This window comes from Chloroflexota bacterium (genome assembly GCA_016235055.1).
Classification (GTDB): Bacteria; Chloroflexota; Anaerolineae; order JACRMK01; family JACRMK01; genus JACRMK01.
In genome coordinates, this window is sequence record JACRMK010000046.1 from 1 (window position 1) to 113,804 (window position 113,804).

At 65.1% G+C, this 113,804-nt stretch carries 104 protein-coding genes, 5 tRNA genes and 1 pseudogene (1 of these 110 running past the window's edge); 53 read left to right on the forward strand and 57 right to left on the reverse strand.

All coding sequences use genetic code 11. The features are described 5' to 3' along the window. Positions 1 to 259: 259 nt before the first annotated feature. From HZB53_10580 to HZB53_10600, 5 genes are all read left to right on the forward strand, one after another. Complete coding sequence (locus HZB53_10580; GenBank protein MBI5878090.1) at positions 260 to 2,512, forward strand: GAF domain-containing sensor histidine kinase; 2,253 nt, start codon at positions 260 to 262, stop codon at positions 2,510 to 2,512. Further along, positions 2,509 to 3,162 (forward strand): response regulator transcription factor, encoded by a 654-nt coding sequence (locus HZB53_10585; protein ID MBI5878091.1) that lies wholly within the window; start codon positions 2,509 to 2,511, stop codon positions 3,160 to 3,162. The genes HZB53_10580 and HZB53_10585 overlap by 4 nt, the downstream gene beginning before the upstream one ends. A 187-nt stretch (positions 3,163 to 3,349) precedes the next feature. Continuing rightward, on the forward strand, positions 3,350 to 4,090 hold the full coding sequence (locus HZB53_10590; GenBank protein MBI5878092.1) for a (2Fe-2S)-binding protein: 741 nt from the start codon (positions 3,350 to 3,352) through the stop codon (positions 4,088 to 4,090). A gap of 17 nt (positions 4,091 to 4,107) precedes the next feature. After that, positions 4,108 to 6,612 carry a xanthine dehydrogenase family protein molybdopterin-binding subunit gene (locus HZB53_10595; protein MBI5878093.1) on the forward strand — a complete coding sequence of 835 codons (2,505 nt, stop codon included), beginning with the start codon at positions 4,108 to 4,110 and terminating at the stop codon, positions 6,610 to 6,612. A 19-nt stretch (positions 6,613 to 6,631) separates the two neighbouring features. Continuing rightward, the gene (locus HZB53_10600; GenBank protein ID MBI5878094.1) at positions 6,632 to 7,621 is read left to right on the forward strand and encodes an FAD binding domain-containing protein; all 990 of its coding nucleotides are present in this window, start codon (positions 6,632 to 6,634) and stop codon (positions 7,619 to 7,621) included. Positions 7,622 to 7,677: 56 nt separating this feature from the next. Here HZB53_10600 and HZB53_10605 read toward each other — a convergent pair whose 3' ends face one another. Beyond that, positions 7,678 to 8,484, reverse strand: coding sequence for a hypothetical protein (locus HZB53_10605; GenBank protein ID MBI5878095.1), 807 nt, complete (start codon positions 8,482 to 8,484; stop codon positions 7,678 to 7,680). Positions 8,485 to 8,600: 116 nt separating this feature from the next. Here HZB53_10605 and HZB53_10610 point away from each other — a divergent pair, with 116 nt between their 5' ends. From HZB53_10610 to HZB53_10655, 10 genes are all read left to right on the forward strand, one after another. Beyond that, complete coding sequence (locus HZB53_10610) at positions 8,601 to 9,179, forward strand: hypothetical protein (protein MBI5878096.1); 579 nt, start codon at positions 8,601 to 8,603, stop codon at positions 9,177 to 9,179. A gap of 13 nt (positions 9,180 to 9,192) precedes the next feature. Further along, positions 9,193 to 9,573: a hypothetical protein gene (locus HZB53_10615; GenBank protein MBI5878097.1), complete on the forward strand. Its 381-nt coding sequence runs from the start codon at positions 9,193 to 9,195 to the stop codon at positions 9,571 to 9,573. A 133-nt stretch (positions 9,574 to 9,706) separates the two neighbouring features. Next, complete coding sequence (locus HZB53_10620) at positions 9,707 to 10,042, forward strand: hypothetical protein (GenBank protein MBI5878098.1); 336 nt, start codon at positions 9,707 to 9,709, stop codon at positions 10,040 to 10,042. 32 nt (positions 10,043 to 10,074) lie between these two features. Then, positions 10,075 to 10,482 (forward strand): hypothetical protein, encoded by a 408-nt coding sequence (locus HZB53_10625; protein ID MBI5878099.1) that lies wholly within the window; start codon positions 10,075 to 10,077, stop codon positions 10,480 to 10,482. 44 nt (positions 10,483 to 10,526) lie between these two features. Further along, complete coding sequence (locus HZB53_10630) at positions 10,527 to 10,919, forward strand: hypothetical protein (protein MBI5878100.1); 393 nt, start codon at positions 10,527 to 10,529, stop codon at positions 10,917 to 10,919. Then, the gene (locus tag HZB53_10635; protein MBI5878101.1) at positions 10,916 to 11,191 is read left to right on the forward strand and encodes a hypothetical protein; all 276 of its coding nucleotides are present in this window, start codon (positions 10,916 to 10,918) and stop codon (positions 11,189 to 11,191) included. The genes HZB53_10630 and HZB53_10635 overlap by 4 nt, the downstream gene beginning before the upstream one ends. Beyond that, entirely contained in the window at positions 11,188 to 12,357 is a 1,170-nt protein-coding gene (locus HZB53_10640) for a PD40 domain-containing protein (GenBank protein MBI5878102.1), read from the forward strand. The genes HZB53_10635 and HZB53_10640 overlap by 4 nt, the downstream gene beginning before the upstream one ends. Positions 12,358 to 12,405: 48 nt before the next feature. After that, complete coding sequence (locus HZB53_10645) at positions 12,406 to 13,170, forward strand: 4Fe-4S binding protein (protein ID MBI5878103.1); 765 nt, start codon at positions 12,406 to 12,408, stop codon at positions 13,168 to 13,170. Positions 13,171 to 13,193: 23 nt separating this feature from the next. Further along, positions 13,194 to 14,192: a hypothetical protein gene (locus HZB53_10650; GenBank protein MBI5878104.1), complete on the forward strand. Its 999-nt coding sequence runs from the start codon at positions 13,194 to 13,196 to the stop codon at positions 14,190 to 14,192. 7 nt (positions 14,193 to 14,199) lie between these two features. Beyond that, on the forward strand, positions 14,200 to 14,523 hold the full coding sequence (locus HZB53_10655) for an XdhC family protein (protein ID MBI5878105.1): 324 nt from the start codon (positions 14,200 to 14,202) through the stop codon (positions 14,521 to 14,523). A 156-nt stretch (positions 14,524 to 14,679) separates the two neighbouring features. On the opposite strand, the gene HZB53_10660 is transcribed toward HZB53_10655, so the two are convergent. From HZB53_10660 to HZB53_10680, 5 genes are all read right to left on the reverse strand, one after another. After that, positions 14,680 to 15,669 (reverse strand): Gfo/Idh/MocA family oxidoreductase, encoded by a 990-nt coding sequence (locus tag HZB53_10660; GenBank protein MBI5878106.1) that lies wholly within the window; start codon positions 15,667 to 15,669, stop codon positions 14,680 to 14,682. A 16-nt stretch (positions 15,670 to 15,685) separates the two neighbouring features. Continuing rightward, the gene (locus tag HZB53_10665) at positions 15,686 to 17,161 is read right to left on the reverse strand and encodes a rhamnulokinase (GenBank protein MBI5878107.1); all 1,476 of its coding nucleotides are present in this window, start codon (positions 17,159 to 17,161) and stop codon (positions 15,686 to 15,688) included. A 151-nt stretch (positions 17,162 to 17,312) separates the two neighbouring features. Next, complete coding sequence (rhaD, locus tag HZB53_10670) at positions 17,313 to 19,382, reverse strand: bifunctional rhamnulose-1-phosphate aldolase/short-chain dehydrogenase (GenBank protein ID MBI5878108.1); 2,070 nt, start codon at positions 19,380 to 19,382, stop codon at positions 17,313 to 17,315. A 230-nt stretch (positions 19,383 to 19,612) separates the two neighbouring features. After that, positions 19,613 to 20,791: an L-rhamnose isomerase gene (gene rhaI, locus HZB53_10675; protein ID MBI5878109.1), complete on the reverse strand. Its 1,179-nt coding sequence runs from the start codon at positions 20,789 to 20,791 to the stop codon at positions 19,613 to 19,615. Between the two features lie 3 nt (positions 20,792 to 20,794). Next, positions 20,795 to 21,178 (reverse strand): hypothetical protein, encoded by a 384-nt coding sequence (locus HZB53_10680; GenBank protein ID MBI5878110.1) that lies wholly within the window; start codon positions 21,176 to 21,178, stop codon positions 20,795 to 20,797. Between the two features lie 153 nt (positions 21,179 to 21,331). Here HZB53_10680 and HZB53_10685 point away from each other — a divergent pair, with 153 nt between their 5' ends. From HZB53_10685 to HZB53_10725, 9 genes are all read left to right on the forward strand, one after another. Next, positions 21,332 to 22,561, forward strand: a complete 1,230-nt coding sequence (locus tag HZB53_10685) for an MFS transporter (GenBank protein ID MBI5878111.1) — start codon at positions 21,332 to 21,334, stop codon at positions 22,559 to 22,561. Positions 22,562 to 22,600: 39 nt separating this feature from the next. After that, positions 22,601 to 23,554, forward strand: coding sequence for a D-2-hydroxyacid dehydrogenase (locus tag HZB53_10690; GenBank protein ID MBI5878112.1), 954 nt, complete (start codon positions 22,601 to 22,603; stop codon positions 23,552 to 23,554). 58 nt (positions 23,555 to 23,612) lie between these two features. After that, entirely contained in the window at positions 23,613 to 26,219 is a 2,607-nt protein-coding gene (locus HZB53_10695) for an amino acid adenylation domain-containing protein (protein ID MBI5878113.1), read from the forward strand. Between the two features lie 263 nt (positions 26,220 to 26,482). Then, positions 26,483 to 27,595, forward strand: a complete 1,113-nt coding sequence (locus HZB53_10700) for an aminopeptidase P family protein (protein ID MBI5878114.1) — start codon at positions 26,483 to 26,485, stop codon at positions 27,593 to 27,595. Between the two features lie 244 nt (positions 27,596 to 27,839). After that, positions 27,840 to 28,595: a viroplasmin family protein gene (locus HZB53_10705; protein MBI5878115.1), complete on the forward strand. Its 756-nt coding sequence runs from the start codon at positions 27,840 to 27,842 to the stop codon at positions 28,593 to 28,595. 258 nt (positions 28,596 to 28,853) lie between these two features. Beyond that, the gene (locus HZB53_10710; GenBank protein MBI5878116.1) at positions 28,854 to 29,615 is read left to right on the forward strand and encodes a C-GCAxxG-C-C family protein; all 762 of its coding nucleotides are present in this window, start codon (positions 28,854 to 28,856) and stop codon (positions 29,613 to 29,615) included. A 192-nt stretch (positions 29,616 to 29,807) separates the two neighbouring features. Next, positions 29,808 to 30,203, forward strand: coding sequence for a hypothetical protein (locus tag HZB53_10715; GenBank protein MBI5878117.1), 396 nt, complete (start codon positions 29,808 to 29,810; stop codon positions 30,201 to 30,203). A gap of 58 nt (positions 30,204 to 30,261) precedes the next feature. Beyond that, on the forward strand, positions 30,262 to 30,948 hold the full coding sequence (locus tag HZB53_10720; protein ID MBI5878118.1) for a response regulator transcription factor: 687 nt from the start codon (positions 30,262 to 30,264) through the stop codon (positions 30,946 to 30,948). Then, the gene (locus HZB53_10725) at positions 30,945 to 32,048 is read left to right on the forward strand and encodes a HAMP domain-containing protein (protein MBI5878119.1); all 1,104 of its coding nucleotides are present in this window, start codon (positions 30,945 to 30,947) and stop codon (positions 32,046 to 32,048) included. Before HZB53_10720 ends, HZB53_10725 begins: the two co-directional genes overlap by 4 nt. A 37-nt stretch (positions 32,049 to 32,085) precedes the next feature. Here the strand turns inward: HZB53_10725 and HZB53_10730 are convergent. Then, a pseudogene (locus tag HZB53_10730) lies at positions 32,086 to 32,550 on the reverse strand (hypothetical protein). Between the two features lie 165 nt (positions 32,551 to 32,715). Here HZB53_10730 and HZB53_10735 point away from each other — a divergent pair. Further along, a complete protein-coding gene (locus HZB53_10735; protein MBI5878120.1) occupies positions 32,716 to 33,627 on the forward strand; it encodes a hypothetical protein in 912 nt (303 codons plus the stop codon). Between the two features lie 368 nt (positions 33,628 to 33,995). Here HZB53_10735 and HZB53_10740 read toward each other — a convergent pair. Further along, positions 33,996 to 34,054: transfer RNA gene (locus HZB53_10740), tRNA-Trp, on the reverse strand. Positions 34,055 to 34,485: 431 nt separating this feature from the next. On the opposite strand from HZB53_10740, the gene HZB53_10745 reads away from it, so the two are divergent. The 4 genes from HZB53_10745 to HZB53_10760 all read left to right on the forward strand — a co-directional run bounded on the left by HZB53_10745 (position 34,486) and on the right by HZB53_10760 (position 36,948). Then, positions 34,486 to 34,558, forward strand: a tRNA-Pro gene (locus HZB53_10745). A 9-nt stretch (positions 34,559 to 34,567) separates the two neighbouring features. Continuing rightward, positions 34,568 to 34,639, forward strand: a tRNA-Gly gene (locus HZB53_10750). A 453-nt stretch (positions 34,640 to 35,092) separates the two neighbouring features. Continuing rightward, positions 35,093 to 35,165: transfer RNA gene (locus HZB53_10755), tRNA-Ile, on the forward strand. A 70-nt stretch (positions 35,166 to 35,235) separates the two neighbouring features. Continuing rightward, positions 35,236 to 36,948 (forward strand): M3 family oligoendopeptidase, encoded by a 1,713-nt coding sequence (locus HZB53_10760; protein MBI5878121.1) that lies wholly within the window; start codon positions 35,236 to 35,238, stop codon positions 36,946 to 36,948. A 46-nt stretch (positions 36,949 to 36,994) separates the two neighbouring features. Here HZB53_10760 and HZB53_10765 read toward each other — a convergent pair whose 3' ends face one another. From HZB53_10765 to HZB53_10780, 4 genes are all read right to left on the reverse strand, one after another. Further along, complete coding sequence (locus HZB53_10765) at positions 36,995 to 37,645, reverse strand: HAD-IB family phosphatase (GenBank protein MBI5878122.1); 651 nt, start codon at positions 37,643 to 37,645, stop codon at positions 36,995 to 36,997. Between the two features lie 262 nt (positions 37,646 to 37,907). After that, positions 37,908 to 38,294 carry a hypothetical protein gene (locus tag HZB53_10770; GenBank protein ID MBI5878123.1) on the reverse strand — a complete coding sequence of 129 codons (387 nt, stop codon included), beginning with the start codon at positions 38,292 to 38,294 and terminating at the stop codon, positions 37,908 to 37,910. Positions 38,295 to 38,305: 11 nt separating this feature from the next. Continuing rightward, positions 38,306 to 39,904 (reverse strand): amidohydrolase, encoded by a 1,599-nt coding sequence (locus tag HZB53_10775; GenBank protein MBI5878124.1) that lies wholly within the window; start codon positions 39,902 to 39,904, stop codon positions 38,306 to 38,308. Then, positions 39,894 to 41,300 carry a hypothetical protein gene (locus tag HZB53_10780; GenBank protein MBI5878125.1) on the reverse strand — a complete coding sequence of 469 codons (1,407 nt, stop codon included), beginning with the start codon at positions 41,298 to 41,300 and terminating at the stop codon, positions 39,894 to 39,896. Before HZB53_10780 ends, HZB53_10775 begins: the two co-directional genes overlap by 11 nt. A 193-nt stretch (positions 41,301 to 41,493) precedes the next feature. Between HZB53_10780 and HZB53_10785 the strand changes: the two genes are divergently transcribed. After that, positions 41,494 to 42,444: an NAD-dependent epimerase/dehydratase family protein gene (locus HZB53_10785; GenBank protein ID MBI5878126.1), complete on the forward strand. Its 951-nt coding sequence runs from the start codon at positions 41,494 to 41,496 to the stop codon at positions 42,442 to 42,444. Then, entirely contained in the window at positions 42,441 to 42,833 is a 393-nt protein-coding gene (locus HZB53_10790; protein ID MBI5878127.1) for an EamA family transporter, read from the forward strand. Before HZB53_10785 ends, HZB53_10790 begins: the two co-directional genes overlap by 4 nt. Positions 42,834 to 42,925: 92 nt before the next feature. Here the strand turns inward: HZB53_10790 and HZB53_10795 are convergent, their stop codons facing one another. Beyond that, entirely contained in the window at positions 42,926 to 46,846 is a 3,921-nt protein-coding gene (locus HZB53_10795; GenBank protein MBI5878128.1) for a S8 family serine peptidase, read from the reverse strand. A gap of 544 nt (positions 46,847 to 47,390) precedes the next feature. Here HZB53_10795 and HZB53_10800 point away from each other — a divergent pair. Then, on the forward strand, positions 47,391 to 49,064 hold the full coding sequence (locus HZB53_10800; protein MBI5878129.1) for an alkaline phosphatase family protein: 1,674 nt from the start codon (positions 47,391 to 47,393) through the stop codon (positions 49,062 to 49,064). A 46-nt stretch (positions 49,065 to 49,110) separates the two neighbouring features. Further along, the gene (locus tag HZB53_10805; GenBank protein ID MBI5878130.1) at positions 49,111 to 50,946 is read left to right on the forward strand and encodes a glycosyltransferase family 39 protein; all 1,836 of its coding nucleotides are present in this window, start codon (positions 49,111 to 49,113) and stop codon (positions 50,944 to 50,946) included. Positions 50,947 to 50,954: 8 nt separating this feature from the next. Here the strand turns inward: HZB53_10805 and HZB53_10810 are convergent, their stop codons facing one another. From HZB53_10810 to HZB53_10830, 5 genes are all read right to left on the reverse strand, one after another. Continuing rightward, positions 50,955 to 51,914 carry a TIGR03621 family F420-dependent LLM class oxidoreductase gene (locus HZB53_10810; protein ID MBI5878131.1) on the reverse strand — a complete coding sequence of 320 codons (960 nt, stop codon included), beginning with the start codon at positions 51,912 to 51,914 and terminating at the stop codon, positions 50,955 to 50,957. Between the two features lie 711 nt (positions 51,915 to 52,625). Continuing rightward, entirely contained in the window at positions 52,626 to 53,408 is a 783-nt protein-coding gene (locus HZB53_10815) for a L,D-transpeptidase (GenBank protein MBI5878132.1), read from the reverse strand. A 17-nt stretch (positions 53,409 to 53,425) separates the two neighbouring features. Continuing rightward, positions 53,426 to 54,523, reverse strand: a complete 1,098-nt coding sequence (locus tag HZB53_10820; GenBank protein ID MBI5878133.1) for an acetoin utilization protein AcuC — start codon at positions 54,521 to 54,523, stop codon at positions 53,426 to 53,428. 7 nt (positions 54,524 to 54,530) lie between these two features. Next, the gene (locus HZB53_10825; GenBank protein MBI5878134.1) at positions 54,531 to 54,866 is read right to left on the reverse strand and encodes a lycopene cyclase domain-containing protein; all 336 of its coding nucleotides are present in this window, start codon (positions 54,864 to 54,866) and stop codon (positions 54,531 to 54,533) included. Continuing rightward, positions 54,866 to 55,180: a lycopene cyclase domain-containing protein gene (locus HZB53_10830; protein ID MBI5878135.1), complete on the reverse strand. Its 315-nt coding sequence runs from the start codon at positions 55,178 to 55,180 to the stop codon at positions 54,866 to 54,868. The genes HZB53_10825 and HZB53_10830 overlap by 1 nt, the downstream gene beginning before the upstream one ends. A gap of 307 nt (positions 55,181 to 55,487) precedes the next feature. Between HZB53_10830 and HZB53_10835 the strand changes: the two genes are divergently transcribed. The 3 genes from HZB53_10835 (at position 55,488) to HZB53_10845 (ending at position 59,722) form a co-directional block, all read left to right on the forward strand. Continuing rightward, positions 55,488 to 56,681, forward strand: a complete 1,194-nt coding sequence (locus HZB53_10835) for a hypothetical protein (GenBank protein MBI5878136.1) — start codon at positions 55,488 to 55,490, stop codon at positions 56,679 to 56,681. A 302-nt stretch (positions 56,682 to 56,983) separates the two neighbouring features. Continuing rightward, the gene (locus HZB53_10840) at positions 56,984 to 58,009 is read left to right on the forward strand and encodes a D-2-hydroxyacid dehydrogenase (GenBank protein ID MBI5878137.1); all 1,026 of its coding nucleotides are present in this window, start codon (positions 56,984 to 56,986) and stop codon (positions 58,007 to 58,009) included. A gap of 69 nt (positions 58,010 to 58,078) precedes the next feature. Next, positions 58,079 to 59,722 (forward strand): alpha/beta fold hydrolase, encoded by a 1,644-nt coding sequence (locus tag HZB53_10845; GenBank protein MBI5878138.1) that lies wholly within the window; start codon positions 58,079 to 58,081, stop codon positions 59,720 to 59,722. A gap of 228 nt (positions 59,723 to 59,950) precedes the next feature. Here the strand turns inward: HZB53_10845 and HZB53_10850 are convergent, their stop codons facing one another. Then, on the reverse strand, positions 59,951 to 60,436 hold the full coding sequence (locus HZB53_10850) for a YbaK/EbsC family protein (GenBank protein ID MBI5878139.1): 486 nt from the start codon (positions 60,434 to 60,436) through the stop codon (positions 59,951 to 59,953). A gap of 373 nt (positions 60,437 to 60,809) precedes the next feature. Between HZB53_10850 and HZB53_10855 the strand changes: the two genes are divergently transcribed. From HZB53_10855 to HZB53_10870, 4 genes are read left to right on the forward strand one after another with little or no spacing between them, the layout of a single operon-like run. Beyond that, positions 60,810 to 62,720, forward strand: a complete 1,911-nt coding sequence (locus HZB53_10855; GenBank protein MBI5878140.1) for an aldehyde ferredoxin oxidoreductase family protein — start codon at positions 60,810 to 60,812, stop codon at positions 62,718 to 62,720. Positions 62,721 to 62,744: 24 nt separating this feature from the next. After that, positions 62,745 to 63,077 carry a nucleotidyltransferase domain-containing protein gene (locus HZB53_10860; protein ID MBI5878141.1) on the forward strand — a complete coding sequence of 111 codons (333 nt, stop codon included), beginning with the start codon at positions 62,745 to 62,747 and terminating at the stop codon, positions 63,075 to 63,077. Beyond that, positions 63,064 to 63,465 carry a HEPN domain-containing protein gene (locus HZB53_10865; protein MBI5878142.1) on the forward strand — a complete coding sequence of 134 codons (402 nt, stop codon included), beginning with the start codon at positions 63,064 to 63,066 and terminating at the stop codon, positions 63,463 to 63,465. The genes HZB53_10860 and HZB53_10865 overlap by 14 nt, the downstream gene beginning before the upstream one ends. Then, positions 63,466 to 63,702 carry a hypothetical protein gene (locus HZB53_10870; protein MBI5878143.1) on the forward strand — a complete coding sequence of 79 codons (237 nt, stop codon included), beginning with the start codon at positions 63,466 to 63,468 and terminating at the stop codon, positions 63,700 to 63,702. 254 nt (positions 63,703 to 63,956) lie between these two features. Here HZB53_10870 and HZB53_10875 read toward each other — a convergent pair whose 3' ends face one another. The 4 genes from HZB53_10875 to HZB53_10890 all read right to left on the reverse strand — a co-directional run bounded on the left by HZB53_10875 (position 63,957) and on the right by HZB53_10890 (position 67,354). Then, the gene (locus tag HZB53_10875) at positions 63,957 to 64,799 is read right to left on the reverse strand and encodes a DUF92 domain-containing protein (GenBank protein ID MBI5878144.1); all 843 of its coding nucleotides are present in this window, start codon (positions 64,797 to 64,799) and stop codon (positions 63,957 to 63,959) included. 54 nt (positions 64,800 to 64,853) lie between these two features. Next, positions 64,854 to 65,129: a hypothetical protein gene (locus tag HZB53_10880; GenBank protein ID MBI5878145.1), complete on the reverse strand. Its 276-nt coding sequence runs from the start codon at positions 65,127 to 65,129 to the stop codon at positions 64,854 to 64,856. A 40-nt stretch (positions 65,130 to 65,169) separates the two neighbouring features. Further along, a complete protein-coding gene (locus HZB53_10885; protein ID MBI5878146.1) occupies positions 65,170 to 65,994 on the reverse strand; it encodes a class D sortase in 825 nt (274 codons plus the stop codon). Between the two features lie 430 nt (positions 65,995 to 66,424). Next, positions 66,425 to 67,354: a leucine-rich repeat domain-containing protein gene (locus HZB53_10890; protein ID MBI5878147.1), complete on the reverse strand. Its 930-nt coding sequence runs from the start codon at positions 67,352 to 67,354 to the stop codon at positions 66,425 to 66,427. 181 nt (positions 67,355 to 67,535) lie between these two features. Here HZB53_10890 and HZB53_10895 point away from each other — a divergent pair, with 181 nt between their 5' ends. The 3 genes from HZB53_10895 to HZB53_10905 all read left to right on the forward strand — a co-directional run bounded on the left by HZB53_10895 (position 67,536) and on the right by HZB53_10905 (position 70,563). Further along, complete coding sequence (locus tag HZB53_10895) at positions 67,536 to 68,558, forward strand: D-2-hydroxyacid dehydrogenase (GenBank protein ID MBI5878148.1); 1,023 nt, start codon at positions 67,536 to 67,538, stop codon at positions 68,556 to 68,558. A gap of 122 nt (positions 68,559 to 68,680) precedes the next feature. Then, positions 68,681 to 69,616 carry an SDR family oxidoreductase gene (locus HZB53_10900; protein ID MBI5878149.1) on the forward strand — a complete coding sequence of 312 codons (936 nt, stop codon included), beginning with the start codon at positions 68,681 to 68,683 and terminating at the stop codon, positions 69,614 to 69,616. Between the two features lie 95 nt (positions 69,617 to 69,711). Further along, on the forward strand, positions 69,712 to 70,563 hold the full coding sequence (locus HZB53_10905; protein ID MBI5878150.1) for a 3-hydroxybutyryl-CoA dehydrogenase: 852 nt from the start codon (positions 69,712 to 69,714) through the stop codon (positions 70,561 to 70,563). 145 nt (positions 70,564 to 70,708) lie between these two features. Here HZB53_10905 and HZB53_10910 read toward each other — a convergent pair whose 3' ends face one another. The 11 genes from HZB53_10910 to HZB53_10960 all read right to left on the reverse strand — a co-directional run bounded on the left by HZB53_10910 (position 70,709) and on the right by HZB53_10960 (position 81,026). Beyond that, positions 70,709 to 70,954, reverse strand: a complete 246-nt coding sequence (locus HZB53_10910; protein ID MBI5878151.1) for a hypothetical protein — start codon at positions 70,952 to 70,954, stop codon at positions 70,709 to 70,711. 396 nt (positions 70,955 to 71,350) lie between these two features. Continuing rightward, complete coding sequence (locus HZB53_10915) at positions 71,351 to 72,265, reverse strand: rhodanese-like domain-containing protein (GenBank protein MBI5878152.1); 915 nt, start codon at positions 72,263 to 72,265, stop codon at positions 71,351 to 71,353. A gap of 12 nt (positions 72,266 to 72,277) precedes the next feature. Then, positions 72,278 to 72,640, reverse strand: a complete 363-nt coding sequence (locus HZB53_10920; protein ID MBI5878153.1) for a hypothetical protein — start codon at positions 72,638 to 72,640, stop codon at positions 72,278 to 72,280. Positions 72,641 to 72,653: 13 nt separating this feature from the next. Next, positions 72,654 to 72,920: a methyltransferase domain-containing protein gene (locus tag HZB53_10925; GenBank protein ID MBI5878154.1), complete on the reverse strand. Its 267-nt coding sequence runs from the start codon at positions 72,918 to 72,920 to the stop codon at positions 72,654 to 72,656. A 239-nt stretch (positions 72,921 to 73,159) separates the two neighbouring features. Further along, positions 73,160 to 73,900 carry a LuxR family transcriptional regulator gene (locus HZB53_10930; protein ID MBI5878155.1) on the reverse strand — a complete coding sequence of 247 codons (741 nt, stop codon included), beginning with the start codon at positions 73,898 to 73,900 and terminating at the stop codon, positions 73,160 to 73,162. Between the two features lie 39 nt (positions 73,901 to 73,939). Next, positions 73,940 to 76,210, reverse strand: coding sequence for an AAA family ATPase (locus tag HZB53_10935; GenBank protein MBI5878156.1), 2,271 nt, complete (start codon positions 76,208 to 76,210; stop codon positions 73,940 to 73,942). A gap of 539 nt (positions 76,211 to 76,749) precedes the next feature. Next, on the reverse strand, positions 76,750 to 77,442 hold the full coding sequence (locus tag HZB53_10940) for a sulfoxide reductase heme-binding subunit YedZ (protein ID MBI5878157.1): 693 nt from the start codon (positions 77,440 to 77,442) through the stop codon (positions 76,750 to 76,752). A 50-nt stretch (positions 77,443 to 77,492) separates the two neighbouring features. Next, entirely contained in the window at positions 77,493 to 78,464 is a 972-nt protein-coding gene (gene msrP / locus HZB53_10945) for a protein-methionine-sulfoxide reductase catalytic subunit MsrP (protein MBI5878158.1), read from the reverse strand. A gap of 24 nt (positions 78,465 to 78,488) precedes the next feature. Beyond that, positions 78,489 to 79,040, reverse strand: a complete 552-nt coding sequence (locus HZB53_10950; GenBank protein MBI5878159.1) for a redoxin domain-containing protein — start codon at positions 79,038 to 79,040, stop codon at positions 78,489 to 78,491. Between the two features lie 67 nt (positions 79,041 to 79,107). Beyond that, complete coding sequence (locus HZB53_10955) at positions 79,108 to 80,340, reverse strand: HAMP domain-containing protein (GenBank protein MBI5878160.1); 1,233 nt, start codon at positions 80,338 to 80,340, stop codon at positions 79,108 to 79,110. Continuing rightward, positions 80,337 to 81,026 (reverse strand): response regulator transcription factor, encoded by a 690-nt coding sequence (locus tag HZB53_10960; GenBank protein ID MBI5878161.1) that lies wholly within the window; start codon positions 81,024 to 81,026, stop codon positions 80,337 to 80,339. Before HZB53_10960 ends, HZB53_10955 begins: the two co-directional genes overlap by 4 nt. Positions 81,027 to 81,216: 190 nt before the next feature. Between HZB53_10960 and HZB53_10965 the strand changes: the two genes are divergently transcribed. Both HZB53_10965 and HZB53_10970 read left to right on the forward strand, forming a co-directional pair. Further along, entirely contained in the window at positions 81,217 to 81,981 is a 765-nt protein-coding gene (locus HZB53_10965; protein MBI5878162.1) for a redoxin domain-containing protein, read from the forward strand. Between the two features lie 64 nt (positions 81,982 to 82,045). Continuing rightward, the gene (locus HZB53_10970; protein MBI5878163.1) at positions 82,046 to 82,714 is read left to right on the forward strand and encodes a cytochrome C biogenesis protein; all 669 of its coding nucleotides are present in this window, start codon (positions 82,046 to 82,048) and stop codon (positions 82,712 to 82,714) included. 249 nt (positions 82,715 to 82,963) lie between these two features. Here HZB53_10970 and HZB53_10975 read toward each other — a convergent pair whose 3' ends face one another. The 9 genes from HZB53_10975 to HZB53_11015 all read right to left on the reverse strand — a co-directional run bounded on the left by HZB53_10975 (position 82,964) and on the right by HZB53_11015 (position 89,754). After that, complete coding sequence (locus HZB53_10975) at positions 82,964 to 83,131, reverse strand: twin-arginine translocation signal domain-containing protein (GenBank protein ID MBI5878164.1); 168 nt, start codon at positions 83,129 to 83,131, stop codon at positions 82,964 to 82,966. 164 nt (positions 83,132 to 83,295) lie between these two features. Then, entirely contained in the window at positions 83,296 to 84,240 is a 945-nt protein-coding gene (locus HZB53_10980; GenBank protein ID MBI5878165.1) for a type II secretion system F family protein, read from the reverse strand. Between the two features lie 9 nt (positions 84,241 to 84,249). Continuing rightward, complete coding sequence (locus tag HZB53_10985) at positions 84,250 to 85,224, reverse strand: type II secretion system F family protein (GenBank protein MBI5878166.1); 975 nt, start codon at positions 85,222 to 85,224, stop codon at positions 84,250 to 84,252. Further along, positions 85,225 to 86,493, reverse strand: coding sequence for an AAA family ATPase (locus HZB53_10990; GenBank protein MBI5878167.1), 1,269 nt, complete (start codon positions 86,491 to 86,493; stop codon positions 85,225 to 85,227). Between the two features lie 24 nt (positions 86,494 to 86,517). Then, positions 86,518 to 86,910: a HEPN domain-containing protein gene (locus HZB53_10995; GenBank protein MBI5878168.1), complete on the reverse strand. Its 393-nt coding sequence runs from the start codon at positions 86,908 to 86,910 to the stop codon at positions 86,518 to 86,520. 51 nt (positions 86,911 to 86,961) lie between these two features. Next, positions 86,962 to 87,735 (reverse strand): Flp pilus assembly protein CpaB, encoded by a 774-nt coding sequence (cpaB, locus tag HZB53_11000; protein MBI5878169.1) that lies wholly within the window; start codon positions 87,733 to 87,735, stop codon positions 86,962 to 86,964. Positions 87,736 to 87,795: 60 nt separating this feature from the next. Further along, positions 87,796 to 88,812 carry a hypothetical protein gene (locus tag HZB53_11005; protein ID MBI5878170.1) on the reverse strand — a complete coding sequence of 339 codons (1,017 nt, stop codon included), beginning with the start codon at positions 88,810 to 88,812 and terminating at the stop codon, positions 87,796 to 87,798. Between the two features lie 72 nt (positions 88,813 to 88,884). Next, entirely contained in the window at positions 88,885 to 89,313 is a 429-nt protein-coding gene (locus tag HZB53_11010; GenBank protein MBI5878171.1) for a pilus assembly protein, read from the reverse strand. Between the two features lie 3 nt (positions 89,314 to 89,316). Next, positions 89,317 to 89,754 (reverse strand): pilus assembly protein, encoded by a 438-nt coding sequence (locus HZB53_11015; GenBank protein ID MBI5878172.1) that lies wholly within the window; start codon positions 89,752 to 89,754, stop codon positions 89,317 to 89,319. Between the two features lie 531 nt (positions 89,755 to 90,285). Here HZB53_11015 and HZB53_11020 point away from each other — a divergent pair. Then, a complete protein-coding gene (locus HZB53_11020; GenBank protein MBI5878173.1) occupies positions 90,286 to 91,647 on the forward strand; it encodes a putative DNA binding domain-containing protein in 1,362 nt (453 codons plus the stop codon). Positions 91,648 to 91,939: 292 nt separating this feature from the next. Here HZB53_11020 and HZB53_11025 read toward each other — a convergent pair whose 3' ends face one another. Continuing rightward, the gene (locus HZB53_11025) at positions 91,940 to 92,965 is read right to left on the reverse strand and encodes a phosphotransferase family protein (protein ID MBI5878174.1); all 1,026 of its coding nucleotides are present in this window, start codon (positions 92,963 to 92,965) and stop codon (positions 91,940 to 91,942) included. Positions 92,966 to 93,304: 339 nt separating this feature from the next. On the opposite strand from HZB53_11025, the gene HZB53_11030 reads away from it, so the two are divergent. The 3 genes from HZB53_11030 to HZB53_11040 all read left to right on the forward strand — a co-directional run bounded on the left by HZB53_11030 (position 93,305) and on the right by HZB53_11040 (position 95,742). After that, the gene (locus HZB53_11030; protein ID MBI5878175.1) at positions 93,305 to 93,643 is read left to right on the forward strand and encodes a nucleotidyltransferase family protein; all 339 of its coding nucleotides are present in this window, start codon (positions 93,305 to 93,307) and stop codon (positions 93,641 to 93,643) included. After that, positions 93,640 to 94,026: a DUF86 domain-containing protein gene (locus tag HZB53_11035; GenBank protein ID MBI5878176.1), complete on the forward strand. Its 387-nt coding sequence runs from the start codon at positions 93,640 to 93,642 to the stop codon at positions 94,024 to 94,026. The genes HZB53_11030 and HZB53_11035 overlap by 4 nt, the downstream gene beginning before the upstream one ends. 117 nt (positions 94,027 to 94,143) lie before the next feature. Then, positions 94,144 to 95,742, forward strand: coding sequence for an amidohydrolase (locus tag HZB53_11040; GenBank protein MBI5878177.1), 1,599 nt, complete (start codon positions 94,144 to 94,146; stop codon positions 95,740 to 95,742). Positions 95,743 to 96,043: 301 nt separating this feature from the next. Here HZB53_11040 and HZB53_11045 read toward each other — a convergent pair whose 3' ends face one another. Beyond that, positions 96,044 to 96,700, reverse strand: coding sequence for a hypothetical protein (locus tag HZB53_11045; protein ID MBI5878178.1), 657 nt, complete (start codon positions 96,698 to 96,700; stop codon positions 96,044 to 96,046). Positions 96,701 to 97,416: 716 nt separating this feature from the next. Between HZB53_11045 and HZB53_11050 the strand changes: the two genes are divergently transcribed. Beyond that, positions 97,417 to 97,611 (forward strand): hypothetical protein, encoded by a 195-nt coding sequence (locus HZB53_11050; GenBank protein MBI5878179.1) that lies wholly within the window; start codon positions 97,417 to 97,419, stop codon positions 97,609 to 97,611. Between the two features lie 79 nt (positions 97,612 to 97,690). Here the strand turns inward: HZB53_11050 and gcvPB are convergent, their stop codons facing one another. The 7 genes from gcvPB to HZB53_11085 form a co-directional block, all read right to left on the reverse strand. Then, positions 97,691 to 99,127, reverse strand: coding sequence for an aminomethyl-transferring glycine dehydrogenase subunit GcvPB (gcvPB, locus tag HZB53_11055; protein ID MBI5878180.1), 1,437 nt, complete (start codon positions 99,125 to 99,127; stop codon positions 97,691 to 97,693). Positions 99,128 to 99,244: 117 nt separating this feature from the next. After that, on the reverse strand, positions 99,245 to 100,411 hold the full coding sequence (locus HZB53_11060; protein MBI5878181.1) for an alanine--glyoxylate aminotransferase family protein: 1,167 nt from the start codon (positions 100,409 to 100,411) through the stop codon (positions 99,245 to 99,247). Positions 100,412 to 100,454: 43 nt separating this feature from the next. After that, the gene (gene gcvPA / locus HZB53_11065) at positions 100,455 to 101,789 is read right to left on the reverse strand and encodes an aminomethyl-transferring glycine dehydrogenase subunit GcvPA (protein MBI5878182.1); all 1,335 of its coding nucleotides are present in this window, start codon (positions 101,787 to 101,789) and stop codon (positions 100,455 to 100,457) included. Between the two features lie 568 nt (positions 101,790 to 102,357). Continuing rightward, positions 102,358 to 102,741, reverse strand: coding sequence for a glycine cleavage system protein GcvH (gene gcvH, locus HZB53_11070; protein MBI5878183.1), 384 nt, complete (start codon positions 102,739 to 102,741; stop codon positions 102,358 to 102,360). Positions 102,742 to 103,031: 290 nt separating this feature from the next. Continuing rightward, on the reverse strand, positions 103,032 to 104,117 hold the full coding sequence (gene gcvT / locus HZB53_11075; GenBank protein ID MBI5878184.1) for a glycine cleavage system aminomethyltransferase GcvT: 1,086 nt from the start codon (positions 104,115 to 104,117) through the stop codon (positions 103,032 to 103,034). 262 nt (positions 104,118 to 104,379) lie between these two features. Beyond that, a complete protein-coding gene (locus HZB53_11080) occupies positions 104,380 to 105,135 on the reverse strand; it encodes a hypothetical protein (GenBank protein ID MBI5878185.1) in 756 nt (251 codons plus the stop codon). Between the two features lie 168 nt (positions 105,136 to 105,303). Then, positions 105,304 to 106,071 carry a hypothetical protein gene (locus HZB53_11085; GenBank protein MBI5878186.1) on the reverse strand — a complete coding sequence of 256 codons (768 nt, stop codon included), beginning with the start codon at positions 106,069 to 106,071 and terminating at the stop codon, positions 105,304 to 105,306. Positions 106,072 to 107,036: 965 nt separating this feature from the next. Between HZB53_11085 and HZB53_11090 the strand changes: the two genes are divergently transcribed. Further along, a complete protein-coding gene (locus tag HZB53_11090; GenBank protein ID MBI5878187.1) occupies positions 107,037 to 108,641 on the forward strand; it encodes a hypothetical protein in 1,605 nt (534 codons plus the stop codon). 446 nt (positions 108,642 to 109,087) lie between these two features. On the opposite strand, the gene HZB53_11095 is transcribed toward HZB53_11090, so the two are convergent. From HZB53_11095 to HZB53_11115, 5 genes are all read right to left on the reverse strand, one after another. Beyond that, on the reverse strand, positions 109,088 to 109,630 hold the full coding sequence (locus HZB53_11095) for a cysteine hydrolase (GenBank protein MBI5878188.1): 543 nt from the start codon (positions 109,628 to 109,630) through the stop codon (positions 109,088 to 109,090). A gap of 49 nt (positions 109,631 to 109,679) precedes the next feature. Next, positions 109,680 to 110,177, reverse strand: coding sequence for a DinB family protein (locus HZB53_11100; GenBank protein MBI5878189.1), 498 nt, complete (start codon positions 110,175 to 110,177; stop codon positions 109,680 to 109,682). A 175-nt stretch (positions 110,178 to 110,352) separates the two neighbouring features. Next, entirely contained in the window at positions 110,353 to 111,510 is a 1,158-nt protein-coding gene (dinB, locus tag HZB53_11105) for a DNA polymerase IV (protein ID MBI5878190.1), read from the reverse strand. Positions 111,511 to 111,647: 137 nt separating this feature from the next. Next, on the reverse strand, positions 111,648 to 112,529 hold the full coding sequence (locus tag HZB53_11110) for a zf-HC2 domain-containing protein (protein ID MBI5878191.1): 882 nt from the start codon (positions 112,527 to 112,529) through the stop codon (positions 111,648 to 111,650). After that, positions 112,526 to 113,146, reverse strand: a complete 621-nt coding sequence (locus HZB53_11115; GenBank protein ID MBI5878192.1) for a sigma-70 family RNA polymerase sigma factor — start codon at positions 113,144 to 113,146, stop codon at positions 112,526 to 112,528. Before HZB53_11115 ends, HZB53_11110 begins: the two co-directional genes overlap by 4 nt. Positions 113,147 to 113,264: 118 nt before the next feature. Here HZB53_11115 and HZB53_11120 point away from each other — a divergent pair. Further along, a tRNA-Leu gene (locus HZB53_11120) sits at positions 113,265 to 113,350 on the forward strand. 126 nt (positions 113,351 to 113,476) lie between these two features. After that, positions 113,477 to 113,804: the beginning of a hypothetical protein gene (locus tag HZB53_11125; GenBank protein MBI5878193.1), read on the forward strand. 716 nt of this gene lie beyond the right edge of the window; only the first 328 of its 1,044 coding nucleotides appear in the window; the start codon lies at positions 113,477 to 113,479; its stop codon lies beyond the right edge, outside the window.

Here is a 113,804-nt window from a genome sequence, read left to right on the forward strand (position 1 = left end):
CCGCGCACCTCCCCTAAGAATCTCGCCCCCTCTCAACGAAGTTGGGAGGGGGTCGGGGGGAGGGCAGCGCCACTTTTTCGGCGGGCCAGCTTGCGTGACAAGCGCCTGAGGGCCAGCGCATCGCAAGCGGCATTGGAAAGTGCCCGTACAAAGCCAAATTGAGAATTGCTGGACTGCCTGCCTCTCATTGTCAATTGGGCGGTGCGGTGCTAAAATGCCTGCCACCGCGCGGCCGGACCGGCTGCGCCGCTGACTGCCTATGGCCTTTCTCGATGCGAGCCGATCCGAACTGCGCCGCACGCTCGATTTGATCCTCACCCAGCTAGCGGTGGTGGTCGAACACGAATCGGCGGCTGTGCTGCTGCAGGTCAACGACCGCATGGAGCTTGTCGCAGCGCGCGGCTACGCCCCCGCGCAGCACGAGGCGATGGTCGCGTGCCCACTGAGTGACAGCGCCCTCCTGCAACAGGTCTTGAGCGCGTCTCGCCCCACCGTATTCGGCGGCCATCTCGACCAGGACCCGTTCTACGCTGTAGCCTGTCATGGCCATAACTGCTCGTGTCTCAACGTGCCTCTGCGCGTGCAGGACCGGGCTATCGGCTTGCTGACCATCAATCGTCACGCGGTGGCCAGGAACCTGTTCACGCTGGTGGAAGGGCAGATGCTGGAGGCGTTCGCCGAGCAGGCGGCGCTGACGATTGAGAATGCGCGCCTGGTGGACGAGGCGCGGCGTCTGGCCACGCATGTCGAGGCCGGCGCCGAAGTCGCCCGCCGGCTGACCCTTCTGCATGACCTCGACGAATTGATGGCCGAGACGGTGCGCGTCATCCGCGACACGTTCGGCTATGACCGGGTGCACATCCTGCTGATCGATCCGTCCGGCGAGCGGCTGCTGCTGAAAGAGGCCAGCGGCCCCGGCAGCGAGCTGATCAAGCAGCGCGGCTTCAACCTGCGGGTCGGCGTGGATGGCATTACCGGCTGGGTGGCGGCCAGCGGCGAGCCGCTGCTCTGCAACGATGTCAGCCGCGAGCCGCGTTTTATGCCGGATGACCTGGCCGGCGGGACGCGCGCCGAACTGGCCGTGCCGTTGCGCCTGCGCGGGCGGCCGATTGGCGTGCTCGACGTGCAGAACTTTCAGCCTGGCTCGTTTCATCGCGACGACGTCGCCGCGCTGCAGTTGATTGGCGATCAGGTCGCCATTGCCATCGAGAACGCGCGTCTGTTTACGGAGACGCGCAGCCGCCTGGCGGCGATGCGCGCCCTGCATGACGTGTCGCTTGATATTGTGGCGCAACTGGAGTTGGGCGAACTGCTCGGCACGCTGCTGCAGCGCGCTACCCGGCTGGTGCAGGCGGAAGCTGCGGCCATCTACCAGTACAAGCCGGCCAGCGGCACCATCGGCAACATCGCCAGTTTCCAGACCGGGTCCGGTTGGACGGCGTCGCCACTGCGGGTAGGCGTCGGGCTGGTCGGGCGCGTGGTGCAGGACGGCCTGCCGCTGATTGTGTACAACTACCCGGCCTGGGCGCATTCCATGCCGCAGTATGTCACTCACCCGCTCGTCATGCGCATGGCGGTTCCGCTGCGCTGGCAATCCGAGGTCATCGGCGCGTTGATGGTGCTGAACCCGGCCGACGGCCATCGCTTCACCCCCGATGACCAGCAGATGCTCTCAGCGTTTGCCGACCTCTCCGCCATCGCGCTCAAGAACGCCGACCTCTACGCGCAGGTATCCACCTTCGGGCGGCGGCTCGAAGCGCAGGTAGCCGAGCGCACCAGCGAGTTGGAACTGGCGCGCCAGGAGATCGTCGCCAAGGCGGAGCAGGTCGAGTGGCTGTTGTCCAAGACCGTGCACATCCAGGAGGAGGAGCGCGCGCGCATTGCCCGCGACCTGCACGACAGCGTCACCCAACTGGCGATCGGCGCGCTCTACGAGCTCCAGGCCGCCAAGTCCGACCTGAACGCGGCGCGCTCCGGCCCGGCGCTGGAGAAGATCGACACCACGCGCGACCTCCTCAAACAGATTGAGCGCGAGATCCGGCAGGCCATCCATGATCTGCGCCCGATCCTGCTCGATGCCGGCGGATTGCCGACGGCGCTGCATCGCTACGCCGAAAGCGTGCAGGCGCTGAGCGGCCTGCGTGTCACCGTAACAGCCAGCGGCACGCCCTGCAATCTGCCCGCCGCGATCGAAGTTGTGATCTTCCGTATCGCGCAGGAGGCGCTGCATAACGTCACCGCGCACGCGCACGCAACGCGCGCCGATGTCGCCCTCGACTTCGGCAGCGAGGTGTTGATTCTGGAAGTGAGCGACGACGGCCAGGGGTTTGACCTGGCGCATCTGGACGCACCCGGCCCCGGCCGGCACGTTGGCTTGGCCGGCATGCGTGAGCGCGCGTCGGTCATCGGCGGCGCGCTCGAGATCGAGTCGGCGCCCGGCCGCGGCGCGCGCGTCCGCCTGCGTGTCAACCTGCGGCGTACGTTCGCAGCCGCACCCGCTTTCGATCGATGAGCGACCCCGGCACGCCGATTCGCGTCCTCATCGTGGACGACCATGCCGCCGTGCGACGCGGCATACGGCACCTGCTCGGCGCCGTCCCCGATATTGAAATCGCCGGCGAAGCGGCGAGCGGGAACGAAGCGCTGCAAATCGTGTCCCGTGTCCGGCCGGACGTGATTCTGCTGGATGTGCGGATGCCAGGTCTGACGGGTTACGAGACGGCCCCGCGCCTGTTGGATACCGCGCCCGGGGCGCGCATCATCATGCTGACCACCTACGACGAGGATGAATATATCGCCAGGTCGTTCGGCGGCGGCGCGGTTGCCTACCTGCTCAAGAACTCCTCCGACGATACCGTGGTGGAAGCGATCCGCGCCGCGTACCGCGGCGAGCGGGTTGTGACACCCGAGTTGATGGACAAGGTGCTGACGCAGTACCAGTCGCTGGCCCGCACGCAGGCGCGCATCGAAAACGACCTCAGCGCCGAGGATGTGCGCATCCTGCAAATGATCAAGTCCGGCGCCACCAACGAGCGCATCGCCCGCGCGATGCTCCTGGGCGAGCGCACCCTCAAGCGGCGGGTGCAGGGCATCTACCGCAAACTGGGCGTTGCCCATCGCGCGGGCGCTATCGCCGAAGCCTCCCGGCGCGGCCTGATCTGATTCGCCCGACACCAGGGACAAAAAATGTCCCCGTTGGCCCTTGCTTTTTGTCACCCCCTCAAGTAATCTTGCGCCCACAGCGTAATTAGAACCGCGCCAGTTGTGGCGTGGTCGCGCGCCCCGCACGGGGGAGGGCACGCACACCGGGTTCGACGACACGCGGGCACATACTCACAGAGGAGGATCCATGAGCGACGAGAAGATGAATAGCGACTCCCAACCATCCGAGGAGTTGCAAGAGGGAGATACCGCCGCCAAGGCGATATCCCGCCGCCAGTTTCTGATCGGCGCCGGCGCCGGTATCGTGGCCGGCGTGGCGGGCACGGCCGTGGCGGTCAGCACCACCGCGCCGGCCCAACCCGCGCCCGCCGGGGCGCCGGCCGCCGGTGCGCAGCCGGCTGCGCCTGCTGCCGGTGGCGCGGTCGCGTCGGCCCTGCCGGCGACTCACCGGCAGGTTAAGCTGAACATCGACAACAAGGATTACGACCTGGTTGTTGATGTGCGCACGAGCCTGTGGGAAGCGATGACGTATGAACTTGGCATGTCGTCGTCCAACGTCGGCTGCGACCGCGCCCAGTGCGGCGCGTGCGCCGTGGTGATCGACGGTCGGGCCGTCAATGGCTGCACCATCCTGGCGGCGCGCCTTGGCCGCGGCCAGAAGATCCTGACGGTCGACGGCATCAGCAAGGGTCAGACACTCGAGCAGTTGCACCCGATTGCCAAGGCGTACCACCTGGAAGGCGGCCTGCAGTGCGGCCTCTGCACGCGCGGCTTCATCATGTCCACCTATGCGTTGCTGTCTCGGAACAAGGCGCCCAACGAGGACGATATCCGTGAAGCGCTCGGCGGCAATATCTGCCGTTGCTCGGAGTACCCCAAGATCTACGAGTCCGTCTATCGCGCGGCTGAAGAAATGCGCAAGGCTTAAGGAGGGAGGAAGACGCCATGGCAACCGTTGATATCGTACGTTTGATTCAGGATGAGCATTACGCCAATTCGTTGAGCCGCGATCAGTGGCACGATCTCGTCAGGAGCACCGAATGGGACCTGATGACCGGCGAGAATCCGGAATTGATCGCGCCGATCGTGCAGAAGTACGGCGATCGCCTGCCGCTTCCGTCGCGCGACGCCGGCGAGGGCGGCTTCGGCCCCGGCACCAACAAATCGCTGGGCGCGACCAAGCTGGACGTGCTTGGCACACGCATCCCGCGCCGCCAAGGCTTGGGTATCGTGACCGGCGTCGGCCGCTATGTCCAGCACATGGCGCCGAAGACCGCGCTGTTTATGCGCACCCTGCGCAGCCCGCACCCGCACGCCAAGGTCCTGAAAGTGGACACCAGCAAGGCCGAGAAGTTGCCCGGTGTACGCGCCGTGCTGCACCGCGCCGTGCTGCCGAAAGAGTATGCGGATGTCCGGCTTGGCGGCGGCCCGCCCTACCGCGATCTGTTCAACGAGGAAGTATTCGAGGTCGGCTCGCCGATCGCCTGCGTGGCGGCCGAGAACGAGCACATCGCCGACGAGGCGCTGCGCCTGATCGAAGTGCAGTACCAGGTGCTGCCTGCGGCGCTCAATATGCTTGAGGCGATGAAATCCGCCACACCCAAGCAGTTTGACAGCAAGCTGGATGGCACCACCATCAACATCCAGACGCCGTTCAAGCGCGGCGACGTGGCCAAAGGCTTTGCCGACGCCGACGTGACCGTCGAGAACGTTTCGTCGCGCGCCACCGAGCAGCACATGCCGCTCGAAATGACCACCTCGCTCTCCTGGTGGGACAACGGCAAGCTGACGATGTACTACACCTGCCAGCACTCGCACGGTTCCCGCGACGCGCTCGCGAGCGCGCTCAAGCTGCCGCAGGCGAACGTGCGCGTGATTCAGCCCGGCTATATGGGCTCCGGCTATGGCTACCGATCCAGCGTCGATCTGACCGAGATCCATGCGGCGATCATGGCGAAGGTGACGGGCCGCCCGATGCGCGCGATGTACACACGCTCGGAGGACTTCGTTACCCGCACGCACCGTCCGCAGTTCCAGAACGAGTCCAAGCTCGGCATCAAGAAGGACGGCACCATCGTCGCCCTGCAGGTCAAGGTGATTGCCAACGTCGGTGCGCAGCGCGCCACCGCCGCGTCCGGCGCGTGGTATAACATGCAGATGATGTATACCATCCCGAATGTGATGTTGGAAGGCGTCGACGTTTTCACCAACTCGTATAAATCCGGCCCGTACCGCTGCGTGAGCCACCCGGCCGGCACGCTGGCCCTCGAAACGATTCTGGATATGGCGGCGTACAAGATCGGCATGGATCCGGTCGAAGTGCGCCTCAAGAACCTGAACCTCTACGGCGACGTGGACGCCAAGCGCCCGTACAGCAACCCGGGCATCAAGACCTGCATCGAGCAGGCCTCCAAGGCGATCGGCTGGAAGGAGAAGTTCCACGCCCCGAAGGCCAAAGAAGTGCGCCCAGGCGTCTTCCACGGCATCTCCCTCGTCGCCGCGAACTGCAACCACGGCGCCGGATCGTCCAACGCCGCCGGCATGGTGATCATCACCAGCGACGGCACGCTGCAGGTCATCTCCGGCAGCACTGACATCGGTCCCGGTCAGAAGACGCTGCAGGCGATGATTGCGGCCGAGACAGTCGGCATCCCTTACGAGCGGACCAACATCTCGCTCGAAACCGACACTGAGTTCGCGCCGGACAACAGCGGCACGAACGGCTCCCGCCAGACGAACACCGCCGGCTGGGGCACGTACGAAGCGGCCATGGACGCGCGGCGTCAGGTGCTGGAGTGGGCGGCCAAGAAGTTCATCGCTGATGCCAAGCGCGCCACGCCGCCGCAGACGCTTACGGTCAAGCCGGAAGAGCTTGACGTGGTCAAGGGCGAGGTGGTGTTCAAGAACGACGCGACGAAGAAGCTCAAGATCTCCGACCTGATCGCCTTCAGCACCGGCCCGATCATCGGGCGCGGCGTGCACCAGCAGGATCCGACCTGGGAGCGCGCGGCCATGTGGTCGCACGCCGCCGAGATCGAAGTGGACACGAACACCGGCACCATCAAGATTCTGAAGTACGTGGCCGCCCACGACGTCGGCAAGGCGCTCAACCCGTTCGCGCTCGAGCAGCAGATCGAAGGCGGCGTGATTATGGGCATCGGCGCGGCGCTGACCGAAGAACTGAAGATCGATGCAGCGACCGGCCTGCCGCTCAACGACAACATCCTCGACTACAAGGCGCTGACGATCAAGGATGTGCCGCGAACCATCGACTGCGTCATCGTCGAGCATGAGAAGGAGTACGGCGTGTACGGCGCGCACGGCATCGGCGAGCCGCCCATCAACCCGGTCGGCGCGGTTATCGCCAACGCAATCTACAATGCGATTGGCGTGCGTGTGGACAAGATGCCGTTGACCCGTGAAAAAATCCTGGCGGCGCTGAAAGCCTAGGCGAGGAGGAGAGAGAAGAATGAAAGCGTTTGAACTCTATGATGCGAAATCCGTCCAGGACGCCGTCGCACTGCTGAACAAGTTCGGTCCCACGGCGAAGATTGTCGCGGGCGGCAGCGACCTGGTGGCGGGTGTGATGAAGGACTGGGTGTACGGGAAGGGCATGCCCTACCCGGAAAAACTGATCGACGTGACCACCATCGCCGACATGGTCGGCATCAAGGTGGCGAACAACACCGCGACCATCGGCGCGGCGACCACGCTGACGTCGATCGAGGAGTCGCCGGATCTGAAGAAGGGCTGGCCCGTGTTCACCGACTCGGCGCTGAGCGTCGCGTCGCCGCTGATCCGCAACTTCGGCACGCTGGGCGGCAACCTCAACCAGCGCCCGCGCTGCTGGTTCTTCCGCGGCGAGAACTTCGCCTGCTACAAGAAGGGCGGCGACTTCTGCTTCGCGGTGACGGGCGACAACCGCTACCACGCGATCGTGGGCGGCGAGTTGTGCTACATCGTCCACCCGTCGGACACGGCGACCTCGCTGCTGGCGCTCAACGCCGCCGCGACGGTGGCCGGGCCGAGCGGCCAGCGCACCGTGCAGTTTGACGACTACTTCAAGGGCCCGCGCGACGACGTCCTGCGCGAGAACGTGCTGAAGAACGACGAGTTGATGGTGAATGTGACCATCCCGGCGCTCGCCGCCAACACCAAGACGGCGTGGATCAAGCTGAAGGATCGTCAGGTCTACGACTTTGCCCTGATGAGCGTCGCCGTGGTGGTGACGCAGGAGGGCGGGACCTGGAAGGACGGGCGTATCGTGCTCGGCGGTGTCGCGCCGGTACCGTATCGCGCCAAGGTCATCGAGGACGCGTTGAAGGGCAAGGACATCAAGGCGACGCTGAAGAGCGCGATCCAGCAGTTCCGCACTGTCACCCGCCCGATGAGCCTGAACGCCTACAAAGTTGACATCGCGATGAGCCTGATCGAGCGTGCCATCACGGCCGCGATCTAGGCCGAGTTGAACGGAACCAGCGGGAGGGAGGCGTTCGATGCCTCCCTCCCCCGGCGTTACGTGGATCTGCCCAGCACGGCCTTGGTCGTGCGCACCAGCCAGCCGTGGATCACGCCGTTGGTGGCAATATAGCCGCCGTCGGAGTGGCGCCAAGAGTTGCCAACAATGTTCGTCAGCACACCGCCGCCCTCGGAGAGTATCACCGCCGCGGCCGCCACATCCCACAATTGCAGCGTTGTGTGGTAGTAGGCATGCAGCCGGCCGCACGCCACATAGCAGAACCCCAGCGCGGGCGAACCCATCGCGTTCAGCGTGATACATTGCGTTGCCAGCACGGTCGCAATGTTCAGGCTCTGCTGGCGCTGGAGCATCCCGCCGGGCCAGTCCGTTCCCACGAACGCCTTGTCGTACGCTGTTTCGCCCTCCGCCACCAGTTGCACATTAATCGGCTCGTCGTTCAGCCGTGCAAACTTGCCGCGCACCGCATGGAACAACTCGTTGCGGCAGGGGTCGTACACGACGCCGATTTCGTAGATGTCATCCACGCGCAGCGCGATGGAGATGGCGAAGTGCGGGATGCCCTGGTAGTAGTTCAGACTGCCGTCGAGCGGATCCACAATCCAGACGATGCCTTCGGCGGGCGGCGGGTCGCCGGCGCCCTCTTCGGCGTAGATTACGTCGTCGGGGCGCTCGGCGCGCAAAATCGCGCAGATCTGGTCTTGAATTGGCGGGACGCTGCCGACCAGCAGGTCGCGCGTGTCCTTCCATTGCTGGTAGACGGGGCTGCCCAGCGAGGCCAGCGCGATGCGCCCGCCTTCGCGGGCGGCGCGCACCGCCAGGTCGTGCATCGCCATCAAATCCATGGTTGCTCCTGTAGTCATTTAAGGTAAGCATAAGCATACTGTCAATGCGTCTGACCGTCAAAGCTTGTAGACGGTTGTCGCGCCCATTCTAAACCATAACCCATCGGAGATCCCACATGCGATCCAAACTGCTGCTGCTGACGATTCTGGCATTGATTGTTGCCGGCTTGACCGCCTGCGGCGACACGCCTCCCACGTCCGCCCCGGCTGCGGCGACGAGCGCTCCGGCTACGAGCGGCAACTCGACGTCGCCGCTGCCGCCGCAGCCGACACTGCCGCCTGTTGCGCCGCGCCAGGCGACGCCGTTCGTTGCCGCGACCTTTGCGCCGATTTTCAACGTGCCTGCGCCTACGCGTGCGGCTACGGCACCAGCGGCCGCGCCCACCACGGCGGCGGGCGCCGCTACGCCCGCTGCCGCGGGTCCGACGACCGCGCCAGCCGCCTCCGTCCCGACCGCGCCCGGCGTGGCCACCGGAAAGTATGAAGACTTGAAGGTCGATTTCGCCCAGACGCTGGGCACGGCCGAGCAGGTCGACGAAATCACGCCCCTCCTGAAGGCGGCGTTCCCGGCCAATGCCATCAAGGGCGTCAGCGGCAATGAAGTCGGCATCAGCATCGCGTACGATCCGGGTCTCGTGACGCCGGGCCAGATTCGCGCCAAGCTGGCCTCCCTGGGTCACCCTGTCAAGAACTAGTGATCGAGGCGCTGTGACGCGGCTTGTCCGCCGCATCGTATTTGGCTATACATACGATGCGTTTCCCGGTCTGCTGATCGTCGCCTGCAACCAGTTGAAGCGCAAGCTGGAGCGCGCCGGATTTGCCGTGACGGTTGAGACCGCCCCGCTCAGCGCACTGCCGCCCGACACCGACATCGTGTTCGTGCCGCTGGCGCTGGCGGATGTGGCGAGACAGGCCGCGTCGCAGTGTCGCATCGAAGTGCTGGACGAATTGCTCAACCACCCGTCCTATAATATCCTGGTGGCTCAGTTGATGGATGGAAGCGAATGGACGGCGCTGCCCGCCGCACCACCGGCCGATCCAGCGGCCGGCACCATTCAAACCTATCGCGGCAGTTTACGAATTGACTAGCACTACCCGAAGATTTATCGCGCGCTGCTGGACCATCGTTCTGACCCTGGGTATACTACTGACCGGTTGCGAGGGCGCACCGGCTGCAACGCCCGAGGGGCCTGCCGGCGCAACGCCAGCGGAGCCTGCGATCGTGACGCGCATCCCGCGAGCCACCTCGACGCCCACGATTCAGCGCCCGTCCAGCACGCAACGCTGGCCGGTGACCGGCATCGTGCGCGTGGATACGGGCGACGATTTTTTCCTGCCGGAAGTGGTGACCATCACGGTGGGATCGTCCGTGCGCTGGTACCATATCGGCGAAGAGGCGCATAACGCCGTCGCATTCGACGGCTCCTGGGGCACGGTCGACTTTGGCATCGGTGAAACGGCCGAATATCGCTTTGGTACCCCGGGCCGCTTCCCGTATCGCTGTACCCTTGCCGGGCCGGGCATGAGCGGTATTGTCGTGGTGGTGGCGCCGCCGTGAGCGGACGAGTCCTGCGTTTCGCGATTTTTTGCATGTTGTCGCTGGTCGCACTGGCAGGTTGCGATACCGCTCCGCCCGGTGCAAACGGCGCGCCCGACGAACCGTCAGCGACGCGCATCCCGCGCGCGACGAGCACCCCGACGGTGCGGCGGGCGCCGTCGCAGCAGAGCGGTCCGCTGAGCGGGTTGGTGCGCGTGGATGCCGGGGATGATTGGTTCCTGCCGGAGGTCGTAACGATCACCGTCGGCACGACCGTGCGCTGGTATCATGTCGGCGAAGAGGCGCATAACGCGTTCGCGATAGACGGCAGTTGGGGGACGCCGGAATTCGGGATCGGCAGCACCACGGAACACCGCTTCAACAGCACGGGCCGCTATCCCTACCAGTGCACGCTTCACGCGCCGGGTATGAGCGGCATCATTGTCGTGGTGCCGAAATGATAGCGCGGATCGCGGCCAGGTTGTGTATTGCCGGAGCCGCCGCTATGTTCAGCGTGGCGTGTGCCGCTCCGGCGCCAACCGGGGCGGCGGTTGACCTGCCGGTTGCCACGCGCATACCGCGCACGGTGCTGGCACCCACGCCCACGGCGACAGCCCGTCCGCCGCGCAGTCTGCCGCCGAACACGGTCGCGGTTGACATCAGCGATAGCTTCTTCCAGCCGGGGGTAATCACGGTGACGGTGGGCACGACGGTGCGCTGGTATCATGACGGCGGCACGGCGCATAATGTGCGCGCAGTTGACGGCTCCTGGGCCGCGCCCGACATGCACCGCGGAGACATGTTTGCGCGCCGCTTTGACGAGCTCGGCGCCTACAATTACCTCTGCCTGTTCCATGCGGGGACGATGTTTGGCAGTGTGATCGTGGTGAAACCATGAGCGCCGACGACTCCGGTGCCCTGCAGTCACTGGAAGAACTGGCGCGCCGCCTGACGCAGCAGTTGTCCTCATACGAGGCGTTACATGCGGCAGAAGCGCGAACGGTCAAAGAACAATGGGAGAAACTGCAAAGTATCCAGCAGGATGAGCTACGGATGTTGCGCGAGGAACTTGCGCAACTCAAGGGAGGGATCGCCGCGTTGCGTGCATCCCTGGCAGAACGGCACGGAGCTTCTGGCGGTCCCGCCGGAACGGAACCTAAAGATTCATGAACCGTTATCGTCTCGTTGCATTCGCTTTGGTCATCGGAATACTGGTTATCGGCTCGCTACTGACCGGCCCCTGGTTCGCCCCGCGTGCCAATGCCGGGCGGCTCGCAGCCGCACCGATCACCCAACTGACGAACAACCCCGCCGCCGATGTGCGCCCGATGTGGAGCCCCGACAACCGGCAGATCGCCTTTATGTCGAGCCGCGATGGTCCTTCGCACGTCTACCTGATGAATCCGGACGGCTCCAACCAGCGCGCGCTGACCAAGGGCAAGACCGAGGATCGGCACCCGGTCTGGATGCCCGATGGCAAGCAGATTGTATTCGATTCCGGCGACGGTGGCGCTTCTGAAATCTGGCTGGTGAATGTCGCCGATGGCGCGCTGAAGCAGATCACGAAACTGGGCGGGCTGGCCAGCTTCCCCTCGCCCAGCCCGGATGGCAAGACGATCGTCTTCTACTGGTACCAGGCCGACGCGATGAACCTGTGGATCGTGAAGACGGACGGTAGTGCCCCGAAAGCGCTGACGAAGGAATTGGCGACGGCGAAGAATGAACAGTGCACCTTCGCCTGCCACCAGGCCGGCTGGAGCCCCGACGGGAAGACCATCGCGTACCCCGGCGGCGACAAACGCTCGATCTGGGTGATGGGCGCCGACGGCAGCGGTGCGCGCGCGGTCTTGCAGCAGGACGGCGGGGATATCAGCCATTTCCCGTGGTTCCTGGCCGACGGACGCCTCGCCTACGTTAGCGAGCATGTGGAATCCATGACGGCATGGACGGACGCCTGGACGATTGACATGCACACCGGCGAGCGCACCATCCTGCAGGACTATATGGCCCTGCAGGGTCCGATGGAATGGAATCGCGAAATGTCGCGCGTGCTGTTCCACTCGCCGCGCTCCGGTAACTTCGAAATCTACCTGATTGACTTGAGCGTGCCGGGCGGCGTGGAGATACTGCAGGGCACCCCGGTGCCGAACGCGGCCGCGGTTGGCACGCCGGCGCCGTTTGTCTCGGGCCCGGTGTCTACCAGTAGCGCTCCGGCGACTGCCGGCGCGTCGGATAGCGCGACGCTGGCACTGATTGCCGTGCTGGCCGCGGCTATGGTCGGCGTGATTGCGTTGTTCATCTGGTTCAAGAGCCGCGCCGCCGGGAAGCCATCCTGACGGCCAATGTGCCGGCGCTGCTGAAATCCATCACAGGGAGTATTGTCCATGTCATCAAATGAGGGCGCAGACAAGGGCGGGAAACGGGAGCTTTCGCGCCGCGAATTCCTGGCCACGGCGACGGCGAGCGTCGTCGCCGTGGGCGCGCTCGGTGTCAGCGGCGTGGCCTTCATGGCCCCGCCGAGACATCCAATTGACCGCCTCTCAGACGGCGTCATCTTCCCGGATCCCACGTTGTGCATCGGCTGCCTGACCTGCGAAGTGGCCTGCACCGACGCGCACAAGAAGGCCGGCATGTCCGAGTTCTCGCGCATCCGCATCTATAAGGACGCGACGACCAAGGTCGATCCCGAGATCATCAAGAACTACCCGGACCGCGGATCGTTCTTCCAGGGCGTCTGCCTGCAGTGCCCGGATGCGCCGTGCCTGCCGGTCTGCCCGGTCAACGCGCTGCATGTCGAGCCGAAGACCGGCGCGCGCGTGATCGACGAGAAGGCGTGCATCGCCTGCGGGCGCTGCAACGCGTCGTGCCCATTCGATTCGCGCGCTCCCGAGACGCAGGTGGGGGAGAAGAAGGTCGCCGCGCACACCAAGCGCGTGAACTTCGACGACTCGCGCTCGGTATACGTCAAGTGCGACCTGTGCTACTTCCGGCCCGAAGGCCCGGCCTGCATCGAGAAATGCCCGGTCAACATCCGCATCAAGCAGGACATTGTGAAAGTGGAAAAGGGTCGCATGTGCCTGGATCTGCCGAAATCGGATCCCGCGCACTTCGAGAAACTGCGCGCGCAGCAGACGACCAAGAAGGCATAACCCACCCACCGGGAGGATGCTTCGTGAAACGCAAACGCATTCCCGCCGCCGTCAGCGCGGCTCTGTTTGGCCTGACCGTCATGACGGTCAGCATCGCGTATGCCCAGGGCGGCGGCTTCCTGCCCGACCAGTCGGTCCTGTACGACGACGCGGCGACGCTGGCACGCCTGGTGCCCGCCGTACTGGCGATCAGCATGTTAGTCGGCATCTTCTTTGGACGGCGCAGCACCGCGCGCCGGCCGGAACCGGTTGGCGAAACGGTCGTGCGCCACGACGTCGGCGGCGTGATGTCGCACTGGGTCAACACCGTCGGCTTTGTGATTGGCATGATCACCGGCGCGATCGCCCTGCGCTGGATCAGTCGCCCGGATGACATGCGCCTGGTCTGGCAACTGCATTTTGTGGGCTCGGGACTGGTGGTCTTCGCGGTTGGCTCGCATATCGCCGAGAACGTGATCGCGGGCGGCTTCGGCCTGCTGCCGCGCTCGTTCAAGGACGTGCTGCACGGCCTCGGCGAGACACTCGAATATGCCGGCATCTGGGGCCCGGATGGCGCTGTGTTCCACCTCCCCCTGCCGAAGGCCATTCGCCAGCCGCTGGCCGAGACCTTTGAGTCGTTCGGGGTGAATCCGCCCAAGCGCACCGGCAAGTACCTGTCGGCCGAGAAGGTGTTGTCATACACGCCCTGGGCGATCATCGTCGGCGTCATGCTCGTGACCGGCTCGGTCAAGGTTTTCCGCTACATCATGCCGATTGCGCCGGATCTCGTGGCGCAGATGTCCAAATTGCATGACATCTTCACGATCGTGGCGATCGTGATGCTGGGCATCCACCTGTCGGCGCTGTTCCTGGTCCCGCGCCACTGGCCGCTGGTCGTTTCGATGTTCACGACGCGCATCAGCACCAGGTACGTTGAGAAGTACCACTCGCTGTGGCTGAACGACTTGAAGACCGCCGCGCAGCAGGCCGAACCGGCCCAGAGCGCCCAGGCCAAACCGGCCGAGGGCAAGGCGCGGGCGTAGCGCAAGCATGGCGACCGACCGCGAGTTCTTCGCCCAGGTTGTGCAGAGCCTGTCGCGCGGCGAGCCGCTGGTGCTGGCGACGGTCGTCAAGGCCAGCGGGTCGGTGCCGCGCGGCGTCGGTTCGCGCATGCTGGTCTGGCGCAGCGGCGCCATCAGCGGCACGGTCGGCGGTGGCACCATGGAGGAGCGCGTCATCCAGGAATCGCAGGCGGCGCTGGCCGACGGCCGGTCGCGACAGTGCGAGTACCTGTTCGCCAGCGACGCGGAAAACTCGGTCGGCCTCTGCGGCGGGCAGGCGGAAGTCTTCCTGCGGGTGATTATGCCATCCTGACGGCCGCCACTCGTGACGCAACTTTTCTGCCCGGTTCCCCATGCGGGGGGCCGGGCAGTTTTTCTTCCGCCGGCCGCGCGGTTCTCGTTGCGGCGGGTCGGCCGCGGCGCGCGCCACGCGGCATTCGGGGAGCATCGCCCGGTGGGGGCACGACCGCTACAGATTGACCGGCAGCCCGCTCGCCGCCGACTCCATCGCCGCCGCGCCGAGCCGCAGCGTGCGCACGCCCTCGTCGAGCGGGCAGAGCGCAGGGCGGTCGTCGCGAATCGCCGCCAGCAGGTCGAGTGTCTGCGCCATGATGGTGTCGGCGTCCGACGCGATTGTCTCGGCTTCGACCGGCTCACGGTCGGTGTGGTGGATTGTGGCGCGGCTGGCCGATGCGAAGTCGACGGTGAGGCGCGGCAGGACGACACGCCAGTCGGAATCCCAGCGGCCGGGGATCGCCCCGTTGGTCGCCGCGATCGTCGCGATACTGCCGTTCGTGAAGCGGATCGTTGTGGCGCTGGCGTCCTCGACCGTGTAATCCGGCGTGTCGCGGTGGAACAGGTTGTCCTGCATGGAGAAGATCTGCGCCGGCTCGCCGAGGAACAGTCGCGTCAGGTCGAGCAGATGCGTGATCTGCTCGAAGACCTGCCCGCCGCTCCGGTTGCGGTCGCGCCACCACCAGCGGTGCAAAGCGTTGCAGGCGTAGTGCGCGGACATGAACGCCCGCTCGCCGGCGCCCGGCCCTGCGCAGTACTGCGCCAACCAGCGCACCGCCGCGCCGTGGCGAAACTGGAAACCGACCTGCGTCTTGATCCCCGCTGCGCGCGCCCGCTCCGCCATCGCCTCCGCGCCCGTGACCGTGAGCGCCACCGGCTTCTCGATCAGGAAGTGCGCGCCATACCGGCACGCCAGTTCGACCTCGTTCGTGTGCGCGAACGGCGGCAGGCAGATATAGACCAGGTTCAGGTCCATCTCGGCAAACATGCGCGCCGTGTCATCGTACGCCGCGCCGCCCCCGAACTCGTGGCTGTATGCCGCCGCCTTGTCGAGCTTGTGGTCGTAGAATGCGACCAGCGGGGTATCGGGCAGTGCCGCCAATCGCGCCGCATGTTCGCGGCCGTATGAGCCGCATCCGATGATGGCGGTGCGCAGTGGTTTCATAGTCTGATCCCCGTGATTAAATGTGCCCCTGCATCGCCAGCCAGCGCCCGTAGGCGTCGTCCCAGGCGGCGGATGGGCGCGGCTGGTAGGTCTGCGGCGCGAACGAATGGCGCACGAGCTCGCGTCCCTCGCGCAGGGACGCCAGTTTGCCTGCGCTCATCAACTGCACGAGCGCGTTGCCGAGCGCGGTCGCCTCGACCGGCCCGGCGACGACCGGGACCGCGCATGCATCGGCCGTCCACTGGCAGAGCAGGCGGTTCTGCGAGCCGCCGCCGACGATATGAATGACAGACGGCTTGCGCCCGCGCATCTCGGCGATACGCTCCAGCGTCCAGCGGTAGCGTAGCGCGAGGCTCTCCAGCGCGCAGCGCACGACCGCGCCGCGCTCAAGCGGCGCCGGCTGGCCGGACTGCGCGCAGAAGTTGCGGATCGCGGCCGGCATGTTGATCGGGTGCAGGAAGCGCGCATCGTCGGGGTCGATCAGCGAGACGAGCGCGGGCGCGCCGGCGGCCAGCGTCATCAGGTCGTCGTAAGCCAATGTCTCGCCTTCGCTCTGCCAGGCGCGGCGGCAGGCCTGCACCAGCCACAGCCCCATGATGTTCTTCAGGAAGCGGAAGGCGCCGCCCGCGCCGCCCTCGTTGGTAAAGTTGTGCGCGAGGCTCTGCGCTGTGATGATTGGCGCGTCGCACTCGATGCCCATCAGCGACCAGGTGCCCGAACTGATGTATGCGAAGTCGTCTCCTGCGGCGGGTACGGCAGCGACCGCCGAGGCGGTGTCGTGGCAGGCGGGCGCGATGACGCGCAGTCCCAGCAGGCCGTGCTCCGCCGCCAGTTCGGGTGCCAACGGGCCGAGTTCCGTGCCGGGTGGGACGATCTCTGCGAATATGTGCGCGGGGATGCCGAGGCGTTCCATCAAATCACGCGCCCAGCCGCCCGCGCGCGGGTCGTAGCATTGCGTCGTGCTGGCGATGCTGAACTCGGAGACCTTGCGGCTGGTCAGCCAGAAGTTGAACAGGTCGGGGATCATCAGGAGGGTGCGTGCGTTGGCGAGCGCTGCCGACTGCGCGCGCGCCAGCGCCAGCAGTTGGTAGAGCGAGTTGATCTGGATGAACTGCACGCCGGTCTGCGCGAAGATCTCCGCGCGCGGCACGCGCCGGCAGGCTTCCTCGACCATGCCGTCGGTGCGGCGGTCGCGGTAGTGGAACGGGTGGCCGATCAGCGCGTCGTCGGCGTCGAGCAGCGCGAAATCCACGCCCCAGGTGTCGATGCCGATGCTGTGGAGCCCATGCGGCGCGGCCAGCGCCAGCCCGCGTTGAATTTCAACCCACAGGCGCAGGACGTCCCAGTGCAGGCTGTCGCGCACGCGCACGCCGCCGTTGGCGAAGCGGTGCGCTTCAGCGAGGGTGATACGCTCGCCGTCGAAGCGCGCCAGCATCGCGCGGCCGCTTTCCGCGCCGAGGTCGAACGCGAGGGCGTTGTAGGTGCGGCTCATAGTCGCATCTGGTCGCTCTTCATCGGTGTGCTACAGCGCGCCATCTTGCAGCGTCATTGCGAGCCCTCCAAAGAGGGCGAAGCAATCTCTCTTTCGGGCACGACGCAGAGATTGCTTCGTCGCAAACTGCGCTCCTCGCAATGACGGCATACTACCGCACGTACGCGCCGGGGATGCCGCCGTCGACTGTCAATACGGCGCCGGTCGTCTTGGCTGCGCGCGACGAGAGCAAGAAGTATGTCGCCTCGGCGATGTCGTCGGGGTACACATTGACTTTCAGCGTCGAGCGCTTGCGGTAATGTTCCTCGATCTGGTGCGGTTCGACGCCGTACTCCTTTGCGCGCGCCGCGCGCCAGGCGCTGTTCCAGATGCCGGAGCCTTCGATCACGGCGTCGGGGCAGACGCTGTTGACGCGGATGCCGAACGGCCCGCCTTCCTCGGCCAGGCAGCGCGCCAGGTGCAGTTCGGCCGCCTTGGCCGCGCTGTATGCCGCCGCTTTGCGCCCCGGCACAAGCGCGTTCTTCGAGGCAATGAACACGATCTGCCCGCCGCGCCCCTGTGCTTTCAGCACGCGGAACGCCTCGCGCGAGGCGAGGAAGTAGCCGGTGGACAGCACGCCCTGCAGCCGCTCCCACTCGGCCAGCGACACGTCTTCGATGGCGTTGGCCCCGGCGATGCCGGCATTGGCCACCACGATGTCCACACCGCCGTACGTCAGAATCGTTTGCTCGAACGCACCGACCACGTCGGCCTCGCGCGTCACGTCGGTGCGGACGGCCAGCGCGCGTCCGGCGCCGTGCTTCGCCTCGATCGCGCCGGCGACCGCTTGCGCAGCGTCGCCGTTCAGATCGGCGATGACGACGTGCGCGCCTTCCTGCGCCAGCCGCAGGGCGATGGCGCGGCCGATGCCGCCCGCGCCGCCCGTGACGAGCGCGACACGCCCGGACAGTTCGCGCGGCGGCGCCTGCAGGGTCAGCTTGTAGCGCTCCAGCGGCCAGTACTCGACGTCGTAGTCCTCGGCCTCGTTGAGCGGGACGAAGCCGCCGAGCGCCCACAGCCCGCGAATGACCGCCATCGCGCGGTGGAAGATGTCGCCGGCCGTGCGCGCCCAGAAGACGTCCTTGCCGGTCGCGAGCATGCCGACGCGCGGGATCAGGATGATGCGCGGGTTCGGGTCGTCCATCTCGAAGTTGTCGCCGGCCCGCGCATGCTCGCGCGCGTAGTAGGCGCGGTAGCGCTCTTTGTACCGTTCCAGTTCGGTGCGTATCTGCGCGGCCAGCGCCTCCGGCTCGAACGACTGCGGCTCCACCCAGAGCGGCCACGGCTTGGTGTGCACCAGGTGATCGGGGCAGGCGGTGCCGGTCAGCGCGTACTGGCGCGTCTCCTCGGAGCCGGCGAACGCCAGCGTCTCGTCGAGGTCGTCGTACTGAAGGATCATCGGGCGCAGTTCGCTCAGGTAGCCGCGCAGGGTCGGCAGCAGTTTCGCCATCAGCGCGCGCCGCTCGTCGCGCGGCAGCGGGTCAAAGCGCAGCTTGCCGAGCGGGCGCTGGCTGCCGGTCTGCTGCTTGATGTAGTCCTCGGCGCGCTGGATGAACTCCATCGAGTTGCGATAGCACTCCGGCGCGCTCGCGCCCCACGTCACCAGCCCGTGCTTCGCCATGAACACGGCGCGCACCTGCGGCCGTTTCTGCATCGTTTCGGCAATCAGTTTGGAGAGCGGGAAGCCCGGACGGATGTACGGCACCCAGAGCACCTCGTCGCCGAACACCTCGCGCGTCAATCCCTCGCTGTTCGGCGCGCAGCAGAACGTGACGACCGCGTCGGCGTGCACGTGGTCGACGTGCCTCGCGGGCAGGAAGGCGTGCAGCAGCGTCTCAATCGACGCGCGCGGCATGTTCGGGTGCAGGCTGCAGTGCGCGAGGTAGCTCACCATCTCGTCGTCGCTCATCGTCGCGCGTTCCAGCAGCGGCAGGGCGTCGTCCATGCGCACGGCGGCGAAGCCGTTGCGCGTGATCGTGCCGAGGTCGGTGCCGCTGCCTTTGACATACAGCACGTTCACCGCGCGGCCGCGGAAGTCGCGCTCGACCTGCTTCATCGACGTGTTGCCGCCCGCCCAGTTCGAGACCGAGCGGTCGGCGCCCAATCGGTTCGAGCGGTAGGCCAGCAGGCCGAGTTCGTCCAGCCCGGCGATTTCGTTTTCGTTCCAGAGGCTCTGTACCATGCGTTCTCCGGGATGCTAGGCTTTGTGGTTATCGCGCATTGGCGCGAACTATGTCTTTATGCTGTAATGCTGAACGCGCAGGCAAGGCTGTTGGCACGGTAGATCGTATGCGCGCGAAGCATCGAAAGTGCAGCATCTCAGATGCTTCGCGCACGCAACGCGCCGCACGTTGAGGGTCCGACCTGCGTGCTCAGCATGACAAGCTGATACGCGGTTGGTGCGGTGAGCCGTTAACCCGTATACCCGCCGCCGGTCGGCGCCGTGCCGCGCTCGCGCGCGATACGCGCCGCGTAGCCGCTGGCGCGAAACGCGGTGATCGGGTCGGCGGCCGCGCCGATGGCAGTACGCGCGTCGGCCAGCAACGGCCGCACGTCGGTTTCGAACGCGTCGTGCAGGATGCGATTGGCGCCCAGCACGTCGTCCTGTGCCTGCGCCGCAGCCAACGCGTCGCGGTCGACCAGCAATGCCTTGGCGTACGCCGACTGCACGTTCAGCACCGATTGGATCGCCGCCTCGATCTTCGGCTCGACGTTGTGCGACTGGTCGAGCATGTAGGCGATGTCCTGCACGGTCGCCGCGCAGCGCGGGTCGCGGCCCGCGCCGAGGATCTCGTGGAAGATCAGGAACAGCTCGTACGGGTTGACCGAGCCGACCATCAGATCGTCGTCGGCGTACTTGCGGTTGTTGAAGTGGAAGCCGCCCAGCCGCCCCTCGTCGATCAGCAGGGCGACGATCTGCTCGATGTTCGTGCCCTGCGGGTGATGGCCGGTGTCGACCAGTACCTGCGCGCGCGGGCCGAGCTTGCACGCCAGCAGGTGCGCCATGCCCCAGTCGGCGAGGTCGGTGTGGTAGAACGCCGGCTCGAAGAACTTGTACTCGATCAACATGCGCATGCCGTCCGGCATCGCGGCGTACACCTCGGCCAGCGACTCGATCAGGCGCGCCCGCCGCGAGCGCATGTCGTCCTGCCCGGGGTAGTTCGTGCCGTCGGCCAGCCAGAGGCTGAGCGCGCCCGACTCGACCGTGCGCGCGATCTGCACGCACTCCAGCATGTGCGCGACGGCGCGCTTGCGCACGGCCGGGTCGCGATGGCAGACGCTGCCGAAGCGGTACTCGTCGTCCTGGAAGACGTTGGGGTTGACCGCGCCGATGGCGATGCCGCGCTCGCGCGCGTAGGCCCGCACCGGCGTCCAGTCGTCGACGCGATCCCACGGGATGTGGATGGCGACCGTCGGGCACGCGCCGGTCAGACGGTGCACCAGTGCCGCGTCGTCGATCTTCTCGTAGAGCGTGCGCGCTGCGCCCGGCTGCGCGAACACCTTGAAGCGCGTGCCGGAGTTGCCGTAGCCCCACGATGGCGTCTCGATGCGCAGGGCGTGGATCGCCCGGATGATCTCAGCGCGGCTCATGCGTCACTCCTCCACCGGGTAGGCGATCGTCGTCATCAGCGCCATGTTCGGCTGTGTCGTGTCCAGCCGCGAGTGCTGGACGATGACCGGCACGTCGGCGCGCACACGCACCGCATACGGCACATCGCGCGGGAGCACCGCGCCGCCGAGGTGCTCCGGCTTGTCGAGCCGCACATGAAAGGTGCGCTCCGCCTGCACCGTCACGGCGATATTTTTGAGCGGCGCGCGGTCCTCGAAGTAGATGTCGAGCATGATGCGCGCGTCCTGCACGCCGGTATTCAAGATGCAGATCGCTTCATGGCTCTGGTACGCCTTGCCGTCGCCGGGTGGCGTCGCCATGTAGCCGTCCGGGATGAGCCATGTGCGCGCGCCTTCGATCGGGTTCATCGCTTCCTCCTGTGCGGGAGTATAACTGAATCGCGGCCCGGCGCGCAATTGACGACGCGTTGTAGCGCAGTGCTATAATCGGTGCACTGTCACCGCTCAGACGGTGCCGGCGAGGGGAGCGAACGGTCAATGTCAGGTGATGCCGGAACCATCATGCGCGCCGATGCGGCGGCCGACGCGGGCAAATGGCGCGTGCTGGCCGCGCTGGCGGTCGGCGAACTGCTGGCGATGGGCCTCTGGTTCTCAGCCTCGGCGGTGGTGCCGGCGCTCAGCCGCGAGTGGCGGCTCGACGACGACGGGCGCGCCTGGCTGACGAACTCCGTGCAGGTCGGCTTTGTCGCCGGCACGCTGCTATCGGCGCTGCTCAATCTGGCCGACCGTGTGCCGACCAGCCGCCTGTTTGCTGTGAGCGCGCTCGGCGGCGCGCTCGTCAACTTTCTGATTCCAGCGACTGCCGGCGATCTGGGCGCGGCCCTGCCGTGGCGTTTCCTGACCGGCGTCTTCAGCGCAGGCGTCTACCCGGTCGGCATGAAGATCATGACGACCTGGTGCAAGCAGGACCGCGGTCTCTGTATCGGCCTGCTGGTCGGCGCGCTGACGCTCGGCTCGGCCAGCCCGCACTTGATCAACGTGCTTGGCGGCGTGACCGACTGGCGGCCGGTGCTGTTCGCGTCGTCTGCGCTCGCCGCGCTCGGCGGCACGCTCGTGTTCCTGTTCGTGCGTGAAGGCCCGCAGCGCACCGCCACGCCGCCGTTCAACTGGAAGTTCGCCGTGCAGGCGTGGCAGTCGCGCGGCGTGCGGCTGGCGAATTTAGGTTACTTCGGGCATATGTGGGAATTGTACGCGATGTGGACGTGGCTGCCGCTGTTCCTCGCGTCGGGCTTCGCGGCGATGAATCTGCCGGATGCGCCGCGCTGGGCATCGCTGGTCGCGTTCGCGGCGATCGGCACCGGCGCGCTGGGGAGCTATGGCGCAGGGCTGTGGGCCGACCGCTGGGGCCGCACGCGCGTGACGATCGTCAGCCTGATCGTCAGCGGCGCATGCGCGGCGCTGTCAGGTGTGGCGTTCGCCTCGTCGCCGCTCGTGCTCTCCGCGCTGGCGATCGTGTGGGGCGTCGCCGTGATCGCCGACAGCGCGCAGTACTCCGCGAGCATCAGCGAGCTGTCGGCGCGCGAGTACACCGGCACCGCGCTCACCTTGCAGACCGGGCTCGGCTTCCTGCTGACGCTCGTATCGATCCGGCTGATTCCGGTGCTGGTCAGTTGGATCGGCTGGCAGTGGGCGTTTGCGGCGCTGGCGGTGGGACCGGCGCTCGGCGTGTGGGCGATGGTCGCCCTGATGCGCTCGCCCGACGCGGCGCGATTGGCCGGCGGGCGCGGGTGACAACGGACGGGCAATACAACGGGAGAGGGGTTTGAATCGATGAAAGCGATTGTCTTTGCCGACTTGTTGCCGGTGCTGGCGCCGAAAATCGCTGCCGTGGCGCCGGACATGCAGTGGGTGCCGATCCCGGCCAGCGGCGCGCTGCCGCCGGAAGCGGCCGGCGCGGATATCTTCTACTACAACTACGCGTTCCCGCGTGACATCGTCGCCTCGGTCATTCGCAGCGTGCCGGGTCTGCGCTGGATTCACGCGATCAACGCGGGGGTGGATCACCTGCTCTGTCCCGAACTTGTGGCGAGCGATATCCTGTTCACGAACTCGGTCGGCGCGCACGCGGTCTCGATCTCCGAGAGCGTGATCGGCATGCTGCTGTTCACCGTCAAACGCTTCGGCGGACACTGGGACGCGCAGAAAGAGCACCGCTGGGGACGCGTGCCGAAGGACGAACTGCACGCCAGGACGCTCGGCATCATTGGCCTCGGGCATGTCGGCCTGGAACTGGCGCGCCTGGCGAAGGCGTTCGAGATGCGCGTGCTGGCGACGCGCCGGACGCCGCAGCCCGCGCCGAACGTGGACGCCGTCTGGGGGTCGGACAGCCTGCCGCGCCTGCTCGCCGAGTCGGACTTCGTCGTCATGTGCGCCGCGCTGACGCCGGAGACGCGTGGCATGATGGGCGAGCGCGAACTGCGGCAGATGAAGCCGAGCGCGTACTTCGTCAACATCGCGCGCGGCGCGCTGGTGGACGAGAACGCGTTGGTGCGCGCGCTGCGCGAAGGCTGGATTGCCGGCGCGTGCCTCGACGCGTTCGTGCACGAGCCGCTGCCGCCGGAGCACCCGTTCTGGACCCTGCCGAACTGCTTCGTGACGCCGCACAGCTCGGCCAACACGCCGCAACTGACAGCGCGCGCGCTCGACATTTTCGTCGAGAACGTGCGGCGCTACCGCGCAGGCGAGCCGCTGCTGAACGTGGTCGACAAGCGGCGCGGGTATTGAGCGCAGTCTCTGGCCCGGCGCGTTCGGCCAGATCATGCCCTACTTCACACTGGTGTCTATGTCTGGTATTTCATTCACGCCCGGCGATGTCTCTTATCCGTCCGCAGCGGCCCTGTTCGAGCAGGTGGTTGCGCGCCAAACGGAAGCCGCAGCCATCGAGAGCGCCGAGCGCTCGTTCACTTACGATGATCTCAACCGCGCGGCCAACCGCATTGCGCGCGCCATCGTGGCGGGCTGCGGCAGCGACGAGGAGCCCGTCCTGCTGCTGTTTGGCAAGAATGCACTGGTGGCCGCCGCCATGCTTGGAATCCTCAAGGCAGGCAAGTTCTACGTTCCGCTGGATGCCGCCGACCCGGCGGCGCGCCTGCGCCTGATCGCGCAGGACGCCGGCGCCCGACTGGTGCTGACCGACACAGAGCACGAAGTGCAGGCGCGCGCGCTGGCCGGCGAAGCTGCCATCTTCAACGTGGATACTATCGACCCGGGCGCAGACGACCGCAATCTGGATCTCGACATCGCCTCGTCGCGGATGGCCTACGTTACCTACACTTCCGGCTCGACGGGGGCGCCCAAAGGCATCCAGCACAACCAGCACACACTCGTCAAGACAGCGCTCGTGCGCGAACAGCTGGGCTTCAGCACGGCGACCGACCGCACGGCCCTGCTTTACTCGTTGAGCGTAGTGCAGAGCACGCAGTATCTATTCGCTGCCTTGTTGAACGGAGGCGCGGCCTGCGTGTACGACCTGCAGGCCCAGGGGCTGGCCGGGCTGGCCGAGTGGATGCGCCGCAATCGAATTACCGCCTTCATCTCGACGCCGACGGTCTATCGCCACTTCGTCGCTACGCTGGACGGCCGCGCCGACATGCCGCACTTGCGCCTGATCAGCCTGGCCGGTGAGCCGGTGCTGGCGCACGATGTGGCCCTGTACCAGCGATGCTTCGAAGCTCCGTGCCGCCTGCGCATTTCCTACGGTTCGACCGAGGCGCCCGTCAGCGCCGAGTGGGTGGCCGATCAGCGCACGCGCCTCGCACAGCCGCACGCGCCGGGCGGCTACGCGTGGGGTGGTTCGCGCATCTTTATCCGGGACGCGCAAGGCCGCCCGCTGCCGCCTGGCGAAGTCGGCGAGATCGTCGTGCAGAGTGACTTGCTCTCGACCGGCTACTGGCAACGGCCCGAGCTGACCGCGCAGTCGTTCCTACCGGACCCTGCCGGCGGGGAGCGCCGCTTGTTCCGCACGGGCGACCTGGGCACGTTGTCGCCGGACGGACTGCTGGAGTTTTATGGCCGCAAGGATAACCAGGTCAAGGTACGCGGTCATCGCGTCGAGCCGGCCGAGATCGAGGACGCCCTGTTTGCGCTGGATGGTGTGCGGCAGGCGGCTGTTCTGCCGCAGGCAGCCCCCGGCGGCGAGACGCGCCTGATCGCCTATCTGGTCAGCGACGGCGCACTACCCGATGCCGCCGTGCTGCGGGCGCGACTGGCCGCGCGCCTGCCGGCGCACATGCTGCCGGCCGTCTTTGTGCGCCTGCTGTCGATGCCGGTCAACGAAGCCGGCAAGGTGGACCGGCGCGCGCTGCCACCGGCTCCGGAACTCGAACGCTCGACGGCGGACCCGGCCGACGAGGAGATCGGCCGCATGCTGGCGATCTGGCGCGAAGTGTTCGGCGCACCCGTCGGCCTCGACGATCACTTCGTCGAACTGGGCGGCCACTCGCTGATCGCGGCGCGCATCGTCGTGCGCGTGTCCGCGGAGTTCGGCACGCCCGTCGATGTGACCGCACTGGCGCAGGCGCCGACGGCCGCGCAACTTGCGCGATGGATGCGCAGTCCCACGCCGGCTGCGTCACACCACACGGTGCTGGCGCTTTTGCGCGCCGGCGGGCAGCGGCCGCCGTTCTTCTGCGTGCACGGCTTCGTTGGCGGCGTGCTGGATTACGGCCCCCTGGCGCGCCATCTGGATGCGGACCAGCCGTTCTACGCCCTGCAGTCGCCGGCATTTGACGGGCAGACGCCGCCGCAAGATAATCTGGTGGCGATGGCGACTGAGTATGCGAGCGCGATCCGGGCTGTTCAGCCGCGCGGCCCGTACCGCCTGGGCGGTTACTGCTTTGGAGGCGTCGTCGCGTTTGAAATGGCGCAGCAACTGCGCGCGCAGGGCGAATCCGTCGCGCTGCTGGCGATGATCGAGGGCTACACGCCCCGCGCGGCGATGACGCCTCGGCACTGGACGAACTCGCAGCACCTGGCGGCATTTGCCGCCAACCTGCCGTATTGGTGGCGCGATGTCACCCGGCCGGGCGCACGCGCGGCCGTCGGGCGCATCGTGCAGCGCCGGCGGCATGCCGGCGGTAGCGCCAGCCGTGTCATCGACGACGCCCTGCAGGGCGTCGAGGTGCCCGACACACTGGTTCACATTATGCAGGCGCATGTGGACGCGATGCGCTGCTACAAGCCGGGAAGTTACGACGGCACCATTACACTTTTTCGCGTGCGCGGCCAGTCGCTGTGGCGCGCGCACGACCCGACGATGGGCTGGGGGGGCGTGGCGGCCAGCGTGCGCATACGCACGATCGCGGGCACGCATAATACGGTGCTTGCGGAGCCCGATGTGCGGTCGCTGGCGGCAAGCCTGTCTGCGGCGCTGGACGACGGCAGCGCATAGCCCGATCAGCCGCGCCTGGCAGAGGAAAACAAAGATCAACACAACGGCGTTAACCGCAGAGAACGCAGAGGACGCAAAGAAATGCAGAGAAACAAAGATCGCCACGGAGACACAGAGAAGACCTTTGGTTTGGTGAAGACATCGGAGACTCAGTTTTGCGCTCGATTTTGGGTTTCCTTTGCGCTCTTTGCGTCCTTTGCGGTTCAGGTCTCTTGATAAAGGCTTTCTCTGCGGTAAAAGATTGATACTAGCGAGGAGCATCGATGGACACACTGCACGCACGCATGAACGCGCTGCTGGAGCGCTATCAGCTTGACGCCATCGTCGCCAGTTCGATGGAGAACGTCTTCTACCTGACCGGCGCGTGGATCATGACCCAGAAATACATCCCCGACCGGCTGGCGATGGTCGTCTGGCCGCGCGGCGGCGAGCCGGCGTTCATCGTTTGCACGATCGAAGAGGGGCTGGCGCGCCGCGATTCGCGGATCAAGAACGTGCACGGCTACGTCGAGTTCCAAACCTCGCCGATCGAGACGCTGGCCGAGGTGCTGCGCGGCATGGGACTGGAGCATGCGCAGATCGGCTTCGAGCGCAAAGTGCTCGTCGCCAGCTATTCTGACGAACTGCATGCGCGCATGCCCGCTGTTTCATGGCTCGGCGGTGACGCGCTGTTCGACGAACTGCGCATGCTCAAGTCGCCGGAAGAGATCGTCACCCTGTCGCACGCCGCATACACGGCCGACGGCGTCACGCGCGACGCCTTCCAGATGGCGCGCGCCGGGCGCACCGAAAAAGAGATCGGCGACTGGATGCAGATGGAGTTGCTCATGCGTGGCGCGAGCGAGGGCGTTTTTCTCGTGCTCGGCGCGGGCGACGCGGCCGGGTTGGCGCACCCGTCGCCGCGCACGCGCGCCCTGCAGAACGGCGACGTCCTGCGCGTGGATTTCGGCGGCCTGTTCGGCGGCTACTATGCTGACATGGCGCGCACGATGGTCGTCGGCACGGCGACGCAACGCCAGCGCGATGACTACGCCCGCCTCTGGCAGGCCCAGCAGGAGACGATCGCGGCGCTGAAGCCGGGCGCGCGCGCCAGCGACGTATACCGTCTCTGCGAGCGGCGGGCGAAGGAACTCGGCCTCGACTTCAGCATGCCGCACATCGGGCACGGCATCGGCGTCGGCCTGCACGAGCACCCGATGCTCTCGCCGCGCCACGACACGCTCATCGAGGAGAACATGGCGTTCATGGTCGAGCCGTCCTGCCGCAACGCCGACGGCAGCACCTTCCACGTCGAGGACCTGGTGATCGTGCGCGCCAGCGGCCCGGAGATCGTCTCGCGCGCCGCGAACTGGGAGAAGCTGCCGGAGATCGTTTGAGGCGGCAGGGAAAGAATACTAACCGCAGAGCACGCAGAGAAAACCAGATTACCACGGAGGCACAGAGGCACAGAGTGATTTCGATCTGATTACTCTGTGCCTCCGTGACTCTGTGGTGGAGTGCGGCTGCAAGAAACTTTGCCGCAGAGAAAAAAAGTGAGACACGGAGAACGCTCGGGCCCGTTTACCGATTTTCCTCTGCGTCCTCTGCGGTTAATGACAGTTTACTATCCCGAACCAACCGATGCCAAGCAAATACTACGCCGTCCGCCGCGGCAAGCGGCCCGGCATCTACGACACATGGGACGCCTGCTCGGCGCAGGTGACCGGCTTCGCGGGCGCGCAGTTCAAGTCGTTCGCGACGCGCGCGGAAGCGGACGCGTACCTGGCCGGCGCGCGGCAGGCGCACACATCGGCGTCGCGTGCTGAGAAAGCGGCGCCCCGTGCGGCGCCGGCGCGCCCCCGTACCGCGCGCGTGGCGGTCAAACCCGCCGAGCCGGCGGAGGAGCCGCGCGCGACGATCTTCACTGACGGCGGTTGCTTCGAGAACCCGGGGCCGGGCGGATACGGCGCAGTTGTGATCGACGGCGGCAAGCGCCGCGAACTGTCAGGCGGCTTCCGGCGCACGACCAACAACCGCATGGAGATGATGGCGTGCATCGCGGGGCTGCGCGCGCTGTCGCACGACGGTCCCGCAGCACTCGTGACCGATTCGCGCTACGTCGCCAACAGCCTGAGTAAGGGCTGGGCGAAACGCTGGCGCGCTGCGAAATGGCTGCGCGAGAGCAAACGCGTGCCGAACGCCGACCTGTGGGCCGTTCTGCTCGGCCTGAGCGAGCAGAAGCATGTCTCGGTGCGCTGGGTGCGCGGCCATGCCGGGCACGCCGAAAACGAGCGCTGCCACACGCTGGCGACGCAGGCGCTCCAGCGCGGCGGCTGGCCGGCCGACGAGGGCTACGAGCGCGAACGGGAGGCCGGACTCTCCGGTGGCGGCGAGTAAGCGGGCACCATCGTCTTTCCGCGATTCGTTCATTATGGCTTCACAATTGTGTAGAATAATCATGAACGGAACCCAAGAGGACTTCAGGCGGACCGAGCGCCGAAAGTGGCTCGGCAAGGCGATCGAGCACCGTTCCGCTGACGCCGGCAGGGCCATGGACGGCAAGGAGACGAGGTTGTGATTGCGCCAGCAAAGAAAGTTCCAGCCCTTCAAACCATACGCACCTTTCTGAAAGAGGGAACCTGATCGGAAACGATTATGGGCGTCGTGGACCGCTCATTCGACCACCCGTTGAAACTTGAGGAGAACGCCTCAATGCCTCTGGCGGGCGGTGTCATGGGAAACGGCTACCAATGCGGAATGCTTTGGGGCGGGGCACTCGCCGCCGGCGCACAGGCATATCGACTTTATGGTGCGGGCGCCCAAGCGGAAGTGGAAGCCTTGTTTGCATCACAACGACTGGTGGAGTCGTTCCAAAATCGCGCCAAGGCTGTCAATTGCGCTGAAATCACGGAGTTGGAATGGCAGAAGCCGTCGAGAGGTCAGGTAGTCAAATTTATCGCCAGGGGCGGACCGATTGGTTGTTTTCGATTAGCCGGCGACTACGGCCAGATTGCATTCGATACGATCAACCACGCGCTTGGCGAAAAGCATATTGATGCACCTTCGCTTCCCGTCAGTTGCACCGCCGTGCTGGCGCAGAAGATGGGCGTATCGGAAATGCATGTGGTGATGGCGGCCGGACTGGCGGGCGGGATTGGTCTATGCGGCGGTGCGTGTGGCGCATTGGGTGCCGCCATTTGGATCCAGGGGATCCATACGCTCCAACATGGCGGCAAGCTGAGTTTCAGCTTCAATGCGACGACGGAGCCGATGCAGACTTTCCTGGCAAGCTCCGACTATGAATTCGAGTGCGCCAAAATCGTTGGCCGCAAATTCGAGACTGTGGCCGACCACGCGAGCTACGTTCGCGAAGGCGGTTGCGCAAAGATCATCGACGCATTGGCAACCACCCGGTAGCATCGACTCCACAATCGGCCGAACATCACGCGGTCGCTCAGTTGGACTCTATCCGGATTGAGCATCGAAGCGCGACCCAGCAAGGCGATTGAAGACCGCCGTACTCCATCATCCTTCCGTGCCGCATTCATAATTGCTTCACAACCTCATGGCACACTCCTGTATAGAATCCAACATTTACAGGAGGCAACCATGAGTGGTAAAGTGATTGCGGGCGTGTTGCTCGTGCTGTTCCTGCTGGCGGCGGTGGCCTTTGGCGTCGGCCTGCCGGCGTACCAGTTTGGCGTGGCGCAGGGCCTGGCCGACAGCGGCAAGATCGTCGCGCCGCCGGCGGGCGTGCCGTATATGTACGGACCGGGCATGCATTTCGGGCGCTTCGGCTGGGGCTTCGGGCCGCTGAACTGCCTGTTCCCGCTGCTCGGCTTCTTCATCGTGCTCGGCGTGCTGCGTATGCTGTTCTGGCGCGGGCCGCGCATGTGGCGGCACGGGCGCTGGGGCGAGGGCGGCGTGCCCCCGATGTTCGAGGACTGGCATCGCCGCGCGCACGGCGAGACGCCGGCCGAGCCGCAGACCAAGACGAACCTGTAACGCCGTTTGATGTGCAGACCCTTCGGGTTCCGAAAACCCGAAGGGTCGCTGGTGTTTCATGAAAACGATTCTGGTGGTGGACGACGAACCGAAGATTGCGCAGATTGCCCGCGACTACCTGGAGCACGCGGGCTTCGCCGTTGCCACCGCCGGCGACGGCCGCAGCGCACTCGCGCAGGCGCGCAGTGTGAAGCCCGACCTGATCGTGCTCGATCTTGGCCTGCCGGAGCTTGACGGGCTTGATGTGACGCGCATCCTGCGCCAAACGTCCAATGTGCCGATTATCATGCTCACGGCGCGGGTGGACGAGAGCGACAAGCTGGTGGGGCTCGAACTGGGCGCGGACGACTACCTGACCAAGCCGTTCAGCCCGAAAGAGCTTGTCGCGCGCGTGCGGGTCGTGCTGCGGCGCGTGGAGCAGGCATCGAGCGCCGGCACCGAGACGGTTCGCGCGGGCGACCTGCTGCTCGACGTGCCGCGCATGAAAGCGACAGTGGCCGGCCGCACGGTGGAGTTGACGCCGACGGAGTTCCAGTTACTGGCGGCGCTGGCGCGCCAGCCGGGCCGCATCTTCACCCGCGCGCAACTGCTCGACACGGTGCGCGGCGTCGCCTTCGAATCGTACGAGCGCGCGATTGACGCGCACATCAAGAACATCCGGCGCAAGCTGGAGCCCGACCCGCACGCGCCGCGCTACATCCTCACCGTCTACGGCGTCGGCTACAAGTTCGTCGAATCCGCGTGAACCCACGCCACACCCCGCGCCAGCGCCCGCCCTGGTGGCCTGCCGATCAGCCATGGCCGCCGGAATCGTTCGCCGGCCATGCCGAGCGGCGCGCCCTCTTCCGGCAGTTCGGCTGCGTGTTCCTGCTGTTTGCGTTCTTCGCCGTGGCGGGCGCGCTGTCGCTGGCCTGGTTCGTGATGACGCTGCTCGGCGCGGCCCTGCCGATCGATCTGCCGCGCCCGTGGGCGATCGTTGTCGTGATCGCGCTGATCTTCGGGCTGGTAACGATCCTGCGCACCGCGCGCCGCATGGCGACGCCGTTGGGCGATATCGTCGAGGCGGTCGGTCGCGTGGGCGACGGCGACTACACGGTTCGCATCGATGCGCGGCGACCGCGCAGCTTCAACCGGCTGGCACGCTCGTTCAACGCGATGGCCGAGCGCCTGCAGCACAACGACGAGCAGCGCCGCGCGCTGATGGCCGACATCGCGCATGAACTGCGCACGCCGCTGGCGGTCATCCAGGGACAGGTCGAGGGGATGCTCGACGGCCTCTACCCGCGCGATGACGCGCACCTTGCGCCGCTGCTGGACGAAACGCGCTTCCTGACCCGCCTGATCGAAGACCTGCGCACGCTCTCGCTGGCGGAGACGGGCACGCTGCCGTTGCAGAAGGAGCCGGTCGACGTGGCGGTGCTGGCGGCGGACGTTGCCGCGTCGTTCCACGCGCAGGCCGAAGCGAACGGCATCACGCTGGCCGCCGAGTTTGCCGGCGGCGCGCCGGCCGTGGCGGCCGACCCGACGCGCATCCGTGAAGTGCTCTCGAACCTGATCGCGAACGCGCTACGCTATACGCCGCATGGCGGGACGATCACCGTGCGCGGCGGCACCACACGCGACACCAACATGGTCACGATCGAGGTCACCGACACCGGTTCCGGCATCGCCTCGGACGACCTGCCGCATATCTTCGACCGGTTCACGAAGTCGCGCGATTCCGGCGGCTCGGGGCTGGGACTGGCGATCGCGAAGAATCTGGTCGCGGCGCACGGCGGTGAGATCCGCGCCGAGAGCGCGCCGGGGCAGGGAACGACCATCACCTTTTCGCTGCCAGTCGCGTAATAAACGAACCACCACAGAGACACAGAGGCACAGAGAATCACTTCTTGATCTCTGTGCCTCTGTGCGTCTGTGGTATAGTTGTCCTCAAACAACCCGGGAGCGTATCTATGGACAAACTCGCGTCACCGCTCTCCATCATCTGGCTGCTGCTGTGCACAGCGGGCGGGGGCATGCTCGGGGCGATCGCGCTGCGCATGACGGCGCCGAGCGAGACGCCGCCGCGCTCGTTGCACAGCAGGCCGTAGTGCGCCTGGCCGATCTTCAGCGCGCTGGCGTCGTTGCTGTGTGCGCGCTGCAGGAACGCGACCGCCGCGGGGCCGCGCACTTCGTAGCGCCCCATATGCGACACGTCGAAGATGCCGGCGCGCTCGCGCACCGCCTTGTGCTCGGCGATGTCGCCGCTGTAGCGGACCGGCATCTCCTAGCCGCCAAACGGCACCATCGTCGCGCCCAACTGGCGATGCACGGCGTACAAGACCGTCTTTTTCAGTTCGTTGCTCATCGATCCTCCGCCCGGCACAATTCACGCCGCAGTGCATGGCACGCGGCGTGACCGATTGTAGCACAAGCGGCGCAGTGCGCTTTTTGCAGGAACGGTTGAATGTTGACACTGGCATACCCGAGAACTAGAATACCGTCGATGGAATTCAGGTTCAAGGGAGCATATATGGATGCGAATGCATACGAAAAGCTAGTTCAAGACTTGGAGCGACTAGCAGATCAGGCGACGGGATCGGCTCAAGCAGTTCGATCTGAACCTTTGAGGCAGGTTGCAACCATTTTTGCCAGGAATATCTCCAACCTCTTTGGCTTGGCCGACCTTCCACTGTTTACAATGACAGCTACGTTTTCGTCGGTGATGACCGTGGCGGCAAGTGCTGACCCCAGTCTGCGTGAGTCACTTAGGACACTTATCGAAGGTGGAAGGATGGCGACTCTGCTTAAGCCAATTGTAGATTGGCGGAAGATAGTATTTCGCACGCTTCTCGAGAAGGAGCAGAGTGTCGAGTCATCCGTTAACCAACTCATATACTTGCTTGTAGCCCACCTTTGGACTTCATTTGAGGTACTCGCAACCGACTTATGGATCGCGACAGTAAACTGTCATCCGGACCTGCTCGTACAGCGAATTTCCAAGAGGTCAGAAAATGGCCAGCCCAGCAAACAATTCCGAGTCGAAGTCCTAGCAAAGTACGATTATAACGTAAAGGCTCACATGGGAACGTTGTTAGCAAGAAGGTTTGGGTTTAGCGAAGGTATCAATGGAATACAGGCTGCCTATCTGACGATATTTCAGAAAGAACACCGCGCAGAAATTGAAAGTCTATTCAAAACTGAAGGTCTGTTTCGCCTTGAGGAAACGCGCCATCTAATCGTACACCGCGCGGGCATCGTTGATGAACGGTTCAACTCTCACATGAAGGCCGACTTTGAGATTGGCAGCTTGCTAGAATTGACGCCGAGTTCTGCTTTCGATCTCGCATCTGCGGCGGTACGGGCAGGTTGTGCCCTCGTGAGCCTATGTGACAATTGGCTTTCGAAGCATGACCAGCAGGAGCGGAGGCCGGACGCTCCCTGATCTGCCGCACAACCTCGAAGCGGGGTGCCCACCCGGCCCGATCGCCTCGCCCGCACCCTCCATCGCGCCGCCCGAATCCTCATCCGACGTTAGCTCGCCCCCACGCCCGCGAGCACATGAATAGAACGCCAAGCCGTCGCATCGAGCTTCGATGCGGCGTGGCGTTTCGCGTCTTTCGCGTCATTTCGCGCCTTTCGTGTTCCGAAGCTTTCGGCGCGGACGTTTGGATCACGAGAGCCGCGAAACGGGCGAAAGACGCGAAAGGGACGCATCCGCCGGCGCGTCTTCGCGGCCTGGCCGCGAGCGCGTGAACACAACAACAAACCGCTTCAAACCTCGATGCGTCCGCTTCGTTATCAAGCAAGGGAGAAAGGACTTGAACCTTCGTCCCTCCATTTTGGAGCCGGATGCTGCGCCGAATTGAGCTACGGCACTATTGTGCGACCTCGCTTGGCATCGGCACGCGGATTCCCAACCTTAAAACTTGCGTCTGGTGCTTGACAATTTAGAACAATTGTTCTATAATTAGCTTGTGTGCGTCCGCTTTCGGCGCGCGCCGTCCCATTTGAATCCCGCGCCGGATCGTTTGATTTATCACGTGTCCCGGCCCAATGAAATCGGCCTGAACGACGCCGGCACGCTCATTCTTTGAAAAACGACGAAATCAAACGCGACGGTCCAACCTGCCCCGTTCCCGCGCGGCGCGAACAGAGGCAGGAGCCGGCTCCCTCGCCTGCGACGCCGATGTTGCGTCGCGGGAGAGGGCTGGGGTGAGGGCCAAGGCGACTGCGAAAAACCATGCTCCCGCTTTTCCGATGTTTGACGATTCGGCGCGCCTCTCTTATACTGAGAAACGGACGGGGTGTGGCGCAGCTGGTAGCGCGCATCGTTTGGGACGATGAGGCCGGTGGTTCGAACCCACTCACCCCGACTTTTTTCTGCGGGTGTAATTCAGTGGCAGAATGCCTCTCTTCCAAGGAGGACGTCAGGGGTTCGAATCCCCTCACCCGCTCTGGCTGGCAGCATATGCAGAAATGTGGCGCTTGCAGAAGCATCAAACCTCTCACCGAGTTTAATTTCCGCGATTCGTTAAGAACCAGGCGCCACACAGTCTGCCGGGAGTGCCAGAGAGGCTACAAGCGGAAGCATTATCTTCGCAATCGCGACGCATACAAGGAACGCTCAGCACGCCAGAAGACTGAGCGCATTGAGCGCAGTCATAAACCGGTGGCAGAGTATCTCAGCGCCCATCCTTGCGTGGATTGCCATGAAACAGACATCATCGTGCTTGAGTTTGACCATGTGCGAGGGAAGAGCCGGTCTATAGCGCGCATGATCAATGATGGTGTATCGTGGGAGCGTATTCTAGCCGAGATCGACAAGTGTGAAGTGCGATGCGCAAACTGCCATCGCAGGCGAACAGCCGCTCAGTTCGGCTGGTGGAAGCATTGACCAAACACAATTCGGGCCTGTAGCTCAATGGTCAGAGCAGCGCCCTCATAAGGCGTTGGTTGCTGGTTCGAGACCAGCCGGGCCCATCCATCTTCGGACACAAGCCGCCCTCACCGTGCGGCTTATTTTTTGTCCACCTTTATGTGAGGTCTTGCCATGCCCGATTTCTCAGCCCTGCCGCGCTACGCGCCCCGCCAGTGGGTGCCCGACCGCTTCGACCCGTCCGAGCCGGCGCAGATCGAAACGCTGTACGACCAGCTCGCCGAGCAGAACCTGGCCTCCCCGGCCGCGCTCGAGCAGTTTCTGCGCCGCTGGAGCGAGTTGACCGATGCGATCCAGGAAGTCGGCATCCGGTGCTATATCGCCATGACCTGCCAGACCGACGACGCGACTGCCGCCGAGGCGTACCGCCAGTTTGTCACCGGCGTCGCCCCGCTCGTCAAGCGGCGCGACAACGAACTGGAGAAGATGGTCCTCGCCTCGCCCGCGCGCAGCGCGCTGCCGGCGGCGCGCTACGCCGTCTTCGACCGCGAGGTGACGCGGCGCGACGAGATCTACCGCGAGGCCAATGTCGCGCTGGAGACGGAAGACGAACTGCTGGCGCAAGAGTACACGACGCTGATCGGGTCGCTGACCGTGCAGTTCGACGGCGAGGAGCGCACGCTGGCGCAGTTGTATCCGGTGCTCGAAGAAACCGACCGGGCGCGGCGCGAGGCGGCCTGGCGCGCCATGAACGAGCGGCGCTACCGGGAGCGCGAGAAGCTCGACGCCATCCTGGACCGCATGATCGGCCTGCGCGAGACGATCGCGTGCAACGCCGGCTTCGCCAACTTCCGCGACTACAAATTTGCGCAGTTGCTGCGCTTCGACTACACGCCGGCCGACTGCTTCGCCTTCCATGACGCGGTCGAGCGCCACGTCGTGCCCCTGCTGCGGCGCATCCAGGCCGCGCGCCGCGCGCAAATGGGGTTGGGCGCCCTGCGCCCCTGGGACACATCGGCCGACCCGCTCGGCCGGCCGCCGCTGCGCCCGTTCGCGACCGCCCGCGAGTTGATCGACGGCTGCGCGCGCATCTTCACGCAGGTCGACCCGGCGCTGGCGGCGCAGTTCGCGCAGATGGACCAGCGCGGCGTGCTCGATCTGGAGAACCGCAAAGGCAAGGGACCGGGCGGCTACCAGGAGCTGCTGCCGGAGTCGCGCGTGCCGTTCATCTTCATGAATGCCGTCAGCACCGATGGCGACGTGATGACGCTGCTGCACGAGGGCGGCCATGCCTTCAACGCCTTCGCCACGCAGAGTGAATGGCTGAACACCTACCGCCACCCGCCGATGGAGTTTGCCGAGGTCGCCTCGATGAGCATGGAACTGCTCGGCGCGCCGCACATCGAGGCGTTCTACGCGCTGGCCGACGCGCAGCGCTCGCGCACGCAGCACATGGAAAGTACCGTGACGGTGCTCTCGTGGATCGCGATCGTGGATGCGTTCCAGCATTGGCTGTACACCGCACCGGGCCACACGCACACGGAACGCAACGCGGAGTGGGCGCGCCTTTACGCGCGCTTCGGCGGCGAGGCCGACTGGACTGGGCTGGAGGCGTACCGCGACAGCATGTGGCATCGCCAGTTGCACATCTTCGAGGTGCCATTCTACTACATCGAATACGGCATCGCGCAGTTGGGGGCGTTGCAGATCTGGCGCAACATGCGGCAGGACCGCGCCGCCGCGATCGCCGCCTACCGGCGCGCGCTGGCGCTGGGCGGCTCCCGGACCCTGCCGGAGATCTACGCCACGGCCGGCATCGAGTTCAAGTTCGACGCCGGCACCGTCGCGCCGCTGATGGAGCTCGTCGCGAAGGAACTGGGCATATAAGAAAAGACCCGAAGGGTTTGGGGAACCCTTCGGGTCTGTCGTTCATCTACTCCGCCATCACCCGCCAGCCGTGCTCGCGCGCCGCGGCCGCCAGCGGCTCGTCGGGCGCGACCGCCACCGGCGCGGCGCTCATTTGCATCATCGGCACATCGGCGGCGGTGTCGCCGTACGCCGCGACCAGCGCATCGCCGTTCAGCGCGGTGCGCAGGCGCTCGGCCTTCAGCGGGCCGACCGTCATCGGCCCGGTCAGCCGGCCGGTGGCGCGGCCATCGACCATCTCGAAGCCGGTCGCAATCGCCTCGGCCCCGAGCCGGCGGGCGAACGCTTCCAGCACGGGCAAGTACGAGCCGGAGGCCAGCACGACCCGGCGGCCTTCTTTCCGGTGCGCCTCCAGTTCGGCGATGACGGCCGCGCGCCGTTTCGGCCACAGTTCGTTCTCGACGACCCACTCGCCCATTTCGGCCAACTGCTCCGGCGTGCTGCCCTTAAACAGCCCAACCAGATCGATCAACCAACTCTGGCCGAACTTGTCGCGATCCATCCAGCCTAGTCGGACAGCGACGATGCCCGGCACGCGCGTGAAGAAGAAGCGGCGGTACGCGCCGGACTGGCCGCTCGCTTCCAGATAGCGGCCGATGCCGCGCCAGGTGGCGCCGCTCGACAGCGTCCCTTCCAGGTCCGATGCAACGACGGGCATGTGTTATGTCCTCGATCGCGTCGTGATGAATTGCCGATCCGCGAATAACGCGAATCGACGATACTTCTTCAAGTAGAGCGCGGTCTCATGGTTGTCATGCTGAGCGCGAAGGTCGAACTATTGGCCTATCGTGCGCTTCGCGCGCGAAGCGCCTGAAATGCAGCACTTCAGATGTCTCGCGCGAGCGACGAGCCAAAGGAAAGAAGTCTTGCCTTCGCGCTCAACATGACAACATGACAAATTGGGGCACGGCCAAGTCGAATCAGTATGACCACCACGTTTCCGCCGCGCGAGGGCGCCGCGCATACCATTCGACGAAGCGCAGTTCGCGGCGGCCTTGCGCCGGGGTGATCAGAATGGCGGTCTTCCCGTAGCGCACGCGGATGCGCTTGCGCAGGGATTCCTCGTCCCGGTCATGATCGACGACCGCGCGCTGGTGAACTGCCACGAACTCGTCGGCATAGCGCAGCCGCTCGTCCGGTGGCAGCGAAGCCCACCACGCCGACTCCGCATTCACCTTATGTCGCTGGGCCTCGAATCGATAGTGCCGAATCGCCGTTTCCACAAGACTCTCCGCGTCGACCCCTTCGGCCTGCGCGGCCGCGCGGATCTGCGACGCCAGCGGCTCGTGAACCACCAATTCACTCATCCGACCTCCTGTTACTTCCGCTCGTAGACGAACTTGCCGCCGACCATCGTCAGGTCCACCTTGACGTCGGTGATGCGCGCCGGGTCGATCGTGAAGATGTCCTCGTTCAGCACGGCCAGGTCGGCCAGCTTGCGCGGCGAGATCGAGCCTTTGATGTTCTCTTCGCCGGAGGCGAACGCCGGGCCCATCGTAAAGCCGTACACCGTCTCCTCGACGGTCAGCTTCTGCTCCGGGTGCCAGCCGCCCGGCGGCGTGCCGTCCTTCTTCGTGCGGGTGACGGCGGCGTGGATGTTCGGCATCATGTCGAGCGGCTCGACCGGCGCGTCGGAGCCGAGCGCCAGCATCGCGCCCGAGTTCAGCAGCGTACGGAACGCGTATGTGCGCGCGGCGCGCTCCTTGCCCCAGAAGCGGTCGGCGTTGGCCATGTCGGCCGGCTGGTGGCACGGCTGCATCGAGGCGATGACGCCCAGCTTGGCGAAGCGCCCGATGTCCGCGCTGTCCAGCGTCTGGCAGTGCTCGATGCGGCAGCGCAGTTGGCGCTCGGTCGGCCGCAGTTCTTCGTAGATGTCAAGCATCTCGCGGTTGGCGCGGTCGCCGATCGCGTGGATCGTCGTCGCCAGCCCGTTTTCGATCGCGCGCGACATGCGGTCGTGCAGGACCTCCAGCGGTGTGACGGCGATGCCGGTATTGGCCGGCGCGCCCTCGAACGGCGACAGCATCAGCGCCGTCTGCGAGCCGAGCGTGCCGTCGGAGAACAGCTTGATGCCGCCGATACGCAGCCACTCGTCGCCGAGTCCGGTGCGCAGTCCGAGTGCAATGGCGTGGTCCAGGTCCTCGTCCGGGATGTACGCCAGCACGCGCAGGTTCAGCGCGCCGCGGTCCTTCAGCGCCTGGTACGCCCAGAGGTGATCCTTGAAGACGCCCTCGTTCGACATGTCGTGCACGCTGCTGATGCCGTGCTTGTGCGCGTACGCAATGCCATCCTTCATGGCGTTCAACGCGTCCTCGCGGGTCGTCGGCGGGATGAAGTTGCGCACCAGTCCCATCGCGCTTTCGCGCAGGATGCCGGTCGGCTCGCCCGACTCGTCGCGGTCGATATGGCCGCCCGGCACGTCGGCCGTGTCTTTGTTGATTCCCGCGATCTGGAATGCGACCGAATTGCACCAGAGCAGGTGCCCGTCCGTGCGGCTCAGTGCCACCGGATGGTTCGGCGCGACGCGATCGAGGTCCTGGCGCGTCGGGTAGCGGTTCTCGACCCACTCGGTCTGGTCCCAGCCACGCCCTTGAACCCACTGGCCGGCGGGCGTCTTCGCGACACGCTCGGCGACGCGCTTGAGCGCCTCCTCCAGCGACGGCAGATCGTTGTGATCGACCATCTGCATCGCCTGCGACATCGAGGCGAAGTGCAGGTGCGCGTCGCAAAACGCCGGCACCACGGTGCGCCCCTTCAGATCGACCGCCTCGACGCCGGGCCGGATCAGGTCCTTGAGGTCCTTGTCCATGCCGGCCGTGACGAACTCGCCGTTGCGAATCACGATCGCCTGCGCGCGCGGGCGGCGTGGATCCATCGTATGAACGTTGCCGTTGTACAGCACCATGTCAATCTTCATCGTGTCGTTGTCTCCCGGGAAGTAATGCTCGCAAGCGGGCGAGCAGGTTGCTCACAAAATCGGCCAGCCGCTGCAGGATGCCTGGCGCGGCCGGCGGCGCATCGACGAGGCTGGGCGGGGCGTGCTCCAGCAGACGCGCTGTCACGCCGCCGGCGTCGTCAAAGTCGAGACGCGCATAGTTGAGGCGACGCAGGGCGGCGTATGCGTCCGGTTTAGCGAACAGTTCGCGCCAGCGGCTGTCGTTGGCCCCGGACAGGTCCAGTTGCCAGACCCAGCAGCCGGTATTGATGTAGCGCGCGCCGTTCCGCAACTCCATATCGACCGGCCGGTGCGTGTGCCCCAGCAGGACGACCGTCGCGCCATTCGTCTGCGACAACTGGGCGGCGCCGTCGATCAGGCGACGGTCCTGCTCCTCCTGCATCTGCTGAGCCGTCGCCTGCGGATCGGCCGACGCGCCGGGCGCCGGCGTTTCGCGGGCGACCGCGTCCATTTCATCCAGCGCGTGGCCCAACAGCGCATGCACTTCGGCGCGATAGGCGTCGCTGGTGCGGTAGCGCTGGGCAGCGAATTCGGGGTTCGTTTGCAGGTTCGTCAGCCACGAATCGCGGATCTCGTCGCGCACGCCGGCCAGGCGCGGCGCGGCGCGCAACAGCGCGACCAGCGTGCGGAACGCAAACGACGGGTCGTATTTGAGCGCGTGCCAGACCAGCGCGCCGATCGGCTTGACGCCGTCCACCCAGTACTTGTCGCGCTCGACGCGGTTGAAGAACTCGATGACGAACTTCGAGCCCCACGGCGTCTCGATCTGCGACGGATCGCCCGGCGCGAGCGGCGCAGCCATGTCCCGGAACCGGTTGGCCGACTCGGCGTACTGGTTGCCATGTTCCATGCAGGCTGCCCCGTGCCGGTAGCTGACGGCTGGGAACTCCACCAGCGTGCGCCGCTCGCCGCCCGCGCCGATCGCCTCGCGCAGCGCCTCCTGCACGGCCGACCAGTACCAGTGCGGGTCGTGGTTGCCGCGCAGGATGACGAGCCGGCGGCGCGGCGCATCGGCGCGCAGCCAGTCGCGCAGCGCGTCGAACAGCGGCCCATGCCCGGCGATGACGTGCCGCAGCCGCTGGGCCGACGCGCTCGGGCCCATATCGGCGTAGTCGGCGGGCGGGTAGTCCTGCGCGGGATCAAACGAAGCAGCGCGTGGCACCTGCAGGAACTCGACGAAATCGCCGTTGATGACCAGTTCGGCGGCGCGGCCGCTCTCCTCGCTCTCGCGCGCCAGCGCGGCCAGCAGCGAGGCGAACGCGCCATCGCTGGCGAAGTCTTCGAGCGTGTTTCCGGCGTAGAACCGGCCCGCCCCGAGATGCAGATCGCTCAGGACGGCGACGATATCGCCTGCCATGCGCGGATTATACCACGGCATGACGGCGTGACAGGATGACAGGCTGGCCGGGTGACACGGTGACACGATGAAGAGATGACGGGATAACACGATGACAAGGGGCAGCTTGGGGCGCACTATGAGCGCAGATTCGCGTTATTCGCGGACAGGTTGTTTTTAAGAAGTCCGACGGTTTGACGGTATAATGCCGCGTATGTCCTTATGTCTCGTAACCGGCGCGGCTGGCTTTGTCGGCTCGACGCTATCTGAGCGGCTGCTTACCGACGGCCACACCGTCGTCGGCATCGATTGCTTCACTGACTATTACGCACGCGACGTCAAAGAGAGCAACCTTGCGACGCTGCGCCGACACCCGCGTTTCACGCTGATCGAGCGAAACCTCGCGACCGGCGACCTCTCGGACGTCATCGACGGCGTTGATGCCGTGTTTCACCAGGCCGGCCAGCCCGGCGTCCTGCCCTCCTGGGGCCGGCTGTTCGACCAGTACGTGACCAACAACATCATCGCGACACAGCGCTTGCTCGAAGCGCTCAAGGGGCGGCCGCTGCAGCGCTTCGTTTTCGCCTCGTCGTCCACCGTGTACGGCGAAACGCCCGACCTGCCGGTGCGCGAGACCTCCCTGCCGCGCCCGATCGTGCCGTACGGCGTCACCAAGCTGGCCGCCGAGCACCTGGTCAATATGTACCACCTCAACTTCGGGCTGCCGGCCGTGATCCTGCGCTACTTCAGCGTGTACGGCCCGCGCCAGCGGCCCGACATGGCGCTCCACAAGTTCATCAATGCCATCGCGCGCGGCGAGACGATCCAGATTCGCGGCGACGGCGAGCAGACGCGCGATGCGACGTACGTGGACGACATCGTCGAGGCGAACGTGCTGGCACTGCGCGCCGGCGACGGCGTGCTCGGCAGCGTGTTCAACATCGGCGGCGGCGAAAGCGCCAGCGTGAACCAGATCATTCAGCACATGGAGCAGATCATCGAGCGCGCCGCCGTGACGACCCATGTGCCGACGCAGCCCGGTGAACTGCGCCACCAGTGGGCCAATACGAGCCGCGCGCACGACGCGCTCGGCTTTGCGCCGCACATGCCGTTCAGTCAGGGCTTGCGCCACCAGATCGAATGGCAAATCGGCGGCGGCCAATGAGCGCAACGGATCCATCGCTGACGCGCGTCTTCATCATTCTTGCGATCAACATCGTTTCGAGCGTCAGCGGCCAGTTGCTGCTCAAGCTCGGTATGCGCAATGCCGGCGGGTTTTCGCTGGATGCCATCGCGCAGGACCCGCTGGTCATTCTGCGCATCGTGTTTAACCCGTTCGTCTTCGTCGGTCTGGTGCTGTACGTGGTGAACGTCTTCCTCTGGCTCGACGTCATCTCGCGCGCCGACCTGTCCTTCGTCTACCCCTTCCTGAGCCTCTCGTACGCCGCTGTCGTCATCGCCTCGTGGCTGATCCTCGGCGAGCAGATGTCGTGGATCCGGCTCGTCGGCGTCGCGGTTGTGACCGTCGGCGTCTATCTCATCTCCCGCAGTTAGCACGTACGATTCTTCGCGGCGACGCAGCGGCACAGAGAAGATCCCTATGGTTCTCTCCATGTCTCCGTGGTGGCCTGGTTCTGGTTTGGCTGCTACTGCCGTATCAGCGGCAAGTACAGTTTGGCGCGCTCCACGAACGTCCACGCGCGGCGCACCAGTACGAAGCCCTCATCGACATCCGCCACCTCGTACTGCGCATAGAACGGATCGGCCGCGGCCGGGTCAAGCTGCACCGTCCACGTCAGCGGCGGCGCGGCAGTCACCATCCCGCTCCAGCGGATGCTGCGCGATGGCGCATCATACGCCAGCGATGGATCACCCAGTGAGAGCAACGTCACGGAGGCCGGCAGCGTCACCGTGACGCGCGCGCCCGCGCCAAACGCCGCGTTGCTCGTCGTCAGGCTCAGTTGGTAGGTGAACGCCGCGCCGGTCAGCACGCTGCTCGGCGCGATCACCGCCGAGTCGCCGAGCGGGCCGAGCCAGCCGGCAACGCGGCCGAGCACCACCGGGCGGGCGGCCACCGGCAGCGTCTCAAATGGAAAGGCGAAATACGCCGTCTTCCAGACGCCGTTCGGCTGGCGCACCGTCACGGCCGATGGCTGAGCGCCGTTCCCGAGGTACGCGGCCGTGGCCGTCACGGTTGGCAGCACGTAGTCGCTAAAATTGTTGAACGGGAACGTCAGCGTGTATGGGCCGAGCCCATCGGCGATCGGGCTGTACCGCGCACCGCCAACGCTGGTGACGGTCACGTCGTTGGTGTACGACAGCACGCCGAGGTACGACGGCGCAAAGCTCGACTGCCCGTAGCGCACATCCAGATAGTCCTGCGACGTGAAGAACAATCGTCCCCCAGCGTTGAGATAGGCCGCCAGCACTGCTTCGTCGTTCGCGCTCAGCGGGTCGAACCAGTCGTAGCCGGTGAACCAGACGACCAGCGGGTACATCTGCATCGTCGCGGTCGACGGCCCCGGTCCGCCGCGCGTGTCGAAAACATCGTACGCGATGCCGGCCGCAGCCAGCGTGGCGGTGTATTTCTGCTCCTGCTCGTACCAGCGGTCGTCGTCCACCAGCAGCAGCGGCGCGGGCGTCTTGCTGGTAACGGTGCGTGTCTGCGCCACGCTCGGATCGCCCTGCGCCTGCACGGCCAGTTGCGCCTGATCCGATGTGTTGCGCGCGGCGTCGGTCGGAATCGTCGTGCGCAGTTCCAGCGCGCGTATTTCGCACGCGCCCAGCGTCAGCGGCGATCCAAGCGGCGCGCCGCCGCTCCAGAGCGCGGTCGGCCACGCCTGGCCGGATAGCGCGAGGTCGAATGCATCGGACACGATGCCGGTATTGCGCACGCTCACGGCATGCGTCACGGTGGCGCCCGGCACGCCGACGGCGATCGACGCGTCGTCGGTCACGCTCAGGCCGTGCACGGCCGGCGCTGCCGTCAGCCAGTTGATGAGCTGCTGCAGCGCAGCCTGGCGCGTGGCGGCCGGGCCCGCACCCTCGAATCCGAACGACAAGTACGCCGCGCGGTACGGCACACAGGTGTCCACGACCAGCCCGGCGATATCGCCGGTGGCATAGCGCGCCAGCGGCCGCGCCGTGGCGTCGAGCGGCTGGACGGCGTCCGTGGAGCCCTGGTTGTGCGCGCTGTCGGTCGTGTTGAGCGTGAACGTGATGCCCTGCAGCGCTTCCCCGCTTATGCCTGCGACGTGGGTAGTGGCCACGGCATCGGCCGCAAACTGCCCATGCAGCCGATACGGGAAGTAGTCGTAGCCGGCGAAGCCCGGCCCGGCGTCCCAGAAGGCGATGTCCTGCCCCGATAGCAGCATCCGCCCGCCGTAGTTGAAGTACTCGATCAGCGTCTGCCCCGCGCCGATATAGTCCGGCGAATCGAACGGCGCCGACCAGACCACGATGTCATACGCCTGCAGGGTCGTCGTGGCCGGCGCGCCGTGCAGCGGATCGCCGATAGCGTGCACGGCGTATGGATAACCGAGCGCGTCGAGCGCATCGCGATAGTACTGGATCTGGCTGCCCATGTACCACGCGCCACTGTCCACCAGCAGGATGGTCGGGGCGGACGCCAGCGCGAAATCGACCGTGAGCAGCGCGTTGGCCGTCAGGCTGACCGTCGCCGTCAGCGCGCGGTGGGCCCAGGCCGATGTGCGCAGCGTGTAGTCGCCGACCGGCAGGGTCAATGTGTAGAAGCCATCGGCGCCGGCGGTCGTCGTGGCCGGCGTGCCGGATGCCTGCACGCTGGCGCTGATCGGTTGGCTGCTCGCTACGTCGGTCAGGCGCCCGCGCACGACGCCGGACGGCAGGCGCAGCAGCGTCGCGTCGAGTGTCGTGGCCTGCGCGGTCGTGATCGCAAGCGCGTTGTTGAGCGCTGGCGCAAAGCCGTATGCAAACACCGAAACCCAGTAGTCGCCCGGCGCCAGCGGTAGGCGGTATACGCCGTCGGGGCCGCTGCTCGCCGTCGCGGTGCGGCTCAGGCGGTCGGTCGCGACGATCTGCGCGCCGGCCAGTGGTGCGCCTTCGGCCGTGATCGTGCCGCTCAGCGTGCCGTAGGCCGTCGCCTGCAAAACCGCCTGGAAGGCGTCCACGCGGCCCCAGCCGGTATTGTTGTTCGGCACGCTCGTCGTCAGCGGCAGGGCCGTGGATGTGATCAGATAGTATGTGCCATCGACCGTCAGGCTGGGCTGCGCCTGCCGGAGCAGCGCGGCCAGGCCCGCCACATGCGGCGCGGCCATCGAGGTGCCGCTCATCAATTGGTAACCACCGCCGGGGACGCTGGAGCGCACACCGACGCCGGGGGCCGACACATCCGGCTTGATGTGACCATCGATCGGCGACGGGCCGCGCGACGAGAAGTAGGCCACCTGGTCGGCGCTGTCGGTCGCGCCGACGCCGAACGACTCGGGGTACGAAGCGGGCGCGCCAACCGTGCCCAAGCCCATGACGCCGTTGTTGCCGTTGGAGAAGACCTGCACGATGCCGGCCGCGCGCACGGCCCGCACATCGTCCTGGAAGACGGTGTCGAAGCCGTTGTCGGTGCCCCATGAGTTCGAGACGATATCCGGCGCCAGCGCCGGGTCGCCTCCGGGCGCAATGACCCACTGGAAGCCGGCGTGAATCCACGAGTCGAGCCCGCGCCCGCTGTTGTCGAAGATCTTCGCGGCGATCCACTTCGCGCCGGGCGCCACGCCGATTGTGTCGCCGGGCGCGCCGCCGACGAGCGTGCCCATCGTGTGTGTGCCGTGGCCGTAACCGTCGCCGGGGTAAAGGTAGCCGCTGCCGGTGGCGTCGAACCAGTTGCCGGTGTGCACCGCCGGGCCGCTGCCGCGATAACCGCGGTAGCGCGTCTGCAGCGCCGGGTGTTGCCAGTCCACGCCGGTGTCGAGATTGGCGATGACGACGCCGGAACCGTCGATGCCGAACGCGCTCCAGACGCGGTCGGCGCCGATCAACTGGAGGTTCCACTCGGCGGCAGAGGCGGCAGCCGGGGCGGCGGGCGGCGCATCGTCCGCTGCCGTGAGCACGCCGTCGACCAGTTGCCGCACGTGATCGGCGCGCACAACCGACACCTCCGACAGGGCAGCCAGCGCGAGAATCGTATCGCGGTCGGCTTCGCCGGCCAGCGCGTTCGCAATCCAGAGCACGCGCGGCGGCCCGGCCTGCCCGGATGTCTGTCGCGCCGCGAGCAGCGCGCGCGCGTTGACCTGCGCCCGGTCGGCGGCAATTTGCAGCGCCGACACGACCGACGCCGCGCGCGGGGCGCGCCCGCCCGTCGTCGCCGGCACCAGGCTGGCGCGCGCCGAGAAATGCGCCACAAATGGCACGCGACCGCCTTTGGTTTGCAGCAGTTGTTTGCGAAGCGCCGGCTCGAGCTTGCGCGCGCTGTCGGGGAACGGCGCGCCGGCGGGCGCGGCGCTGGTGGCCGGCCCACGCGGGTCGAGCAGGGCCGCGCAGAGCAGCAACAGGGGCAGCAGCGCGACCAGCACGCGCGATAGTCGGCGGTTCACAGACAGATGTTACCGATAAAGCGGCGCAGGCGCAAGCGAGTTGTGCGGTAGGAGGTATATTCAGTTCTGGGGCGCAACCAATACGGAGCAAGAACATAGTAGCTCGTTATGTCCGCGTAGGGGCGCATGGCCATGCGCCCGCATCCAGAGGTGCTGCCCCCTGGATTCCCGCGGTGCTCTGCGGCCTTCATCCTGTGCCCGCGCCTGCGGCGCGGAGCGGGGCGAAGCCCCGCTGCACAGGACATCGCGCAGAGCGTTAACCGCCCGCTGGCCCGAAGCCAGCGGGAAACGCGCGGGAGTGACGTCTTGTTCTGCCACGGACACCTATTTGCCCCCAATTTGAAATGCGCTCCTATGCCGTAGTGCATACCCGAAAGGTTTAGCGCACCTCCGATAGCGGACAACCCACGAGAAACTCTTCGGGTCGCAACGCGCCGCGCTCCCATTCGTCGTGCCGGACAACCCTGTGCGCCGATATCCGCGCAATTCCAGCAGATTCATTTCCTCTAGTATAATGACCGACGTACCAATTTTGGAGGTCTCTGTGGGCAACTCGCAGAAAGTGCTCGTCATCGGACTCGATGGCGTGCCGCTTGAACTGATCAAACCGTGGGCCGATGCAGGCCACCTGCCGACCCTCAAGCAATTCATCGCTGACGGCGCGTCCGGGCACCTGGCGAGCACCATGCCGCCGACGTCCGGCCCGTCGTGGTCCACCTTCGCGACCGGCAAGAACCCCGGCAAGCACGGCATCTATGACTTCCTGTTCCGTCATCCGAAGGCGTACGTCTTCCCGCCGGTCAACACGACCCGCCGCGACGGCAAGGCGCTCTGGAAGATCATCGCCGATGCCGGCAAGGTCGCCGGCTCGCTCAACGTGCCGATCGCGTACCCGGTCGACAAGTTGAACGGCGGCATGATCTCCGGCTGGATGACGCCGTACAACGCCAAGGACTTCGCGTACCCGCCCGAGCTGCTCGGCGAGATCGAGAAGCGCATCGGCGGGCACTATCACATCTACCCGACCGAGACGTTCGCCGAGGGGCGCGGCGAGGAGGCGTTCATGCGCGCCTCCGACGACCTGCTGGATGGGCTGACGAAGACGACGCTGGCGATGCTGGACAAGTACGCGCCGGACTTCTTCATCACCGTGAACTTCGACACCGACCGCATCCTGCACCAGATGTGGCACTACCTCGACCCGACGCACCCGTGGCGGAACGACAGCGCAGACCGTTCGGGTCCCGTCCTGCGCTACTTCCAGAAGGTGGACCAGAGCATCGCGCAGATGCTGACGCGCGCCGACGAGAACACGCTGGTCGTCATCCTGTCCGATCATGGCATGGGCGCGGCGCACAACTTCGTGGTGCTGAACAACTGGCTGCTGCAGACCGGCCTGCTGCAACTGAAGCGCGACATCCCGACGCGTCTGAAGCGACTGCTGTTCGACCTCGGCTTCACGCTGCGCAATGTGCACCGCATCGCGAACCGGCTGGGGCTGGCCAAGCACGCCGAGTACAAGATGGGCTACTTCACCGACGCGCTCATCAAATACTTCTTCCTGTCGTTCCGCAACGTGGACTGGGCGCGCAGCAGGGCGTACTCGTTCGGGCGGCACGTCGGCTCGATCTATATCAACGTCAAAGGCCGCGAGCCGCAGGGCAGCGTCGAGCGCGGCGCGGAATACGAGCGCGTGCGCGACGAGATCATCGCGCTGGCGAAGGATTTCCGCGACCCGCACGACGGCCGGGCGATCATCGCGCAGGTGCTCAAGCGCGAAGATGTCTGGACGGGCAAGCATCTCGACGAAGCGCCCGACCTGGTCATGCTGCCGAAGGAGCCGACCGATATCTTTTTCGGGCTGGCCGACTTCGGCTCCAACCAGTTGATGGACCGCGTGTACCGCTATTCCGGCATGCACCGCAACGACGGCCTGCTGTTCATGCGCGGCCCGATGATCAAGAAAGGCCACGTCATCACGGGCGCGCAGATCCAGGACATGGCGCCGACGATCCTGTGGGCGATGGGCCTGCCGGTCGCGCGCGACATGGACGGCAAGCCGCTGACCGATGTGTTCGAGTACGCGTTCACCGCCGAGCACCCGGTCACCTACGACGACGGCAGCAGCGCGGAGCAGAAGCCCGACGTGGCGGACTACAGCGACGAAGAGGCCAGGCAGGTCGAAGAGCGCCTGCGCGAGCTCGGCTACCTCGGCTGAGCCGGAGCGCATCCCGCGCGGCAGACGGGACGCGCGATCGACCTCCATGGCTACGCGGACGCGCCTCGCGATTCTCGCCATACTGCTGGCGGCGTTCGCCCTGCGCGCGGGCAACCTCGACACGCAGAGCATCTGGGGCGACGAGGCGTTTTCGATCTTTACGGCGAAACAGGATATTGCATTTGTGACCGGCGGCGGGGCGGACACGCACCCGCCGCTTTATCATTTCCTCCTGCACACCTGGATGCTGACGGCGGGCCGCACGCCGTTCGCCATCCGCTGGCTGTCGGTCATGGCGTCCATGCTGGCGGTGGCGGCCGCCTATGTGCTGGCCCGACAGGTGTCCGGGCGGAACGCGGGAGCCGGAGCGCCGCTGCTGGCCGCCTTGCTGGTCGCCGCTGCGCCGTTCCAGGTCTTCTATGCGCAGGAAGCACGCATGTACGCGCAGACCGCCGCGCTGTGCGCGCTCTCGCTGGCCGGATTCATTGGCTGGCACGCGCGCGGCACGCGCCGTGCGCTGCTCGGCTGGATCGTGGCGACGCTGCCCGCGCTCTACTCTCACTATTTCGCATTCTTCGTGCTGGGCGCGCAGGACCTGTTCCTGCTCGGCTCGTTGTGGCGCGACCGCCGCACCGCGCCAGGGCGTTTGCGGGCGGCGGTAGTTGCGCACCTCGCGCTGGCGCTCGCCTATCTGCCATGGGTCAACGCGCAGCGGGAATACCTCTCCAGCCGCGCCAACGCGCGTGCCAGCACGCTCTCACTACAGGGCATCTGGGATGTGGTGCGCCAATCGCTTGGCGCATTGTTCGCCGGCACGACCCTCGATGGCCCGGTGCAGGTCGCTGCCGCGCTGTTCTGCCTTGCGCTGGCTCTGTTTGGCCTGTGGTCGGCGCGGCGCGCGCCATACGCGTGGCTGATGGCGCTGGCGATTGGCGTGCCGATCGCGGGCGCGATCGTGGTCAACCCGCTGTTGCCGTTCTTCCGCGAGCGATTCTTGCTGCTGGCATCCGTGCCGTTCGCGCTCCTGATGGCGGCCGGACTGTGGCGTTTACCGACGCCGGAGCGATGGGTGTCACTGGCGGTTATCGGAGCGATTGTGGCACTCGCGCTGTCGAACACCTGGTACGCAGACCGTTTCCACAAGGGTGAATACGGGCTGGCGATCAACACGATCCGGTCGAATATGCGCGCCGGCGACGCGGTGATCGTCTATACGCCGATACAGGAGGCGGTGTACGACTACTACCGCATTGAGGGGTTGCCCGCCTACACCATGCCGGGCGCCGACCTGGCCGCTGTCGCGGCGAAGCAGTCGCGCATCTGGCTGCTGCTGTACGGCGATCCGGCCGTGTTCGATCCGAACCGCAGCGCGGAACAGTTCCTGAGCCAGCACGGTTTCAAGAGTTTCTACCAGGGCTACCGTGACGGTGCCCTGGCTCGTTACGATATGGCATCCGAAGCCGTGACGCTGACACCCGCGCAGACGCGATTCGGCGATGCGGTCACGCTGACCGGCTATGCCGTACCGCCATCGGTGGCCCGCGGAGAGACGCTGCCGGTCGTGCTGCAATGGCAATCGAGCGCGCCGCTAAGCGAGGATTACACAGTCTTCGCACACCTGCTGGCGCCGGATGGCCGCGTCGTCACGCAGATGGACAGCCAGCCGGTCGGCGGTACGCGCCCGACGCGCGGCTGGAAACCGGGCGAACCGGTGCGCGACCAGATCGGCGTGGCGGTGCCGTTTGACGCGCCGCCCGGCGTCTATCGCGTCGAGGTCGGCATGTACCTGCTGCGCACGCTCCAGCGGCTGCCCGTGCGCGAGTCGGGCGGCCTGCCTGTTCAAGCAGACGCCGTGATCCTCGGATCGATTGAGGTGCGATAGCGAACTCGCTAGCGCCCCGCCAGCCGCGCGACGATCGGCGCAAATTCCGCCACCCGATCATCCGGCACGACGTAGTACGAGAACCCGTACACCGCGCGTCGCTCTTCCATCTGGGCCGCCATCTGCTCCGGCGTGCCGATGAACACCGACGGCATCGCCAACACCTGCTCGACGGTGACGCCCACCCATCCGCGAGTGCGGATCAGCTGCTCGGCACCGCCCTGCCGGTCGTCTGTGAAGACCAGCCCCGGTATCAGATTCAACTCGATCTGATCGAATCGCTCGCCGGCCCCCTGCCGCACCCACTCTATCTTCTGCCGCACCGATTCGGCCAGGCGCTCGGTCGGATCATCAGACAGCGCCCCGCTGGCGACCGACGTGGTCAACATGCTAATGATGTCGGCCTCCCGTCCGGCCAGCATCAACATCCGCTTCTGCCCGCCACCGAGCAAGATCGGCGGGCGCAGCCGCTGGATGGGCTTCGGGTAGCCGTTCAGATTCGTAACATGGTAATGCTCGCCCGCATAGGTGAATGGGCCGTCCGCAAACAGGCCGTTTAGCACCCGCAGTGACTCCGCGAGGCGGCTAATGCGCGTGCCAGCGGAATCGAATGGCAATCCCGCCTGCGCGTATTCTGTGCGCAGCCAACCCGCGCCGAGCCCCAGTTCCAGCCGCCCGCCGGACAGCGCGTCCAGCGTCGCCGCTTCCTTGGCCAGCACGACCGGATGCCGGTAATCGTTGTCAATCACGAGCGTACCGACGCGCAGGGTTGTCGTCGCCAGTGCAGCGGCGGTCAGCGCGCTGAACGGCGCCAGTTGGTCGCCGAAATAGTCGGGCACGAAGTGGTCGCGGATCAGGAACGTCGCGTAACCGAGGTCTTCTACGCGACGTGCGTGGTTCATCCACGTCTGCGGGTAATGCGACTGCTCGTTGATGACGCCGAAACGGAACGGGTGTGGGTGGGCCATGAACTACCGCCTTTCTGGAATCTCAGAACTGCGGCCAGTATAGCGAGTACCGATGCGTCGTTCTATCCGATTCTTGCGGTTCAAACTGCCGCACAAGCAGGGGACGGCAAAAAGGAATCGTCCGCGCTAGAGCATCTTGCAGAAACATCGGGCACGCCATGCGGTTCGCCGGGTAGGGGCAGGTCTTTGACCTGCCCAGCGGACAGGCCAAAGGCCTGTCCCTACAGGCGGCGTGCAGCACCGTATCGGATCATGTCGCAAACCGCTATAAACGCTGGCGACGCTTATGCTTATCCGGGCAGAGCGTGTCCGCAGGAACATGTCATGTTGAGCGCGGCGGCCAAGTCATCATTAGGCAGACAATCACGCACGCGAAGCATCTATGCCGAAGCATTTCAGGTGCTTCGCGCGCGTGACAGGCCTACCCACAGCGGCCTTGCCTTCGCGCTGCTCATGACGTTCGCGGTATTGCTCGTAGGGCCGACCCCGACCCGTTCGCCCCCTTTGGGGGGTTGCGGTCGCCCGGTGCTGGGCCGGGCAAGCGCTGCTCCTACACGGCTGTCATGCAACGGCGCATGCCCGCCGGGCATGGGGTTCTCGCAATGACGCTTTTGTCGCAGCGCCGCTTACTCTGCAAACCGCTTCAAAACAAAACAGCCCTTCGGGTCTCTTAACCCGAAGGGCTGTTGGTTTCTGGGCGAAGTGTTGCGTTTAGTAGTGCGTCCGCACCGGCATGCCGACGTAGCCGAAGCTGTAGAAGTACGCCGCGTCGTCGAGCGTCAGGTTCACGCAGCCGTGGCTCATCGGGTGCCCGAAGTTGCGGTGCCAGTAGGTGCCGTGCAGCGCGAAGCCGCGATAGAAGTACATGATGTTCGGCACGCCGGGCAGGCGGTAGTAGTCGCGGGCCGCGCGCGAGCCGCCGGACATTGTCTGCGACTTGACCTTGGCCCAGACGCGGAACAGGCCGACGACCGTCGGATGACGACGCACGCCGGTCGAGGTCAGCACGGTCTTCAGCGGCGTCGAGCCGCGATAGGCGGTGACCGTCTGCCGCGAGATGTTGACGTCCACCCACATGCCGGAGGTCGGCGGGTTCGCCACCGGGCCGGCCAACGTCGTCTCGGCGGTCGTGCGCGGCCAACCGGGGGCGTCGCCGGGCTTCGCAGGCGGCGCGCCAAGCACGCCGGGCGGCAAGCCGAGCGACAGCGCGCTCTCGAAGGCGGGCGTTTCCGTGGGCGGCATCGCGAATGCCTCGCTGCTCAACGGCACGCCGCTCATATCCGGTCCACTGGCGGCCAACTCATCGTCGGCAAACAGATCGGCATCGGCGCCGGCCATGATCGGGTCAAAGCTCAACAGCGCGACCGGATCGATCTCCGCTGACTGCTGCAGCAAATCAGCGGCAACGGCAATGCGCTCCTGCGACACAAAGGCCAGCCCCGTGCCGATCACGAGCAGCAACAGACTTGCAGCGAGCAGTATACGGTTCTTCAATGTGCCCCCTTTGGCGCTCAACGTGCAAAGTTAGGTTGTTCCGTTTTACTGCCATTAAGATGGCTTGTCAAGCGCTGCCAATCGGAAACCATCGCTTCGACGCGTACGGCCGCCTCTGCATCTTCCGGCAGCGGGCCGTCGTGCAGGTCGGCGTACGACGCGCGCTTGTGCGGCGGCACGCAGCCGGCCAGCGTGCCGAGCATCAAGCTCCAGCAGCGCGCGACCGTTTCCGGATGATAGCCGCCGCCGCCGAACAGCAATAACCGCCCGCCGCACAACTGGTGCGCGGCCGCGTGCAGGCGCTCAGTCAGCGCCTGGTAGGTCTGCGTGGTCAACTGCAATCCGACGAGTGGGTCGTTGGCGTGCCCGTCGGTGCCGAACTGGACGAGCACGAACTGCGGCCGGTAGGCGCGCAGCGCGGGCAGCGCCACGCGATCGAACGCGTCGAGGTAGGCGCTGTGTCCCGTCCGGCGCGGCAGCGGCAGGTTGATGTTGTGGCCGAGGCCGGCGCCTTCGCCGTGGTCTTCCAAGCGGCCGGTGCGCGGGTAGAAGCGCCCGTCGTACTGGTGCAGGGAGATGGTCAGCACCGGTTCGGCGTACAGCAGGTTCTGCGTGCCGTCGCCGTGGTGCCCGTCCACGTCTACGACCGCGATGCGCGATAGCCCCTGCGCCTGCAGCCAGCGCACGACGATGACGATGTCGTTGAAGATGCAGAACCCGCCGGCGCGGTCGCGCTGCGCGTGGTGCAGGCCGCCGCTCGGGTTGAAGACGTGGTCGGCTGCGCCATCCATGATCAGCCGCGCGCCGAGCAGCGAGCCGCCGACGCTCAGGCGCGCGCGCTCGAACACGCCGGGGTAGGCCGGCGTGTCGCCGCCGTCAAGGAAGCCGCTGCCCTCGGCGTCGCGCTGCCGGACATAGTCGACGTACTCCGGCGTGTGCACGCGCAGCAGTTCGTCCACGCCGGCCGGCGCCTGCCGCTCGACGCGCAGCCCGTTGGCAAAGAAGCCAAGCGACTCAAACAGACGGTAGCTGTCGCGGTAGCGCATCCACGAGCGCTGCATCCGCGCGAAGCCGCGCTCGTTGTAGCGCGGGTGGTAAATGAGGACGGTCGACATGCGGGGTCTACCAGATCCAGCGCTTCGGGCTGTAGCCGAAGACGAGCACGCCGCAGGCCGCGGCGGCCGAGACGACCGCCATGGCGATGACATCTTCGACGGGCGTCACGCCGAACAACCAGATGCCAAGCACCTGCTGCGGGTCGAAGTACCACGCGCCCCACTGCCCGCCGAGCGGGTCGGTGACGAGCATCCACAGTTCGGCGATCAGCACGACCGTGATGATTATGCGGCGGCGGCTCCAGAGAAAGCGCGCGTTGCGCGCCCACAGGATCGCCATGAACAGCGCGCCCATCGCCCCCGTCATCACGAGATAGGTGGCGCGCGGGGGAATCAGATCCATCAGACGCGGCCCTCCGCTTCGGCCAGGACGATCGTCAGTGCGCCGAACAACACGGTGATGGCGGCGATCCAGATCCACTCTTCAATCGGCAGGCCGAGCAGCCAGATATTGGCGATGTGCTCCGGCGCGTAGAACCAGACGCCGCGCCGCACGGCCAACGCGTCCCACAGCCAGCCGCCGGCCAGCGAGCCGAGCGTGACCCACGTCAGCGCGCGCCGCTGCTTCCAGAAGACCTGTCGCCAGCGCAGCAGCGCCAGCAGCGGCACGCCCATGCAGAGCGCCAGCCAGATCAGGTATGTGTAGTGACCGAACATAGCTGTTATCGGGGATCGGGTTTCAGGTGTCAGGGATCAGGGGATAGGGTATAGGGCATAGTGAGAGCGTCTTGCGCCGGCCGTCGACATCCGCTTCGCGCAGCAACGCCTTGCTCCGATCCCGAATACCCGATGCCCGGACTCTATGCCTTGTTCCCCGAAACCTGACCCCTGATTCTCTATTCCCTATCCCCTGATCCCTGACACCCGATCCCTGATACCCGACCCCCGCTCAACGCGTTTGATTATACCGCCGATATTGTGGTATTGTGATGATATGCCGCGCGCTGAGCCGCGGCTTCCGAAAATGTCAGACCTCCGAATCAAAGGGCTTGTCGCCGCGATGAACCGCGCCCGCGAGGGGTGGAGTCACGGCGTGCCCGTCGCCGAAGCCGACGATTTCCGCCGCATGGTGATGGATACGGTCGCGCAAGTCGAAGCGATCTGCCGGCGCAACCAGGTCAAGCCGTCGCAACTGCCCGGCCCCTCGTACCGCGCGTACCGCTACCTCAAGTCGCTCGATCTGGCCGCGCTGCCGGTCTGCGACGAGTCGGCGGCGCCGTCGCGCGCCGTGCGCATCAAGAACGCCATCGCGACCGCGAACCGCATCCGCGCCGACCTGCTGGCGCTGCCCGGCCGCGCCGAACCGGCCGCCCTGCAGCATGGCCCCGCGGCCGCGCTGCTGAAGCGCATCCAGTCGCAGTCGCGCGCGATCGAGGAGATCTGCGCGCGGCTGTCGAGCTCGCCGGCGCGCCTGCCGCTGCCGTCGCGCCGCGCGTACCAGTGGCTCAAGTTCCTCAGCGCGACCGACAATCTGCTGTCGCACTGGGCGACGCTGGCGCTGGTGCGCGAGATCATCGGCAGCCTGCGCTGGATCAAGCAGCGCTGGCCCGGCTACGCCTTCAGCTTCGAAATCTACCCGAGCGACTATCTGTACCGCGCCCAGGTCAATCACACGCAGGTGCGCATCGTCGCCGCGCCCGGTTTCGTCGGCGCGCCGCCCGATGCGCTCGAAGCGTTGGTGCGCGCGGCGGTCAGCCGCCGGCAGGCGAGCGCAACCAACGCGGTCAAGCGCTACATCAACGGCGAGGACTTCGCCGAGGCGTCGCTGGCGTTCGAGTTGTGCCTGGAGCGCCCCGACGGCGGCCTGAAGGGGCGCCACTACGACCTGGCCGAGGTGTTCGCGCGCGTCAACGCCGCGTACTTCGACGGGTGCATGCCGCGCCCGCGCCTGCAGTGGAGCCGCACCGTCACCGAGCGCACGATGGGCCACTATCAGGTCGAGAGCGACACGGTGATGATCAGCATCGCGCTCGACGACCATCGCGTGCCGCAGTACGCCATCGACTTCGTGATGTACCACGAACTGCTGCACAAGCAACTGGGCGTGCAGTTCGTGGACGGGCGGCACTACGCCCACACGCGCGCCTTCCGCGAGGCCGAGAAGCGCTTCAAGCGCTACGACGACGCCGAGGCGTTCCTGCAGTCGCTGGCGCGCTGACCGGAAAGCCCACCGCAGAGCACGCAAAGAGCGCAAAGAAAAGCTTTGTTGACCGTGAATAACGCGAATTGGCGCTAGTCGAACGCTAACCGCAGAGAACGCAGAGGAAAACAAGACCAACCGCAAAGCACGCAAAGAGCGCAAAGGAGAACCCTGCTTTCGATTGGCGTCGATTCGCGTTATTCGCGGATAGAGAGCTTTTCTTTGCGGTCTTTGCGCCCTTTGCGGTTCAATGTTCTTGGTGTCCATTCGTGTTCCTTCGTGGACAAAGGTGATGTTGAATCTTCCCTGGGGATTTTCTAATGACTGACAAGCTGACCATTATGATCGCCTCGCAACTGGAGCCGGAGCACATCGAGCGCATCCGCGCCGTCGATCCGCGCATCGAGGTGCTATACGACCTCGCGCTCGTGCCCCAGATGCGCTACATCGCCGACCACACCGGCGGCCCGTTCCAGCGCACGCCGGAACAGCAGGCGCAGTGGCTCGACTGGCTTAAGCGCGCCGAGGTGCTGTTCGACTTCGAGCGCGCCGCACTGAAAGATCTGCCGGTCACCGGCCCGCGCGTCAAGTGGATCCAGTGGACGAGCGCCGGCATCGGCCAGGTGATCAAGGGCGCGGGCATCGACCGGCTGCCGATCGCGCACACGACCGCCAGCGGCGTGCATGCGCGGCCGCTGGCCGACTTCTGCCTGATGGTCATGCTGATGACGGTCAAGAACTTCCTCTGGATGCAGCGCGACAAGCGTGCGCACCACTGGGAGCGCTACTGCGGCGAGGAACTGACCGGCAAGACGCTGGCGATCGTCGGCATGGGGCGCGTCGGCAGCGAGGTGGCGCGCACCGGCAAGCTGATGGGCATGTGTGTGATTGGCATGCGCCGTGGCACCGAGCCGGCGCCGTACGTCGACCGGATGGTCACGCGCGCGGAACTGCCCGACATGCTGCGCGTGGCCGACTTCGTGGTGCTGATCGCGCCGCACACGCCCGAGACGGAGAACCTGATCGGTGGTACGGAACTGGCGCAGATGAAGCCGACCGCCGTGCTGATCAACATCGCGCGCGGCCAGTTGGTGGACGACGCCGCACTGGTGCGCGCCCTGCAGAGCGGCCAGATCGCCGGCGCGGCGATCGACGTGGCGCGCGTCGAGCCGCTCGACCCGGCGTCGCCGCTGTGGGCGATGCCGAATGTCGTCATCAGCCCGCACTCGGCCAGCACCGTGACGGCCGAGAACGATCGGATCATGGACATCTTCTGCGAGAACATCGGCCACTACCTGCGCGGCGAGCCGATGCGCAACCGCTGGAACCCCGATCTGCTATATTGATTGGCAACCCTTCGGGTCTTCAAGACCCGAAGGGTTTTTTGGATTCGCGAAACGACCGGAGGCGCGGATATGATCATCAAACGCCTGCTATACCTCGCCTGCACGCTCGTCGCGCTGTTTGCCGCGTACCGCATCCTTGTCGTGGACGGCGGCATCGTACGTACCTCGACCGTCGTAGATGGCATCCCGGTCGAGATATTCGCGCCGGCACCTGAGCCGAACGCGCGGCTGCCGCGAGTGTACCCTGCTGTCGTTATCGCACATGGCTATGCGGGAAGCAAGCAGGTCATGTACGAACTGGCGCGCACCCCGATCTATTTGTCACCGGATCAAGGTTTGTTTGTAGCGGGATTGCTCTCTGGTCCTGGACAGGCAATCGCTGTCACGTTCGACTTCACCGGGCATGGCGCTAATACAACTCCGCTTTCAGCGACCGCACGACTAGATCAACTGCAGAAGGATATAGGCCGCATTGTGCAGTACGCGCGCTCGCTGCCCAATGTGGATCCAAATAGCATCGCTTTGATTGGTCACTCGATGGGGGCCGGCGCAGTCGTGCAATACGCCAATCAACACCCGGATATCAAGGGGGTCATATCCATTTCGGGAGGCGCTACCGAGGTGACGCCCAACGCGCCGAAGAATCTGCTATTGCTGGCCGGTGTTCTCGAATTCGATTCAATCAAGACAGCCCAGAAGATCGCTCTGGCAAACGCGGGGGGCTCGTCCGAAGCATTTTGGTCAGGACGGGCGCGAGCATTGGAGTTTGTACCGTCTTCAGAGCACCTTACGGTTTTGTGGAATGACATGACGCTAGTCAGCGCGGCGAGTTGGTTACGGTATTGCTTTCTCGGAGGGATTCCAGATCGCCTGAGAATAATCGATCGTTGGGGACCATCATTTTGGCAAACGTTGCCACAATCACTGCTTACCGTGCGGGCTATTCAGGCAGCGCTCTTGCTATCGCTCGCCGTCTTCGTCCTCTTCTTCCCCCTCTCATCATTCGCCGTGTCGCGGCTCGGCCTGCGCGTGGCCGCGCCCGTGCCCGCCGGTCTGCCGTACGGGCAGGTGCTGCTCGTCGCGCTCGTGCCGGCCGTGCTCGCGCCGCTGATCCTGCGTGGGCTGTCGCTGACGCCGATTGACCCGGCGACGTGGCTGCCGATCCAGATCGTCAACTACATGGCGATGCATTTCCTGCTGTACGCCGCGCTAATGCTGGGAGTGCTGCGACTGTTCGGCGTGCGCGACCTGTGGGCACGCATCCGGCGCAATCTGCGGCCGGCTGCGCTCGTGCTGGCGGCGCTGTTCTTCGCGTGGATCTACGTCACGAACGGGGTGGTGGCGCACCTGACGTGGCTGAACTTCCTGCCGTCGGGCAGCCGGCTGTGGCTCTGGCCGGTGGTCTGCGCGTTGGCGATGCCGTACTTCGTGCTGAACGAGTATGTGACGAAAGCGGCGACGATGCGGCGGAGCGCGCTGAACGAGTTGACCTCGAAGGTCGCGCTGATCGGCTCGCTGCTGTTCGCGGTGGCGATCACGCCGGGGTTGTTCTTCCTGCTGCTGGTGATCGCCGTCTTTGCGGTCTTCTTCGCCGTGTATGGCGCGTACGCGGTGCGCCTGCATAGCCTGACCGGCAACCCGCTGATCGCCGCGCTCGGCTACGCGGCTATGACCGCCGCGTTGCTCGTCGCCGTGTTCCCCATCACCGGATAGAACTTTTCACCGCAGAGAGCGCAGCGAGAACCTTTGTATCCGCGAATAACGCGAATCGGCGCGAATAGAACAACTGCGTCCCCCAATGAACGCAAAGAGCGCAGAGGTTACTCCCTGCGCTCTCGTCATCTCTTCATCCAGTTATCTTGTCATCTCTTCATCCAGTCATCTTGTCATCTCTTCACCTTGTCACCTTGTCACCTTGTCATCTTGTCATCCCGTCATCTTTCAGATGACCGGCTTCTCCTTGTCGGTCAGGTTGACGACGACGGCGCGGCTCGCCTTGACCAGGTCGGCCGGCGCAATCAGGATCTCCTCGCCCCACTGGCCGGTGCCGACGCCGAGCACGCTCTCAATCAGCAGTGACGCTTCGAGGAACGAGCGGAAGCCCGGCCTCTGCCAGTGAAACGGCGGGATCGAGCCGATCTCGTAGCCGGTCGTCGTTTTGACCGCTTCCGGGCTGGCGAGCTTGATGTTGCGCGAGTTGAGCACCTTCTTCAGGTGCCCGGAGATCGCGCTCTGGTCGCCGCCGAGCATGATCAGTGCCCGCTCGCCGCGGTCGTTCTCGAAGATCAGCGTCTTGACCATCTGCCGCTCGTTGAAGCCGAGCGCGCGCGCCACCGAGGCCGCGCCTTTCTCGATGTCGGTCGGGAATGAGCGCCGCTCGTATGGAATATTCTGCTGGTCGAGGTAGTCGTGGGATGGCAGGTTCATCGCGGTCTCCTGTGCCGGTTGGCGTAGTGCGCGTATTATAGCCGAACCGCATCCACGAAGGAATACAAAGGGGCACGAATAGACCGCCGACACACAGCAATCCCGACCGTCATGCCGGCAAGTAGTAAGCCGGCATCCACGACCACGGCACGCAAAAGCCCGTGACTCTTGGCCGTGTGGATTCCGGCCAAAATCACGCCGGAATGACAAATTGCCGATTGTTGCCGACTTTTAGCGCTTCTTGCCTGTTTGGTGCCCCTTCGTGCCGCTTCGTGGACAATGCTCCCGCGATTTCTGGTATACTTTCAAGGATACGGCCGCGCGCGGCGGCGCGCCAGCCGGCTGGCGCTGGTTACCCACGGAGGACGCGAATATGGCTCACGGAAGCACTGGCAAGATCCTGCACGTCAATCTCACCACATCGGCTATTCACACCGAAGATATCGACGAGGCGCTGTACCGCCTCTACCCCGGCGGCAAAGCGCTGGCCGCCTACCTGCTGCTCAAGCAGATGCCGGCACACGCCGACCCGCTCGGCCCCGACAATGTGCTGATCCTGGCCAACGGCGTGCTGACCGGCGCGCCGGTCTCGACCGCCACGCGCTTTTCGGCCGTCGCGCGCTCGCCACTAACCGGCGCATTCGGCGAGTCGGAAGCGGGCGGTTTCTGGGGCCCGGAACTCAAGTTCGCCGGCTTCGAGGCGATCGTGCTCAAAGGGCGCGCCGACAAGCCGGTCTACCTCTGGATCAAAGACGGCCGGGTCGAGATTCGCGATGCAGCGCACCTGTGGGGCAAGGAGACCGGCGACACGCAGAACGCCGTGCGCGCCGAACTGGGCGACAAGCTGGTGCGCTTCCTGCAGATCGGCCCCGGCGGCGAGAACCTGGTGCGCTTCGCCTGCCTGACCAACGACCTGCGCCACTACAACGGCCGCAACGGCATGGGCGCGGTGATGGGCTCCAAGCGGCTCAAGGGTATCGCCGTGCGCGGCAGCGGCAAGTACCTCGACCTTGCCGAGCAGCCGAAGGCGCTCTCGGAGTTCGGCAAGCTGCTGTCGAAGCGCGTCAAGAACCAGCCGCAGTCGTTCGACTTGCAGGAGAAGGGCACGCCGGGCATCACCGGCGGCCTGAACGCGGCCGGCATCCTGCCGACGCGCAACTTCCTGCAGGGCGCGTTCGAAGGCGTGGACGGCCTCAAGTGGGAGGTATACGAGAAGGAACTGCTGACCGCCCGTCGCTCGTGCTACGCCTGCGCCGTGCGCTGCAAGCGCGAGGTCGCGGTGAACGACCGCTACGTGGTCAGCGATACTTACGGCGGCCCGGAGTACGAGGCGGTCGGCGGCTTCGGCTCGAACTGTGGCATCGGCGACCTGCAAGCGGTCGCCAAGGCGAACGAACTGTGCGGGCGCTACACGCTCGACGCCATCTCGACCTCATCGGTCATTTCGTTCGCCATGGAATGCTTCGAGCACGGGCTGATCACGACGAAGGACACCGGCGGCATGGAACTGCGCTTCGGCAATGTCGACGCGATGCTGAAGACGGTCGAGTTGATCGCGTTCCGTAAGGGCATCGGCGACCTGCTGGCCGAGGGCGTCAAGCGCGCGGCTGAAAAGATCGGCGGCGACGCGCCGTTTTTCGCGATGCACGTCAAGGGCCAGGAACTGCCGATGCACGACCCGCGCGGCAAGATTGGCGTTGGCATCGGCTACGCCGTCAACGAGGGCGGCGCGGATCACCTCGTCGCGTACCACGACACGGCGCTCGCGAACCCGGCGTCGGCCGGTTTCAAGAGCGCGACGGCGCTCGGCATCACGGAAGCGGTGCCACCGCGCGAACTCAGCGCGCGCAAGGCGTTCAACTACGCGATTCTGGAGAACTGGAGCAGCGCCGGCAAGGTGACCGGCTACTGCTACTTCGGCCCCGGCCCGCGCTCGTTCATCGAGGCGCAGGAAGTCGTCGATTCGGTGCGCGCGGCGACCGGTTGGGATCTGACGATTGCCGACCTGCTCAAGATCGGCGAGCGGGCGACGAACCTGGCGCGCGTCTTCAACGTGCGCGAAGGGTTCTCGCGCAAAGACGACATGATCCCGGAGCGGTTGTTTGCGCCGTCGCCGGTCGGCGCGCTGCAGGGCGTCGGCATCTCGCACGACGAGTTCGAGCAGGCGCTGACCGAGCTGTACCGGCTGAAGGGCTGGGACCCGGAGACCGCGAAGCCGACCCGCGAGCGCCTGCGCGAGCTGGGCATCGAGTGGGCGGCGGACATCGTCGAGGCGTCCGCGTAGCGCCGGGCTGATGGAGGAGAGTCGATGAGCACCCCCGTAATCGCCGAGCCGCCGTGCTTGGCTGAAGCGATTGAGCGCATCGTGCAGCAGTTTCACCCGCTGCGCATCATCCTGTTCGGCTCCTGGGCGCGCGGGGACGCCCGCCCGGACAGCGACCTTGATTTGCTGGTGGTGATGCCGGAGGCGCAGAACAAGCGCGCTATGACAGTTCGCATAGGCAATTCGTTGAGTGATCTGCCGATCAGCAAAGATGTCGTGGTAACGACGCCAGCGGAGATCGTGGAGCACGGGCAGACTATCGGGCGGGTGCTCCAGCCGGCGCTGGCCGAAGGCAAAGTCGTCTATGAGCGCCGATGATGTAGGCACTTGGCTGGCGTATGCGCATTCCGACTTGGGGGCGGGTCGGTCACTCTTGCTCGGGCCTGAGCCTTTTTCACGCCAGTCGTGTTTTTATGCACAACCGGCTGCGGAAAAGGCGCTAAAAGCTGTGCTGGTAGCGCATGGCATCAAAGTTCCGCACACGCATGACCTTGATCATTTGCGTGAGATCATCCCGGGCGGGGCTTCGGTGAAAGTCGAATTCCCGCACCTCTATGCATTGTCGATCTGGGCCGTCGAGGCGCGCTATCCCGGCGATCCGCAAGAGGTCACGGCCGATGAGGCACGCGCGGCGCTCGATCTGGCGGAACGAGTGCTGCGGGCGGTGGAGCGCGACTTGCGCGCCGGCGGCGCAGAGGCGTCGTAGATGCAGGTGCATCTCGGCGGGCATCTCAACTGGTACGAGCCGCAGCGCCGGGTCTGGGTGGAGTTGCCTGCCGGCGGGGCCATGCGCTTGCTGGCGATCTGTGCCGCGGTGGGCGTGCCGCCGGAGGAAGTCGCCATCGCCGTCGTGAACGGCCATGCGGTCGACCTGGAGCGTGCCACGGCGACCGATGCCGACCGCGTGGAGTTATACCCGCCGATCGGCGGCGGGGTGGCATAACAACACCAAGCCCCTTCGGGATTTCAAGACCCGAAGGGGCTTCTGTTTCCGGCCACCTCGGGCGGTCATCCTGAGCGCGAAAGCGGGGCGTATGTCCTTTGGCTCGTTAGGCGCGCGAAGGATCTGAACTGCCGCCTCTCAGATTCTTCGCGCGCGAGGCGTGTTGCACGCCATCGGTCTTGCCGCCGCGCTCCGAATGACAGCGGACCAGGGTATGCTCAGCGCAAAACCGCTGTACCTGCGCTTGATTTGCGCTACCGCATCGCGCCGTAGACCAGCACGGCGGTGACGGCGCCGGCCAGCGACGCGAGGAAGTTCACCACGTCGTTGTCCATCCATGCCAGCCCGCGCGTCAGGATCGCCGGGCGGCCGCAGGCGTGGATCGGCTTCTCGGTGTACGCAGCGTCGCTCGCGCAGTAGTAGAGCGCCTGCACCGTTGCGCCCAACAGCGAATCGACTACGCTGCCGATGAAGCCCGCGATCAGCGCGGTGGTCGGCAGCCAGAGATACGCGCTCAGGGGCACGTCCGCGAAGAATCCCTCGACGTAGCGCCCCAGCAGCGCCGCCGAGCCGATCAGCAGCGCGCCGGTGGCCGCCGAGATCAGGCCGAGCGTGCTGACCGCGCCGTTCTCGCCGGTCCGCGTCTCGCGCCAGGTGGTGACCATGCGCGGCGGCGTCAGGCTGAGCATGCCCAGTTCCGTCGCCCACGTGTCGGCCGTCACGGCCGCCATGGCGCCGGCAAACGCGGCGAAGATCGGCAGGGTGTACGCGGGAAAAATGGCGCCCGAGACGGCCAGCACGGCCGCCGCGCCGCCGTTGGCGAGCGTCTGCGCCAGGTCGCGGCGGCCACCCTTGGCGAACTCGGCGGACGATTCGCGTTTGCGTTCCGCGCCGTAGCGCGTCAGCGCCGACGACGAGACGAAGAACGCCACGACGACCACGGCCCAGGCGAAGCCGCCGAGGCCGAACGTCAGCGTGCCGACGATGGCCGCGCCCGCGACGCCGTCGCGCGTCAGCGCGCCGCGTCGCTGCGCCGCCAGCCCGATCAGCAGGCTGAGCGCGAACCCGGCGGCCAGTTGCAGAGGCGAAAGAGACATAGGCAGCCCCTCCGGCGCGCGGCGCGGAGGGGCGTTTTCTTCGGAGCGCGGAGACTACTGCGGCAGGATGAAGCGCAGTGCAATCATGCCCGCGAGCAATATGGTCGCGAGCACGGCGATGCGGACCAGGTCGCTCTTGACGTGCGCGTACTGCTGCGCGGGTGCGGACGACAGCGCCGGCGCGGGCGACCGGGGCGCCGGGGCGGCGGTGACGCGCTCGATCGGCTCCATTGAAGCGCCATGCGGCATGGTGGCGGGTGCAGCGGAGCGGGGCGCCCTGGGGGTCTTGTCGCCCATGCGGCGGCGCTCGCGGCGTGACGGTTTTGCCATGTGAATACTCCGGTGTCTGTGAAATGGCCCGAAGGGCCGGTTACTTCGCCAGTTGGGCGAAGACGATCATGCGCTGGTTGTCGATCAGGTACGGATAACAGGTGATCAGCGTCAGCGTCGGTTCGGTCGTCGCCTGCAGCACGCTGACGTCCGTCGGCTCGACAATGCGCCGGTTGCGGACGACGTATGTAAACTTCGCTTCCTTCGAATAGACCTGCACCTCGTCCCCGGCTTTCAGGTCGCCGATATAGCGGAAGACCTCGCCGAAGACATCATCGTGCCCCGATATGACCATGTTGCCGCGCTGGCCCGGATTGGTCGAGCCCGCCCGGTGTCCCGCGCCTTTCTTGAGCGCTTCCCAATCGTCGCCCTCGACGACCAGCGAATCGACGTTGATCGCCGGGATGACGATGCGCACCGGCTGCTGCGGGCCGGGCGTCGGAATAGCGACAGGCACGACCTGCTTGAGCACGCCCTTGAACCGCTCCGGCGTGCCCGCCGAGGGCGGCTGTGAAGCGCCGGGCAGCGTGGCCGCCGCCTCGGGACTGCCGGTGCGCACCTGGCCGCTGCCGGACTGCGCCGCCGCGCTCTCGCGGTTGAGCTCCTGCAGACGAAAGAAGATGGCGAGGCCGGCAATCAGCAGTCCCGCCACCGCAAAGACCTCGACAGCCAGCAGCAGGCGATTGCCGACGCGCATGAAGTTGATGTCGGGGCGCGCCGTGCCCGCCGCCTTGAGCTTCTGCGCGCCGCGCTCCATCGCGCTGGTCTGCGACTCCATGCGCGTGCTGAAGCGTTGCCGCGCGCGTTTCTCGGCCAGCAGTTTTTCCAGCTCTTCAATCGACAGGTCGTTCAGGTGGGTGCTCATACGACGCCCGTCGGCGCAATCGAAATTATACCCGCGCTATGGATGACGGGCAACTGGCGACCCGGCAACGGGTATACCGACAAACTGTCGGGGACTCAATCGGTCGTCATGCCGGAATGGCGGATTGGTCAGCCGTGCGGCCCCGACACTTTTGCGGTATACCCTTTCAATTGGGTGCATTTCGGATTGGGGCCGGGCGCATGCAACTCAACGAGGCGTCACTCCCGCGGAAGCGGGAGTCCAGGGACAACACCGCTGGATGCCCGCGCTGGTCGGCGGCGAGCCACCGTGGTCTCATACCGTATTGGTTGCGCCCCGGAACTGAAAATACCCCCTTTCAACGTCTCAAGCATAGCGAACTGCCTGCGCAGGGGAGCGATTTGCGAGCTCATCGGGTCGGTATTCATAGGGCGTGCCGGGCGCGCCCGGATCACACGTAGACGGTGCAGCCGCGCGTCTCAAGCTCCACGAGCCATGTGGGTGCGGCCAGCATCTTGTTCCAGCGCAGATCGAGCTTTTCCAGATGAGGCAGGTTGCGGATGCCCGCAGGCAGTTGCGCCAGCCGGTTGGCGCGCAGGTCGAGGGTGCGCAGATTGCGCAGGCCGCCGAGGGTTTCCGGCAGGGCGATCAGCGCATTGTTTCGCAAGTCGAGGTCAGTCAGGCTGCGCAGGCCACCGATTGACTCCGGGAGCGTGGTCAGCCGATTGTCCTGCAATACCAGTTTCCGCAGCGCCCCGAGCGCTCCAATGGATTCCGGCAGCGACGCCAGCCGGTTGTTCATCGCGTGCAGTTCCCGCAGGCGCGTCAACCGCCCCAGCGATTCCGGCAGCGCGCCGATCTGGTTGTTGTACACGCGCAACTCGCTCAGTTGCGTCAGGTCGCCGATGAACTCCGGTAGCGACGTGAGCCGGTTATCGGTCACGTTCAGGTAGATCAGCCTGCCGAGTTTCCCCATTGATTCGGGCATGCTCGTCAGTTGATTGTTGCTCCCGTACAGAAACGCCAGTTGGCCCAGCCTGCCGAGTGCAACAGGGAGCTCGGCCAATGCGTTGTGCCCCAGGTCGAGCATGCGCAGCGCGGTGAGCTCGCCGATGCCGCCCGGTAATGCGGTCAGCCTGTTGTCCGCGACGTTGAGCGTTTGCAGCGCGCTCAACTGCCAGAGCGAGTCGGGCAGTTCGCTCAACCGGTTGTGGTACAGGCTCAACGATGTGAGCGTAATCAGTTCGCCGATCCAGCGGGGCAGTTCGCTCAACCGATTCAGATCGAGGTCGAGATCGGCCAGCACAGCGCTGGCGCGAATATGGTCGGGCACGCTGGCCAAGTCGCGGCCGCGCAGGCTGATGCTGGTCGGGTTGTGCATGATGAGGTGCCGGCATTGTAGGTGCGGCCCCGGCAATCCGCAAATCGGCGCCAGATGCGCGCACGGTTAGCAGCACAATACGCCGTCGAATCACACCTTATTGTCGGAAAGCCTACCCTTCGACAGGCTCAGGGTACGTGTGTCATTGCGCCCGGCCGCTGGCCGTGTTATGATGCCGGTCATGGATACCATCCGCACCCTCCGCGTCGCCGTCAGCGGCATCCCGCGCGGCTGCCAGACGGCCCGCCCCGATGGCAACTGGCTCTCGCCTGTTCAGCGGACGCAGATCGAGTCCGTTTCCTCCCGCATCGAGTTAATCGAGCATCCGGCCGACCGGATCGGCGCACCGGTCGGCAGCGAGGTGCTGCTGGCCGAAGGCGGCAACCGCACGCACTACCCCGGCGAATTGGACTGGGACGACTATCTGCGCTTCTTCATGCCGAGCCTGCGCTGGGTGCAACTATGCAGCACCGGCTTCAGCGACAACATCACCCCGCAGGTGCTCGACGGCTCCGTGACGCTGACCAATGCGCCGGGCATTCACACCATTCCGATCGCCGAGAGCGTGCTGGCGGCGATGCTCGATCACGCCAAGCGCCTGCGCGAGCGGCGCATCCACCAGCAGTCGCGCGACTGGCAGGCGCTGCACACCGGTGAACTGCACGGGCGCACCGTGCTGATCATCGGCCTGGGGCGTATCGGCGGGCGCGTGGCGCAACTGGCGCGCGCGTTCGGCATGCGCGTGATCGGCGTGCGGCGCACCACGGCCGCCGCAAACGAGGCCGATGAAGTGATCGGTCCGCCGGCGCTGCGCGCGCGCCTGCCCGAGGCCGATTACGTTGTCATGACCGCGCCGTTGACGCCGGAGACCGAGCGCATGCTCGGCGCGGCTGAACTGGCCGCGATGAAGCCGTCGGCGTACTTCGTCAACGTCGGGCGCGGTTCTACGGTGGACGAAGACGCGCTGGCGCGCGCCATGGCGACGCGGCAGATCGCCGGCGCGTACCTCGATGCGTTTGCCGACGAGCCGCTGCCGCCGGCGCACCCGTTCTGGGCGCTCGACAACGTCCTGCTGGTGCCGCACGACAGCCACTCGTCGCCGCACATCACCGACCGGATGGTGGCGCTGTTCTGCGACAACCTGCGGCGCTATGTCGGCGGCGAACCGCTCCTGCATGTCTGCGACCGGACGCGAGGCTATTGAGATGAACGGAATCCATACCAACAATGCCGGACAGGGCGCACTCCGTATAATAAAGTAGATACTCAACCGTCCGCGCATGGCGCGGCCTATCAGCAGATGATACACTCTGCAAGGTGTAGATAATGAACTGGACTGCAAACGACCTGCCCGACTTACGCAATCGAACCGTGATTGTCACCGGCGCGAACAGCGGCGTCGGGTTTGAATCGGCGCGCGGCCTGGCGCAGCACGGCGCGACCGTGGTCATGGCCTGCCGCGACGAGGGGCGGGGCCAGCGCGCGGCCGACGCGATCCGTGCCGGTCAGCCGGATGCGGCGCTCGCGGTCATGCCGCTCGATCTGGCCGATCTCTCCTCCGTGCGGCGCTTCGCTGATGCGTTCACGGCGCGCCATGACCGGCTCGATGTGCTGCTGAACAACGCCGGCGTCATGGCCATCCCGTACCGCACGACGGCCGATGGCTTCGAGATGCAGTTCGGCACGAACCACCTGGGGCACTTCGCGCTGACGGGGCGGCTGCTGGACGCGCTGCGGCGCACACCGGGCGCGCGGGTGGTCGTGGTCAGCAGCGGCATGCACCGTCGTGGCCGCGTTGCGTTTGATGATCTGCAATCGAAGCGAGCGTACAGCCGCTATGGCGCATACGGGCAGAGCAAGCTCGCCAACCTGCTGTTCGCCTACGAGTTGAATCGCCGCTTCGCCGCGAACGGCGTGCCGGCGATCGGCGTGGGCGCGCATCCCGGCTATGCGGCGACCAACCTGCAGACGGCGGGGGCGCGCATGGACGGCGCACGCATGACGGAGACGATCACGAACGCCGTGACCAATCTGGTGGCGCAGAGCTCGGCCATGGGCGCGCTGCCGCTGATGTACGCGGCTGCCGCACCGGGCGTCAGCGGCGGCGACTACATCGGCCCAACCGGGTTGGCGGGCATGCGCGGCTACCCCGGCCAGGCCAAGTCGAGCACCGCCTCGCACAGCCGCGCCGATGCCGCGCGCCTGTGGGAGAGCTCCGAGCAGCTGACTGGCGTCTCGTACAACCTGCCGCCCGCGCCGTGACGCTTGCCCGCGCTGGGGCGGGTGGTACAATAGACCGTGCTGCGCCCGGCGCAGCTCAAAATCACGCTATTCCGGTCACCGGCAAGGAGAACCAGATGGCAATCAAGACGGTCGGTGTTGTCGGCTGCGGTTTGATGGGGTCGGGTATTGTCGAAGTCTGCGCGAAGAGCGGCTACGACGTCATTGTAATGGAGATGAACGACGGGCTGTTGAAGCGCGGGCTGGAGCGCATCGATGCCAGCCTGGCCAAAGCGGTTGAGCGCAAGAAGCTGGACGCCGCCGCCCGCGACGGCATCCGGGCGCGCATCCGTGGCACCACCGGTTTCGCCGATTTCCGCGACGCCGATTTCGTCGTCGAGGCGGCGATCGAGAACCTCGACGAGAAGAAGCAGATCTTCGCGCAGCTCGACACAGTCACCCGGCCGGACGCAACTCTGTCGTCGAACACGTCGTCGCTGTCGATCATCGACATGGCGTCGGCGACGAAGCGGCCGGCGCAGGTGCTCGGCATGCACTTCTTCAATCCGGTGCCGGTCATGCCGCTGCTCGAGATGGTGCGCTCGTTCCTGACGAGCGAGGCGACCTACCAGGCGGCGCGGGCTTTCGGCGAATCGCTCGGCAAGACCGTGGTCGTGGCGAAGGACAAGCCGGGCTTCATCGTCAACGCGTTGCTGATCCCGTACCTGCTCGACGCGATCCGCATGGTCGAAGAGGGCGCCGCGTCACGCGAGGATATCGACGCCGGCATTCATCTGGGGCTGAACCACCCGATGGGCCCGCTGACGCTGACGGACTTCGTGGGGCTGGACACGACGCTCTACGTGGCCGACGCGATGTTCGCGGAGACGAAGAACGCGCGTTACGCCGCGCCGACGCTGCTGCGCCGCATGGTCACGGCCGGGCACATGGGCCGCAAGAGCGGCAAGGGGTTCTACGAGTATGAGTGAGGCTTGGGGGCTTGCAAAAGCCTCGGCTGGCACACTTGCCACGCTGCCGCCCATAGCGGTTATGGGCGGCAGCGAGTTGATTCCCCCCGTTTGGTCCGTCGGCGGCCAGAACGACGGTCTGGCCGCCAATCACGAACTCGGCAGATTACGGGCAGGATGAATTGACCACAGCGGTGTGCATGCCGATGTTTCCATTGATGTTATCGCGAGCCATCGGAATACTCCCCATCGTGGCGTCGGCGATCATGTTGCGCGCTCCGGCATATCCGGTGCCCGGAGCGGGGCACGTTCCGCCATCAGCCTGTGCCGGGCGCGGCGCGAGCGCGCCTGCACCCAATGCCAGGATAGCCAGCAACGCCCAAACCTTGATAGAGCGAATATTCATGTGCATGGTGGTCAGACCTCCAGTCTGAAGATGCGCTTTTGATCATGCTTATCCATTGCCGCGGAATTGAAGCCGAGACACAATTACACCGTTGTTGATCCGCAGTCAGATTAGGGCGACATGTGAGCCTCCTTGAGAGTCCGCGCGCCTGCCCTTTGTGACGCACTGCAGTCGTGTCGTCGGAGCGAACGTTGCTATCGGGCAATGGCGTCTTGCAGCTAGCCTGCTTCGGGCACGCGCTCGACGGTCTGGATGTACTCCTCTATGAGCGTAGAACCCTGGGCTGTCTCGCGCTCCTCGCGCTTACGGCGGGTCGACCAATCGCGTCCGCCTTAATCTCCCTCCGGGCACGGTCGCTAGGCGTGCCCGGAGATCGACGCAATTGAAACCCGCTCGGCGATTCTAGCCGGGTTTCACGACCGGCAAACCGGCCTTGGCCCACGCGGCGAAGCCGCCGGCCAGGCTTTTTACGTTGGTATAGCCCAGCAGGCGCAGCGCCATCATCGTCTGCGCACCGTTGTGCCCGATGGAACAATGGGTCACGATGGGCGCGTTTTTGTCCTGCGGGAGCTTGTCCAGGTTCTTGAATAGGTTGCGGATCGGCACGTTCAGCGCGCCGACGATCATGCCGTTGGTTTTCAGATCCTGCTCGTTGCGCACATCGAGCACGACCGGCTTGCCCGCGGCCAACTGGTCTTTGAGACCAGCCGGCGCGACGGCGTTGTAGTCGTCCGGGAGGTTGCTCAGGTACTGGTCAACCAGTGCCAGCCGGTCGGCATCGACCGCGGCGGCTTTGCCCGCCACCGGCGCCGCGATCGGTCCTTTGACCACGGGCAGATTGGCGCCCGTCCAGCCGGCAAAGCCGCCCGCCACGCTTTTCACGTTCGTGTAGCCCAGCAGGTGCAGCGCCATCATGCTCTGCGCCCCGTTGTGCCCGATCCCACAGTACACCACGATGGGCGCCGTCTTGTCCTGCGGCAGCTTGTCCAGGTTCTTGGCCAGCGTGCGGATCGGGATGTTGACTGCCCCCTCGATGTAACCATTCGTCGCCACGTCCTGGGCGCTCCGCACGTCCACCAGGAACGGCTTGCTGCCGGCCAGTTGCTCCTGCAAGCCAGCGGGTGTGACCGCCCAATTGCTGTCGGGCAGGGTCTCGATGTAGTTCTGGACCATGGCGCGGACGTCGAGCGCGGCTTTGGTTGGCGCTTGCGTCGGCGCCGGCGCGGGCGCAAGCGGGCCGCACGCCACCGTGCCGACAAAGGCAAGCAGCGTGAGCAGCATGGCGAACAACACAGTGAACCGATATTGGTTTCTCATGTCTCTCCTTGATTATTTTCGCCCTAAGGCAATATGCGCAGCTGTTCGATAGACTTGTTCGTCACCGTCGACGTATGTTTGCAGGGCCCGCCCGATATCGCCCTCTACCGCCCGCGCCACGGCAGCGCGCTCATCGGGGCCCATGGTACTTACGGCGGGGACACATCCCCCAACGCTCGCCAGAATCGGAGCAATGATCTGCGGACTGCGCGGCTCACGCACGTTGTAGGCGCGAGCCGTGATCGTCACATCGATAAACCCGGCCGCCTCCAGCAGCGCCTCGAGTTCGCTCGCGTCGCCAAGATTGAAGAACGGAAGTAGGACGGAGACGCTGGTAGCAAAGCGATGGGCGAGCGCTACCCAGATGAGCCGCACCTTCGGATGGTGTTCAATGGAGCGCCAGACACAACTGGCGGCGCGCCCGCATGGCTGGATCGATGTCCACGCCCACGACGATGCCGGCGCACCCCACGCGCGGTGCGACCCGCCGGGCGACGATTCCCGTGCCGCACGCCACATCCAAAACTCGCTCGCCGGGCAGTGGGTTGGCGATTTCGAGCAGGAGCGTCGCCCATGATCCCATCTGGTAGGTAACGAGGTTCTTCTCATAGTTCTCGGCTGCGGCCAGTGCGGGATTGGGTTGTGGTTGAGTCATGTGCTCTTCGATCGCCGTGTCGATATGGCATGCGCGTTTCATTCCCCTATGAACCCAGTTTAGCCAACCGGGCCAGAATGTATATGCTCAAAATCAACCGTTTATCGGCGCAAGTGCGCCGCAGGTCCCGCGGCACCACTAGTCAATTTGGACTGTGCAAGAAAAAACCTGACGGTGCCAATGGGCCCGTCAGGTCTGCGCCTGCGTGCGAAGTTAGCGGCCGCCCGGCCGCTTGCGGCTCAGATCAGGCGGCGATCCAAAGCGGCGCGCATGGCAGCCGAACGAGAGGGCACGTCCAGCTTGGCGTAGACCGACCGCAGATGACCGCGCACGGTATGCACGCTGATAACCAGCCGGTCCGCGATTTCCTTGTCGCTTAGGCCCTGAGCGAGCCAGCGCAGCACCTCCATCTCGCGCGCGGTCAGGGGTTCGCCGGGCGTTGGCGGTGCACCTTCGTCAACGGGCCCGCCATGCGACTCGGGAGAGGGGTGTTGCCGCTTGGGACCCAGTGCCTCCAGCGCGGCGCGCGCGCGCGCCGCGTCGGGCAGCGCCTGCACTTCCTCAAAACCGGCCAACGCGCGGGAAAGATAGTCGTGCGCGCGGACAGCGTCGCCGCGCGCGCGTTCGAGGTCGCCGAGGTCGGCCAACGTGCGACCCGTTTGCCAGGGGGTGCCTAATTGCTGGAACAGCGCCAGTGCCTGCTGGAAGCGTGTTTCCGCTGAGGGGTATTCGCCGGCCAGCCGGTGAGCCACGCCCCAGGCGCGATGGGCGACGGCCTGATAGAGCACATGGCCGTAGCGCATGGCCAGCGCTTCGGCGAGCGGCGCGTACCTGCGCAGCATCGGCTCGTCGGCCCGCTGCGCCGCCGTGTCGGCCATTGTGGCGAACAGATCATGGTCGCCGGGCCAGCTTCCGTTATTAAACACCTGTGGGTTGTTCGCAAATCGCTTCTGCAATGCCCCTTCCAGGTGCTGCTCCACGAGGGCGAACTCGCCCTCCGCCATTAACGGCAGCGCATGTCAGTAGTGCTGGGTGCGTCCCCACCCATCGGGCCCGACGACCGCGCCCATGATCTGGGCCGACTCGAGTCGCAGCCGGCGCGCGCGTTCGGAATCCCCGCGCATCGCATAGGCGCACGAGAAAATGGCGGTGTGCCAGCAAGGATATTGGAACAGGTCCTGCGTGGAGCGCCGCTGCAGCGCAACCATGATTTGCTCGCTGCGGAGGACCTCGTTCCAGCGGTCGAGGCGCAGCCAAGACAGTGCCTGGCTCGCAAGTGTATGGAGGCAAAGGTCCAATGCGCGAATCTGCCCGGCCTGCGTCTGTGCTTCATCCAGATACCGCAGCGCGTCTGTGTATTCGCCCACCGACGCCAACGCCGCGCCCAATTGCATCAAAATCCGCACACGCTCGCGCTGATCGCGGAAACGGGCATCGCGGCTCAGCGCCAACCGGCGCTGCACCAACTCTATTTGCTCGCGCAGCATGCCCTGCGCGCCATAGACCAGGGCCAGCGCGTCGAGCGCAACCGACGTGACGACAGGGTCGTCCAGTTTTTCGGCCATATCCACGCCGGCGCGGGCGTACCGCTCGGCAGCCTCCCAGTCTGCGCTCGCTTGCCGGATCCACATGGCCGAGGAAAGGGTGGCCAGCAAGTAAACCGTTTCCACATGCGGCGGTTCCACGCTCGCTATTTCCCATGCAACGGCCAGCTGGGCCCGCGCATCGACCCGGAAGCGCTGGAAGTCGGCGCCCGCGCGCAGATTGAGCACGGCGTTCCCAAACTTGCGGCGCAAGCGAACGGCAAGCATCTTGTCACCGCTGGCCAGCGCGTCCCACAGCGCGATCGCCTGCGCGAAGAGCGGAACCGCCAGCAAGGTGTCTCCCTGTTGGTCGTATATGTCGGCCAATTGCTCGACCACGGCGGCTTGCGTGTCCGGTTTGCGGCTGCCCTGCAGCCAGTCCAGCGCGCGGTGCAAATGCTGCGCCGCCGCGTCATACGCATGGACGGACTGAGCACGCCGCGCCGCCTTGCAGGCGTAATCGATCGCTTTGTCGCGCTCTCCGGCCGCGCTGAAGTGATAAGCCAGCGCTTCGTCGTCATCCGGATGCCGGCCCTCGATCGCCATCGCAACCTGGCGGTGAAGATGCTGGCGGCGCGGGGCCACAATATCTTCCTGCAGCGCCGACGGGATGAGCGCATGGGCAAAGACGGACAGGCTGTGCCCGCCTCGCCGCGTCTCCCGGATCAGCCCCGCGCGCCCGGCGGTCTCCAGGGCATCGATCAGCCGATCGGCCTCCAGGTCGCCCGCAATACGCAGCAGGTCAACGTCAAATTCCCTGCCGATGATCGCCGCCAGGCGCAAGACATCCTGCACAGCAGCCGGCAGTTTCTCCACGCGCGCCCGGACCACGGCGCGCACGTTCTGCGGGATGTGGGACTGTTCCGGCGAGGGCCAGTGCCAGCGTTCTCCTGTGCGATACAGCGTGCCGTCTTCGAGCAGTCCTTTGACAACCTCCTCAATAAAGAAGGGGTTGCCTTCGGTCTGGCGATACAGGTATTCCAGAAATGCGGGCTCGACCTCGCCGCCAAAAGGCGCGGCCAGCAGCTCGCGAGCCTGCTCGAGGGTGAAGCGCGACACGCCGAGGTGCGTGCTCAGCCGCTCGCGATTGAGGTCCAGCAGCAGGTGGCCGAGGGCCGCGTTGTCGTGCAGCTCCTCCTCTCGGTAGGTCAGGACCACCATGAGACGCATCTGGAATGCGCGGCGAGCCACGTGGCGCAGCAGGTCGAGGGTGCCTCGATCAGCCCAGTGCACGTCCTCAATAGCGAGCACGACGGGCGTGCGCGCGGCCGGCGCAGCGCACAACTCCGCGACGCTTTCAAAGATGCGCTCTCGCTCCGAGAGCGGATCGAGCGTGGGATTTGGAGCTATGGCCGGATAGCGTGCACGCAGCGCCGGCGCGAGTGTAACGAGGTCAGCCAGGGCGAATGCGGGGAGACGCAATTCCTCGCTGGACTGCTCTAAGGCTTGCCGGATGAACTGGGCAATGGGAGCATACGGCGTGCCGCCTTCGGCATGGCAGTCGCAGATGAACGCGCGTGCGCCGGCGCGGGACGCCCGGGAGGTGAATTCGCGCACCAGGCGCGTCTTGCCGACACCCGGCTCGCCGCTCACGAGCAGCGTATGACCTTCGCCGTCCAGCACTCGCCCGAACACGGCGTCGGCCTCGGCCAACTCCCGCGCACGTCCAACAAATGGGCTGCGTAGCAGGCGTTCCAGCATTGGCATTAGAATCTCGGACCGACTAGCTAATGGAGTGCTACGGGGGTGTATTTACCCGTGATCGTCGCGATCTGGGACACGGGCGTGCTCCCTTCCATAGCACGCTGCGCCGATGGTGCTGCCTCATTCGGGTAGACCGATAATAGGCTCGCGGGAAGCTAATGTCAAGCGAGTAAAAGGTAGGAGCGCACCTCAGTTTCGGGGTAGAGTTGTTGGCAACCCGTCATGCCGGCATGTAGTTAGCCGGCATCCACGCCAGCATCTGGCGCGCATGCTGGCCCGTGTTACGCCGGCGTGGATTCCGGCCTTCGCCGGAATGACGGCTTGGATATGCGGTGCATCAGTTTCTGCACTCACGCATCCGACGCTGCGGGATGTAATTCTTGCAACGACAGTCTCGCTGAGTGGTGGTTATGCGTATCGGACATCTCTGTTACTGAGTTGTCGAAATCTAGCATTCATCCGATATTCGCAATATACACTGTATTTCCGGGCGCTTCGTACTCATCGCATGCGCGCTATTTGCTGAAAAGTCAGTAAGCGTTCTAGCCGCCGCTGCGGCGGCCGGGCAGTCCCGCAGAGTCTTTCGGTGCCGTGCGCATCTTTTCCATCATCCGCATGCGCACCTGCGCCAGCGCGTGCTTGAGCGGCGTCACGCGCAACAGCAGCAGTAACGCGAGCACCGTGCCGTACACCAGCGGCAGGCCGACGTTGCCTTGCAAACGCAGGAAGTCGCCTTTGACCGATAGAACGAAGTGCACGACCACCAGCGGCGCAATCAGATAGACCAGCTTGTGCAGGCGCGTCCAGCCTTTGCCAAGCCGTTTCATCCAGTAGCGGAACGACGTGACCGCCAGCGGCACCAGCAGCAGGAACGCCGTCGTGCCGATGATGATGTACCACTTGCTGCCGACGTCGGCCCAAATCAACCCGAAATCGAACGTGTAGTCCACCCCGACGAACGCCAGCAGGTGCAGGCTGGCGTACATGAAGCCATAGAGCCCCAGCGCCTTGCGGCGCCGCAGCACCGCCTTCCAGCCGCCGATCGAGGCCAGCGGCGTGCAGGCCAGCGACAGCAGCAGGAAGGTCAGCGCGACCAGCCCCGTGCGCTGCTCGATCGCCTGGATCGGGTTGGATGTCAGGTTGCGCGCCAGCGCATCGGCAGCCAGCCACGCCAGCGGCAGCCAGCCGCCGATGTGGACGAGCGCCTGCAGCGGGTCAGGCAAGTGATGTTTCATGACCGGACGTAGACCTGGCGGGTTTGCAAAACCCGCGAGGTCTTTCTCGCTCAATAGTTCTTCCGCAAGTCCAGCCCCGCGTAGAGGCCGGCGACCTGCTCGGCATAGCCGTTGAACGGCTGCGTCGTCCGCCGGCGCAATTCGCCGATGCGCCGCTCGCTGCCCTGCGACCAGCGCGGGTGATTGACCTCCGGATTCACATTAGCGTAGAAGCCATATTCATTCGAGGCAATCGTGCTCCACATCGTCTTCGGCTGCGTGTCGGTTAACTCGATCTTGACGACCGCCTTGATCGACTTGAACCCGTACTTCCACGGCACGACCAGCCGGATGCCGCCGCCGTTCGCGGCCGGTAGTTCGCCGCCGTACAGGCCGGTCGCCAGCAGCGTCAGGTCGTTCATCGCCTCGTCGATACGCAGCCCTTCCTGGTACGGCCAGGGGTAGAACGGCGAGCGCTGGCCGGGGAAGTCGTCCGGCTTGAAGAGCGTCTCGAAGCGCACATATTTCGCGGCTGCCGTCGGTTCGACCGCCTTCAGCAGCTTCGCGAGCGGGAAGCCGACCCACGGGATGACCATGCTCCACGCTTCGACGCAGCGCAGGCGGTAGATGCGCTCCTCGGGCTGGAAGCGCTTGATCATCTCCTCGACGGCGTACTTGCCCGGCTTGCCTACCAGGCCCGACACCTGCACGTCCCACGGCGACGTCTTGAAGTTGGCGGCGCGCGGCGCAACGCCCTCTTTCTCTTCCGTGAACTCGTAGTAGTTGTTGTAGTGCGTGATGTCCTGGTACGACGTCGCCGGATCGCCCAGTTCGTCCTTGCGCGCGGACGCGCCCGGCTGGGCCGCAGGCGGCGCCGTGGCCGAAGGCGCCGGCTGCGCGTCGTTGCCTGCCAGCGGACCGCACGCCGCAAGTGCCATGCTGCCCGCCACCACGCCGGTGGCCTTGATAAACTCGCGCCGCGAGAGGTACACCGCCTTCGGCGTGACCTCGGATTCCGCGATGCGCGGATAACGGCTCTTCATACAGCTCTCCCTCCCTGGGTGTGTCTAAGCCGGCTCATTCAGCAATGTCACGATGGCGGCTTCCAGTTCATCATACCGCCCCTCGCCGATATGCGTGAATCGAATGCGGCCGTGCTTGTCGATCAGGTACAACGTCGGCCAGAACTGATTGCGATACGCGCGCCACGTCGCACCGTCATTGTCCTGCGCCACCGCATATGGCACGCCCAACCGGGCCACGGCATCCTTCAGATTGCCAAGGTCGGCCTCGTAGCCGAACTCCGGGAAATGGTTGCCGATGATCGTCAGCCCTTGCGGGCCGTACTGCGCATGCCAGCCCCTCAACGAGGGGATCACATTACGGCAGTTGATTCAGCCAAACGTCCACATATCGAGCAGCACGACGCGCCCGCGCAGATCGGCCAGCCGCAGCGGGCGGTCGGTGTTGAGCCAGACCGTGTTGGTCAGCTCCGGCGCCGGGCCGAGATCAACCAGTTGCGCCTTTGGCGCGCCGGCGGCTTGCGGCAACTGCGCAGCCGCCTGCGGAGCGCACGCCGCCAAACATACGAGGGCCAACAGCCAGATAGCATGTCTCATGGTCGCCTCCTGAAAACATACTAACCGGTTGACATTACGAAAGTATTACCCGGCGCTGAATGGCCGCTTACGGCAGCGTAAAGCGGAACGTCGTCCCGGCACCCGGTTCGCTCGCGACGCTGATGTCGCCGCCGTGCGCCTGCACCAGCCCGCGCGCGATCGCCAGCCCCAGCCCGGAACCGCCGGTCGCGCGACTGCGCGACTTCTCGCCGCGGTAGAACTGCTCGAACACGCGCGCCAGATCCTCGGTGCGAATCCCCTCCCCGCTGTCGCTGATGCTCACGCCAACCTGGCCGCCCTCGCGTGCCGCCTGCACGACCACGCGCCCGCCGGCCGGCGTGTGCCGCAGGCCATTGCCGACCAGGTTGCTCAGCACGCGACCAATGCGTGCCGCGTCCATCGTGACCGGATCCACACCGGGCGCGACAGCCCCTTCCAGCACGACGCCCTGGCGAGCCGCCATGGCGGAAAAGCTTTCCAGCGTGTCGGACACCAGGTCGGCGAGCGAATTCGGCGCGCGGTCCAGCCGCAGGCCGCCCGCGTCGATCTGGGCCATCTGGAACAGGTCGTCAATCAGCGCCGACAGCGCGCGCACGTCGCGCTGCGCGCCTGCCAGGTACCGGCGCGCCGTCTGCGGATCGTCCACCACGTCGTCGGCCAGCGCCTCGACAACCGCACGGATCGACGCGAGCGGGGTCTGCAGATCATGGCCCACCCAGGCGATCAGGTCAGCGCGGAGCCGCGCGACCTCCTGCTGGCGCTCGGCCGCTTCCTGCAACTGCGCCGCCATGCGGTTGAAGGCGCGTGCCAGCGATGCCACCTCGTCGGTGCCGTGCGCCTCGACGCGCACGCCGAGCTCGCCCCCGGCCACCGCCTGCGCCGCGGACTCGACCTGCCGGATGCGGTCGGTCACAGCGCTGGATAGAAAATATCCGAGCGCCATCGCCATACCACCGGCAAAGACCAGCAGGATCGTCGCCAGCGCCAGATCATGCGCGCTGGCGAACATCAGGCGCGCAGTCAGCCATACATTGACGAACGTCAGCACGCTGGACAGGGCATGCCCGGCCAGCAGCGCCCATCGCAGCGTCGGCGCGTACGACAGCCAACCCAGCCGGTAGGCCGCAAAAGCCGCCGCGCCGGAAATGATCGCCGTCACGCCCAGGAACGCCGTCATCAGCCCGAGCTCGGCCGGCGGCGGCTGCATGACGAGCGTAAACAGCGCCAGCGCCGCCAGGGTGGCGATCAGGACGCCGGCGGCATAGCGCGCGGCCAGTGGTATGCGAGTGATAGCGCTCATGGTTCGAACTTGTACCCCACGCCCCACACGGTCAGCAGGCGGCGCGGATTGGAGGCGTCGGCCTCGATCTTTTCGCGCAGACGCCGCACGTGCACCGTCACCGTGCCTGGGTCGATGTATTCCGCGCCACCCCACACGCGCTCCAGCAGTTGATCGCGCGTGAACACCTGGCGCGGGTGTCGTGCGAACAGGTAGAGCATGTCAAACTCCCTGGCCGTGAGTATGGCCGGCGCGCCGGCAACCGTGACGCTGCGCGCACGTGGGTCCACGCACAGGTCGCCATGCTGGATGGCGCGCTCGCCGTCGGCGCCCTTGTCTCCGCCGGCGCGGCGCAGCACAGCGCGCACGCGACTGACCAGCTCTTGCGGGCTGAACGGCTTAACCATGTAGTCGTCGGCGCCCATCTCCAGTCCGGCAATGCGGTCAATCTCCTCGCGTCGCGCGGTGAGCATGATGATCGGCACGTCGCTCTGCTCGCGCAGCCAGCGGGTGAGCGTGTAGCCGTCCAGACCCGGCAGCATCAGATCGAGCACGAGCAGAGCGGGCAGGCGCTGCGACAGCCACGTACGCGCCGACAGACCGTCCGCCGCGATGTGAACGGTGTAGCCCGAGCGCCGGAGGTATAAGCCGATCACTTCAGCGATGCTCGGTTCATCTTCAACGACAAGGATTGTTTTCTCGGACATCGTTCGTGCCCCGCCTCACTGAATAATACACCGATTCCGGTCAAACTCATCACTTTGTTAAGAATCTTGTAATACTCCGGCAGGCTGCGCGTAATGAGGATGCGGTAGGATACGCACAGTTATCAATCCACCGTGCCGACGGCTTCCGCAAGTCAGGAACCCGTACCGGCCGCTTTTCAAGGAGCAAACCATGCGCAAAGAGATAGCAACCGTCGTGTTGGGATTAACAATGATACTCGCGGCTTGCGGGCCGACCCCCACACCCGCCGCCATGATGCAAGCCGCGATGCCAACGCCTGACGCAATGATGGCCAAGCCGACGCCCGATGCGATGATGGCCAAGCCGACGCCCGATGCCATGATGGCCAAGCCGACGCCCGACGCCATGATGGCGCGCCCAACACCCGACGCGATGATGGCGCACCCAACACCCGACGCCATGATGGCGCACCCAACACCCGACGCGATGATGGCGCATTCGACCCCGGATGCCATGATGCAAGCCCCGGCCTGGTTTGGCGCATCGCTGACCGATGTGCGCACCGGTCAGACGTTCTCGCTCAACGGCTTCAAAGGCAAGGTGGTGCTGGTCGAAACGATGGCGCAATGGTGTCCGAGTTGCCGCACGCAGCAGACGCAGGTGAAAGACCTGCGCGCGATGTTTGCCGGGCGCGATGATCTGGTGACGATCGCGCTCGACGTGGATCCGAATGAGCAGGCCGCCGACCTGAAGAAATACGTGCAGGCCAACGGCTTCGAAGGGTTCTACGGCATCGCGCCCGCCGCCGTGGCGCGCGAGATCGGCAATCTTTATGGCGCGCAATTCCTGAATCCGCCGTCCACGCCGATCCTGATTGTGGACCGCCACGGCCTGGCGCATCCCCTGCCGTTCGGCATCAAGAGCGCACGCGATCTGGCGAGCGCCATCGAGCCGTACCTCAAGGACGCCATGTAAGGCTGCACGGTTGCGGGCGGACGGCGCTCCAGGGAGCGCCGTCCGCCCCGGGAGGGACAGTTCTATGGAAACGATTCTGACCGCGATCGGCATTGGCCTGTTGGCGACGACCAGCCCGTGCGTGTTCCCGCTCTATCCCGGGTTTCTCGCCTATATCGGTGGGGGGCCAGTGGCGCCGAGCCGCGCCGGGCGCTACACGCTGGGCGTGTTCGTGTTGGCGGGCGTGCTGACCATGATGCTCGCACTGGGTGCGCTAATCGCGGCGCTATCCGTCTCGGTCGGCCGCGCGCTCTCCCTGCTCGTGCCGCTGGCCGACGGCCTGATCGTATTGCTGGGCGTGCTGTTGTTGCTGGGCGCCAACCCGTTCAAGGCGCTGCCGCAGGTACGTGTGCCGGCGCTGTCGCACCCCTTCGCCAACGCATTCGTCTATGGCTTGTTGTATGGACCGATCGCCCTGCCGTGCGCGGGTCCATTGCTGGTCGGCCTCTTCGCGTTTTCGCTGACCGCGACGGAGTTCGTCTCGAAACTGGGAGTCTTTCTGGGCTTCGGGTTCGGCTTCGGCTTGCCGTTGCTGGCGCTTTCGTTTCTGTCCGGCGCCGCCCAGCGCGTCATCACGCGCGCCTTCGCGCGTCATAGCCGGGCGATCAACCGCGCGAGCGGCAGCCTGTTGGTCGGCGTGGGAGCGTACGATCTCTGGTCGAACTGGACGCTGATCAGCGCGTACCTCGCCTGACTTGTGCGCACCGGTTCTTGAAGCGCAATACCGTTTCCCGGAGTAGACCAGGAGCTAGCGCAGCGTGCAGAACCATCGAGCAGGCAGAATGGAAATCGCCACCCGCGCTGTGCCATGCCTGGCGTCCGGCTTTTGCGGGAATGACGTACCGAGACCGTGCCGGTTCATTCTACAAGCCGCGCCAGGGGATGAAGTGGCTCAGCATCGCGCCAGTATGCGCCGTGATGATGGAGACGGATGGCGACTGCGTCAAAGCAAAACCGTATGCACGCGCCCGGGCGCGCCCGGCGGCCCGCAGGCCGCGATGGCCATACTGCCCGCCACGACGCCGGCGGCCATGATGAATGCGCGCCGCGAGAGGTACGCCGCCTTCGGCGTGACCTCGGATTCCGCGATGCGCGGATAGCGATTGTTCATATTTTTCCCTCCCCTGGATATACGCGCAGGCCGCCCTGGTCCATTGCCTCCGGCTGTGGCAGCGTGCTGTTCATCTTACCGCCCTTGCCCGAATTGCGTGAACGGCCGCCGGCAACAAAAAGCCCCGCGTAAGCGCGGGGCGTGTCTGGCTGACCCGCTGCGGGCTACCCGCCCGCGCAGATGCTCATGTTCGGATAGAACTGCTTGCAGATGCGCGGCACCGACGGGCCGAGGATCACCAGGCCCAGCGCCGGCAGCAGCATCAGCACCAGCACCACGCTCATCTTGACCGGCGCGCGCTGCGCCTCTTCCTCGGCGCGCTGGCGCCGCTGAATGCGCATCATGTCGGACTGCACGCGCAGCACCTTGGCGATATTCACACCCAATTGCTCGGCCTGCAGGATGGCCGCCACAAAGCTGGACAACTCCGGCAGGCCGGCGCGCGCCGCCATATCGCGCATCGCTTCGGAGCGCGTCTTGCCGATCTGCACCTCCACCAGCATCTGCGCCAGCCCGCGCGCCATCTCGTCGTCCCGCTCGCGCGCGACGCGCGCCATGGCCGCCTCCAGGCCAAGTCCGGCTTCCACGCTGACCGTGATCAGGTCAATCGCATCCGGCAGCGCGCGGCGAATCAAATGCTGGCGGGCGCGAATGCGGCTGTTCAGCCAGAGCACCGGCGCATAGAATCCCAGGCCAACCACCGCCAGGAAAACCAGGATCTGGTTGGCCAGCGGCAAATTGAGCACCCCGAAAAGCAGTAAGCCGAAGCCGCCGAATAGCGCCGCCAACACGACCCGCATCCCCAGGAAATCGGCCGGCGCCCAGCGAAACGGGTTGCCCGCCATATCGAGCTTGAGCCGGATCGCATCCAGGTTGACCTGCGGCATCAGGCGCAGCAGCAGTCGCGCCAGGTTGCGCAGTCCGGGCCGGATCACACGCTCATACAGCGGCTGGTCCAGATCCACCTCGTCCAGCGAGCGGACGCGGCGCCCGTAGTTTTCGAGGCGCGCCTGCACGCGATCGCGGCGCGTAGTTACCGCCAGGCCCGCGAAGACCAGAAAGATGCCGTAGGCCAGCGACAGCGCGATAATGACAATCTCGGTGGGCATGGGGTTGCGTCAAACCTCGATACTGATAATCCGGCGGATGACCAGCATGGCCGAGCCGACCAGCACCAGCACTGTGAAGAAGATCAGTTGCCCGCACAGCGAGTTGAAGAACTGTCCCATGTACGCGGGGCTGATGACAAAGAGCAGCACGGTCAGCAGGAACGGCATGGCGCCGACAAAATAGCCGGATGCCTGCTGCTGCGTGGTCAGGATGCGCACCTCACCCTTGATGCGGATGCGCTCGCGGATCGTGTGGTTGATCGTGTCGAGAATGAGCGAGAGGTTGCCGCCGACCTCGTGCTGGATCAGCAGCGCGGTGACCAGCAGGTCGAGGTCTTCATTGCGGATGCGATTGCGCATGTTTGAGATCGCCTGATCGAACGCCACGCCAAGGCCGATCTCGCGCACCACCCGGCCGAACTCCTCCGAGATCGGCGGCTGCAGTTCCCGCGACAACAACTCCATGGACTGCAAGAGGCTGTAGCCGGACCGCAGCGAGGTGGACATCAGGCTGATCGCGTCGGGCAGTTGCCCGCTGAAGGCGCTGCGCCGCTGGTACTGGCGGAACACCAGGTACCAGCGCGGGCCCAGGTAGCCCAGGATGGCGCACGGCAGCGCCACATACCACTGCTTGAAGATGAGGAGTCCCAGCGCAAACGCGAGCAGCACGCCGGTGACCATCACGACGATGAACTCGCCGGGCGTCAGCTTCAGGTCGGCCTGCGCCAGCTCCAGCTCCAGCGTGTGGCCGCGACCGCGGCGCGTCAACTGGCGGTCGATGTCGCGCGTCAGGCGCCCGCGCGCGCGCGCGCCGCCCGTCACGTGCCCGCCGACGACGCTGGCGCGCATCGCATAGTGTTCCATGCGGTCGTCCACGTCGTACGGGTTGCGCGATAGCGCGCGCGCCAGCCCGGCAAAGAACAGGACGATCCCCAGCATGGCGAGGCCGCCGACGACCAGCGCCGCAACGGGTAGCCCGCCCATCTAGCGTGCTCCGAACAGCCCGTGCTTCGGCCGGGAACCGGCCGCGCGCAACTCGGGCGCCATGTGCTGCGCCAGGTGTAACACCACCTGGCTGATCGGCGTTTTGGGACTGCTGATGACGAACGGCAGGCCGGACTGCACCGCCTCGACCGCCGTCTTGTCGTCGCGCTCGATCACGGCGACGATCGGCTGGCCGATGGCAGATTCGATCTCCTTGGGCGACACGCGTCCTTTGGGGTTATGCCGGTTCAGCACCAGCATCATCTTATTCGCCGGGTATTTGAGCAGTTCCGCAACCTCCAGGAACAGCCGCATGTTCTTGACGACATGCACCTCGCTGGTGGCGACCAGCACGATCCGGTCGGCATGGTCGAGGATCGTCAGCATCGTCTCGTCGAGCGCGCTGAATGTGTCCACGATCACATAGTCGAACTGGTCGCGCAGCGCGTTCAACACCTGGTCAACGGCATGCGGCGTCAGCGTGTCGGCAAGCTCCGGCGACGCCGGCGCCAGCAGGACCTTAACGCCGCTGTGGTGCGCGGCCAGCACGTCGGGCAACGCCGCCAGGTCCACCTTGCCGTTGGACGAGCAAATATCGGTGATCGTGCGCTGGGAGCGCAGGTTCATGTACACGCCCACGTCGCCGTAGCGCAGGCTGGCATCCATCAGCGCGACCCGTTCGATCCCGCCGGTTTGCAGCGCAATGGCCAGGTTAACCGCCAGCGTGGTGCGCCCGATGCCGCCGTTGGCGCTGTACACGGCAATGATTCGACCGTGCCGCGACGGCGGTGGCGGTGGCGGCGGAGCGATCGCGGCCAGGCGCGGCGCCGAGCCGGGTATCACGCTGCCGGGCGACAGCGGCATAGGGCCAGCCGACGGCGCAGCGTACGCGGTGCGCCGGATCCCTTCCAGCAGTTCTGCCGACTCAAACGGCCGGATGATAAACTCGCGCGCGCCAGCCAGCAGTACGCGCTGCAGATATTCCGCGCTCGCCAGCGACTTGGGAATCACCATCAAGATGCGCGTGGCGGGCAAGCGCTCGGCAATCGCCTGGCTAATCTGCAGACCATCGGCGCCCTGGCCGCCCACCACCGCCACCAGCACGACGTCGGGCATCTTCTGCTCGGCCGCAAACAACGCGTCGTGCAGCGAGGTCGCCGTACCCACAATCTGGATGGTAGACTCAAGGGACAGCAACTGCTCAAGCGCAGACAGCGTGTCCCGCTCGGCGTCGACTAACAGGAGTCGGATCGGTTGCGTTGAGTTCATAAAGAGCTATCGGACCGGTTGACGCTAGCGCGGCTTGCCCAATTGCGCCGCCACAAAACGGACAATGCTCAGCGCGTATTGATAATATTCCCCGGATTGCTCGATCGTCGGCGCCGCTTCAATATCAGCCGGGTAGACCGATTGCGTCGTAAACGGCACGAGCGCCGCCACCGGCCGCTCAAACTGGCGGAACGCCGCATCGACCGAGACACACAGCCCCAGCAGGTAGGTCAGGTTCTGGCGCAGCAAAAAGTGCTTGGCGCTCGCCACCAGATATGCCTTCAGGCTCTTTTCGATCGCCTGCTGGCAATGAAAGGCGTGGATCGCCGTCGGGAAGTCGTCGACGTGCTGCAGAATCTCCGCGGTTCTAAGGTCGGACTGCGCATAGCGCAGCCAGTCTTGAGCATTTTCAGCCACGGGTGCGTCTATCCTTTGTGTAGTGTGATGCAGAGCGTCCGTCGCGGCCGCTCACTTGACGAGCATGCCGTTGAAGCCGAAGCGAATATCCACGTATTCCACGACGATCGGCTGGGTCCGGAAGCGCTGGTGGTCGCCCGCCGCGCGCAGGACGAGATGCAGCCCCGATGACGTCTCGCGCAGGAACTTGAGCGTCAGCGCGTCCTGCGGCGTCAGCAGGAAGGTCACGTACGACTGCGCGCCCGCCTCAGCGCTCGCCGACCAGAGGCCGACCTTGAGCACCTCGACGTCCTGCAGCGCGATCTGGGTGATCTGCCGCCGGGTGACGCCGGTCGTGATGTTGCCGGTCGAGGCGACATCGTAGGACGCCAGCACGTCCACGTGGTCGCCTTCGCGCAGCGCCGATGCTACGCCGCTGACGGCGTCGATCGCGTATGCCATCGCCACCAGGCCGTTCGGGACAATGTATGAGGCCTGGCTGCCGGCGCCGCGGCGCGTCTCCTCGATCTCTTTGTCGATCAGCATGCCGGGCAGGATGACCTGCCCCTCGGCGATCTGCGTCGCCGCCAGCCGGTTGTACGCGTCGACCGGATCGGTCAGCGCGCCGCGCGGCACGGAGGCGGTTGGCCAGTCGGCCAGCCCGATCGTATCGGTTGTCACCGTCGCGCGCGGCGCAATCGCCCGGCGCGCCACGACGACTTTGGTCGTCTGCACTTCCACCTGCGCCCGATTGCGATCGGGGTTGAGAAAGACAAATGACGCGATGAGTGCGAGGCCGCCGAGCAGAATGCCCAGCAGGATCAGAACGCGCCCGCTTCGTTGCATACGATTCTCCGAATGGCCGGCGAAAGTCGCTTGCGCAGCGACGCTGCTGCGCGCCGCCGGCTAGTTGGTCAGATTGACGCTCTTAACGCCCGACACACCACCACAGTTGGTTATACAGATCTCGCCCGGCATGATGTAATGCTGGAAATAGCCCATTACCGTCTTCGGATTGCCGGTCATGTTTACCACGCTTACCACGAGGCGCGCGAAGCCCACGACGTGGTACATCTTATGGCCCTGCTCCGAATTCGCTGTGTCGTAGAATAATACCGTCACCGACATCCCCTGATGCGCTACGATGGCGTCGCGAATGTTCTGCGTATTGCCCAGGCCGGTGTCGCCGTCCAGGCAATCGCCGATGGACAGCATCGTCTTCGATGTCGCCTGATTCTGATCGCACTCGCCGCCTGAATACAGATAGGTCATGTACGGGCTGGCGGACTGACCGTTCAGCCAATTCAGCGTGTCGGTCGAATTGTTGTTGCCGCCATTAAAGTCGACCCACCCGAACGTGCCCGGCTGGTAGTTGGTGCCGTTGTCGTTGAACAGCGTATACACCTGACCATAGGACAATGGCGAGGTGATCGACGGCGTGTGCACAACCATCGGCCACAGCGGCGCATTGGTCATTCCGATCGGCCCGGCGCACGCCGTGGCTTGCGCGGACGTGTTCATCGCGTTGAATCCGACGATGCCCATGAAGTAGGTGCCAAAGGTCACGTAGGTTGTGACCCGCACGCAGTTGTCGCTGGCCGACGGGTTGGTCGTTTTGACATCGTTGTTGCTGGGCAGGAAGACACCTTCCCAGTTGTCGGCGCGATTGCCGAAACCGCCGCCGCCCACCGTGTACGACTGAACCTGTCCTTCGATAATCGAGCGCGCCATCGCGTTACCCAGTGCATACGCGCCTGCCATGGAACCCGAATCGGCGGCGTTCTGCATCATGCGCCGCCGCTCGAAAACCTGCGCACCATCCAGCGCCAGACCCACGAACGCGACCAGCGCAACCGCCATCAGCGCCACCAGCACAACGGCTTGCCCGCGCCGGCGACGGTCCTTCAAATGTAGGCCGTTCATGGGACCATCTCCTTCTGCATCAGACCGCTCCCCCTTAGGCCTCGAAAGCCCTGGGACCTTCCGCCCTCACCGTTAATTGCACGTGCTATTATTGTTCGTACGGCCAATCCGCATGGTCGCCGTCGCCGCCAGCGGCAAACTCGGAATAAACGACACGATCGGCGAGAACGTGTAACTGGTGCCCACCTGGATCCGATTGCCAAACGAGCAGTAGCTGCTGCCGGTGGCGCCGGCATCGTTCAAGCAGGTGACCGTAACGTCGCTGGATGTCATACCCACCGCGACGACGCGCTGCAAAGCGACCTGCGTGACGCATGCCGTATTCTGGTTAACTATCCCGTAGCGCGCGCCTTCTTCCGCCGCGCTCAGGACGGTGTTGTAATAGAAATAGGCGCGCGAGAACTCCAGAATGCCGAACACGATCAGAAACAGCAGGGAAGCGATCGCTGCAAACTCAACCAGCGATTGCCCGGCCTGCCGCATGCGCGCGACAATGCTCATCACCTAATTCCCGGTCGTCAAAACCATCATGTCAGCCTGCCCCATCAGCGGAATCGTCGAGAAGCCGATGATGCCGGCGAAATACGGGGTCAGACTGTAGGCGACCGCGACGCGCACCGGGCAACCTGCGGCGGCAGAGCCGCCGGCGCACGTGATTGTTCCGCTGAGCGCTGGATAGCTGACCGTCACATCGCCGCACGCCACCGTCAGTGTGCCGGACAGCGATTCCTGCACACGCGAGCAGACCGTCGCCGACGTTCCATCCGGCAGCGCAGCATAATATGCGCCCTCGCGCGCCGCGTTGGTCAGCGCGATGTAGATACGAAACGCGTTGGCGAAGTCAACCACGCCGGCCAGCAGGAGGATGAGGAACGGCAACACGAGCGCGAACTCGATCACGCTCTGCGCCCGGCTGTTTTTGCGGTGCAATACTCCGACCATATCACCCCATACTCCCTTAACCATATTATAACATTATAACGGCATAGCGGGAGCGCAACAATAGCCCATACGGCACAAAAGTCGCTGAACTGTGCCATCCGGCCAGCCGGCCAGCGCGGTGCCGTCAGGCTCTGCCGGGGTGGAAGGCGCCAATCCCCTCGCCTGCGACGCCGTTGGGTGAGCCTGCCGAACCCCGTCGCGGGAGAGGGTTTGGGAGCGGGCCAATCCGACTCTGAAAAGACCCAGACCCGATAAGCAGGGTGCATTTCACTTCTGGGGCGGCTAATGGGCCAACAAGCCGTCATGCCGTTGCCCGCTGGCCCCTTGCCAGCGGGCGCTTGACGGTCAGCGGCGAGAAGCCGCTGACCAGCGCGGGCATCCAGAGGTGTTGCCCCTGGACTCCCGCTTTCGCGGGAGTGACGATGTGGAGGGCTGACTGGTTATGCGCCGAATCTCGCCCCTAATCTGAAATACACCCGATAAGAACATTTGTTTCATTGGTGGTTCATCCTGTGGTATTATAATGATGCCATGCCCCAGCCGATCCATTTTGAGAAAGGCGCGACGCAGACCGTCGCCTTTGTGCCCGGCGCCGACGCGACCGCCATCGCCGAGACGATGGTCGCCTTCGCCAATGCCGAGGGCGGCAGCCTGTTCATCGGCATGAGCGCCGACGGCCGCATCCACGACCTGTCCGGCGAGGATGTCGACGCCTCCGTCACGCGCGCGCAGTCGCTCTGCCGCCCGCCGGTGCGCTCCGAGTGGCAGCGCGTCGAGACGCCGGCCGGCTTCGCCATCGGCATCACCATCGCGCGCAGCCCCGAATTGCACTCGCTGGCCGACGGCCGCGTGCTGATCCGCGCCGGCGCGGAGAACCGGCCGCTGGCCGGCTCCGAGATCCGCCAACTGGCGGCGACCAAGGGCAGCGGCGATTTCGAAGCGGAACTGGTGCCTGCCGCGCGCCGCGCCGATCTCAGCGACGCCCTCATCAAGGAGTACATCGCCAAGCGCGAGGAGAAGCAGCGCCGTCGCTTTGCCCAGCCCGCCGACGAGATCCTGCGCGACGCCGCGTTCACCGACGAGCACGGCAACCCGACCGTGGCCGGATTGCTGCTGCTCGGGCACAACCCGCAAGCGCTCCTGCCGCAGAGCGGGCTCGTCTTCGTGCGCTTCCCCGGCACCCAGCCGACCTCCGGCGAGAAAGCCGGTTACGGCCGCCGCGAGGAGATCGGCGGCCCCCTGCCGCGCCTGACCGAAGAGGCGTGGGACTTGATTCACCAGGAGATGCGCGTCGGCGCCGTCGTCACCGGCCTGCGCCGGCAGGAGACGACCGAGTACCCGCCGTTCGCCGTGCGCGAGGCGCTGATCAACGCCGTGGCGCACCGCGACTACCGGCTGGGCGGTCGGCGCATCGAGGTGCGCATGTTCGACGACCGGCTGGAGATCATCAGCCCCGGCGGGCTGGCCGGCTACATCACCGTGGACAACATTGTCGAGGAGCACTTCTCGCGCAACCCGCGCATCGTGCACGGCCTGTTCCAGTGGGGCTACATCGAGGAGCTCGGGCTCGGCGTGGACAAGATGATCGACGACATGCTGGCCGCCGGGCACCCGCCGCCCAAGTTCAAGCCCGCGCCGTACTCGTTCACCGTGATCCTGTCGAACCAGAAACAGCGCGCGCCGATGCCGACCTGGCAGAAGAACATCAGCGAGCGCCAGAAGCGCGCCGTGCAGTACGTGCAGGAGAACGGGCGCATCACCAATCGCGAGTACCAGCAACTGTGCCCCGACGTCAGCGCCGAGACGCTGCGCATCGATCTGGCCGACCTGGTCGACAAGGGCCTGCTGATCCGCATCGGCGACAAGAAGGGCACCTATTACATGCTGAAATGATGCGGGTGCGTAGGGGCGCGTTGCACGCGTCCCGCAACGGGGCACATGCAATGTGCCCCTACGTTATCCGCAGGTGGCAGATGTCGTTCTGCGAAACGATCATCCGCTGCCCGCCCAGCACCTCCGCCGCATAGACTCATCCACGAAGGGACACGAAGGAACACCAAGAACACCTTTATCCGCGAATAACGCGAATGAACGCGAATAGAGCCCACAAACTCCAGAACTGATTGGCCTCGATTCGCGTTATTCGCGGATCGCTTTTTATTTGTGTTCCTTCGTGGACGGTGTGTTAGATCATCGCGCGCGCGCGGCGGGCGAGGGCCGGCACGCCGGTATCCAGCATCGCGAAGAACGGGTCGTCGGTCGTGCCGAGCTGATGGCGCTTATAGCTGCCTTCCAGCAGGATCGCCAGCTTCCAGATCGCCAGCACGATGTAGAAATTGAGGTTGGCGACCTTGCGGCCGCTCAGTTCCTCGTAGCGCGCGGCGACCTCCGCGCGGCCCGGGAAGCCGCCCGAGGCCGTTACATCGCCCATGTCGTCGGGCAGCGGCGTTGTTGGCGCCTCGCCCGGCTCGCGCCAGAACGACAGCAGGTAGCCCAGGTCGGCCAGCGGATCGCCGAGCGTGGACATCTCCCAGTCGAGCACCGCCAGCAGCTTGACCGGCGGCCGGCTGGCGTAGATCGCGTTGTCGAGCCGGAAGTCGCCGTGCACGATCGTCGCGGCAGGCGATTCCGGGATGTGGCCTTGCAGCCACGCGCTCACGGCGTCGAGGTCGGGCAGGTCGCGGGTACGCGCGCCGTCCAGTTGGCCGACCCAGCGCTTGACCTGCCGCGCGATGTAGCCATCGGGCTTGCCCAGCGTGCCGAGGCCGGCCGCCGTGTAGTCCACCGTGTGCAGGGCAACCAGCGCGCGAATCAACTCATCGGCGAGCGCGGCGCGTTCCGCCGGGCCGCTCAGAGCTGCCGGCAGCTTGTTGCGCACGACCGCGCCCTCGATGCGCTGCATCAGGTAGAACGGCGCGCCGATGACCGCCGTGTCTTCGCACAACAGGATCGGTTGCGGGACCGGAAAGTGCGCCGCCGTCAGCCCCGCGATGACGCGGTACTCGCGCGCCACGTCGTGCGCGGTCGGCAGGTACGGCGGGCGCGGCGGGCGGCGCAGGACGTACTGCTCCGCGCCGCGCGAGACGAAGAACGTCAGGTTCGAGTGTCCCGCATCGATCCGTTCCGCGCGGACCGGCGCCTCGCTCGGCGACAGCGCGCGGTCGAGGTACGCTTGCAGGTTCGCTTCATCCACGAGCGGGGGCAGGGTCATGGCTGGTCATCCTCACAACACAATGGGTCGATGCGGACGCAAGCCATTATAGCACGGCCGAATGAGCGCGGCGCTAGTTTGCTTCTGCGCGTTATCGCGGTTGCAGCTGGAGTAGATGGATGGTTTGCCGGCACGGAAGGTCATGGGGCAGGTCGAATTGCACTCCCTTTGATCCCAGATGAGGTTTGCTGGTCCGGGCTACTGCGCTTGCTTCATGGATTGAGGGCGCATATAATCCCATTGACCCCGACGGTTTACGAGCATCGTTGGTGGTAGCTGCGGGACGGATGACCTGCGCACCAGGCATAGTGGCCGGTTCGCAAAAGGAGACGCGACTCCATGAACATAACGGCGCAAGGAAGCCGCACGGCGTCAACACGTGGACGGTCCGATCTGAACCGATTCAGACGAATCCTGAAGCGGCACATGCCTGATTTGGAGAACCGCTACAACGTCCGGTCGCTAGGCATCTTCGGATCGTATGTTAGGGGCGAACAGCGGAAGCGTAGTGATCTGGACGTGCTGGTCGAATTCGCCAAATCGCCCGACCTGTTCGAGTTCACGGCATTGGCCGACGACCTCGAGCACCTGTTGGGCGTTAAGGTGGATTTGGTCAGCCGGAACGGCCTGCAAGGCCGCTTGGCAGAGCGCATCTTAAGCGAGGTTGTGCCGGTATGAGTGCCGCGCGCCGCCATCTCGACTACCTGCGGGACATCGCCGACATGATGGGCACCGTTGTCGAGTTGACCGATGCGATGACGTTTGAGCAGTTTGCGACTGACAAACGCACGGCTTTGGCCGTCAGAAAGGCAATCGAGATCATCGGCGAAGCCGCCAAGCATCTGCCACCGTCCTTCCGCGATCGGCACGATGCAATCCCCTGGAAACAAATGGCTGGCATGCGCGATCGGTTAATCCACGCTTACTGGGGCATCAACATTGACATTTTGTGGGCAACGGCAACCGAAGTGATTCCCAGCCTGCGCCCGCGCATCGCACTAGTCCTGGAACAGGAGCTGGCACGCGAACAGCGCGCGCGGCCGGCGCCAGATGATACGTGAGTCACATCCGTTCCAGCCGGTCTTATTTATCTCGCCTCGCTTGACTTTCCCCCGCCAAATCGAGTACGCTTGCAACGCAACACCGTCCACAACCATGACCTGGTAAGGAGGCATCCCATGACCACGTTGTATGCCGAGAAGCAGGCTGCGTTCGATTGGATCGAAGCCAACCGAGCGCGCCTTTCCGGCTTCTGCGAGCAGATCTGGAACTATGCGGAGACGGCGTTCCGCGAGTACAAGTCCGCGCGCGCGTATTGCGATCTGCTGCGCGCCGAAGGGTTCACCGTCGAGGAAGGCTCCGCCGAGATGCCGACGGCGTTCGTCGCGACGTACGGCAACGGCGGGCCGGTGCTGGCGACGTTCTCCGAATACGACGCCGTGCCGGAGAACTCGCAGGAGCGCGTGCCGTACCCGTCGCCGCGCGCCGGCCTGAACCGCTGGGCGGCCGGGCACACCGACCCGCACTCGTCGCTCGGCACGAGCGCGCTGATCGGTGCGCTGGCCGCCAAGGCGATGATGGTCAAATACGGGCTGCACGGCACGCTCAAGCTGTTCGGCGAGCCGGCGGAGAAGGTCTGCGGTTCCAAGCCGGTACACGCCGCCAAGGGGTATTACGACGGGCTCGACGCGGCGGTCGTCTATCACCCCAATGCCAGCAACTCCGTAGTGTGGGAAACACACAGCGGCTCGTACTGGAGCGCGGCGTTCGTCTTTGAGTGCATCGATCCGGAGGAGTGGATCGACCAGCGCCTGCTGCCGAACACGAGCACCTCGCACGCGGCGGCGCGCTGTCCGGCGGCGATCGACGCGCTGTGCCTGATGTATACGCTGACCAAGTACAGCAAGGAGGCGATGTTCCCGCACACCGGCACCTGGACGCTCAACGAGAACATCATGGTTGGCGGGCAGTGCACCTCGGACAACCTGCCGCCGCGCCTGGCGGTCATCCAGTACTCGTGGCGCTCGCCGACGCTCGACATCCAGGAGCGCGTATTCCAGGTGCTGGCGCAGAACGCGCGGCAGGTCGCCGGCGCGACCGGCTGCGTCGCCTCGGTGCGCTGGATCACGAAGACGCGCGTCGGCCTGCCGAACCTGGCGATCTCCGACCTGGCCTACCGCAACCTGGAACTGGTCGGCGCGCCCCAGTTTGGAGACGAGGCGCGCACCTTCGCCCGCGCGATCCAGAAGAATCTCGGCTTCGAGCCGATGGACGACCCGTTCATTGCCGACAACCAGACGCTGACGCCGCCGCCCGAACTGGAAGCGCGCGTGCGCCAGGGCCTGCCGCCGTGGCAGCTCAACTTCACGTCGGATGATTATGTGGAATACACCTGGCACGCGCCGACCGTGCGGCTCTACACGGCGCGGCCGCGCCTGAAGGCGCCCAAGCCCGGTTACACGTACCCGGCATGGGTGAACAACGCGATGGGCGGCGTGCCGGCCTGCATCGATCCCGGCATGTTCGTCGCGGGCAAGACGATCGCCGCGACGATGCTCGATCTGCTCAAGTCCCCGGACGAGCTCGCCAAAGCGCAAGCCGAGTTCCGCGAGCGGACGGGTGGCGGCGTGGGCGGCAGCCAGTGGGTCGCGCCGCTGTTGGCGCGCGATTTCCCGCCGCCGGTCGAATTACGCTGGCCGGAGTACGTGCAGACGCCGCGCGGCGAGGAGTGGTGGGTGCCGACGGTGACGCACGAATCGGCCTACGTGAAGCTGTAGCCAAACGCGACGCACAAACGGAAGCGGGACAGGCATGATGCCTGTCCCGCTTTTTTGTTGTGCGTGCTATCCCTCAGCGCGCCCGGCTGGACGAAACTGGCTTGAATCCCCGTTTGCGGCAATCCGCACGAGGAATGTCAAACAGCATCAGTACGGAGAAAATGGGGGTACGACGGCGTGTGCCCATTGCCAACGCAGTGGGCAACAAGTCAAGGACGGAATCAATGCGTTTGGCAGCCTGCAGTATCGATGCAAAGGCTGTTGCCCTTCTGAACTTTTTCACTTAACACGGTAGCAATTGTCATCTTCCAAGCAATTCTGCATTCGACTGGAATAGAGGAATCTGTGTACTTTCAGTATCATCGCAGTCCGGTGAGAACTTGTATTTCACGTTGAAACTCATTTCTGAATAGCTGTAGGCTTGATACCCTTTAAAATGGGAATTGGAAAGCTGGGTAAAGCGATTCTCAATAGGTTTCCATACGGCGGTGCTCCAATATGAAACCGGATATCGTATGCACGACCTCTCGTGAGCCCCACCATCTTGAACATCCAAATCGACAAAAACCAAGAATCGATCTGAACCGAACTTCACATACTCGACCAAGTAGTAGCCCTTGCCATGATACCAAACGTCTCGCCTGACCCCGACGTTTATCGAACCAAGCGCTTGTGCCTTGGTGATAAACGCCGCGACCCCTGAGGCATCTTGCACGGCCGCAGTCGCCCAGAAGGTATTTTCGCGTTGAGCTTTACGCTGTGACTCAATTGTGCTGACAGCTCGATCATCAAGTGTACCATATGAAATCGCATTCGACGCGCCTTGGTAAACTGCGACGACGGCAGAGAATCCGACGAGGATGATCAGGAGGCCGATTAATCCCCTCAGCAAATTGCCAAAACATCCCGACTCGATCAAAATACCCAAGCCAACAGCTCGAAAGAAGTTATCGCTCATATTCCGCCTGCGTCTTTCTCTTCGGTGACAACTGGAGGAAAACAGCGCTTTGCACTAGAAAGCATGTCTCGCCGTGTGTACCGCATGTATCCAATCTTCAAGTATATGCACTTTGCATTGTGGCGACCATCATGATAGCGGTGTGAGTTTCCAGGCTTGGGCAATGGCGAACGAAGATGGAAATAGCATCGAACTTCGCTCGCGTATTTTCTTCTGAACTCAGCCCACGGTTGGTTTGTCCCATAAACACAGTCATTATACAACTTTGTGCTGCGTTTCTGGTTTATCGGCAATGGGTGTAGCAACGACATACACTTGATTCCATCGATACCGTGCGGTTTGCTCTGGCCGGAATACGTGCAGACGCCGCGCGGCGAGGAGTGGTGGGTGCCGACGGTGACGCACGAATCGGCCTACGTGAAGCTGTAGCCAAACGCGACGCACAAACGGAAGCGGGACAGGCATCATGCCTGTCCCGCTTCATTTTCACTCGGGCGCGGTATTCTGTTCGGACCCTATCTGGCTGCGTCGGGATCGCGTAGGGGCGCACCGACGTGTGCGCCCGCCTGGCACGCTGCGGGCCGACACGCAGGTCGGCCCCTACCACCGGCGCTTTGCGGGTGGCTTTGCCCAATTCGCACGCATGTTCTAAGTTTGTGCTATAATAGCGACGGGCACAGAACATTAGTTCTCACTACCGCTATAGGAGAATCGCGATGATCACCGGACCGCAATCCCAACTGCTCTTCATCGGCGTGTTTGCCGTGCTGTTCGCCTTTTGCCTCGCGTTCGCGTGGCTGTTTGCCACCGTGGCCGCCAGGATCGGCATGCCCAATGACGACGAGCTCGACGAACTAGCGGAGGCCGTGCTGAATGGCACGCCGGTCCGCGCGCCGCGCGTCGCCGAGTGACCAGCTCGTGCGGTTGTAACAAAAGACCCGAAGGGTTTGCAAACCCTTCGGGTCTATTTCGCTGCGCCCGCGACGGCGCTTACGCCGGTCGCCAGCAGAGGTCCGGCTTGCGCGCTGCCGTCGCCTCGTCCAGCCGCGAGACCGGCGTGGTGTGCGGCGCAGAGCGCACGAGCTCGGGGTTCTCCTCGGCCTCGCGCGCGATCTGCAGCATCACCTCGCAGAAGCGGTCGATCGTCTCCTTGCTCTCCGTCTCGGTCGGCTCGACCATCAGCGCTTCCTCGACGACCAGCGGGAAGTAGACCGTCGGCGGGTGAATGCCGAAGTCGATCAGCCGCTTGGCGATGTCGAGCGTGCGCACGTTGTTCTTCGCCTGGCGCTTGCCGGAAAAGACGACCTCGTGGTAGCAGGTGCGGTCGAACGGCAGGTCGTACGCGCCCTTGAGGCGCTCCTTGATGTAGTTCGCGTTCAGCACGGCGATCTGGCTCACCTCGCGCAGGCCGTCCTCGCCGTGTGAGCGGATGTACGCGTAGCCGCGCACCAGGTTGGCGAAGTTGCCGTGGAACGCGCGCACCCGGCCGATCGACAGCGGCCGGTCGTTGTCGAGCGTGTAGCGGCCATCCTTGAATGCGACGACCGGCGCCGGCAGGAACGGCGCCAGCGCCTTGGAAACGCTTGTGCCGCACGCGCCCGGCCCGCCGCCGCCGTGCGGCACGCCGAACGTCTTGTGCAGGTTGTAGTGCAGGATGTCGAAGCCGACCTCGCCCGGCTTGCAGATGCCGAGCAGGGCGTTCATGTTCGCGCCGTCGCCGTACACCAGGCCGCCCGCCGCGTGCACCAGTCGATTGATCTGCTCGATGTGCTGGTCGAAAAGGCCAACCGTCGACGGATTGGTGATCATCATGCCCGCGACCGTGTCGTCGAGCAGCGCCTTCAGCGCGTCCACGTCCACGTTGCCGTGGGCGTCCGCCTTGACGGTGACGACGCTGTAGCCGACCATCGCGGCGGTCGCCGGGTTGGTGCCGTGCGAGCTATCCGGCACGATAATTTTGGTGCGCTTCGTGTCGCCGCGCGACTTGTGATAGCCGTGGATCATCAGCACGCCGGTCAGTTCGCCGTGCGCGCCTGCCGCCGGCTGCAGCGTCGCGCCCGCGTGCCCTGCGATCTCGGCGAGCTGCTCCTGCAGTTCGTACATCATGCGCAGCGCGCCCTGCACGGTGCTCTCAGCCTGGTACGGGTGAATGCGCGCAAAGCCCGCCTGCCCGGCGATGACGTCGTTGATCTTCGGGTTGTACTTCATCGTGCACGAGCCGAGCGGATAGAACACGGTATCCACGCTGAAGTTCTTGGTGGACAGGTGCGTGAAGTGGCGCACCACATCGATTTCGCTCACCTCCGGCAGCGGCAGCTCGGCGCGCACGAAACCGGCGGGCAGCGGCGTTTCCGGCACGTCGAGCGCCGGCAGGTGCACGCCCGTGCGGCCGGGCGACGACAGTTCGAAAATCAGCGGTTCGTTCATCGAAGGCTCCTCAAAAGGGATCGCTATGTAGGCAATCGACGTAGGGGCAACGCTTGCCGTTGCCCGGCGCGGTTGCCCGCTTGCCGTTGCCGCGCATCGGGCGCGTGCAACGCGCCCCTACGCCGCCAGCACGCGCAGGGCCGCCGCGGCGCTGGCGCCGGGCTCCACGTCGTGCTCCAGGGCGCGCAGCGCCGTCTCGATCGCGCCGAGCGTGGCGAGCACGTCGCTCGCGGTCACGGTGCCCATGTGCCCGACGCGGAAGTACGGCGCGACCGGCGGCGTGAAGAAGCCAATGGCAATCGTCACACCCTGCGCCTTGACGCGCGGGATCAGCGCCCCGTCCACACCCGGCGGGTAGTACGTGCAGGTCAGCGTCGGCGCGGCGACTTCCGGGCGCACCGGCACCGGCTTGAGGCCCATCGCCTCGATGCCGGCCTTGTACGCGCGGCTCAGGAGCGCGTGGCGCTGGATGCGTTTCTCCAGTCCCTCGCGCTTGATCAGGTTGAGCGCCTCGCGCAGAGCGTAATACATGTTGATCGGCGGCGTGTGCAGGAACCCGGCCCCCCGCCGCGCAGTGAGATTGTCCACCAGCACCAGCCACGACTTGAGGTCGAGATAGAAGCTCGGCGTCCGGGTCTTGCGCGCCGTCGCCACGGCGATCGCGCGCGCGCCGGCCCAGGCGATGCCCATGCCCGGCGGCATGCCGAGCGCCTTTTGCGAGCCGGTCATGTATACGTCGACGCCCCAGGCGTCGCACTGCACGTCCATGCCGCCCGCCGCGCAGACGCCGTCCACCATCAGCAGCGCGCCATAGCGGTGCGCCAGTTGCGCCAGCGCCGGGATGTCGTTCATCACGCCGGTCGAGGTGTCCACGTGCGTGACCTCAAGCAACTTATAACCGCCCTGCTTGAGCGCCGCCTCGACCTGATCCAGCGGCACGGTGTCACCCGGCGCGGAGTGCAAGACGGTCAGGTCCGCCCCCTGGCAGGCGGCGATCTGCTGGAAGTGCACGCCGAAGTACCCGACGACCAGCACGAGCACCTTGTCGCCGGGCTCGATCCAGTTGACCGCGGCCCATTCGAGCGCCAGCGTGCCGGAGCCGGCGAAGGCGAACGACTTGCCGTTCGGGCCGCCCAGCAGCCAGCGCAAGTCTTCGAGGCTGCTGCCGGCGATCTCGACAAACTCCGGCGAGTTATATGCAACCACGGGCGCGGAGATGGCGCGCAGCACGGCCGGATCGACCATCGTCGGGCCGGGAATCATCAGCAGATCACGTTCGGGCATTTTAGTTCCTAGTTGTTAGTTGCTAGTCGCTAGTCGCTACTTGCTAGTCGCTCTTCAGCGCCGCCACTAGCTTGTCGATGTCGGACTTGGTGTGCAGTTCGGTCACGCACAGCAGCAGCGTGTTCGCCGCAGCGGGGTACGCCTTGCCAAGATCGTAGCCGCCGACGATGCCCTGCTTGAGCAGCGCCGCGTTGATCTGCGCGGGCGGCTTCGGCGTGCGCACGGCGAACTCCTTGAAGAACGGCGCGCCGTTGGCCGGCGAATAGCCCGGCAGCTTCGCGATCTCGGCCGCCGCGTAGTGCGCTTTGTGGTAGCACAGCTCGGCGATCCGCTTCAGCCCGTTCTTGCCGACCAGCGAGAGATAGACCGTCGCCGCCAGCGCCATCAGCGCTTCGTTCGTGCAGATGTTGGAGGTCGCCTTCTCGCGGCGGATGTGCTGCTCGCGCGCCTGCAGGGTCAGCACGAAGCCGCGCCGCCCTTGCGAGTCGACCGTCTTGCCGACCAGGCGGCCTGGCATCTGGCGCATGTGCTCCTTGCGGCAGGCGAACATGCCGAGGTATGGTCCGCCGAAGTTGAGGCCCCAGCCCATCGCCTGCCCGTCGCCCACGACGATGTCGGCGCCGAAGTCGCCCGGCGTCTTGAGCAGGCCGAGCGCCATCGGATCGACCACGGCGATCAGCAGCGCGCCCTTCGCGTGGGCGATCTCGCCGGCCGCGCCGAGGTCCTCGATCGCGCCGAAGAAGTTCGGATACTGCACGACGACGCACGCCGTCTGGTCGTCCACCGCCGCGCGCAGCGCGTCCATGTCGCTCAGGCCGCCCTTCGCCGCCGTCGTCACGATCGGCAGGTCGAGCCCCTGCGTGAACGTCTTGACCACGTCGCGGTACTCGGGGTGCACGAGCGACGAGAGCACGATTTTGTCGCGGTGCGTCAGCCGCGCGGCCATCAGCGCGGCCTCGGCGGTCGCCGTCGAGCCGTCGTACATCGAGGCATTGGCCGCGTCCATGCCGGTCAACTGGCAGACGAGCGACTGGTATTCGTAGATCGCCGTCAGCGTGCCCTGCGAGACTTCCGGCTGGTACGGCGTGTACGCCGTGTAGAACTCGCTGCGCAGGATGATGTGGTTGATCGCCGCCGGGATGTAGTGCTGGTATGCTCCCGCGCCCAGGAAGTTCAGCGCGTGGCTGGTGTCGAGGTTCTGCTCGGCCAGTTCCTGGAAGTAGCGCGCCAGTTCGATCTCGGAGAGCGCGGGCGGCAGATTCAGTTTCGGGAACCGTTTGTCGGCCGGCACATCGCTGAACAGGTCTTCGATGCGCTTCGCGCCGATCACGTCCAGCATGGCGGCGCGATCGGCTTCGGTGTTCGGAATGTAAGTCATGCAAGCTCCAGTGACGATAGCTGTTTCATATCACGCATGTCGTGTCGTGTGAGAATATCCATACCGCGCGCGGTATGCGCTGCCGCAGAGACTGTCATCCTGAGCGCGGAGGCAAGACCATGGACCTTGTGCATGCCGCGCGCGCGAAGGATCTAAAATCTGCCACACCCGCTGCCGGTGACTTGGTACCGCGCCGAAGTTTCTGAGCACCCGAAGGCCAAGCCCTCTGATCTTGCATACGCTTCGCGCACGAGGCGGGCTGTCGGATGGGTACTCTGGCTTTCGCGCTTCATCCTGTGCCCGCCGCCCTGCGGCGGACGGCGGCGAAGCCGCCGCGCGCAGGACATACATGACCGTTTGACGACGGCGCGCTTCACAAAGAACAGCGTGAGGGCGTTCAACTGAACGCCCAATACGCTAGTAAAGCGTTTTGAAGAATAATCAGGCAGGCGACGCCATCCGTGCGCTAACGTAGGGACAGGTCTTTGACCTGTCCGGCGGGTCACAGACCCGCCGCTACACCGGTTGTGCGCGGGAGCGGACGTGCTCAACGTTTCTGAAAACCGCCTTACAGTGTGGCGATATAGGCGTCGTAGTCGGCGGCGCTCAACAGGCTGGCGACTTCGCCGGGATTGGCCAGCTTGACTTTGAGCATCCAGGCCGCACCGTACGGGTCGCTGTTGACCAACTCGGGCTTGTCGGCCAGCGCCGCGTTGACCTCGACGATCTCGCCGGTCACGGGCGAGAACAGGTCGGAGGCCGCCTTGACCGACTCGACGACGCCGAACGGCTTGGCCGCTTCGACCTGCTTGCCGGCCGCGCCCGCGTCCACGTAGACCACGTCGCCGAGCGAGTGCTGGGCGTAGTCCGTGATGCCGACGATGCCGGTGCCGCCGTCGACCTTCAGCCATTCATGATCTTTGGTGTATTTCAGTTCGCTGGGAGATGCCATCGGTTTGCTCCTGGTGATATGATCGGGTTATGTCTGGCACGGCTTCAAGAGGCTCTCGTCCTATTTGTCATGTTGAGCGCGAAGGCAAGACTGTAGCCCTGGAATCTCGTCACTCGCGCGAAACATCTGAACTGCTGCACTTTAGATGCTTCGCGCGCGCGGCGCGCATTAGGCCGCATGCCCGGCCTTCGCGCTTCATCCTGTGCCCGCGCCTGCGGCGCGGAGCGGGGCGAAGCCCCGCTGCACAGGACATGCATGACAACTGAAGACGTAACCCGCTTAAATCCGTACTACGATTTCTTGCGCGAGTAGAACGGCGTCTTGACGACCTTCGCCTTCAACGGCTTCTCGCGGACGACGACCTCGACTTCCGTGTCCGGCTTGGCCAGCGCGACCGGCAGATAGCACATGCCGATGTTCTGCCCGGTCGTGATCGACGGGCCGCCGCTGGTCAGCACGCCGACCGCCTGCCCGCCGGCGCGCACCGCGCACTCCGCGCGCGCGATGCCGCGATCCACCAGCGCCACGCCGACCAGCTTGCGCTTGAGCCCGTCGACCAGCGACTGCGCCAGCACCGGCTGGCCGATGAACGGCTTGTCCATCTTGATGAAGCGTTTGAGGTTCGCTTCGAGCGGGTTGGTGTCGTCGGTCAGTTCGTGGCCGTAGAGCGGCATGCCCGCCTCCAGCCGCAGCGTGTCGCGCGCGCCGAGCCCGCACGGCGTCGCACCCGCCTCCATCAGCTTCGCCCACAGGTCGGCCGCGCCGTTGCTGGCGACCGCGATCTCGACGCCGTCCTCGCCGGTGTAGCCGGTGCGCGCCACGAGGGCGCGGTAGCCGGCGACGGTGGCATCGGCGGCGTGATAGTACGGGATGCGCGCAAAGTCCAGGTCGGTGAAGCGGCGCAGGATATCCATCGCCTGCGGCCCTTGCAGGGCGATCAGCGCCCAGGCGTCCGACTCGTCGGTCAGCGTCGCGCCGACCAGCTTGTGCGTCATCAGCCAGTCCCAGTCTTTCTGGCGGTTGCCGGCGTTGACGACGATCCAGAAGAACTCCTCGCCGCGCCGGTAGACGATCACGTCGTCGACCACGCCGCCGCGCTCGTTGCACAGCAGGCCATAGTGCGCCTGGCCGATCTTCAGCGCGCTGGCGTCGTTGCTGTGCACGCGCTGCAGGAACGCGACCGCCGCGGGGCCGCGCACCTCATACCGTCCCATGTGCGACACGTCGAAGATACCGGCGCGCTCGCGCACCGCTTTGTGCTCGGCGATATCGCCGCTGTAGCGCACGGGCATCTCCCAGCCGCTGAACGGCACCATCGTCGCGCCCAGTTGGCGGTGCACGGAGTACAAAACGGTCTTCTTCAGTTCGTTGCTCATCGATCCTCCGTCCGGCACAATTCACGCCGCAGTGCATGGCACGCGGCGTGACTGATTGTAGCACAAGCGGCGCATGACATCAACGCGCGGTTTGCCTGATTTTGACTGAAGAATGAGCCGCCGCACCAAACGTCGATGCGGCGGCTATCTGACAAGCGCGGGAGATGAGTATCAACCCTTCTGAAAACAAGGGAGATACGGGCACGCCTTGTATACCTCCACGGAATATGGGCCATTCAATCTTCTGCTCGACATGCTGAATCTACATGCCATCGTCCAAAAGGTCGCGGTCACGCTTCAATTCTGCCACTTTTGTTCTGGCAGCGCGGTCATTCCGTGCAATGATCAGGGCCTTTGCGTCTCTATCAGCCGTAGCTTCAAAGAGATTTTTTTCGTACTCTTGTTGGATCGCCGCCATGTTCACCTCGTATGCCTTCAAGACTTTGGCTCGACGATTGGCTCGCTGCTCCATCATCATAGAGACTATTAGGTCAAGCTTGTTTTCATTGGAAGGTTCCGCTTGCTTGCCCTGAACACGCATTCCAAATATCTGCCACATTTGGTTGACACCTTTACTGTTTTCAATCGAGGCAGTCAGGTGCCGACTGAGTGCTTCTATTTGCTGTGATAGCTCCCAAGCTCTCATGCGGCCGTCATATTTTTGATGATTTATCAGCACTGCGTCAAATGGGCTGGTTGAATAGCCATCTACAACTAGAGCGATTGGCTTATTGAGTGCTGTGCGTACGCCCAACTCAAAAAAGACGTTGGGATTCCCGTCTGACATGTCGCACAAGACGAGGCAAGCAGTATTAAGATTCCGGATAATTTCTGCATGAATTATGTCCGACCCCGTAGAGTTTGGACGAATCGGAACAAGTCCCGCCTTTTCTACGGCGGGGATAAACAGGTGTTCCAGCACATGCATGAAATGTGCTGAATCTTCATACGTTGTGGAACTATGCCCAGGGGTGGTTAAAGGCATTATGATGAAACACTGGTTGTCAGCAGTTGTCATTGAACTATCTCCAAATGAGCCTCGTTCGTGCAATTATCTCCTGGACTGTCAGCGACCAGTTCACAAACAAAAGTAAAGTGGTTAACGGCGGGGCTTGCCGCCCCTTGCATCCCCGCAAAACAGTAATCCCCATCGCAGAGCGATGAGGTTTTATCGGGATATCAAGTCCTATCGGCGTCGGCCCTCAATCGCATGGGCAAGTCGGAGCAGAATGCGTTTGCGTCGCACGCGGATGTCATCGTGAATTGCGAGAAGACGTTCAAGCCCGAGTTCTCTCCAACGGGCAAACATGATCCGGCGGAATCCTGCAAAGTCGCCGCTAACCGTTAGAGTTCGCACCTGAGACCTTCCAAGCAGACGCTCAGTGTAATAGCGAAGCGTCACCTTAAAATACTCAAGCTCTGCGAGTTGCTTTGCCATTAATTCGGCGTTGAGTTGCGGATCGATTTGTATTTCCAACAACCACCAATCTTTGTAATCAACTTCACCATCACGACGAAGATCGTTATAGGGCCCACTATATCCAATTTGGCTTCTTTGTCCCTCAACAAAGCGAAATGGTGTGGGCAAGTACGTTCGTTGTCGATCAATATCCCACTTCAACGTACCTGGTTTGTGTCCTGGATTCTTTATCCTCAGCAATGCCGCGAGTTCCGCCTGGGACGGCATGCCGTCTGCGCTGATCCCGTAGATATTGGTTGGGTCGCGATATTCTCCGTGATCGTCACGTTTAGCTCTGGGCTCAATAGTTGGCGGCTGAGAGATTTCCAGAATTATATCGGCTTCAACAGCCTCTAGCTCCGCGAGCCGTTGGTACATATCAGCGAATACAAGAGCTGGCGCCACAAAGAAGCCAACAAGGAAGGCGATAAGCCCTATTTCGCTAGGAATTGGGAATAATGTTGGAACTGCGACGCTACAAACCGTGCTTACCAAGCCAAGTACTCCGCTCCAAAACCAAAACCACTTTTGGATAAGCCTACTCGCGTATCTTACTAAAACGTTGAACATAAAATCCTGGTACTACCACAAAGTTAAATCAAAACCTGTAGCATTCTGCTACGGGCCGTTGTAATAATTCTGGAGACCGAGGGCAAAACTGCTTGACCCTCGACTAGTCTGCACCTCTGTAAGGATTGAACTTATCTAAGCCAAGTTGCTTCATGGCTTTGACGTAATTTTGCAGGCTGGCCTTATCGAACCACCACTCGCGGTCACTTCTGCAAATGGCGGCTGTTCATTGATCTCTACGTCGCTGCTGCCTACTCGACATCATAGCACGTCTCGTCCGCAACCTCAAACACCCTGTCGCCGCGAGTACACCAACAAACTGTCGGGACGCTCCAGTACGTCATGCCGGCATGTAGTTAGCCGGCATCCATATCCGCATGTGGCAAGCGTACAGGCCATGGGCGCGTTGCCTGGATTCCGGCTTTCGCCGGAATGACCGCTTGGGCGGCGCACTCCGACATTTTTTGGGTGTACCCTATCACCGCACGTACACCAACAAACTGTCGGAGCTTGCGCGCGACGCGGAGGCAGGTCTCTGGCCTACCCATCGCCCACGCGCTGCGCCGGACGCGGCGCTTCGCGTCTTTCGCGTTATTTCGAGCCTTTCGTGTTCCGAAGGTTTCGGCGGCGGACGTTTGGACCACGAGAACCGCGAAACGGCGCGAAAGACACGAAAGGGGACGCATCCACCGGCGCACCATCGCGACCCGCCCGCGAGCGCGTGAACACAGCAACGAGCCGCCGCCTCAAATTTCGACGCGTCCGCTTCGTTATCACGCAACGGAGACAGGACGGCCAACCAGCGCGTGGTTTACTTTGGGCGAACAATTATCTATAATCCGCGCTGCAGGGATGGCCCGATGGCATTTGCGCGCAAACAGTGAGGGCGTGTGTCGAGTCCCGTTGGCACAGCCGGCGAGCGTACCGGACCAAACGCGTATTCTACAAGCTTGCAGGGACGTCAGCGCGGGCTGGCGCGCCTGGCATGGTTCGCGTTGGCGCTCCTGTCACTCACGCTGTTGGCCCGTGGTGTTTCGTTGCAGTTGCCGCTCCGTCACGACCCGCTGCAATTCGGCCCCGAGGTCGCCAATGCGCTCGCCGAGCTGCATCTCTCGGCTGAAGCGTACCAGGCATATTTCCTGACTATCGACCTGCTCTTCGTGCTTGGCTGGGCAGCCGTGGCGCTCATCATTTTCTGGCGCAAGTCCGCCGATTGGATGGCCCTGGCGGTCTCATGTGCGCTGGTGCTCTATGGCGTGAGCACCACGATTTCTTTTCTGTTGCTGCTGCATACGCCCTCGCCCTTCGCCTTCCCCGCCAAGTTCATTGAGGTCTTAAGCACGGCCTCGGTGCCGATCCTCGCGTATGTATTCCCGGACGGACGTTTTGTCCCGCCCTGGACTCGGCGGCTGGCTATTGTATGGTCTGCCCTGGCAGTCGCGGCGCTATTTATCCCCGCCGCGGACCCGGACAACTGGCCGCCGGTCCTCTGGGCGCTGTTGTTCCTGTTCGGGTTGGCCAGCGGCCTGGTTGCGCAGATCGTCCGCTACCGCTCCGTCTCCGCGCCCGAACAGCGGCAGCAGACGAAATGGGTCGTGCTGGGCTTCGCGATCGCCATCCTGGGATTCACCGCCATCGTCATCCTGCTGTTCGCCTTGCCGTTACTCGCCCCCGTCGGGTTGAACCCGCTGGCATTTGCGATGGCCGTCACGGCGGCGTTCTATCTTTCGCAGTTGTGTGTCCCGCTGTGTATTGCTTTTTCGATTCTGCGGTACCGCTTGTGGGATATCGACCTGCTCGTCAACCGCACACTGGTCTACTCGATCCTGGTCGCGACGCTCGGCTTTGTGTTTATTATGACGACCTACGTGTCCGAACGAATGCTCGAGTCGCTGCTCGGCGAGAACTCGTTCGTGACCTCGCTCGGCTCTGCGGTGCTGGTCGCGTACCTGGTCGACCCCGTAAAGAAACGCACGGAACACTTCGTCGACCGGCGCTTCTACCGCGATAGCGCTGATATCCGCGCGGCATTTGCCGAACTCACGCACGACGTGCGCGGGATGAGCGATAGCTCGTCGCTGCCGCAGGCGCTGGCCGGCGGCGTCGAAAGCATCCTGCAAGTCGCTTCCAGCGACGTCTACGTGCGCGAGGCCGACGGACGCTTTGCCCTGGCGTTCCCAGGCCGCGCAGCGTCCGTGCAGGAGCCCGCGGCGCCGCTTGACCCGGCCTCGCTCGACCGCTTGGAAAACGGGCGCGTGGTCATGCTCTCCAAGCCTAATCCTTACGCGTTGCTGGTTCCCATTACGCTTCCCGCATCTGGTGGGCAACGCCAGGCCTCACGCCTGGTCGGCATTCTCGCCCTGGGATCGCGGCTGTCGGGCCAGGGCTATTCGCGCGAGGAGACCGCCATGCTGCTGACGCTGGCCGACCAGGCCGGCACGTCGCTGCACAGCGTGCAGCCAGTGGCGCAGCCCGCCGCGTCGCCCAGCGCATAGGCCGGCCACACGCTGCGACGGCTCAAAATTCGGCGGGCCGACACGCCGGTCGGCCCCTACCGCCGTGCTTCGTGGCTTATCGCGCCGTTTCGCGCCTTTCATGTTCCGAAGGTTTCGACGCGGACGTTTGGATCACGAGCGCCGCGAAACGGTGCGAAAGTAGACGCATCGGCCAGGTCACCCAATGCGACGTCTTGGGCCGACACGCCGGTCGGTCCCTACCACCGGCGTCGCGCGTGAACAGAACAACAAGCCGCCGCATCGAGGTTTGATGCGGCGGCTGTCTGCTCGGTAGTGGAACCGTGCTGGCTATCAAATGCGGCCCGTGAATGGCCCCGGCCCTCGCGCATTATACGCAGTCTGCATCTCGGCGTCGGACAGCCGCGCGGCGAGCGCGCGGATGCGCTCGGTTGAGGCGCGGTTCAGCGTGACGTACGAGCGGTCCATTATGCGCCGGGCGCCCCAAACGTGATTTCGCGCGCCGATTTCAGGGTGGCGAACGAGTCGCCCAGGACAATGTTATGGTGTGCAATGATCTGCGGTGCGCTGATGGCATCGTCACCCCAGGTGCTGTGCCCGTCCTGCACCAGCGTCACGTCGAAGCCGAGGCTGTAGGCGCGGCGGGTGGTCGTGTCCACGCAGTAGTCGGACTGGATGCCGACGACGACGAGGTGCTTGAGCCCGTGGGATTCCAGATAGCTTTGCAGCTCTGTGCCCTGAAACGCATCGGGATGGTTCTTGCGGAAGATCGGGTCGCCGGTGGCCGGCGCAATGGCTGGGTGGATCGGGAAGCCGGGCCGGTCGGGGCGCAGCACGCTCTTCGCGCCGCCGTTGTGCTGGACGTAGATCACCGGTGTGTTCGTGGCGTGCGCTTTGTCGATGAGCGACTTGATCGTCGCCAGCACCCCTTCGCCGTCGTGCAGCGGCGGGTCGAGGTCGAACAGGCCTTTCTGCACGTCAATAATGAGCAGCGCGGTATCGTTGGGCATAATAGCTCTCTCCCTCGCGGATGATTGGATGATGGTGCAAACTGGCGGGTTATGACTTCGACAGCGCCATCTGTATCTGCCGCAGGTGGTCTTCGGCATGGGCGACGATCAGGGTGCCGACGGCGTCGGCCACCGACATGACACCGCGCCGCAGGTGCCGGCCGGCCTTAGCGCGCTCGGCGGGCGAGTAGCCGCGAAGCGCGACCGCGGCGAGCGCCACATTCGCCTGCCACTGCCGCAGCAGTTCGTCCACGTCGCCGGACGCGCCGTGCTTCACGCCGGCCAGCCGCTCGGGCTGATTCAGTTCCCGCCCAAACGCCGGCGGCTCGGCGGCGTCGATCAGCTTGCGGCACTCGGCGAGCCAGAACGGGATCATCTCGACCATGTGGCCGAGGACCTGCATCGCCGACCAGTCGGCTGCGCTGGGTGCGGTGCGCAGACGCTGCGCCACAGCCGGCTGGTGTAGCAGTTCCGTCAACTGCCGCGTGATCTCCTCCAGGCGGCGAATCTCCGCGTCTGCGGCGCTGGTCGTCGTGTCGGTTGGCATCCGTTTTCTCCGTGTAATCGGGCAGTATCAAAACACTTTCAGAGTATCAGACTATTCGGTTACATAACTCGCCGTGTCGAGACGGGTCTTTGACCCGCTCGGACAGGTCAGAGACCTGTCCCTACGCCCTCAGCGCAGCGATGCGTTGCTGTGCCGATCCAATCCGCAATCCGCTCTAGTCCCGCATCAGTCGCGCGCGGCGGATGACGCCGTCGCCGAACTTGGCGCGCAGGTCATCCACGACCGCATCGACTTTCTCGCGCTGGCTGTCGGGCGGATCGAAGAACGAGAGTTGCTGCTCGGCGTTCAGATTGGTGGCGCGCACGCCGATCAGCCGCGCCTTCGCCCCGCGCTTCCACGCGCCGCGCAGCAGGTTCGCGGCTGCCTCGTAGATGTCGGTGGCGGCGCGGGTGGGGCGCGGCAGGGTCAACTGCCGGGTGTGCGTCTCGAAGTTGGCCCAGCGCAGCTTGACGGTGATCGTGCGCGCCTGCAGGCCGTCGGCGCGCAGATCGTGGGCGACCTTCTCGCTCAGGCCGAGCAGCACTTTCTCCAGTTCTGCGACGTCGCCGACATCCTTGATGAACGTCGTCTCGCGGCTGACCGATTTCGTCTCATGCGACGACTCGACGGTGTGACTGCCCGCGCCGTGCGCCTTGCGCTGCATGTCGTAGCCCCAGTCGCCGAACGTCGCCTGCAGGCGCGCGAGCGGCGCCTGCTGCAAATCGCCGATGGTGTGGATGCCGATCGCTTCCAGCCGCGCGGCGGTCTTGGGACCGACGCCCCACAGCTTGCCGATCGGCAGCGGCGCGAGGAACTGCGCCTCGCCGCCGGACGGCACCTGCAGCAATCCGTCCGGCTTGCCCTGGTTGGACGCGATCTTGGCGACCAGCTTGTTCGCCGCGACGCCGATCGTGCACGGCAGGCCGGTCTCCGCGCGGATGCGCCGCTTGAGGTCGGCGGACAGTTCGAGCACGCCGCCCCAGCCGCGCGCGCCGTCGCTGGCGTCGATGAACACCTCGTCCACCGAGACCTGCTCGACCGGCAGGCCGTACGAGCGGATGATCGCCATGACGCGATGCGAATAGTCGCCGTAAGCGCGGAAGCTGGCCGGCACGCGCAGTGCCTGCGGGCAGAGCTTGAGCGCCTGGCCCATCGGCATGGCGGAGCGCACGCCGAACGCGCGCGCAGCGTATGAGCACGACGCGACCACGCCGCGCTCTTCCGGCTTGCCGCCGACAACCAGCGGCAAACCGCGCCATTCGGGGTGCAGCTGCTCCTCAACGGATGCGAAGAAGGCGTCGAGGTCGAGGCAGAGGATATAGCGTTCCGCCATGTGGCGATTATGCCAGACAACGCGACAACGGACAAGAGAGAAGAGATTTCAACACAAAGACACAAAGAAAACCCTTCTTCTTTGTGCCTTGGTGTTGAGATTGTTGTATTGGTTCTGCGGGCGCGCGCAACGCGCCCCTACGACGGGCGTGTAGCGCGCAAGAGCAGCGTCAATCCAAGCGCGCCGAGCACAACGAGCACGAGCGCGAACTCGGCAATCCGCAGCGGGTCGGGGCCGGCTGGCGCGGCCGGCTGTGCCTGCCGCGTCACGGGCGCCGGTGTGGCCGTCGCCGCCGTCGTGGCCGTGGGCGATGGCGATGCGGTCGGTGATGGCGTGTTGGTCGGCGCGGGCGTCGCCGTTGCAGTCGCCGATGGTGTGGCGGTCGGCGTGGTTGTTGCGGTCGCCGTGATCGCGGCGCCCGCCGTGCTGGGCAGACCCGGTCCCGTCGTGGGCGCGGGCGAAGCGGTGGCGGGCGGCCGCGCGGTCGGTGCCGCCGCAGCGGTCGTTGGTGCGGCGGCTGGCGGCACGACCGGCGCCGCCGGTGCCGTCGTCGGCTGTGCCACTGCGGCGGCCGCGCGGGTCGGCGCGGCTTTCGGCTGCTCCGGCGCGCGGGCCGTATCGGAGGCGGCTTCGTTGGTCCGTGTGGCGGCCGACATGGCCGCCGGCGCCGGTGCGGCCGGTGCCATCGATCCGCTGCCGGTGAAGCTCAACAGGTCGGCGGTCAGCACCAGCCCGAGCAGCAGCATCGCCGCGACCGTCGCCACACCCATGGCGCGATAGAGCCAGCCAAACGCCCAGCGTGGCGGCGCGACCTGCGCCTCGGACAGCGTATACGAGCGCGGGCGGCGCATCACCGGCAGGGCGCGCACCGTATTGACCGTGTAGCCCAGTTCGGCCAGATCGCGCCGGCACTGCGCGCAGCCGCGCAGATGCGTTTCCAGACGCGCGCGTTCCGCCGCGTTCAGGCGGTTATCCAGGTAGGCCGACAACTGGTCGGTGATGTGCTTTCCGTTGCTCATAATCGCTCACTACTATGACGGAAACCCGGCGGCAAATGTTCCTGCCGTTCCATCAGCCAGTCGCGCAGGCGCAGGCGCGCCCGATTGAGCCGCGATTTGACGGTACCCAGATTGGCGCCGGTCGCCTCGGCGATCTCTTCGTAGGACAGCCCCTGCACGTCGGCGAGCACCAGCACCATGCGCTGGTCGTCGGGCAGCGTGGTGATGGCGGACTGCAGCAAGCGGTTCAACTCGGCGCGCTCGGCGTGCTGCTCCGGTCCCTCGCGGCCGTTGACAAAGTCGGCAGGCTCGCGGTCGTCGTCGCGCGACAGCAGGTCGTCGATCGAGTCGGCGGGGCGGCGCTTCTGGGCGCGCAACTGGTCGTAGCAGGCGTTGGTGGCGATGCGCAGCAGCCACGCCTTGAACGAGCCGCCGCGGTACTCGCGGATGTGCTTGTAGGCGGAGATGAACGCTTCCTGGGTGGCGTCGTCGGCCGCGTCGGACGTGCCGACGACGCGGTAGGCCGTGTGGTAGACGGCATCCTGGTGCCACTCGACGAGCTGGTTAAAGGCGCGCCGGTCGCCGCGCTGAGCGGCGCGGATCAGGCTGCCTTCGAGCCGGGTGCGTTGTTCCGTCATGGAGGAGTGGTACAGGCGGCGCCGGACTGCGCGCCGCGGTCGGTTTGCGGATCGGCCGCGCGACGATTTGACACGGGGTATTTACTATCCTATACTGTCGCGGAAGCCGCTTAAGCTGGCCGGGATGGCGGAACTGGCAGACGCGCCGGACTCAAAATCCGGTGGGGTTAACCCCCCGTGTGGGTTCGATTCCCTCTCTCGGCACTTGCATGGCTGCCGGCGCGGCGTTCTGCGTGCCGGCGGCACCAAAGCATTATACCACCGTTGCGGTCGTTGCCGCAGTGTTGAGGCAGCGCAATCGCTCAGTAGTGCGCCTTCGGGATGGCATATATGGAAAACCGCCGCCTGATTGTTGTCGCGCTCGGCCTCTCCCTCTTCGCCGTGCTCGACGGGCTTGTGCTCGGCGTCCTCGCCGGGCTCCTCCTCCAGCCACCGCCCAGCAGTTCCCTGGTATACGACACCGATGAGTACGTAGCGCTTATTGCGCTTGCCTATCAAAACGACCTGAATCTCGATACTGCACAGGACCGGCTCGTCAGCCTGCAGTCCGATCCCGCGTCGCTGCCGCCGCTGCTGTCCGAGGTGGCGGCGCGCCGCGATCCGCAACAGGCGCGCGCCGTGCTGGCGCTGGCCTCCGCGTTCGAGCGCGATCAGGCGC

Excerpts from the sequence above, each read along its gene's own strand:
- HZB53_10900 (MBI5878149.1), top strand. The coding sequence starts at position 68,681 with ATGAACTGGACTGCAAACGACCTGCCCGACTTACGCAATCGAACCGTG.
- HZB53_11115 (MBI5878192.1), bottom strand. The coding sequence starts at position 113,146 with ATGACGGAACAACGCACCCGGCTCGAAGGCAGCCTGATCCGCGCCGCT.
- HZB53_10645 (MBI5878103.1), top strand. The coding sequence starts at position 12,406 with ATGTCATCAAATGAGGGCGCAGACAAGGGCGGGAAACGGGAGCTTTCG.
- HZB53_10635 (MBI5878101.1), top strand. The coding sequence starts at position 10,916 with ATGAGCGCCGACGACTCCGGTGCCCTGCAGTCACTGGAAGAACTGGCG.
- HZB53_10580 (MBI5878090.1), top strand. The coding sequence starts at position 260 with ATGGCCTTTCTCGATGCGAGCCGATCCGAACTGCGCCGCACGCTCGAT.
- HZB53_10720 (MBI5878118.1), top strand. The coding sequence starts at position 30,262 with ATGAAAACGATTCTGGTGGTGGACGACGAACCGAAGATTGCGCAGATT.
- gcvT (MBI5878184.1), bottom strand. The coding sequence starts at position 104,117 with ATGAGCAACGAACTGAAGAAGACCGTTTTGTACTCCGTGCACCGCCAA.
- HZB53_10585 (MBI5878091.1), top strand. The coding sequence starts at position 2,509 with ATGAGCGACCCCGGCACGCCGATTCGCGTCCTCATCGTGGACGACCAT.
- HZB53_10785 (MBI5878126.1), top strand. The coding sequence starts at position 41,494 with ATGTCCTTATGTCTCGTAACCGGCGCGGCTGGCTTTGTCGGCTCGACG.
- HZB53_10780 (MBI5878125.1), bottom strand. The coding sequence starts at position 41,300 with ATGGCAGGCGATATCGTCGCCGTCCTGAGCGATCTGCATCTCGGGGCG.
- HZB53_10810 (MBI5878131.1), bottom strand. The coding sequence starts at position 51,914 with ATGGCCCACCCACACCCGTTCCGTTTCGGCGTCATCAACGAGCAGTCG.
- HZB53_10910 (MBI5878151.1), bottom strand. The coding sequence starts at position 70,954 with ATGCACATGAATATTCGCTCTATCAAGGTTTGGGCGTTGCTGGCTATC.
- HZB53_11045 (MBI5878178.1), bottom strand. The coding sequence starts at position 96,700 with ATGAGCGATAACTTCTTTCGAGCTGTTGGCTTGGGTATTTTGATCGAG.
- HZB53_10875 (MBI5878144.1), bottom strand. The coding sequence starts at position 64,799 with ATGTCTCTTTCGCCTCTGCAACTGGCCGCCGGGTTCGCGCTCAGCCTG.
- HZB53_11060 (MBI5878181.1), bottom strand. The coding sequence starts at position 100,411 with ATGCCCGAACGTGATCTGCTGATGATTCCCGGCCCGACGATGGTCGAT.
- HZB53_11080 (MBI5878185.1), bottom strand. The coding sequence starts at position 105,135 with ATGACAACTGCTGACAACCAGTGTTTCATCATAATGCCTTTAACCACC.
- HZB53_10880 (MBI5878145.1), bottom strand. The coding sequence starts at position 65,129 with ATGGCAAAACCGTCACGCCGCGAGCGCCGCCGCATGGGCGACAAGACC.
- HZB53_11025 (MBI5878174.1), bottom strand. The coding sequence starts at position 92,965 with ATGACCCTGCCCCCGCTCGTGGATGAAGCGAACCTGCAAGCGTACCTC.
- HZB53_10715 (MBI5878117.1), top strand. The coding sequence starts at position 29,808 with ATGAGTGGTAAAGTGATTGCGGGCGTGTTGCTCGTGCTGTTCCTGCTG.
- HZB53_10705 (MBI5878115.1), top strand. The coding sequence starts at position 27,840 with ATGCCAAGCAAATACTACGCCGTCCGCCGCGGCAAGCGGCCCGGCATC.
- msrP (MBI5878158.1), bottom strand. The coding sequence starts at position 78,464 with ATGAAGAGCCGTTATCCGCGCATCGCGGAATCCGAGGTCACGCCGAAG.
- HZB53_10970 (MBI5878163.1), top strand. The coding sequence starts at position 82,046 with ATGGAAACGATTCTGACCGCGATCGGCATTGGCCTGTTGGCGACGACC.
- HZB53_10985 (MBI5878166.1), bottom strand. The coding sequence starts at position 85,224 with ATGGGCGGGCTACCCGTTGCGGCGCTGGTCGTCGGCGGCCTCGCCATG.
- HZB53_11100 (MBI5878189.1), bottom strand. The coding sequence starts at position 110,177 with ATGCCAACCGACACGACGACCAGCGCCGCAGACGCGGAGATTCGCCGC.
- HZB53_11030 (MBI5878175.1), top strand. The coding sequence starts at position 93,305 with ATGAACATAACGGCGCAAGGAAGCCGCACGGCGTCAACACGTGGACGG.
- HZB53_10765 (MBI5878122.1), bottom strand. The coding sequence starts at position 37,645 with ATGCCCGTCGTTGCATCGGACCTGGAAGGGACGCTGTCGAGCGGCGCC.
- HZB53_10840 (MBI5878137.1), top strand. The coding sequence starts at position 56,984 with ATGACTGACAAGCTGACCATTATGATCGCCTCGCAACTGGAGCCGGAG.
- HZB53_10680 (MBI5878110.1), bottom strand. The coding sequence starts at position 21,178 with ATGAACCCGATCGAAGGCGCGCGCACATGGCTCATCCCGGACGGCTAC.
- HZB53_10790 (MBI5878127.1), top strand. The coding sequence starts at position 42,441 with ATGAGCGCAACGGATCCATCGCTGACGCGCGTCTTCATCATTCTTGCG.
- HZB53_10775 (MBI5878124.1), bottom strand. The coding sequence starts at position 39,904 with ATGAAGATTGACATGGTGCTGTACAACGGCAACGTTCATACGATGGAT.
- HZB53_10865 (MBI5878142.1), top strand. The coding sequence starts at position 63,064 with ATGAGCGCCGATGATGTAGGCACTTGGCTGGCGTATGCGCATTCCGAC.
- HZB53_10770 (MBI5878123.1), bottom strand. The coding sequence starts at position 38,294 with ATGAGTGAATTGGTGGTTCACGAGCCGCTGGCGTCGCAGATCCGCGCG.
- HZB53_10685 (MBI5878111.1), top strand. The coding sequence starts at position 21,332 with ATGCGCGCCGATGCGGCGGCCGACGCGGGCAAATGGCGCGTGCTGGCC.
- HZB53_11015 (MBI5878172.1), bottom strand. The coding sequence starts at position 89,754 with ATGGTCGGAGTATTGCACCGCAAAAACAGCCGGGCGCAGAGCGTGATC.
- HZB53_10870 (MBI5878143.1), top strand. The coding sequence starts at position 63,466 with ATGCAGGTGCATCTCGGCGGGCATCTCAACTGGTACGAGCCGCAGCGC.
- HZB53_10935 (MBI5878156.1), bottom strand. The coding sequence starts at position 76,210 with ATGCCAATGCTGGAACGCCTGCTACGCAGCCCATTTGTTGGACGTGCG.
- HZB53_10690 (MBI5878112.1), top strand. The coding sequence starts at position 22,601 with ATGAAAGCGATTGTCTTTGCCGACTTGTTGCCGGTGCTGGCGCCGAAA.
- HZB53_10850 (MBI5878139.1), bottom strand. The coding sequence starts at position 60,436 with ATGAACCTGCCATCCCACGACTACCTCGACCAGCAGAATATTCCATAC.
- HZB53_10955 (MBI5878160.1), bottom strand. The coding sequence starts at position 80,340 with ATGAGCGCTATCACTCGCATACCACTGGCCGCGCGCTATGCCGCCGGC.
- HZB53_10980 (MBI5878165.1), bottom strand. The coding sequence starts at position 84,240 with ATGCCCACCGAGATTGTCATTATCGCGCTGTCGCTGGCCTACGGCATC.
- rhaI (MBI5878109.1), bottom strand. The coding sequence starts at position 20,791 with ATGAGCCGCGCTGAGATCATCCGGGCGATCCACGCCCTGCGCATCGAG.
- HZB53_10915 (MBI5878152.1), bottom strand. The coding sequence starts at position 72,265 with ATGAGAAACCAATATCGGTTCACTGTGTTGTTCGCCATGCTGCTCACG.
- HZB53_10590 (MBI5878092.1), top strand. The coding sequence starts at position 3,350 with ATGAGCGACGAGAAGATGAATAGCGACTCCCAACCATCCGAGGAGTTG.
- HZB53_11040 (MBI5878177.1), top strand. The coding sequence starts at position 94,144 with ATGACCACGTTGTATGCCGAGAAGCAGGCTGCGTTCGATTGGATCGAA.
- HZB53_10665 (MBI5878107.1), bottom strand. The coding sequence starts at position 17,161 with ATGAGCCGCACCTACAACGCCCTCGCGTTCGACCTCGGCGCGGAAAGC.
- HZB53_10890 (MBI5878147.1), bottom strand. The coding sequence starts at position 67,354 with ATGCACAACCCGACCAGCATCAGCCTGCGCGGCCGCGACTTGGCCAGC.
- HZB53_10905 (MBI5878150.1), top strand. The coding sequence starts at position 69,712 with ATGGCAATCAAGACGGTCGGTGTTGTCGGCTGCGGTTTGATGGGGTCG.
- HZB53_11110 (MBI5878191.1), bottom strand. The coding sequence starts at position 112,529 with ATGAGCAACGGAAAGCACATCACCGACCAGTTGTCGGCCTACCTGGAT.
- HZB53_10735 (MBI5878120.1), top strand. The coding sequence starts at position 32,716 with ATGGATGCGAATGCATACGAAAAGCTAGTTCAAGACTTGGAGCGACTA.
- gcvPA (MBI5878182.1), bottom strand. The coding sequence starts at position 101,789 with ATGACTTACATTCCGAACACCGAAGCCGATCGCGCCGCCATGCTGGAC.
- HZB53_10830 (MBI5878135.1), bottom strand. The coding sequence starts at position 55,180 with ATGTTCGGTCACTACACATACCTGATCTGGCTGGCGCTCTGCATGGGC.
- HZB53_10835 (MBI5878136.1), top strand. The coding sequence starts at position 55,488 with ATGTCAGACCTCCGAATCAAAGGGCTTGTCGCCGCGATGAACCGCGCC.
- HZB53_10660 (MBI5878106.1), bottom strand. The coding sequence starts at position 15,669 with ATGAAACCACTGCGCACCGCCATCATCGGATGCGGCTCATACGGCCGC.
- HZB53_10895 (MBI5878148.1), top strand. The coding sequence starts at position 67,536 with ATGGATACCATCCGCACCCTCCGCGTCGCCGTCAGCGGCATCCCGCGC.
- cpaB (MBI5878169.1), bottom strand. The coding sequence starts at position 87,735 with ATGCAACGAAGCGGGCGCGTTCTGATCCTGCTGGGCATTCTGCTCGGC.
- HZB53_10595 (MBI5878093.1), top strand. The coding sequence starts at position 4,108 with ATGGCAACCGTTGATATCGTACGTTTGATTCAGGATGAGCATTACGCC.
- HZB53_10610 (MBI5878096.1), top strand. The coding sequence starts at position 8,601 with ATGCGATCCAAACTGCTGCTGCTGACGATTCTGGCATTGATTGTTGCC.
- HZB53_10625 (MBI5878099.1), top strand. The coding sequence starts at position 10,075 with ATGTTGTCGCTGGTCGCACTGGCAGGTTGCGATACCGCTCCGCCCGGT.
- HZB53_10975 (MBI5878164.1), bottom strand. The coding sequence starts at position 83,131 with ATGAACAATCGCTATCCGCGCATCGCGGAATCCGAGGTCACGCCGAAG.
- HZB53_10600 (MBI5878094.1), top strand. The coding sequence starts at position 6,632 with ATGAAAGCGTTTGAACTCTATGATGCGAAATCCGTCCAGGACGCCGTC.
- HZB53_11020 (MBI5878173.1), top strand. The coding sequence starts at position 90,286 with ATGCCCCAGCCGATCCATTTTGAGAAAGGCGCGACGCAGACCGTCGCC.
- gcvH (MBI5878183.1), bottom strand. The coding sequence starts at position 102,741 with ATGGCATCTCCCAGCGAACTGAAATACACCAAAGATCATGAATGGCTG.
- HZB53_11010 (MBI5878171.1), bottom strand. The coding sequence starts at position 89,313 with ATGAGCATTGTCGCGCGCATGCGGCAGGCCGGGCAATCGCTGGTTGAG.
- HZB53_10630 (MBI5878100.1), top strand. The coding sequence starts at position 10,527 with ATGTTCAGCGTGGCGTGTGCCGCTCCGGCGCCAACCGGGGCGGCGGTT.
- HZB53_10855 (MBI5878140.1), top strand. The coding sequence starts at position 60,810 with ATGGCTCACGGAAGCACTGGCAAGATCCTGCACGTCAATCTCACCACA.
- HZB53_10845 (MBI5878138.1), top strand. The coding sequence starts at position 58,079 with ATGATCATCAAACGCCTGCTATACCTCGCCTGCACGCTCGTCGCGCTG.
- HZB53_10700 (MBI5878114.1), top strand. The coding sequence starts at position 26,483 with ATGGACACACTGCACGCACGCATGAACGCGCTGCTGGAGCGCTATCAG.
- HZB53_10805 (MBI5878130.1), top strand. The coding sequence starts at position 49,111 with ATGGCTACGCGGACGCGCCTCGCGATTCTCGCCATACTGCTGGCGGCG.
- HZB53_10925 (MBI5878154.1), bottom strand. The coding sequence starts at position 72,920 with ATGACTCAACCACAACCCAATCCCGCACTGGCCGCAGCCGAGAACTAT.
- HZB53_10965 (MBI5878162.1), top strand. The coding sequence starts at position 81,217 with ATGCGCAAAGAGATAGCAACCGTCGTGTTGGGATTAACAATGATACTC.
- HZB53_10885 (MBI5878146.1), bottom strand. The coding sequence starts at position 65,994 with ATGAGCACCCACCTGAACGACCTGTCGATTGAAGAGCTGGAAAAACTG.
- HZB53_10710 (MBI5878116.1), top strand. The coding sequence starts at position 28,854 with ATGGGCGTCGTGGACCGCTCATTCGACCACCCGTTGAAACTTGAGGAG.
- HZB53_10860 (MBI5878141.1), top strand. The coding sequence starts at position 62,745 with ATGAGCACCCCCGTAATCGCCGAGCCGCCGTGCTTGGCTGAAGCGATT.
- HZB53_11095 (MBI5878188.1), bottom strand. The coding sequence starts at position 109,630 with ATGCCCAACGATACCGCGCTGCTCATTATTGACGTGCAGAAAGGCCTG.
- HZB53_10655 (MBI5878105.1), top strand. The coding sequence starts at position 14,200 with ATGGCGACCGACCGCGAGTTCTTCGCCCAGGTTGTGCAGAGCCTGTCG.
- HZB53_10695 (MBI5878113.1), top strand. The coding sequence starts at position 23,613 with ATGTCTGGTATTTCATTCACGCCCGGCGATGTCTCTTATCCGTCCGCA.
- HZB53_10990 (MBI5878167.1), bottom strand. The coding sequence starts at position 86,493 with ATGAACTCAACGCAACCGATCCGACTCCTGTTAGTCGACGCCGAGCGG.
- HZB53_10640 (MBI5878102.1), top strand. The coding sequence starts at position 11,188 with ATGAACCGTTATCGTCTCGTTGCATTCGCTTTGGTCATCGGAATACTG.
- HZB53_10820 (MBI5878133.1), bottom strand. The coding sequence starts at position 54,523 with ATGTCGACCGTCCTCATTTACCACCCGCGCTACAACGAGCGCGGCTTC.
- HZB53_10960 (MBI5878161.1), bottom strand. The coding sequence starts at position 81,026 with ATGTCCGAGAAAACAATCCTTGTCGTTGAAGATGAACCGAGCATCGCT.
- HZB53_11050 (MBI5878179.1), top strand. The coding sequence starts at position 97,417 with ATGATCACCGGACCGCAATCCCAACTGCTCTTCATCGGCGTGTTTGCC.
- HZB53_10760 (MBI5878121.1), top strand. The coding sequence starts at position 35,236 with ATGCCCGATTTCTCAGCCCTGCCGCGCTACGCGCCCCGCCAGTGGGTG.
- gcvPB (MBI5878180.1), bottom strand. The coding sequence starts at position 99,127 with ATGAACGAACCGCTGATTTTCGAACTGTCGTCGCCCGGCCGCACGGGC.
- HZB53_10605 (MBI5878095.1), bottom strand. The coding sequence starts at position 8,484 with ATGGATTTGATGGCGATGCACGACCTGGCGGTGCGCGCCGCCCGCGAA.
- HZB53_11035 (MBI5878176.1), top strand. The coding sequence starts at position 93,640 with ATGAGTGCCGCGCGCCGCCATCTCGACTACCTGCGGGACATCGCCGAC.
- HZB53_10825 (MBI5878134.1), bottom strand. The coding sequence starts at position 54,866 with ATGGATCTGATTCCCCCGCGCGCCACCTATCTCGTGATGACGGGGGCG.
- dinB (MBI5878190.1), bottom strand. The coding sequence starts at position 111,510 with ATGGCGGAACGCTATATCCTCTGCCTCGACCTCGACGCCTTCTTCGCA.
- rhaD (MBI5878108.1), bottom strand. The coding sequence starts at position 19,382 with ATGGTACAGAGCCTCTGGAACGAAAACGAAATCGCCGGGCTGGACGAA.
- HZB53_10940 (MBI5878157.1), bottom strand. The coding sequence starts at position 77,442 with ATGAAACATCACTTGCCTGACCCGCTGCAGGCGCTCGTCCACATCGGC.
- HZB53_11005 (MBI5878170.1), bottom strand. The coding sequence starts at position 88,812 with ATGAACGGCCTACATTTGAAGGACCGTCGCCGGCGCGGGCAAGCCGTT.